This is a genomic window from Streptomyces sp. NPDC020681, from assembly GCF_044334895.1.
Classification (GTDB): domain Bacteria; phylum Actinomycetota; class Actinomycetes; order Streptomycetales; family Streptomycetaceae; genus Streptomyces.
In genome coordinates, this window is record NZ_JBIRTX010000003.1 from 511,701 (window position 1) to 624,999 (window position 113,299).

Annotated in this window: 102 protein-coding genes, 1 tRNA gene and 6 pseudogenes (2 of these 109 only partly in view); 51 read left to right on the forward strand and 58 right to left on the reverse strand. The window is 68.4% G+C overall.

Features of this window, described 5'->3' with window-relative positions:
- On the forward strand, window positions 1-274 hold the 3' portion of the coding sequence (locus ACH4YL_RS09435; RefSeq protein WP_398506354.1) for a hypothetical protein. It extends 239 nt beyond the left edge of the window; 274 of the gene's 513 nt are visible here — the last part of the coding sequence; its start codon lies beyond the left edge, outside the window; the stop codon is at window positions 272-274.
- 35 nt (window positions 275-309) lie between these two features.
- Here the strand turns inward: ACH4YL_RS09435 and ACH4YL_RS09440 are convergent, their stop codons facing one another.
- Window positions 310-1,080 (reverse strand): hypothetical protein, encoded by a 771-nt coding sequence (locus ACH4YL_RS09440; RefSeq protein WP_398506355.1) that lies wholly within the window; start codon window positions 1,078-1,080, stop codon window positions 310-312.
- Window positions 1,081-1,254: 174 nt separating this feature from the next.
- On the opposite strand from ACH4YL_RS09440, the gene ACH4YL_RS09445 reads away from it, so the two are divergent.
- Genes ACH4YL_RS09445 through ACH4YL_RS09455 form a run of 3 tightly spaced genes read left to right on the forward strand, consistent with a single transcriptional unit; the run spans window position 1,255 to window position 4,275 of the window.
- On the forward strand, window positions 1,255-2,517 hold the full coding sequence (locus ACH4YL_RS09445; protein ID WP_398506357.1) for a magnesium transporter MgtE N-terminal domain-containing protein: 1,263 nt from the start codon (window positions 1,255-1,257) through the stop codon (window positions 2,515-2,517).
- Window positions 2,510-3,097: a DUF1003 domain-containing protein gene (locus tag ACH4YL_RS09450; protein WP_398506359.1), complete on the forward strand. Its 588-nt coding sequence runs from the start codon at window positions 2,510-2,512 to the stop codon at window positions 3,095-3,097. The genes ACH4YL_RS09445 and ACH4YL_RS09450 overlap by 8 nt, the downstream gene beginning before the upstream one ends.
- Before the next feature lie 44 nt (window positions 3,098-3,141).
- Window positions 3,142-4,275 (forward strand): Mrp/NBP35 family ATP-binding protein, encoded by a 1,134-nt coding sequence (locus ACH4YL_RS09455; protein ID WP_398506360.1) that lies wholly within the window; start codon window positions 3,142-3,144, stop codon window positions 4,273-4,275.
- A gap of 93 nt (window positions 4,276-4,368) precedes the next feature.
- On the opposite strand, the gene ACH4YL_RS09460 is transcribed toward ACH4YL_RS09455, so the two are convergent.
- From ACH4YL_RS09460 to sigE, 5 genes are all read right to left on the reverse strand, one after another.
- Window positions 4,369-5,061, reverse strand: a complete 693-nt coding sequence (locus ACH4YL_RS09460) for a hypothetical protein (protein WP_398506362.1) — start codon at window positions 5,059-5,061, stop codon at window positions 4,369-4,371.
- A gap of 116 nt (window positions 5,062-5,177) precedes the next feature.
- Complete coding sequence (locus ACH4YL_RS09465) at window positions 5,178-5,624, reverse strand: sec-independent translocase (RefSeq protein ID WP_398506364.1); 447 nt, start codon at window positions 5,622-5,624, stop codon at window positions 5,178-5,180.
- A 138-nt stretch (window positions 5,625-5,762) separates the two neighbouring features.
- Window positions 5,763-7,514 (reverse strand): trypsin-like peptidase domain-containing protein, encoded by a 1,752-nt coding sequence (locus ACH4YL_RS09470; protein ID WP_398506365.1) that lies wholly within the window; start codon window positions 7,512-7,514, stop codon window positions 5,763-5,765.
- A 94-nt stretch (window positions 7,515-7,608) separates the two neighbouring features.
- A complete protein-coding gene (locus ACH4YL_RS09475) occupies window positions 7,609-8,520 on the reverse strand; it encodes an anti-sigma factor family protein (RefSeq protein WP_398506367.1) in 912 nt (303 codons plus the stop codon).
- Complete coding sequence (gene sigE / locus ACH4YL_RS09480; RefSeq protein WP_398506646.1) at window positions 8,517-9,284, reverse strand: RNA polymerase sigma factor SigE; 768 nt, start codon at window positions 9,282-9,284, stop codon at window positions 8,517-8,519. Before sigE ends, ACH4YL_RS09475 begins: the two co-directional genes overlap by 4 nt.
- Before the next feature lie 130 nt (window positions 9,285-9,414).
- Here sigE and ACH4YL_RS09485 point away from each other — a divergent pair, with 130 nt between their 5' ends.
- A complete protein-coding gene (locus ACH4YL_RS09485) occupies window positions 9,415-10,092 on the forward strand; it encodes an O-methyltransferase (RefSeq protein ID WP_398506647.1) in 678 nt (225 codons plus the stop codon).
- A gap of 88 nt (window positions 10,093-10,180) precedes the next feature.
- On the opposite strand, the gene ACH4YL_RS09490 is transcribed toward ACH4YL_RS09485, so the two are convergent.
- Complete coding sequence (locus ACH4YL_RS09490) at window positions 10,181-10,348, reverse strand: DUF3117 domain-containing protein (RefSeq protein ID WP_003966491.1); 168 nt, start codon at window positions 10,346-10,348, stop codon at window positions 10,181-10,183.
- Between the two features lie 314 nt (window positions 10,349-10,662).
- On the opposite strand from ACH4YL_RS09490, the gene ACH4YL_RS09495 reads away from it, so the two are divergent.
- On the forward strand, window positions 10,663-11,463 hold the full coding sequence (locus ACH4YL_RS09495; protein WP_398506368.1) for an enoyl-CoA hydratase/isomerase family protein: 801 nt from the start codon (window positions 10,663-10,665) through the stop codon (window positions 11,461-11,463).
- Here the strand turns inward: ACH4YL_RS09495 and ACH4YL_RS09500 are convergent.
- Together ACH4YL_RS09500 and ACH4YL_RS09505 are read right to left on the reverse strand one after the other, a co-directional pair.
- Window positions 11,460-12,047, reverse strand: a complete 588-nt coding sequence (locus tag ACH4YL_RS09500) for a DNA-3-methyladenine glycosylase I (protein ID WP_398506370.1) — start codon at window positions 12,045-12,047, stop codon at window positions 11,460-11,462. The genes ACH4YL_RS09495 and ACH4YL_RS09500 overlap by 4 nt on opposite strands.
- Entirely contained in the window at window positions 12,044-12,397 is a 354-nt protein-coding gene (locus tag ACH4YL_RS09505) for a DivIVA domain-containing protein (RefSeq protein WP_398506372.1), read from the reverse strand. Before ACH4YL_RS09505 ends, ACH4YL_RS09500 begins: the two co-directional genes overlap by 4 nt.
- Window positions 12,398-12,498: 101 nt before the next feature.
- On the opposite strand from ACH4YL_RS09505, the gene folP reads away from it, so the two are divergent.
- Window positions 12,499-13,359, forward strand: a complete 861-nt coding sequence (gene folP / locus ACH4YL_RS09510; RefSeq protein WP_398506373.1) for a dihydropteroate synthase — start codon at window positions 12,499-12,501, stop codon at window positions 13,357-13,359.
- 24 nt (window positions 13,360-13,383) lie between these two features.
- Here the strand turns inward: folP and ACH4YL_RS09515 are convergent, their stop codons facing one another.
- Window positions 13,384-14,133, reverse strand: coding sequence for a TIGR00730 family Rossman fold protein (locus ACH4YL_RS09515; protein ID WP_398506375.1), 750 nt, complete (start codon window positions 14,131-14,133; stop codon window positions 13,384-13,386).
- A 79-nt stretch (window positions 14,134-14,212) separates the two neighbouring features.
- On the reverse strand, window positions 14,213-15,292 hold the full coding sequence (dapE, locus tag ACH4YL_RS09520; protein WP_398506377.1) for a succinyl-diaminopimelate desuccinylase: 1,080 nt from the start codon (window positions 15,290-15,292) through the stop codon (window positions 14,213-14,215).
- A 52-nt stretch (window positions 15,293-15,344) separates the two neighbouring features.
- On the opposite strand from dapE, the gene ACH4YL_RS09525 reads away from it, so the two are divergent.
- Together ACH4YL_RS09525 and ACH4YL_RS09530 are read left to right on the forward strand one after the other, a co-directional pair.
- The gene (locus ACH4YL_RS09525) at window positions 15,345-16,307 is read left to right on the forward strand and encodes a hypothetical protein (protein WP_398506379.1); all 963 of its coding nucleotides are present in this window, start codon (window positions 15,345-15,347) and stop codon (window positions 16,305-16,307) included.
- A gap of 309 nt (window positions 16,308-16,616) precedes the next feature.
- Window positions 16,617-17,069: an ATP-binding protein gene (locus tag ACH4YL_RS09530; RefSeq protein ID WP_398506381.1), complete on the forward strand. Its 453-nt coding sequence runs from the start codon at window positions 16,617-16,619 to the stop codon at window positions 17,067-17,069.
- A gap of 105 nt (window positions 17,070-17,174) precedes the next feature.
- Here ACH4YL_RS09530 and ACH4YL_RS09535 read toward each other — a convergent pair whose 3' ends face one another.
- On the reverse strand, window positions 17,175-18,269 hold the full coding sequence (locus ACH4YL_RS09535; RefSeq protein WP_398506383.1) for a bifunctional succinyldiaminopimelate transaminase/glutamate-prephenate aminotransferase: 1,095 nt from the start codon (window positions 18,267-18,269) through the stop codon (window positions 17,175-17,177).
- 121 nt (window positions 18,270-18,390) lie between these two features.
- Window positions 18,391-18,711 carry a ferredoxin gene (gene fdxA / locus ACH4YL_RS09540; protein ID WP_018089397.1) on the reverse strand — a complete coding sequence of 107 codons (321 nt, stop codon included), beginning with the start codon at window positions 18,709-18,711 and terminating at the stop codon, window positions 18,391-18,393.
- 114 nt (window positions 18,712-18,825) lie between these two features.
- Between fdxA and ACH4YL_RS09545 the strand changes: the two genes are divergently transcribed.
- Window positions 18,826-19,821, forward strand: coding sequence for a GNAT family N-acetyltransferase (locus ACH4YL_RS09545; RefSeq protein ID WP_398506384.1), 996 nt, complete (start codon window positions 18,826-18,828; stop codon window positions 19,819-19,821).
- A 17-nt stretch (window positions 19,822-19,838) separates the two neighbouring features.
- Window positions 19,839-20,690, forward strand: coding sequence for a tetratricopeptide repeat protein (locus ACH4YL_RS09550; protein ID WP_398506386.1), 852 nt, complete (start codon window positions 19,839-19,841; stop codon window positions 20,688-20,690).
- Between the two features lie 100 nt (window positions 20,691-20,790).
- On the opposite strand, the gene ACH4YL_RS09555 is transcribed toward ACH4YL_RS09550, so the two are convergent.
- The 4 genes from ACH4YL_RS09555 to ACH4YL_RS09570 form a co-directional block, all read right to left on the reverse strand.
- Window positions 20,791-23,016, reverse strand: coding sequence for a hypothetical protein (locus ACH4YL_RS09555; protein WP_398506387.1), 2,226 nt, complete (start codon window positions 23,014-23,016; stop codon window positions 20,791-20,793).
- 234 nt (window positions 23,017-23,250) lie between these two features.
- Window positions 23,251-23,655: a DUF6113 family protein gene (locus ACH4YL_RS09560; RefSeq protein WP_398506388.1), complete on the reverse strand. Its 405-nt coding sequence runs from the start codon at window positions 23,653-23,655 to the stop codon at window positions 23,251-23,253.
- Window positions 23,652-24,542 carry an N-acetyl-1-D-myo-inositol-2-amino-2-deoxy-alpha-D-glucopyranoside deacetylase gene (gene mshB, locus ACH4YL_RS09565; protein WP_398506390.1) on the reverse strand — a complete coding sequence of 297 codons (891 nt, stop codon included), beginning with the start codon at window positions 24,540-24,542 and terminating at the stop codon, window positions 23,652-23,654. The genes ACH4YL_RS09560 and mshB overlap by 4 nt, the downstream gene beginning before the upstream one ends.
- A 35-nt stretch (window positions 24,543-24,577) precedes the next feature.
- On the reverse strand, window positions 24,578-24,772 hold the full coding sequence (locus ACH4YL_RS09570; RefSeq protein WP_398506391.1) for a hypothetical protein: 195 nt from the start codon (window positions 24,770-24,772) through the stop codon (window positions 24,578-24,580).
- Between the two features lie 156 nt (window positions 24,773-24,928).
- Here ACH4YL_RS09570 and ACH4YL_RS09575 point away from each other — a divergent pair, with 156 nt between their 5' ends.
- Window positions 24,929-27,064, forward strand: coding sequence for an alpha/beta fold hydrolase (locus ACH4YL_RS09575; RefSeq protein ID WP_398506392.1), 2,136 nt, complete (start codon window positions 24,929-24,931; stop codon window positions 27,062-27,064).
- Window positions 27,065-27,089: 25 nt separating this feature from the next.
- Here the strand turns inward: ACH4YL_RS09575 and ACH4YL_RS09580 are convergent, their stop codons facing one another.
- The 7 genes from ACH4YL_RS09580 to ACH4YL_RS09610 all read right to left on the reverse strand — a co-directional run bounded on the left by ACH4YL_RS09580 (window position 27,090) and on the right by ACH4YL_RS09610 (window position 35,029).
- A complete protein-coding gene (locus ACH4YL_RS09580) occupies window positions 27,090-28,091 on the reverse strand; it encodes a hypothetical protein (protein WP_398506393.1) in 1,002 nt (333 codons plus the stop codon).
- Between the two features lie 241 nt (window positions 28,092-28,332).
- Window positions 28,333-29,379, reverse strand: coding sequence for an ABC transporter ATP-binding protein (locus tag ACH4YL_RS09585; RefSeq protein ID WP_398506394.1), 1,047 nt, complete (start codon window positions 29,377-29,379; stop codon window positions 28,333-28,335).
- Window positions 29,372-30,394: an ABC transporter ATP-binding protein gene (locus tag ACH4YL_RS09590; RefSeq protein ID WP_398506396.1), complete on the reverse strand. Its 1,023-nt coding sequence runs from the start codon at window positions 30,392-30,394 to the stop codon at window positions 29,372-29,374. Before ACH4YL_RS09590 ends, ACH4YL_RS09585 begins: the two co-directional genes overlap by 8 nt.
- An 11-nt stretch (window positions 30,395-30,405) precedes the next feature.
- Window positions 30,406-31,386 carry an ABC transporter permease gene (locus tag ACH4YL_RS09595; protein ID WP_398506398.1) on the reverse strand — a complete coding sequence of 327 codons (981 nt, stop codon included), beginning with the start codon at window positions 31,384-31,386 and terminating at the stop codon, window positions 30,406-30,408.
- Complete coding sequence (locus ACH4YL_RS09600; RefSeq protein ID WP_398506399.1) at window positions 31,379-32,302, reverse strand: ABC transporter permease; 924 nt, start codon at window positions 32,300-32,302, stop codon at window positions 31,379-31,381. Before ACH4YL_RS09600 ends, ACH4YL_RS09595 begins: the two co-directional genes overlap by 8 nt.
- Before the next feature lie 72 nt (window positions 32,303-32,374).
- Window positions 32,375-34,003 carry an ABC transporter substrate-binding protein gene (locus tag ACH4YL_RS09605; RefSeq protein WP_398506400.1) on the reverse strand — a complete coding sequence of 543 codons (1,629 nt, stop codon included), beginning with the start codon at window positions 34,001-34,003 and terminating at the stop codon, window positions 32,375-32,377.
- Between the two features lie 69 nt (window positions 34,004-34,072).
- Window positions 34,073-35,029 (reverse strand): GNAT family N-acetyltransferase, encoded by a 957-nt coding sequence (locus ACH4YL_RS09610; RefSeq protein WP_398506402.1) that lies wholly within the window; start codon window positions 35,027-35,029, stop codon window positions 34,073-34,075.
- Window positions 35,030-35,233: 204 nt separating this feature from the next.
- On the opposite strand from ACH4YL_RS09610, the gene ACH4YL_RS09615 reads away from it, so the two are divergent.
- The gene (locus tag ACH4YL_RS09615; RefSeq protein ID WP_398506403.1) at window positions 35,234-35,770 is read left to right on the forward strand and encodes a hypothetical protein; all 537 of its coding nucleotides are present in this window, start codon (window positions 35,234-35,236) and stop codon (window positions 35,768-35,770) included.
- Between the two features lie 113 nt (window positions 35,771-35,883).
- Here the strand turns inward: ACH4YL_RS09615 and ACH4YL_RS09620 are convergent, their stop codons facing one another.
- From ACH4YL_RS09620 to ACH4YL_RS09650, 7 genes are all read right to left on the reverse strand, one after another.
- Window positions 35,884-37,020 (reverse strand): ABC transporter ATP-binding protein, encoded by a 1,137-nt coding sequence (locus ACH4YL_RS09620; RefSeq protein ID WP_398506405.1) that lies wholly within the window; start codon window positions 37,018-37,020, stop codon window positions 35,884-35,886.
- Between the two features lie 14 nt (window positions 37,021-37,034).
- On the reverse strand, window positions 37,035-38,096 hold the full coding sequence (locus ACH4YL_RS09625) for an ABC transporter ATP-binding protein (protein ID WP_398506406.1): 1,062 nt from the start codon (window positions 38,094-38,096) through the stop codon (window positions 37,035-37,037).
- A gap of 10 nt (window positions 38,097-38,106) precedes the next feature.
- Entirely contained in the window at window positions 38,107-39,084 is a 978-nt protein-coding gene (locus ACH4YL_RS09630) for an ABC transporter permease (protein WP_398506408.1), read from the reverse strand.
- 105 nt (window positions 39,085-39,189) lie between these two features.
- The gene (locus tag ACH4YL_RS09635) at window positions 39,190-40,986 is read right to left on the reverse strand and encodes an ABC transporter substrate-binding protein (protein WP_398506410.1); all 1,797 of its coding nucleotides are present in this window, start codon (window positions 40,984-40,986) and stop codon (window positions 39,190-39,192) included.
- Between the two features lie 100 nt (window positions 40,987-41,086).
- Window positions 41,087-42,121 carry an ABC transporter permease gene (locus ACH4YL_RS09640; RefSeq protein WP_398506412.1) on the reverse strand — a complete coding sequence of 345 codons (1,035 nt, stop codon included), beginning with the start codon at window positions 42,119-42,121 and terminating at the stop codon, window positions 41,087-41,089.
- 846 nt (window positions 42,122-42,967) lie between these two features.
- Window positions 42,968-44,842, reverse strand: coding sequence for a translational GTPase TypA (typA, locus tag ACH4YL_RS09645; RefSeq protein WP_398506414.1), 1,875 nt, complete (start codon window positions 44,840-44,842; stop codon window positions 42,968-42,970).
- A gap of 296 nt (window positions 44,843-45,138) precedes the next feature.
- Entirely contained in the window at window positions 45,139-47,367 is a 2,229-nt protein-coding gene (locus ACH4YL_RS09650; RefSeq protein WP_398506416.1) for an ABC transporter family substrate-binding protein, read from the reverse strand.
- 318 nt (window positions 47,368-47,685) lie between these two features.
- On the opposite strand from ACH4YL_RS09650, the gene ACH4YL_RS09655 reads away from it, so the two are divergent.
- From ACH4YL_RS09655 to ACH4YL_RS09680, 6 genes are read left to right on the forward strand one after another with little or no spacing between them, the layout of a single operon-like run.
- A complete protein-coding gene (locus ACH4YL_RS09655) occupies window positions 47,686-47,925 on the forward strand; it encodes a hypothetical protein (RefSeq protein WP_398506418.1) in 240 nt (79 codons plus the stop codon).
- 9 nt (window positions 47,926-47,934) lie between these two features.
- Window positions 47,935-48,756 (forward strand): hypothetical protein, encoded by an 822-nt coding sequence (locus tag ACH4YL_RS09660; protein WP_398506420.1) that lies wholly within the window; start codon window positions 47,935-47,937, stop codon window positions 48,754-48,756.
- A gap of 18 nt (window positions 48,757-48,774) precedes the next feature.
- On the forward strand, window positions 48,775-50,703 hold the full coding sequence (locus tag ACH4YL_RS09665) for a fumarate reductase/succinate dehydrogenase flavoprotein subunit (RefSeq protein ID WP_398506422.1): 1,929 nt from the start codon (window positions 48,775-48,777) through the stop codon (window positions 50,701-50,703).
- The gene (locus ACH4YL_RS09670; protein WP_398506424.1) at window positions 50,700-51,476 is read left to right on the forward strand and encodes a succinate dehydrogenase/fumarate reductase iron-sulfur subunit; all 777 of its coding nucleotides are present in this window, start codon (window positions 50,700-50,702) and stop codon (window positions 51,474-51,476) included. Before ACH4YL_RS09665 ends, ACH4YL_RS09670 begins: the two co-directional genes overlap by 4 nt.
- Window positions 51,477-51,521: 45 nt before the next feature.
- A complete protein-coding gene (locus ACH4YL_RS09675) occupies window positions 51,522-53,627 on the forward strand; it encodes a TPM domain-containing protein (protein ID WP_398506426.1) in 2,106 nt (701 codons plus the stop codon).
- Between the two features lie 59 nt (window positions 53,628-53,686).
- Complete coding sequence (locus tag ACH4YL_RS09680) at window positions 53,687-54,400, forward strand: PspA/IM30 family protein (protein WP_398506428.1); 714 nt, start codon at window positions 53,687-53,689, stop codon at window positions 54,398-54,400.
- Window positions 54,401-54,585: 185 nt separating this feature from the next.
- Here ACH4YL_RS09680 and ACH4YL_RS09685 read toward each other — a convergent pair whose 3' ends face one another.
- From ACH4YL_RS09685 to ACH4YL_RS09710, 6 genes are all read right to left on the reverse strand, one after another.
- The gene (locus tag ACH4YL_RS09685) at window positions 54,586-57,174 is read right to left on the reverse strand and encodes a SpoIIE family protein phosphatase (RefSeq protein WP_398506430.1); all 2,589 of its coding nucleotides are present in this window, start codon (window positions 57,172-57,174) and stop codon (window positions 54,586-54,588) included.
- 147 nt (window positions 57,175-57,321) lie between these two features.
- Window positions 57,322-57,738 carry an ATP-binding protein gene (locus tag ACH4YL_RS09690; RefSeq protein ID WP_398506432.1) on the reverse strand — a complete coding sequence of 139 codons (417 nt, stop codon included), beginning with the start codon at window positions 57,736-57,738 and terminating at the stop codon, window positions 57,322-57,324.
- A 125-nt stretch (window positions 57,739-57,863) separates the two neighbouring features.
- Window positions 57,864-58,280 carry a (deoxy)nucleoside triphosphate pyrophosphohydrolase gene (locus ACH4YL_RS09695; RefSeq protein WP_398506434.1) on the reverse strand — a complete coding sequence of 139 codons (417 nt, stop codon included), beginning with the start codon at window positions 58,278-58,280 and terminating at the stop codon, window positions 57,864-57,866.
- A 15-nt stretch (window positions 58,281-58,295) separates the two neighbouring features.
- Complete coding sequence (locus ACH4YL_RS09700) at window positions 58,296-58,475, reverse strand: SPOR domain-containing protein (protein ID WP_398506436.1); 180 nt, start codon at window positions 58,473-58,475, stop codon at window positions 58,296-58,298.
- A gap of 183 nt (window positions 58,476-58,658) precedes the next feature.
- Complete coding sequence (locus tag ACH4YL_RS09705; RefSeq protein WP_398506437.1) at window positions 58,659-60,404, reverse strand: purine-cytosine permease family protein; 1,746 nt, start codon at window positions 60,402-60,404, stop codon at window positions 58,659-58,661.
- A gap of 190 nt (window positions 60,405-60,594) precedes the next feature.
- A complete protein-coding gene (locus tag ACH4YL_RS09710) occupies window positions 60,595-61,347 on the reverse strand; it encodes a GntR family transcriptional regulator (RefSeq protein ID WP_398506439.1) in 753 nt (250 codons plus the stop codon).
- Between the two features lie 218 nt (window positions 61,348-61,565).
- On the opposite strand from ACH4YL_RS09710, the gene ACH4YL_RS09715 reads away from it, so the two are divergent.
- Window positions 61,566-62,900: a glycoside hydrolase family 18 protein gene (locus tag ACH4YL_RS09715; protein ID WP_398506441.1), complete on the forward strand. Its 1,335-nt coding sequence runs from the start codon at window positions 61,566-61,568 to the stop codon at window positions 62,898-62,900.
- A gap of 75 nt (window positions 62,901-62,975) precedes the next feature.
- Here the strand turns inward: ACH4YL_RS09715 and ACH4YL_RS09720 are convergent, their stop codons facing one another.
- Together ACH4YL_RS09720 and ACH4YL_RS09725 are read right to left on the reverse strand one after the other, a co-directional pair.
- The gene (locus tag ACH4YL_RS09720) at window positions 62,976-63,626 is read right to left on the reverse strand and encodes a DUF4190 domain-containing protein (RefSeq protein ID WP_398506649.1); all 651 of its coding nucleotides are present in this window, start codon (window positions 63,624-63,626) and stop codon (window positions 62,976-62,978) included.
- 166 nt (window positions 63,627-63,792) lie between these two features.
- Complete coding sequence (locus ACH4YL_RS09725) at window positions 63,793-65,367, reverse strand: S8 family peptidase (protein ID WP_398506443.1); 1,575 nt, start codon at window positions 65,365-65,367, stop codon at window positions 63,793-63,795.
- A 190-nt stretch (window positions 65,368-65,557) separates the two neighbouring features.
- Here ACH4YL_RS09725 and ACH4YL_RS09730 point away from each other — a divergent pair, with 190 nt between their 5' ends.
- Window positions 65,558-66,658, forward strand: coding sequence for a threonine synthase (locus tag ACH4YL_RS09730; protein WP_398506445.1), 1,101 nt, complete (start codon window positions 65,558-65,560; stop codon window positions 66,656-66,658).
- Between the two features lie 81 nt (window positions 66,659-66,739).
- On the forward strand, window positions 66,740-69,322 hold the full coding sequence (locus tag ACH4YL_RS09735; RefSeq protein WP_398506446.1) for a discoidin domain-containing protein: 2,583 nt from the start codon (window positions 66,740-66,742) through the stop codon (window positions 69,320-69,322).
- Between the two features lie 27 nt (window positions 69,323-69,349).
- Here ACH4YL_RS09735 and ACH4YL_RS09740 read toward each other — a convergent pair whose 3' ends face one another.
- The 3 genes from ACH4YL_RS09740 to ACH4YL_RS09750 form a co-directional block, all read right to left on the reverse strand.
- A complete protein-coding gene (locus ACH4YL_RS09740) occupies window positions 69,350-69,799 on the reverse strand; it encodes a winged helix-turn-helix transcriptional regulator (protein ID WP_398506448.1) in 450 nt (149 codons plus the stop codon).
- Window positions 69,800-69,854: 55 nt separating this feature from the next.
- Window positions 69,855-71,018, reverse strand: coding sequence for a thiolase family protein (locus ACH4YL_RS09745; protein ID WP_398506449.1), 1,164 nt, complete (start codon window positions 71,016-71,018; stop codon window positions 69,855-69,857).
- A 104-nt stretch (window positions 71,019-71,122) separates the two neighbouring features.
- The gene (locus ACH4YL_RS09750; protein ID WP_398506451.1) at window positions 71,123-72,082 is read right to left on the reverse strand and encodes a GlxA family transcriptional regulator; all 960 of its coding nucleotides are present in this window, start codon (window positions 72,080-72,082) and stop codon (window positions 71,123-71,125) included.
- 123 nt (window positions 72,083-72,205) lie between these two features.
- Between ACH4YL_RS09750 and ACH4YL_RS09755 the strand changes: the two genes are divergently transcribed.
- From ACH4YL_RS09755 to ACH4YL_RS09785, 7 genes are all read left to right on the forward strand, one after another.
- Window positions 72,206-72,499, forward strand: coding sequence for a putative quinol monooxygenase (locus ACH4YL_RS09755; RefSeq protein ID WP_398506453.1), 294 nt, complete (start codon window positions 72,206-72,208; stop codon window positions 72,497-72,499).
- Window positions 72,496-73,026 carry a PaaI family thioesterase gene (locus tag ACH4YL_RS09760; RefSeq protein ID WP_398506455.1) on the forward strand — a complete coding sequence of 177 codons (531 nt, stop codon included), beginning with the start codon at window positions 72,496-72,498 and terminating at the stop codon, window positions 73,024-73,026. The genes ACH4YL_RS09755 and ACH4YL_RS09760 overlap by 4 nt, the downstream gene beginning before the upstream one ends.
- Window positions 73,027-73,044: 18 nt before the next feature.
- Window positions 73,045-73,362 carry a DUF4326 domain-containing protein gene (locus tag ACH4YL_RS09765; protein WP_398506457.1) on the forward strand — a complete coding sequence of 106 codons (318 nt, stop codon included), beginning with the start codon at window positions 73,045-73,047 and terminating at the stop codon, window positions 73,360-73,362.
- Between the two features lie 145 nt (window positions 73,363-73,507).
- Window positions 73,508-74,242 (forward strand): carbonic anhydrase, encoded by a 735-nt coding sequence (locus tag ACH4YL_RS09770; RefSeq protein WP_398506459.1) that lies wholly within the window; start codon window positions 73,508-73,510, stop codon window positions 74,240-74,242.
- A gap of 155 nt (window positions 74,243-74,397) precedes the next feature.
- A complete protein-coding gene (locus ACH4YL_RS09775) occupies window positions 74,398-75,099 on the forward strand; it encodes a flavodoxin family protein (protein WP_398506461.1) in 702 nt (233 codons plus the stop codon).
- A gap of 57 nt (window positions 75,100-75,156) precedes the next feature.
- Window positions 75,157-76,077, forward strand: a complete 921-nt coding sequence (locus ACH4YL_RS09780; RefSeq protein ID WP_398506463.1) for a hypothetical protein — start codon at window positions 75,157-75,159, stop codon at window positions 76,075-76,077.
- 299 nt (window positions 76,078-76,376) lie between these two features.
- On the forward strand, window positions 76,377-76,883 hold the full coding sequence (locus ACH4YL_RS09785) for a DM13 domain-containing protein (protein ID WP_398506465.1): 507 nt from the start codon (window positions 76,377-76,379) through the stop codon (window positions 76,881-76,883).
- 275 nt (window positions 76,884-77,158) lie between these two features.
- Here ACH4YL_RS09785 and ACH4YL_RS09790 read toward each other — a convergent pair whose 3' ends face one another.
- Window positions 77,159-77,710: a tellurite resistance TerB family protein gene (locus ACH4YL_RS09790; protein WP_398506467.1), complete on the reverse strand. Its 552-nt coding sequence runs from the start codon at window positions 77,708-77,710 to the stop codon at window positions 77,159-77,161.
- Window positions 77,711-77,882: 172 nt separating this feature from the next.
- On the opposite strand from ACH4YL_RS09790, the gene ACH4YL_RS09795 reads away from it, so the two are divergent.
- The 5 genes and pseudogenes from ACH4YL_RS09795 (at window position 77,883) to ACH4YL_RS09815 (ending at window position 81,540) form a co-directional block, all read left to right on the forward strand.
- Entirely contained in the window at window positions 77,883-78,575 is a 693-nt protein-coding gene (locus ACH4YL_RS09795) for an ester cyclase (protein WP_398506469.1), read from the forward strand.
- Window positions 78,576-78,735: 160 nt separating this feature from the next.
- A complete protein-coding gene (locus ACH4YL_RS09800; RefSeq protein ID WP_398506651.1) occupies window positions 78,736-79,860 on the forward strand; it encodes an MFS transporter in 1,125 nt (374 codons plus the stop codon).
- A 181-nt stretch (window positions 79,861-80,041) separates the two neighbouring features.
- Window positions 80,042-80,320, forward strand: a pseudogene (locus tag ACH4YL_RS09805) (three-helix bundle dimerization domain-containing protein); the annotation flags it as partial.
- 34 nt (window positions 80,321-80,354) lie between these two features.
- The gene (locus ACH4YL_RS09810; protein ID WP_398506470.1) at window positions 80,355-80,894 is read left to right on the forward strand and encodes a serine hydrolase; all 540 of its coding nucleotides are present in this window, start codon (window positions 80,355-80,357) and stop codon (window positions 80,892-80,894) included.
- 100 nt (window positions 80,895-80,994) lie between these two features.
- The gene (locus tag ACH4YL_RS09815) at window positions 80,995-81,540 is read left to right on the forward strand and encodes a DUF6234 family protein (protein ID WP_398506472.1); all 546 of its coding nucleotides are present in this window, start codon (window positions 80,995-80,997) and stop codon (window positions 81,538-81,540) included.
- Between the two features lie 52 nt (window positions 81,541-81,592).
- Here the strand turns inward: ACH4YL_RS09815 and ACH4YL_RS09820 are convergent, their stop codons facing one another.
- Together ACH4YL_RS09820 and ACH4YL_RS09825 are read right to left on the reverse strand one after the other, a co-directional pair.
- Entirely contained in the window at window positions 81,593-82,120 is a 528-nt protein-coding gene (locus tag ACH4YL_RS09820; RefSeq protein WP_398506474.1) for a hypothetical protein, read from the reverse strand.
- Between the two features lie 184 nt (window positions 82,121-82,304).
- Window positions 82,305-82,676 (reverse strand): annotated as a pseudogene (locus ACH4YL_RS09825) (GAP family protein); the annotation flags it as partial.
- A 539-nt stretch (window positions 82,677-83,215) separates the two neighbouring features.
- Between ACH4YL_RS09825 and ACH4YL_RS09830 the strand changes: the two are divergent.
- Both ACH4YL_RS09830 and ACH4YL_RS09835 read left to right on the forward strand, forming a co-directional pair.
- A complete protein-coding gene (locus tag ACH4YL_RS09830; protein ID WP_398506475.1) occupies window positions 83,216-83,668 on the forward strand; it encodes a hypothetical protein in 453 nt (150 codons plus the stop codon).
- Window positions 83,669-84,213: 545 nt separating this feature from the next.
- Window positions 84,214-84,438 (forward strand): hypothetical protein, encoded by a 225-nt coding sequence (locus ACH4YL_RS09835; RefSeq protein ID WP_398506477.1) that lies wholly within the window; start codon window positions 84,214-84,216, stop codon window positions 84,436-84,438.
- Window positions 84,439-84,491: 53 nt separating this feature from the next.
- Here the strand turns inward: ACH4YL_RS09835 and ACH4YL_RS09840 are convergent, their stop codons facing one another.
- Window positions 84,492-84,668 (reverse strand): hypothetical protein, encoded by a 177-nt coding sequence (locus ACH4YL_RS09840; RefSeq protein ID WP_398506479.1) that lies wholly within the window; start codon window positions 84,666-84,668, stop codon window positions 84,492-84,494.
- A 137-nt stretch (window positions 84,669-84,805) separates the two neighbouring features.
- Here ACH4YL_RS09840 and ACH4YL_RS09845 point away from each other — a divergent pair, with 137 nt between their 5' ends.
- Window positions 84,806-85,180 carry a VOC family protein gene (locus ACH4YL_RS09845; protein WP_398506481.1) on the forward strand — a complete coding sequence of 125 codons (375 nt, stop codon included), beginning with the start codon at window positions 84,806-84,808 and terminating at the stop codon, window positions 85,178-85,180.
- Between the two features lie 35 nt (window positions 85,181-85,215).
- On the opposite strand, the gene ACH4YL_RS09850 is transcribed toward ACH4YL_RS09845, so the two are convergent.
- On the reverse strand, window positions 85,216-85,428 hold the full coding sequence (locus tag ACH4YL_RS09850) for a hypothetical protein (protein WP_398506483.1): 213 nt from the start codon (window positions 85,426-85,428) through the stop codon (window positions 85,216-85,218).
- An 88-nt stretch (window positions 85,429-85,516) separates the two neighbouring features.
- Window positions 85,517-85,904, reverse strand: a pseudogene (locus ACH4YL_RS09855) (transposase); the annotation flags it as partial.
- A 1,871-nt stretch (window positions 85,905-87,775) separates the two neighbouring features.
- Here ACH4YL_RS09855 and ACH4YL_RS09860 point away from each other — a divergent pair.
- The 3 genes and pseudogenes from ACH4YL_RS09860 to ACH4YL_RS09870 all read left to right on the forward strand — a co-directional run.
- Window positions 87,776-88,231 carry a hypothetical protein gene (locus ACH4YL_RS09860; RefSeq protein ID WP_398506485.1) on the forward strand — a complete coding sequence of 152 codons (456 nt, stop codon included), beginning with the start codon at window positions 87,776-87,778 and terminating at the stop codon, window positions 88,229-88,231.
- Window positions 88,228-89,733 carry a DNA sulfur modification protein DndB gene (locus tag ACH4YL_RS09865; RefSeq protein WP_398506487.1) on the forward strand — a complete coding sequence of 502 codons (1,506 nt, stop codon included), beginning with the start codon at window positions 88,228-88,230 and terminating at the stop codon, window positions 89,731-89,733. The genes ACH4YL_RS09860 and ACH4YL_RS09865 overlap by 4 nt, the downstream gene beginning before the upstream one ends.
- Window positions 89,734-90,289: 556 nt before the next feature.
- Window positions 90,290-90,406 (forward strand): annotated as a pseudogene (locus ACH4YL_RS09870) (GNAT family N-acetyltransferase); the annotation flags it as partial.
- Between the two features lie 1,087 nt (window positions 90,407-91,493).
- On the opposite strand, the gene ACH4YL_RS09875 reads toward ACH4YL_RS09870, so the two are convergent.
- Window positions 91,494-92,189 carry a DUF4326 domain-containing protein gene (locus ACH4YL_RS09875; protein WP_398506489.1) on the reverse strand — a complete coding sequence of 232 codons (696 nt, stop codon included), beginning with the start codon at window positions 92,187-92,189 and terminating at the stop codon, window positions 91,494-91,496.
- 1,362 nt (window positions 92,190-93,551) lie between these two features.
- A complete protein-coding gene (locus tag ACH4YL_RS09880) occupies window positions 93,552-94,916 on the reverse strand; it encodes a hypothetical protein (protein ID WP_398506491.1) in 1,365 nt (454 codons plus the stop codon).
- A 479-nt stretch (window positions 94,917-95,395) separates the two neighbouring features.
- Between ACH4YL_RS09880 and ACH4YL_RS09885 the strand changes: the two genes are divergently transcribed.
- Complete coding sequence (locus tag ACH4YL_RS09885; RefSeq protein WP_398506492.1) at window positions 95,396-96,046, forward strand: hypothetical protein; 651 nt, start codon at window positions 95,396-95,398, stop codon at window positions 96,044-96,046.
- A gap of 32 nt (window positions 96,047-96,078) precedes the next feature.
- Here the strand turns inward: ACH4YL_RS09885 and ACH4YL_RS09890 are convergent, their stop codons facing one another.
- Together ACH4YL_RS09890 and ACH4YL_RS09895 are read right to left on the reverse strand one after the other, a co-directional pair.
- A complete protein-coding gene (locus tag ACH4YL_RS09890; protein WP_398506494.1) occupies window positions 96,079-96,729 on the reverse strand; it encodes a YdcF family protein in 651 nt (216 codons plus the stop codon).
- Window positions 96,726-97,514 (reverse strand): GntR family transcriptional regulator, encoded by a 789-nt coding sequence (locus ACH4YL_RS09895; protein WP_398506495.1) that lies wholly within the window; start codon window positions 97,512-97,514, stop codon window positions 96,726-96,728. The genes ACH4YL_RS09890 and ACH4YL_RS09895 overlap by 4 nt, the downstream gene beginning before the upstream one ends.
- A gap of 412 nt (window positions 97,515-97,926) precedes the next feature.
- Here ACH4YL_RS09895 and ACH4YL_RS09900 point away from each other — a divergent pair, with 412 nt between their 5' ends.
- From ACH4YL_RS09900 to ACH4YL_RS09920, 5 genes and pseudogenes are all read left to right on the forward strand, one after another.
- Window positions 97,927-98,133 carry a hypothetical protein gene (locus tag ACH4YL_RS09900; RefSeq protein ID WP_398506497.1) on the forward strand — a complete coding sequence of 69 codons (207 nt, stop codon included), beginning with the start codon at window positions 97,927-97,929 and terminating at the stop codon, window positions 98,131-98,133.
- Window positions 98,130-98,981, forward strand: a complete 852-nt coding sequence (locus ACH4YL_RS09905) for a hypothetical protein (RefSeq protein ID WP_398506499.1) — start codon at window positions 98,130-98,132, stop codon at window positions 98,979-98,981. Before ACH4YL_RS09900 ends, ACH4YL_RS09905 begins: the two co-directional genes overlap by 4 nt.
- Window positions 98,981-99,356, forward strand: a pseudogene (locus tag ACH4YL_RS09910) (RRQRL motif-containing zinc-binding protein). The gene ACH4YL_RS09905 and the pseudogene ACH4YL_RS09910 overlap by 1 nt, the downstream one beginning before the upstream one ends.
- Window positions 99,357-99,808: 452 nt before the next feature.
- Window positions 99,809-100,213, forward strand: a pseudogene (rplP, locus tag ACH4YL_RS09915) (50S ribosomal protein L16); the annotation flags it as partial.
- 686 nt (window positions 100,214-100,899) lie between these two features.
- Window positions 100,900-101,997, forward strand: coding sequence for a hypothetical protein (locus ACH4YL_RS09920; protein WP_398506501.1), 1,098 nt, complete (start codon window positions 100,900-100,902; stop codon window positions 101,995-101,997).
- A gap of 1,518 nt (window positions 101,998-103,515) precedes the next feature.
- Here ACH4YL_RS09920 and ACH4YL_RS09925 read toward each other — a convergent pair.
- A tRNA-Val gene (locus tag ACH4YL_RS09925) sits at window positions 103,516-103,590 on the reverse strand.
- A 191-nt stretch (window positions 103,591-103,781) separates the two neighbouring features.
- Here ACH4YL_RS09925 and ACH4YL_RS09930 point away from each other — a divergent pair.
- The 4 genes from ACH4YL_RS09930 (at window position 103,782) to ACH4YL_RS09945 (ending at window position 106,902) form a co-directional block, all read left to right on the forward strand.
- Window positions 103,782-104,591, forward strand: coding sequence for a DUF4097 family beta strand repeat-containing protein (locus tag ACH4YL_RS09930; protein ID WP_398506503.1), 810 nt, complete (start codon window positions 103,782-103,784; stop codon window positions 104,589-104,591).
- Between the two features lie 71 nt (window positions 104,592-104,662).
- On the forward strand, window positions 104,663-106,027 hold the full coding sequence (locus tag ACH4YL_RS09935; protein ID WP_398506505.1) for a hypothetical protein: 1,365 nt from the start codon (window positions 104,663-104,665) through the stop codon (window positions 106,025-106,027).
- 80 nt (window positions 106,028-106,107) lie between these two features.
- Window positions 106,108-106,683: a DUF4383 domain-containing protein gene (locus ACH4YL_RS09940; protein WP_398506507.1), complete on the forward strand. Its 576-nt coding sequence runs from the start codon at window positions 106,108-106,110 to the stop codon at window positions 106,681-106,683.
- Between the two features lie 9 nt (window positions 106,684-106,692).
- Window positions 106,693-106,902: a zinc ribbon domain-containing protein gene (locus ACH4YL_RS09945; RefSeq protein ID WP_398506509.1), complete on the forward strand. Its 210-nt coding sequence runs from the start codon at window positions 106,693-106,695 to the stop codon at window positions 106,900-106,902.
- Between the two features lie 49 nt (window positions 106,903-106,951).
- Here ACH4YL_RS09945 and ACH4YL_RS09950 read toward each other — a convergent pair whose 3' ends face one another.
- Both ACH4YL_RS09950 and ACH4YL_RS09955 read right to left on the reverse strand, forming a co-directional pair.
- A complete protein-coding gene (locus tag ACH4YL_RS09950; RefSeq protein WP_398506511.1) occupies window positions 106,952-107,596 on the reverse strand; it encodes a response regulator in 645 nt (214 codons plus the stop codon).
- On the reverse strand, window positions 107,587-108,726 hold the full coding sequence (locus tag ACH4YL_RS09955; protein ID WP_398506513.1) for a sensor histidine kinase: 1,140 nt from the start codon (window positions 108,724-108,726) through the stop codon (window positions 107,587-107,589). The genes ACH4YL_RS09950 and ACH4YL_RS09955 overlap by 10 nt, the downstream gene beginning before the upstream one ends.
- A 119-nt stretch (window positions 108,727-108,845) precedes the next feature.
- Between ACH4YL_RS09955 and ACH4YL_RS09960 the strand changes: the two genes are divergently transcribed.
- On the forward strand, window positions 108,846-109,481 hold the full coding sequence (locus tag ACH4YL_RS09960; RefSeq protein ID WP_398506653.1) for a DedA family protein: 636 nt from the start codon (window positions 108,846-108,848) through the stop codon (window positions 109,479-109,481).
- Here the strand turns inward: ACH4YL_RS09960 and ACH4YL_RS09965 are convergent.
- The 3 genes in view from ACH4YL_RS09965 to ACH4YL_RS09975 are tightly spaced (at most 54 nt apart) and all read right to left on the reverse strand, a layout consistent with a single transcriptional unit that may run on beyond the window.
- A complete protein-coding gene (locus ACH4YL_RS09965; RefSeq protein ID WP_398506655.1) occupies window positions 109,441-110,292 on the reverse strand; it encodes an HAD family hydrolase in 852 nt (283 codons plus the stop codon). The genes ACH4YL_RS09960 and ACH4YL_RS09965 overlap by 41 nt on opposite strands.
- Before the next feature lie 29 nt (window positions 110,293-110,321).
- Window positions 110,322-112,757 (reverse strand): phosphoribosyltransferase, encoded by a 2,436-nt coding sequence (locus ACH4YL_RS09970; protein ID WP_398506515.1) that lies wholly within the window; start codon window positions 112,755-112,757, stop codon window positions 110,322-110,324.
- 54 nt (window positions 112,758-112,811) lie between these two features.
- Window positions 112,812-113,299 carry the 3' end of an HpcH/HpaI aldolase/citrate lyase family protein gene (locus tag ACH4YL_RS09975; RefSeq protein WP_398506517.1) on the reverse strand. 685 nt of this gene lie beyond the right edge of the window, so 488 of the gene's 1,173 nt are visible here — the last part of the coding sequence; its start codon lies beyond the right edge, outside the window — the gene reads right to left on this strand; its stop codon occupies window positions 112,812-112,814.

Consider the following 113,299-nt stretch of genomic DNA (forward strand, 5'->3'; position numbering starts at 1 on the left):
GGCGGTGAGTGAGCTGGAACCGCACTCCGAGGCGTGGGAGTCGGCCGTCGCCGAACTCAAGGGCAAGCGGCTGAACGCCCCGGACGGCGAGCGGATGACGGAGCGGTGGGCCCAGGAGTGCCGGGTGCTTCGGCTCGAGCCTAAGAACGTGACCACCGAGTTCTCGGACGAGTCCTTGTCGGCCCCGCCGCTGGCGACCTCGGCGACGACCCGCCGCCCGATCCCGGCGGCGCTGCCGCGCCTGCTCCTCAAGCGCAAGAAGAAGCGCGGCTAGGTCTTTCGTCTGGGTCAGGCCCTAGAGGGCCGGGCTCAGTCGCTGGTCTTGGGGAGCTGGCCGCCGTAGTCGACCGTCTCCTCCTTCGACGGCGCCTCCAGTGCGAACTCCTCGTCCCAGTCGCCGAGCGTCAGCACCCCGGCGCCGCCCGCCCGCGCGAACTGCAAGGGGTAGGGCTCGCCCTCCAGCGAGACGTCGAGCATGCCGCCCTCCCCGCTCTCGCCGGCCTTCACCTTGATCGCGCGTATGCCGCCGACCTTGGTGCGGTCGCCCTTGCTCAGCGTGCCCTGCAACCCGAGCAGCCCCTCCAGCAGCACGTCCATGTCCGTGAAGCCGCGGAACTGCTTGTACGCCGGGTCTCCCTTGGGCACCTTCACGTACTTGTCGTCGAGCTTGCCGGCCGCTTCCGCGTCGGTCTTGCTGGGAGGCTTGCCGGAGTCCTCGCCGTCCGCATGAGTCCAGAAGCCCGCGTCGGCCTTGAGATAGAGGGCGTCGCCCACCCGCAGCAGTTCGAAGGTGTTGTCCTTCGAGGTGACGGAGCCGGTGCCGCCGTCGTGCTTGAGGCGCATGTTCAGCTTGTACGTGCCGCCCTTGCTGACCAGCGTGCCGGAGAGGCGTACCGCCGCCGCCGAGTCCGCCGCCGCGCGCGCCTTCGTCTCGATCTCGTCGGCGGACAGCTTGCCGACGCCGTTGGTCCCCGCGTCCGGATCCTCGCCGCAGGCCGTGAGCGAGAGGGTCAGCCCGGCGCACAGAGCCACACAGAGCGCGGCCCTGCGGAGCCGGAAAACCGGGGGGAGGGGAGTCACCAGCACTCTGCCTCTCATCTGCTTGTCATGGGTGGCAGACCGCAGCGTACCCGGGCGGAGGACGGCGCTCCGCAGAGAGCCGTACGGACGTCGGACAGGGGCGACACGGATCGGTACGGGCTAGCCTGAAGCCGTCGAACAGCGGCGATTCCCGGCAAAAGAGGAGGCGCGAGCATGGCTGCAGGCGCCTCCCGTGTCTTTGTCTCCCATCTCGCCGGAGTACCCGTCTTCGACCCCCACGGGGACCAGGTCGGACGCGTCCGCGACCTGGTCGCGATGCTGCGCGTCGGCCGCCGTCCGCCCCGGCTGCTCGGCATGGTCGTCGAGGTGCTCAGCCGCCGCCGGATCTTCCTTCCGATGACCCGGGTCACCGGCCTCGAGTCGGGCCAGGTCATCACCACGGGAGTGCTGAACATGCGGCGCTTCGAGCAGCGGCCCACCGAGCGGCTGGTGCTCGGCGAGCTGCTCGACCGGCGCGTACGCCTGGTGGACAGCGGCGAGGAGGCCACCGTTCTGGACGTCTCGATCCAGCAGCTGCCGGCCCGCCGCGAATGGGAGATCGGCAAGGTCTTCGTGCGCAAGGGCAAGGGCGGGGCCCTTCGCCGCAGAGGCGCGACGCTGACCGTCGAATGGTCCGCGGTGACCGGCTTCTCGCTGGAGGAGCACGGGCAGGGCGCGGAGAACCTGGTCGCCACCTTCGAGCGGCTGCGCCCGGCCGATGTCGCCAATGTGCTGCACCATCTGTCTCCGAAGCGGCGGGCCGAGGTCGCGGCCGCCCTCGACGACGACCGGCTGGCCGATGTGCTGGAGGAGCTGCCGGACGACGACCAGGTGGAGATCCTCGGCAAGCTCAAGGAGGAGCGCGCGGCGGACGTGCTGGAGGCGATGGACCCGGACGACGCGGCCGATCTGCTCTCCGAGCTGCCCGAGGCGGACAAGGAGCGGCTGCTGATGCTGATGCGCCCGGACGACGCGGCGGATGTGCGGCGGCTGATGTCGTACGAGGAGCGGACGGCGGGCGGTCTGATGACCACCGAGCCGATCGTGCTGCGGCCGGACGCCACCGTCGCGGACGCGCTGGCGCGGGTACGCCAGCAGGACCTCTCCCCCGCGCTCGCCGCGCAGGTGTACGTGTGCCGGCCGCCGGACGAGACGCCGACGGGCCGGTACCTGGGCACGGTGCACTTCCAGCGGCTGCTGCGGGATCCGCCGTTCACTCTGGTCGGTTCCGTCGTGGAGAGCGATCTCCCGCCGCTCGCGCCGGACACCCCGCTGCCGGAGGTGACCAGCTATCTCGCGACGTACAACATGGTCGCCGCGCCGGTCGTCGACGAGAGCGGCTCGCTGCTGGGCGCGGTGACCGTGGACGACGTACTCGACCATCTGCTGCCGGAGGACTGGCGGGAGACGGAGTTCGAGGAGTCCGCCCATGGGTAGCGAGCACGGGCTGACCGAGCGCGGGGAGCCCAGGGAGCGCGTCCCGACGGGCTCGAGTGCCCTGCCGCGCCACCGCAGCCGGCTCGATGTGCCGCGCACACCGCGCCGGACACTGCTGCCGGAGTACGACCCCGAAGCCTTCGGCCGGTTCTCGGAGCGCATCGCGCGCTTCCTGGGGACCGGGCGGTTCCTCGTCTGGATGACGCTGACCGTCGCCTTGTGGGTCGTCTGGAACACCACGGCTCCCGACGATCTGCGTTTCGACGAGTACCCCTTCATCTTTCTGACGCTGGCGCTCTCGCTGCAAGCCTCGTACGCGGCTCCGCTGATCCTGCTGGCCCAGAACCGCCAGGACGACCGGGACCGGGTCACCCGTGAACAGGACCGCAAGCAGAACGAGCGGTCGATCGCGGACACGGAGTATCTGACCCGGGAGATCGCATCGCTGCGCATCGGCCTCGGCGAGGTGGCGACGCGGGACTGGATCCGCTCCGAGTTCGAGGATCTGATCAAGGAACTGGACGAGCGGCGCGTATTCCCGCACGAGCGGCGGGACGGACGTGACAAAGGCGACCGCTGACAGGGCTTTCCGGTCGCGGGAGGCAGCGCCGTACCATCGTCCTTATGGCTACGGAAGACGCGGTGCTTGAAGCACTGGCGACGGTGAACGACCCCGAGATCAACAAACCCATCACCGACCTCGGCATGGTGAAGTCGGTCGAGATCGGGTCCGACGGCACAGTGGCCGTCACGGTCTATCTCACCGTCTCCGGCTGCCCGATGCGCGAGACCATCACCCAGCGCGTCACGGACGCCGTCTCGCTTGTCGAGGGCGTCACGGGCGTCGACGTCACGCTGGACGTGATGAGCGACGAGCAGCGGCGCGAACTCACCGCGTCCCTGCGCGGCGCCACGGCCGAGCGCGAGGTCCCCTTCGCCCAGCCCGGCTCGCTGACCAGGGTGTACGCCGTGGCCTCCGGCAAGGGCGGCGTGGGCAAGTCTTCCGTCACGGTGAACCTCGCGGCGGCGATGGCGGCCGACGGACTGAAGGTCGGCGTCGTCGACGCGGACATCTACGGGCACTCGGTGCCCAGGATGCTGGGCGCGGACGGCCGTCCGACCCAGGTCGAGAACATGATCATGCCGCCGTCGGCGCACGGCGTGAAGGTCATCTCGATCGGAATGTTCACGCCGGGCAACACGCCTGTGGTGTGGCGCGGCCCGATGCTGCACCGTGCGCTGCAGCAGTTCCTCGCGGACGTGTACTGGGGCGACCTGGACGTCCTCCTGCTGGACCTTCCGCCGGGCACCGGCGACATCGCCATCTCGGTCGCCCAACTGGTGCCGAACGCCGAGATCCTGGTGGTGACCACGCCGCAGCAGGCGGCGGCGGAGGTCGCCGAACGCGCCGGCTCGATCGCCGTGCAGACCCACCAGAAGATCGTGGGCGTCGTCGAGAACATGTCGGGCCTGCCGTGCCCGCACTGCGACGAGATGGTCGACGTATTCGGCAGCGGCGGCGGCCAGCGGGTCGCGGAGGGCCTGACCAAGACGACCGGCGCGAATGTGCCGGTCCTCGGCCAGATCCCGATCGACGTACGGCTCCGCGAAGGCGGCGACGAGGGCAAGCCGGTCGTCCTGACGGACCCGGACTCCCCTGCTGGCTCGGCGCTGCGCGCGATCGCCGGCAAGCTCGGCGGCCGCCAGCGCGGCCTGTCGGGTATGTCGCTCGGCATCACGCCGCGGAACAAGTTCTAAGAAGACACGGTCTGGAAGTCCTCAGTCGCCGGACGGGCTTGTCGAGCCCGTCCGGCGCTCAGGGTCCTGGACGTACTGGATGTACTCGCTGTACTAGACGTACGGCCCGAGGTCCTTGACCACCGAGAAGCCGAGCCCGTACGCGCTCATGCCGCGCCCGTACGCCCCCACATGCACCCCGCCGCGCGTCGACCCCGCCAGTACCCAGCCGAATTCCGACTCGCGGTAGTGGAAGGACGTCGGCACTCCGTCGACCGGCAGCGACAGCATCGACCAGGCGGGTCCGGCCAGGTCATCCGCGAGGTCGAACGCGGTCTCCGTCTGCTGGTCCAGCCAGTCGTCACGCAGCGAGTGGTCCAGCTGTGCGGGCCAGGTGTGGGCCAGCAGTCCCGAGCCGGCCAGCCAGGCCGCCGAGGAGACCGTCGTGGCGTCCAGTACGCCCGTGCCGTCGCCACTGCGCCGCACGGGGCTGGAGGCGACGGTGATGACCACCGCGAACCGCTCCTTCTCCGCGCTCGCGGCTTCCGACCGTATCGACGGCTCGTCGCCGTGGCCCATCGAGCCGTGCTGCACCGTGCCGTCCGCTGCCGTGCCGACCTGCATCAGCCAGCGCGGTCCGGTGAAGGCCTCGTCCAGTCCGTACCAAGGGAACGTGGCTCGCAGATATCCGTCGGCCGCGTTCTGAGCCGCCGTCCCCGTCGATGCCGCCGCGGGCGGGCACTGCCCGTCGGGGGCAGGGGCATCGCTGACCGCGCCTTGCGCCGCCAGTCGACTTGTCGTCTCCATCCGGCCGCCTCCTCTGTGTTCAGGGTCCGGAGCGGACCCGCCCCCCTCGGGCGTCCTCGCGTCCTGACAGATGGAGAGAATAGCCACCCTGTCCCGGCTCGTAGGGATTGACAGACTCAGGTGGCGTCTGCGTCGAAGGGCGGGCGCTCGTCCTGAACGGGCTTTTCGCTCTTCTTGAGCAGGTCGGGAGTGCCGGGCGACCCGTTGACGGCGGCGGGTACGGAATCGCCGGAATCCTTGTTGTTCACCGCGTCCGCGACCTCGTTCATCTCCTTCTTGAGGTCGAAGCTGCTGCGGAGCTCCTTGAGCTCCTTCAAGTCCTCGTTCTCGTTCAGCTGCTTGCGGATGAACGTCTTGGGATTGAGGTCCTCGAACTCGAAGTCCTTGAATTCCGGGCCCAGTTCGCTGCGAATGTCTTCCTTCGCGCTGTCCGAGAACTCGCGGATCTTGCGGATGAAGCGGGTGACGTCCTGAATGACCTTCGGCAGCTTGTCGGGGCCGAAGACGAGCACGGCGAGCACCACTATGGTCACCAGCTCAAGTGCGCCTAGGTCATTGAACACCCTGCTGCTCCTCGTGTTCTCTGTGGCCCGCAGGTCGTATGGGGTCCGGGCCCGATCCACGGTACCCGGCGGGACTGCCGAGGCGGTACCGTCCCGGCTCCGGTGCCACGGTCTCGGCCCTGGGCGTTCTTCCGGGGGTCATGTGCCGGACGCGGAGCCGAGGGTGAGCGTCATCGTCCGTTCCTTTCCGCCGCGGACCAGGGTCAGCTCCAGCCGGTCGCCCGGACGGTGCGCGCGGATCTTGACGATCAGCTCCTCGCCGCTGTGCACGCGCTGGCCGTCGACCTTGGTGATGACGTCGCCGGGCTTGATGCCCGCCTTCGCGCCGGGGCCGTTCGGGGTGACCGGCGCGGCGCCGTCCTTGCCCTTCTCGCCGACGCGGGCTCCGTCGCCCGTGTACTTCATGTCCAGGCTCACGCCGATCACCGGATGCGTGGCCTTGCCGGTGTTGATCAGCTCCTCGGCGACGCGCTTGCCCTGGTTGATCGGGATCGCGAAGCCCAGGCCGATGGATCCGGCCTGGCCGCCCTCGGGGCCGGCTCCGGTGTCGGCGGCGCGGATCGCGCTGTTGATGCCGATGACACGGGCCTTGGTGTCCACCAGCGGCCCGCCCGAATTGCCGGGGTTTATCGGGGCGTCGGTCTGGAGGGCGTCGACATAGCTGACATCGCTCCCGTCGCCCTTCTCACCGCCGGCGGTGATGGGCCGCTCCTTGGCGCTGATGATGCCGGAGGTCACGGTGTTCTGGAGGTCGAAGGGCGCGCCGATCGCCACGACCGGGTCGCCGACCTGGACGTTGTCGGAGTTCCCGAGCGGCAGCGGCGTGAGGCCGGAGACTCCGGAGACCTTGACCACGGCGAGGTCGTAGCCGCTGTCCTTGCCGACGAGGGTGCCCTTGGCGGTCTCGCCGCCGCTGAAGGTGACCGAGATCTCGCCGGACGAGCCCGCCGGGTCGACGACATGGTTGTTGGTGAGGATGTGGCCCTGCTCGTCGAGGACGAAGCCGGTGCCCGTGCCCTGTTCGCCGCCGCCGCTGACATGCAGCGTGACCACGCTCGGCAGGGCACTGGCGGCGATGCCGGCGACGCTGTCGGGCGCGCGGTTGCCGTTGTCCTTGGGCGCCTGATCCAGCTCGACCTGGGTGATGCCGCCGTTGCGCTCGATGTACGAGCCGATGCCGCCGCCTATGCCGCCGGCGACGAGCGCCAGCAGGACCGCGCCGAGCAGCAGCGAGCCACGGCGGCGGGACTTCCTGGCCGGCTCGCCGGGATGGGTCAGCGGCTGGGCTCCGGGTGCGGCCCAAGGGTCGTACTGCAGCCAGAGGGAGGGCTGAGGGTGCGGGTGGCCGGACATGGGGTGCTGGGCCGGTGGCGAGGGCGCGAACGCTCCGGCGTCGGCCGGTGTCGGAGGTGCAAAGGCTCCGGCGTCGGCGGGCGTCGGAGGTGCAAAGGCTCCGGCGTCGGCCGGTGTCGGGGTGCCGTTCGCCGCGGTGTACTGCGGCGGTACGGGCGTACCTTGCGCGGGAGTCGGCACCGGTCGCTGCACGGGCGGCGCGGGCGCCCACGGCCCGGGCCCGCCGTACGGCGGAGTGCTGTACTCGTCGGGCTGGTGCAGCGGCCCCGTCCTGAGCCGGTCGGCCACCGGTCCCGGTACGGGCTCCGCCGTCGTCGCCGGTGCCGTCACCGGGGGCAGCTCGGCGGTCACCTCGGCATCCGCGGGTGCGGGCACCTGGGTCGCCAGGGCCTCGTGGCTCGCCAGGGTCTCGGCGCTCTGCTCAGGTGCCGGTACCGGCACGGACGGCCGCACCTCTGGCTCCACGTGAGTCGCACGTCCCGCGCTGGGCCGGCTCCACCACTTCGCCTTCGGTCCGGTGGGCTTCCCGTCGTCCATGCTCTCCCCGCAACTGCCGGCCTACTGCGGCACCCCCGCGGGGCACCCCTCAGAGGATTCAACCAGGTTTGCGAATCGCCGCGCAGGGGCCCTGTCAGCGCCGGGGCGGCAGAGACAGTGCGGACTGCGTCGGGGCAACGAGGTGTGTGGGGGCCGGTGTGACGGACGGGCTGGGGGCGGGAGCGGTGGCGAGCTGGAAGGCCGAGCCCGCGGGACGTATCAACGGCGGCGGGGTGAAGGAGGAGTTGAACAGCGCCAGCGCGGAGAACGGATGGTTCAGCGGGGCCGCGGGGGCCAGCGGGCTGGGGCCCGCGACGCCGAGCTGCTGGTCCTGCGAGTTGCTCAGGCTGCCGCCTCGGCGGCGGTCCTCCGCGCTCCTGACGCCCGATCCGGTCGACGGGGCGGTGGCGGCACGTACCGGCGTCACATTGTTACCCGTGCCCTGGCCTCGGGGGCCCGCCTGGAGCGAGGCGTCCAGGGGCATCGCTCCGCCGAGCGCGATCGCGGCGAAGGACACGGCACTGGCGGCCGCGAAGGCGAACCTCCGGCCGCGCCAGGGTGAGCGCTCCGCTTCCGTACGACCCACTTCATGGATGCGGAAGCCGCCGGAGCTGGGCAGCAGCGCGGCGTGGGCTCCCTCGGGGACGTAACCGAACGTCTCCGAGCGGGAGTCCCCGCGTCGTCCCGCGGACGGATTCAGCGCTCCGAAAACAGCGTCGGTGATCCGGCCCCCGTCGAACGGTCCGCCCCTGCCGTCGTCCTCTCCCGGTCCCGCGGGCAGCCCTTGGAGCCGCGCGAGCAGCCCTTCGGAGGGCGGCGGCGGCGCGGTCTGGGCGAAGACGTCCTTGAGGCGGCGCTGCGCGTCGGCCTCGGCCTTGCATTTGGGACAGGTCGCCAGGTGCGCCAGCACCCGGTCCCTGGAGTCGTGTGTGAGCTCGCCGTCGACAAGCGCGGCGAGGCGGTCCCCCAAGTGCTGCTCTGCGGGGGTCGGGCTGGAGCCACTCACGCCGGTCCGACCTCCCCTGCCAAACCGACCACGCCCGCGAGCGTGCGCTGCTCGGCGCGCGCCTGCGGGGAACGGTGCTGCAGGGCCTTGCGCAGATGGGAGCGGCCCCGGTGGATCCGGCTGCGGACCGTGCCGAGCTTGACGCCCAGAGTCGCGGCGATCTCCTCGTACGAGAGCCCCTCGATGTCACAGAGCACCACCGCGGCACGGAACTCCGGCGCGAGGGTGTCCAGCGCCTGCTGGACGTCGGCGTCGAAGTGGGTGTCGTTGAAGACCTGCTGCGGGGAGGGCTCACGGCTGGGCAGCCGCTCGGCCGCGTCGTCACCGAGAGCGTCGAAGCGGATGCGCTGCTTCCTGCGGACCATGTCCAGGAAGAGATTGGTGGTGATGCGGTGCAGCCAGCCTTCGAAGGTGCCCGGCGTGTACGTCGACAGCGAGCGGAAGACACGGACGAAGACTTCCTGGGTGAGGTCCTCGGCGTCGTGCTGGTTGCCCGTCAGTCGGTAGGCGAGACGGTAGACCCTGCCGCTGTGCGTGCTGACGATCTCCTCCCACGTGGGAGGCGACCACGCCTGCGATTCCGCATCCGATGCGAACGTCGCGGTAGCTGCGGAGTCGACTGTTGCGGAACGGTCAGCGGTCTCGGTCACGGATTTCGGCTCACCCGCCGACCTGAGAAAGCGCTTCAGCACTCCTCTCCGATCCACAGGTGCAGCCGCACCTCCCCTGTCGGCTCTGGTGGTGTCCAGCGGAGCCCCTACCATAGCCACCTCGCCCGTTAGCTCCGGATAAGAATCTTTACGCGAATTTGGGTGCTGCTCAAGGCCCTGATTCATGCGATCCCCCTGTCCCGCATAACGCCCGGTCCCATCTGCGGGTTCCCGGGTGCAGCGGATACAGTCAGCGTCGCGCCAACTACGGGGACAGGAGAGGGTCATTACCGCCAACCGGCAGACGAGCTGGGCGTTCGCCGACGCCTTTGTCGCCGAGGACGATGCGCTGCGCTGGGCCCGTGACCGGTCCCGGGAGTCAGGGCTCGCCTCGGTGTCGCCAGGCACCGGCGCGGCGCTGCGACTGCTGGCTGCCACGGCGGACGCGAAAGCGGTCGCCGAGATCGGGACGGGGACGGGTGTCTCCGGGATCTACCTGCTGCAGGGGATGCGGCCCGACGGCGTACTGACCACGGTGGACCCGGAGCCGGACCGGCAGGTGTTCGCACGGCAGGCCTTCCGGGGTGCGGGATTCGCGGGGAACCGCGCGCGCTTCATCCCCGGCCGCGCACTCGATGTGCTGCCGCGGCTCGCGGACGGCGGATACGACCTGGTGTTCTGCGACGGCGACCGGATGGAGTCGCTGGACTATCTCGCTGAATCGTTGCGCCTGCTGCGACCTGGCGGTCTTGTCTGCTTCGAAGGCGTGTTCGCGGACGGCCGCACGGTCGATTCGGCGGCCCAGCCGGCGGAGGTCCTGCGGGTACGCGAACTGCTCCGGGCCGTCCGCGAGAGCCAGGAACTGCTCCCGTCCCTGCTCCCGGTGGGCGACGGCCTCCTCTGCGCAGTGCGCCGCGGCTGAACTGCGACCCCGCCTCGCTGACGCGGGTGCCCGGACACGACACTGCCCCGGCACCGCATCACGGTGCCGGGGCAGTGGAAGAGTTTCGTCAGCCGACGACCTTCTTCAGGGCGTCGCCGAGGGCATCAGCTTCGTCCGGAGTCAGCTCGACGACAAGCCGACCGCCGCCTTCGAGCGGAACGCGCATGACGATGCCCCGCCCCTCCTTGGTCACCTCGAGCGGGCCGTCGCCCGTCCGCGGCTTCATGGCCGCCATGCTCGTTCCCCTTCCTGAAACCAGCTCATCTCAGCCGCCACGGCCCCTGGATAGGCACGCGTCACCGGCGTCGAACACATTGCTTCCAGGTCATTATCCCGCATGGCGGGACCCGATGACCAACATCAGTCGGCATCGCTTAGGCAACGCGCTCTCGCAAAACCACTCAATTCGGCGATCCGCCTGCGATACTTCGCCGCCGCCCGCTCCGTTGCACCGGAAGATTGTTTGACGCAGGTCACATGCCCAGCGTCGTGGATCTCCGCCATGCTGAGCCTCGGACACCACTGCCCGAGCCGTAAAGGGGACCTGACATGGCCGACTCCGTGCTGTACGAGGTGAGCGACGGACTCGCGACGATCACGATCAACCGGCCCGAGGCCATGAACGCGATGAACACCGAGGCCAAGGTCGCTCTCCGGGACTCGTTGCAGGCAGCCGCCGCCGACCCCGACGTACGGGCGGTACTGCTCACCGCGTCCGGGCGAGCCTTCTGCGTCGGCCAGGACCTCAAGGAGCATGTCTCGCTGCTGGAGACCGACCGCGCGACCGGCTCCGGCAGCACCATGACCACCGTGCGGGAGCACTACAACCCCATCGTCCGCGCGCTGACCGGAATGCCGAAGCCGGTCGTCGCCGGGGTCAACGGCGTCGCCGCCGGCGCGGGCCTCGGCTTCGCGCTCGCCGCCGACTACCGGGTGGTGGCCGACACCGCCAAGTTCACGACCTCGTTCGCGGGCGTCGCGTTGACCGCGGACTCCGGGGTGTCGTGGACGCTGCCCCGGCTGATCGGCCAGAGCCGCGCCGCCGACCTGCTGCTCTTCCCGCGCTCCTTCTCCGCCCAGGAGGCCTTCGAGCTCGGCATCGCCAACAAGGTGGTCCCGGCGGACGAGCTGGCCGCCGAGGCCGCCGCGGTGGCCCGCGCGCTGGCCGAGGGCCCGACCCTGGCGTACGCGGCGCTCAAGGAGTCCCTGGCCTACGGCGCAGGTCACACGCTCAGCGAGACGCTCGAGAAGGAGGACGAGCTCCAGACGCGGGCGGGCGCGTCCGAGGACCACACGATCGCGGTCCAGGCGTTCATCGCCAAGGAGAAGCCGAAGTACCTCGGCCGTTAGGCACGGGGGCTTCGGACGACGCAGTCACGCAGGTGGTCGTCCACCAGCCCGCACGCCTGCATGAGCGCGTACGCCGTCGTCGGTCCGATGAAGCGCAGCCCGCGCTTCTTGAGGTCCTTGGCCAGCGCGGTGGACTCGTCCGTGACGGCCGGGACGTCGGCGATCGTGCGCGGAACCGGCCGCTTCGCCGGATCCGGTGCGTATGACCAGACCAGCGTGTCCAGCTCGCCGGCGGACCAGCCGGCGAGCACCTTCGCGTTGGCGAGCGTCGCGTCGATCTTCGCGCGGTTGCGGATGATGCCCTCGTCGGCGAGCAGTCGCTCCTTGTCGGCGTCGGTGTACTCCGCGACCGCGGCGATCTTGAAGTCGTCGAAGGCGCGGCGGAATCCCTCGCGCCTGCGCAGGATCGTGATCCAGGAAAGACCGGACTGGAACGCCTCCAGGCACAGCCGCTCGAAGAGGGCGTCGTCGCCGTGGACCGGCCGGCCCCACTCCTCGTCGTGGTACGTCACATAGTCCTCGGTGGACAGGCCCCAGGGGCAGCGCAGCTTCCCGTCGGGTCCCGGTACGGCGCCACCGGTCACTGTCCCGGCTCCTCGCCGGGCTTGGTGAACAGATCGCGCCTGCCTCCCGCCGTCGCCTGCGCGCCCGCCAGCGCCGACTCCAGCTCGGCGATCCGGGCGTCCCGCTCGGCGAGCTCGGCCCCGAGGCGGCCGAGCACATCGTCCACGTCCGCCATCCGGTAGCCGCGCGGGGAAACCGGCAGCCGGAGCGCCTCCACGTCCGCGCGGCCCACCGGCCGGGACGCGGGCAGCGGGTCGACCAGCTGCTCGGGCGCGGCCTCGGGCAGGGCCGCGCTGTCGCCGCCGCCGACCACGGTGAGCGTGACCGCGGCGACGACCACGACCATGGCGATCAGCAAGAAAATGAACACGAGCGACCCTCTCCCCGGACGGAAACTCCTCCGGTGCTGATCGTGCCACGGAGGTCCGACAGTTAGGGTCGCAGGCGGACGACCTGAGGAGGAAACAGCAGATGCTGCGGCTGGGAAAGCGTGAATTCGACGCGCACGAGCCGGTGATCATGGCGATCGTGAACCGTACGCCTGACTCCTTCTACGACCAGGGTGCGACGTTCCGCGACGAGCCGGCGCTCGCCCGCGTCGAGCAGGCGGTGGCCGAGGGCGCCGCGATCATCGACATCGGCGGGGTCAAGGCGGGCCCCGGCGAGGAGGTCACGGCCGACGAGGAGGCCCGGCGCACGGTCGGTTTTGTCGCCGAGGTACGCAGACGCCACCCGGACGTCGTGATCAGCGTCGACACCTGGCGGCACGACGTGGGCGCGGCGGTCTGCGAGGCGGGCGCGGATCTGCTGAACGACGCGTGGGGCGGGGTCGATCCGAGGCTGGCGGAGGTCGCCGCGCGGTACGGAGCGGGCCTGGTGTGCACGCATGCGGGCGGCACCGAGCCGCGGACGCGGCCGCACCGGATCGCGTACGACGACGTGGTGGCGGACATTCTCCGCGTGACGCTGTCGCTGGCCGAGCGGGCGGTGGAGCTGGGCGTGCGGCGGGACGGGATCATGATCGACCCGGGTCATGACTTCGGCAAGAACACCCGCCATTCGCTGGAGGCGACGCGTCGGCTCGGCGAGCTGGTGGAGACGGGCTGGCCGGTGCTGGTCTCGCTGTCCAACAAGGACTTCGTCGGCGAGACGCTGGACAGGCCGGTGAAGGAGCGGGTGATCGGGACGCTGGCGACGACGGCGGTGTCGGCGTGGCTGGGGGCGCGGGTGTACCGGGTGCACGAGGTGGCCGAGACCCGGCAGGTGCTGGACATGGTGGCGACGATCGCGGGCCACCGCGCGCCGGCGGTGGCCCGCAGGGGGCTGGCCTGAATCCGGTTTCCGGAGCCCCGGGAACTACCGGGCCGTCTCCTTGGTGACCAGCGAGACCGCTTCCTCCACCTCGTCCGTGACGTGGAACAGCAGCAGGTCACGCTCCGACGCCTTGCCCTGTGCCACCACCGTGTTCCGCAGCCACTCCACCAGGCCGCTCCAGTACTCGGTGCCGAACAGCACGATCGGGAAACGCGTCACCTTGCGGGTCTGGACCAGGGTCAGGGCCTCAAAGAGTTCGTCGAGCGTGCCCAGGCCGCCCGGCAGGACCACGAAGCCCGAGGCGTACTTCACGAACATCGTCTTGCGGACGAAGAAGTAGCGGAAGTTCACGCCGATGTCGACGTGCGGGTTGAGGCCCTGCTCGAAGGGGAGCTCGATGCCCAGGCCCACCGAGATGCCCTTGGCCTCCCGCGCACCCCGGTTCGCCGCCTCCATCGCGCCCGGGCCGCCGCCGGTGATCACCGCGAAGCCCGCGTCGACCAGCGCCTTGCCGATGCGGATGCCCGCGTCGTACTCGGGAGTCCCGGGCGCCGTGCGGGCGGAACCGAAGACGCTGATCGCGCTGGGCAGTTCGGCCAGTGCGCCGAAGCCCTCCACGAACTCGGACTGGATGCGCATGACCCGCCAGGGATCGGTGTGCACCCACTCGGAGTCGCCCTCGGTGTCCAGCAGCCGCTGGTCGGTGGTTCCGGGCTGTACCTGCTCCCTACGGCGCAGCACCGGGCCCAGTCGCTGCTCCTCCAGCGCCCGCAAACCCTCCGGGTTGCCCATGACCTGCTCCCTCCGCCGAACATCATTGCTTTGAGTCAGGGTAGGTCGACGAACGTTACGAAATGAGAAATCGCGGCAGTCAGGCAGTGAGCCAGTCCCGCAGCCGCTCCTCGCAGTGCGTGATCTTCTCGACCGCGACCTGCTCGTCCCGCTTGTGCGCGAAGAGCGCGTCACCGGGTCCGTAGTTCACCGCGGGCACCCCGAGCGCGCTGAAGCGTGAGACGTCCGTCCAGCCGAACTTCGGCCGGGCCGAGCCTCCGACGGCCTCCATGAACGCGACTGCCGCCGGATGCGAGAGCCCGGGCAGCGCCCCGCCCGTGTGGTCCTCCACCACGAATTCGCCGACGCCGCAGTCCGCGAAGACCTCGTGGACGTGCGCGAGGGCCGCTGCCTCGCTGCGGTCGGGCGCATAGCGGTAGTTGACCGCCACGGTGCACTGGTCCGGGATGACGTTGCCCGCGACGCCGCCCTCGATCCGTACGGCGTTCATGCCCTCGCGGTACTCCAGCCCGTCGATCACCGGCCGCCTCGGCTCGTACGCGGCGAGGCGGGCCAGGATCGGCGCGGCGGCGTGAATGGCGTTCGACCCCATCCAGCTGCGTGCGGAGTGTGCCCGCTCTCCCGTCGTACGGAGCAGGACCCGCAGGGTGCCCTGGCAGCCGCCCTCGACCTCGGCGTCGGAAGGCTCCAGAAGGACGGCGAAGTCGCCCTCCAGCCACTCCGGGTGGGCCTCGGCCACATGACCGAGACCGTTGAGGTGTGCGGCGACCTCCTCGTTGTCGTAGAAGACGAAGGTGAGGTCGCGGTTGGGCTCGGGCACGGTCGCGGCGATGCGCAGCTGCACCGCGACGCCCGACTTCATGTCGCTCGTGCCGCAGCCCCACAGGATGCCGTTCTCGTCCAGCCGGGAGGGGACGTTGTCGGCGATCGGGACCGTGTCGATGTGACCGGCGAGGATGACCCGCTCGCCGTGCCCGAGGTTCGTGCGCGCCACGATGTTGTTGCCGTGCCGGTCGACCGTGAGGTGGTCGAGTGCGCGCAGCGCCTGCTCGATCGCGTCCGCGAGAGGCTTCTCCTGGCCGCTTTCGGAGCGGAAGTCGACCAGGCTCGCGGTCAGCGCCGGGGCATCAAGAGTGAGGTCAAGCACGGTTTCGGGCATGGCTCCGACCTTAGCGCGGCCCTTGTGGACACCCCCGAGTACGGTGGGCTCCGTGTCCGAGACCGCCTCCCCCGTCCGGCGCGGCCGCCTGTTGCGTTTCGCGGCCGCGTTCGCCGTGCTGCTGGCTCTGATCGGCTATGTCGTGGTGCAGTACGTGACCGGCGGCGGTGCGCCGCGCTGCACCGTCCGCGCGGCATCGGGCGAGGGCGGTCCGACGTACGAACTCAGCGCCGAGCAGGCCGCGAACGCCGCGACCATCTCCGCGGTCGGCACCACCCGCGGCATGCCGGAGCGAGCGGTCACCATCGCACTCGCGACGGCCCTCCAGGAGTCGGGGCTGCGCAACCTCGACCACGGCGACCGGGACTCCCTCGGCCTCTTCCAGCAGCGCCCGTCCAAGGGCTGGGGCACGACGCGGCAGATCCTCGACCCGGTGTACTCGGCCGGGAAGTTTTACGAGCATCTCGCCGAGGTGCCCGGCTACTCGCGGCTGCCGCTCACCGTCGCGGCGCAGAAGGTCCAGCGCAGCGGTTTCCCGCAGGCGTACGCGAAGCACGAGCCGGACGCCACGCTGCTGGCCGCCGCGCTCACCGGCCGCGCGACCGGCGCGCTGACCTGCGAGTCCGGCAAGGACGGCGGGACGGGCGACCCGGTGAAGGTGCGTGCCGAGCTGGTGCGCGCGTTCGGTCCCGATGTGCTGCCGGCGGCGCGTACGTCCGGCAAGGCCGGAGCGCCCGGCGCGGGCGAGGTGTCCGTGCCGGTGCAGTCGACGGTCGGAACGGACGGCGGCAGGGCGGTGCAGCGCGGCTGGGAGCTGGCGCACTGGGCCGTGGCGCGGTCGGAGGGTCTGCGTATCGCGGAGGTCTCCTACCAAGGCCGGGTGTGGAGCGCGAAGGAGTCCGACAGGGGCTGGCGGTCCGCGTCCTCGCAGACCTCCGCCAAGGCGGACATCCGCTCAAAAGCCTCCTCGCCGGATTCTCGTATGGACGAAGTTCGAATTCGCATCGCACGGTAATTCGGCGGCTCCCCCGCAAGGGGAAGGCGGCACACATGACACGGATGCGCGGAGCAGCCGTTTGCACGCACCGTCTTCATCTCCTCAAATCCCTTGCGATCAAAGGGAAGTGACGGTTCAGCAGCTCCTTGCGCAATGGAATGTTTGCCCGTCTTTATCCGTAACCGATAATGCGACACATTACGAACTCTTTACCTTGAGGCACCGCAACCTCTCCCTCCCTCCGAGCGGTTGTCACTGCGTCCGACGGCCGGACCGCCGGCCCGGACAGGCACCACCCCAAACGTCCTTCTCGTCTCAAGGAGCATCATGTCCCTCCCCCTGACCCGTCGGATCGCCCGTGCCGCGCTGCTCATCGCGGCGGGCGCAGCCCCCGTGGTCGGTGCGGCCGGCTCCGCCGGCGCTGTGGACCTTCCGCAGGCCCCCGTGGGCGGCCTGAGCACGCTCGACACCGGCGCCCTCAGCGGCACGCTCGACGGTGCCACCCAGAAGACCACCGGGCTGGCGGGCAACACCGGCGGCAGCGCCGTCGAGCAGGGCGTCCCGGCCGCCGGCAAGACGGTCGGTGCGGCCGGCAAGACGGCGACCCCGGTCGCCAAGAAGGCCGCCGGCGACGCCGCCGGCAGCGCGGGCAACGTCGTCGGCGAGGCCACGGGCGGCGCGACCGACTCGCTGGGCGGAGCCGCCCTGCCCACCGACTCGCTCACCGGTGGCGGCCTGCCCACCGACCAGCTGCCGCTGCAGGGCCTGCCGATCGGCTAGCCATCGGCCGCGACCACGGACACGACAGAAGGGCCCCGGGAGTGCGAACTCCCGGGGCCCTTCTGTGTGTTCGTCCTCCGCCGCAGCGGATCGACGAGTGAGTCCTCAGGCCAAGCGCTTGACCGCGGCCTCGACGCGCTCGTCGGTCGCGGTGAACGCCACCCGCACGAACCGCTCCCCGGCCGTCCCGTAGAAGTCGCCGGGCGCGACCAGAATGCCGAGCTCCGCCAGGTGCGCCACGGTCTCCCAGCACGGCTCGTCGCGCGTCGCCCACAGGTAGAGGCTCGCCTCGCTGTGCTCGATCCGGAAGCCGTGCGCCTCAAGTGCCGTACGCAGCGCCACGCGACGGGCCGCGTACCGCGCGCGCTGCTCTGTGACATGCGCATCGTCGCCGAGCGCCGCGATCGTGGCGGCCTGCACCGGGGCCGGCGTCATCATGCCGCCGTGCTTGCGGATCTGGAGCAGTTCGCCGAGCACGCGCTCGTCACCGGCGATGAACGCGGCCCGGTAGCCCGCCAGGTTCGAGCGCTTGGAGAGCGAGTGGACGGCGACGATGCCTTCGTATGTACCGCCGCAGACGTCCGGGTGGAGCACCGAGACCGGCTCTGCCTCCCAGCCCAGCTCCAGGTAGCACTCGTCGCTGAAGACCAGCACGCCGTGCTCGCGGGCCCAGGCGACGATGCGGATCAGCTCCTCCTTGGCGAGCACACGGCCGGTGGGGTTGGACGGCGAGTTGAGCCAGAGGAGCTTCAGCCCGGCCGGGTCGAGCTCCGTCGGGTCGTCGTAGACGACGGGTTCCGCGCCGGCGAGGCGCGCGCCGACCTCGTACGTCGGATACGCGAGCCGCGGGTAGCCGACCCGGTCGCCGGGGCCGAGGCCCAGCTGGGTCGGCAGCCAGGCCACCAGCTCCTTGGAGCCGACGACCGGCAGGATGTTCGTGTGCGCGACGTCGACGGCGCCGAGCCGGCGCTCCACCCAGCCGGTCAGCGCGTTCCGCAGTTCGGCCGTGCCCCACACCGTCGGATAGCCCGGTGAGTCGGCGGCCTCCACGAGGGCCTTCTGGATCAGCTCCGGGACGGGGTCGACCGGCGTGCCGACGGAGAGGTCCACGATCCCGTCGGGGTGGGCCGCGGCCGTCGCCTTGAACGGCTCGAGCTTGTCCCAGGGGAAGGCGGGAAGGCGCGAAGAGACTGCGGACACGAAACTTCTCTCTTTCGTACGTCGACTGTCATGCGTCGGCTTTCGTACGTCGGGCAAACGCTTCGGTCCCGTACGGACGACGAACCGTACGGGACCGGGTGGCGCACGTGCCTTTCGCGTACTACTGGTTCTGCGGCGGCAGTGCGGCGATGAAGGGGTGGTCGCGCTCGATCAGGCCCAGCTTGGAAGCACCGCCGGGCGAACCGAGCTCGTCGAAGAACTCGACGTTCGCCTTGTAGTAGTCCTTCCACTCCTCCGGAGTGTCATCCTCGTAGAAGATCGCCTCGACCGGGCAGACCGGTTCACAAGCACCACAGTCGACGCATTCGTCCGGGTGGATGTACAAGGACCGGGAGCCCTCGTAGATGCAGTCGACGGGGCACTCCTCGATGCACGCCTTGTCCTTGACGTCGACACAAGGCTGCGCGATGACGTAGGTCACGCTGTCGTTCCTCCTCGGTAGGGCTGGCATTGCGCGGGAGCGCGGCGTCGTCGATGCCCACCCCTAGTATCTCCGTTCCTGGGCACGATCCGAACAGGAGGGGCTCGCAGACCTGTGGAATTCACCGGCGGCGGACGGCTCAAGGTCCGTATTACACCTATTGACGTGGGTAAACGAGTATCAGTCAGACGTACTGCTGACTCCTCGGCAGGGGCCGAGAAGTTCACCGACACGGTTGGTGTTCTCACATCATGGACCGAAGGTGTGCTGGTGATCACACGGCGGACCGGAGAAATTGTCCGCATCCCGGAATCGTCCCTGGTGGCGGGCAAGGTCGTGCCTGCGGCACCGGCCCGGCGGAGGGGCCCAGCAGCGGACTTCGAGGAGCTCGCGCGGGTCACGGCGCGTGCCTGGCAGCCGGTGGAGAGTGAGCGGCTCGGCGACTGGGAGCTGCGATCGTCCTCCGGGTTCACCCGGCGGGCGAACTCGGTGCTGCCGCTCGGCGATCCCGGCCTGCCGCTGGATGAGGCGCTGGCCCGGGTGCGTGCGTGGTACGAGGAGCGAGACCTGCCCGCGTACATCCAGGCGGCGACCGGCGCGGCGGGCACGCAGGAGCAGCTCTGCGCGGAGCTGGAGACGCACGGCTGGCGGCGCGAGGTCTCGACGGACGTACGGATCTGCAGTCTGGCCGCGGTCGGCGACCTGGACGCGGACGTGGCGCGGGTCCGGCTCGCGCGCAGCCTGGACGAGGCGTGGCTACGCCGCTACCAGCGGTTCGATGTGCCCGGCCCACATGTGCTGCACGTACTGGGCAGCGGCCCGTCGGTGTGGTTCGCCTCCGTACCCGGCGAGGGTGAAGACCTGGCGGCGATCGGACGGTGTGTGGTCGACGGACGCTGGGCGGGCTTCATGGCAGTGGAGGTGGACCCCGCGTACCGGCGTCAGGGCCTGGCGACGGCCGTGATGACCGCGCTCGCGCGGCGCGCGCTGGAGGAGGGCGCGTCGGCGGCGTGGCTCCAGGTGGAGACCGACAACGACGGTGCGCATGGGCTCTACCAAGGCATGGGCTTTGTGACCCATCACCGATACCACTACTTCCGATCGGCGTAAGCGGGTACGAATCGCGTATGCAGGACGAACCCCCCGTCACACCTGGCGGCCGGCGGCGCCAGTTCGCCGAGGAGGCCCGCTCCGAGCGGCCCGACCTCGCCGCGCTGTGCCTGCTGATCGGCACGGTGGCGGACCCTTCGCTGGACGACGCGGGCGTGGACGCGGCCCAGATCGAGCTGGACCGGCTGGCCGGCCTTCTCCCCTTCGGCATCAAGGACCCGCGGGCCTGGGCCACGGCCGTGGCCGACGTCCTCGGCGGCCGCCACGACTTCCGCGGCACGCCCGGCGACTACCAGCGCCTGGAGTCCTCGCTGCTCCACGAGGTGCTGCGGCGGCGCCGCGGACTGCCGATCCTGCTCTCGGTGGTCTGGATCGAGGTGGCGCGGCGCGCCGGGGCGCATGTGTACGGGGTCGCGCTCCCGGGCCACTTCGTGGTCGGCTTCGGCGATCCTCACGCCATGGACGAGCAGGTCCTCGTGGACCCCTTCGCGGGCGGCCGGCTGCTGACCGGACCTGACGCGGAACTCCTCGTCGCGGGCGCGACGGGCGCGCCGCTCCACCCGTCGATGCTGACGCCGGCGGATCCGCTGGACGTCCTGGTGCGCATCCTGAACAACATCCGGGCCTGGGCGGCGGCCCGCCCGGAACGCACGGACGTCGCCCTGTGGGCGGTCGACCTGTGCCTGCTGCTGCCCTCCCATCCGGCACGGCTGCGCTACGAGCGGGCTCAACTGCTCGTCCAGCGCGGCGAGTTCCTGACGGGAGCGGATGAGCTGGACGCGTACGCGGAAGTGGTGGCCGCGGTGGACCAGGCAGCGGCGGACGCGATCAAGGGCCGGGCGCGGGCGGCACGGGCCATGCTGAACTGAGTGCCGAAGCCGCGGCCCCGGCGGGCCGAGCGGACACGACAGAGCCCCTGCCCGTCGCGGTCTGCGGTTCCGCGGGCAGGGGCTCCGGTCCTGGCCTGCGTCAGCTCGGGTTGAGCGAGATCTCCGTCGTACGCTCAGCCGTCGTCTTGCCGCGCAGCGCCTTGCCCATCGCCTGCGCCACGTCGTCCGCGGACAGCTGGTGCTTCTGACCGTCGCCCTTTGTGATCATGACGCCGTCGAAGACACCGTCGAGCAGCTCGTCGATCGCCTTCTTGTCGTAGAACTCGACCAGCTTGCCGTCGATCGCCTTCATGGAAAGGATCTTCGGCAGCGACCTGGCCGGGCCGAACTTGATCTCCTTGCCGCCCGCCCTGATCGTGATCAGGTCGGACATCGCGGGCTCCGCGAACTCCTTCATCGCCCGGTCTATCTCCGCCTGGGTGATGCTCGGTTCGCGCGTCGCGACGGGCAGTTCGACGAGGTTCGGCCGTCCGGACTGGACCTGGGCGCGGTACGCGTCCTTCACCGAGATCATGGAACGGCCGACGTCCAGCGCCTTGCCCGCCTTGCCCGGTACGGGGACGACCTTGCCCGGTACGAACTTGATCGTGCCCTCGGTGGCGGAGCCCGAGACGCCGGCGAGGTCGGTGAGCGCGACGCTCAGCTTCTCCTCGTCGACGAGGAACACCGGCTCCTCGACGCGCTCGGCGCCGAAGAGCGAGCCGATCACGGAGACCGGGTTGTAGTCGCTGCCCGCCGCGTTACGGATCGTGGCCTGGCTGTCCAGCGAGAGCCCGGCCTTGTCCGGAGCGAGCTGCTCCTTCTTGCCGCCGATCGAGAGCTGGAGCGGCGAGGCGGCGCGCTTGCCGAGCGCGCTGTCGAGCTTGCCGACCGCCTGCTCCTTGGTGCCGCCGCCGATGTCGACGCCGAGCACCGTGGTCGCCTTCGGCACCTCGGAGTGGTTCAGCAGCAGCCCGGCTCCGTACGCGACGCCCAGCAGGCCGACCGCTCCGACGCCCGCGAGCATCAGCTTGGAACGGCCCTTCTTGGCGGGCGGCGCGGAGCGCGGTGCGGGAGCCGGAGCCGGAGCCGGCCGGGCCGCTGCAGGGCCGGGCACCGGCGCGGGCCCGCCGCCGGGGCGGCCCGGGAACTCCGGTGCGGAGAAGTCGGGCTCGGGGGCCGCCTGCAGGCCGAGGCCCTGGGCCAGGATCGGGTTCGGGCCCGTGCCCGGTCCGGACTGCGGGCTGCCGTGCGGCGTGAAGGGCGAGGGCGAGCGGTGCTCCGGCGGGACGACGGGGATGCCGCTGGTGAGCGTGTCGCCGGAGACATGGCCGCCGGGACCGGGCGCGGGGTTGGCGACCGGGTCGGGGGCGGGCTTCTGCGGTGTCAGTACGGCGGTGTCGTCGGACATCCGGGGCGGCCCGGCGGGTCCGCCGGGACCTGCGGGAGCGCCTGGACCGGGACCGGCAGGTCCGCCCATGGCACCGGGGCCGCCTGGGACACCCGGGCCGCCAGGACGGCCGCCGAAGTCCGAGGGTCCGCCGGGGCCGCTTGCTCCCGGGCCGCTCGGGCGGGGCCGGATCGGCATGCTGCCCTTGACCGGGCCCGAGGTCGGGCCGGTCGGCGGGCGTACGCCCAGCGGCGGTGTGCCGCTCCCAGGAGGAGGAGCGAAGCCGTTCGCGTCGGAGCCGGGGCCGGAACCAGGACCGGAACCCGGGCCCGCGGCCTCCGCGTTCGCCGCCAGATCGCTCAGCGAGCCGCCGGGCCGAGACGCGTCGGAGAAGTAGGGCAGACCGGCGCCCGGCCCGCCACCGTTCGCCGAACCGGCAGCCGGGCCCTCGGGCGGCGGTGCCGCCGCCGCAGGCTTCCGCGGCGCGAACCAGTCGCTGGTCTTCTCCTCCGCCGGCGGCTCGGCAGCCGGCCCGGAGGAGTCCCGCGCCGCGTCGGGCCGCGGTGTGCTGCCCGTCCGCTCGCTCTCCCTCTCGCCGGAGGACCCCGCAGAGGAACCTGCGGGTGACGACGAAGCGGCCGTCGCCGCGGCGGCAGCCGCTGCGTCCACATCGCTCATCGGAGTACGCATGACCACCGGAGGGATCGGCCGCGAGCCCGGGATGTTGATCCGGATTCGCGTGGTCAGCGTGGTCTCGGTCTTGGGCTCGTCCGCCTTCGGCTCGGGGGCAGGGGCGACGGCCGCCTCGTCCGGAGCGTCCTGCGTGGGATGCAGCGACGGATACTGGCGGGATCCGTACGGCGGTGTTCCCGAGGGGTACGCGGCTCCACCGCGCCCCTGGGGGCCGGAGGACGAACTGTCAGTTTCACGACTCAAAGCAGGTTCTCCCGGTTGGCTCCGCCGCCCGTTCTTACTGGATAACTACTCTGCGGGCGGCTCGGCGGGCGCGCACCACCATACTGTCCGCCGCGGATACTCACCCCGCGACTGTGGAAAGCGCCATTCCGCCGACCGTACGGGCATGGTCAGTTCACCGGGCTCCCACCGCTCGGGGCGACCCACCCTAGGCGTCCGCCGTACCGGCTGGTTGCCGGGGGTCCCGCGGGTCCCTTATCTGCCAAGTCGGCCGGGTCCGCCGCCCGGTTGCAGGGGCCGCGCCATGGTGGCGCACATCACAGCGACGGCCATGCCGCCGAGCATGAAGACCAGCGGCCCGATGCCCGCCGGGAAGAGACCGTCACCCTCCGGCCGTCCGAGGCTGAGCAGCACGATCGCCACCAGCCACCCGGCGGCCGGCGCGACGACTCCCAGTTGCGTGCCGGTCGCCCGCAAAGAGCCGTAGAAGAGCCCGGCGGAGGCCAGCAGCGCGAGCAGCAACCCGCCCGGGAACCAGGCGCCTTGGACCAGCGAGCCCGCGACGGCGACCAGCGCGCCGAGAACGAACAGTCCGGCGTACGCGGCGATCCGTACCGGCTTCGACGTCAGTCCGAGCCCTGCACCCGACGAACCACTCATGCCGCAACTCCCGCGAAGAGATCCTGCTCACGCTCGCCGTCCGGCCCACCCGGCTTGCCCTGCGCCAACTCGTAGTACTCCGTAGCGAAGACCGGTTGTGCCAGATCGTTGGAGAGTGCGAAGAAGGGGCCGTCCACGGCGATTTGGGTGGCATGGGCGCGCATGGCCGCCAGTTTCCGTTCCGCGTAGTCCGTGCCGTCGATCTCCGCGGTGATACGGGAGTCGTCCACCACACCCGGAATGTCGTCGATCGATGCGATGCCCGGGAAGTCCGTTCCGCCCGCGGCGCGCAGCCGGGCGAAGCCCTCCTCGGCCACCGGCCGCGGCACCCGGTTCCAGTAGATCTTGTCGATGCTGTGCACCGAGCCGAGATCGCGGCGGAACGCGCGCTCCGCGGCGAGTTCGGCCGCGCGCATTGCGACCCGGTGGGTCTGGATATGGTCGGGATGTCCGTAACCGCCGTCGGGGTCGTACGTGACGAGCACCTGAGGACGCACCGAACGGATGATCTCGACGAGATACGGAGCGGCCTCGTCCACCGGTGTGTTCCAGAACGCGCCCTCGCGACGGTTCTGCTCGACGCCCATCATCCCGGAGTCCCTGAAACGGCCGGGCCCGCCGAGGAATCGGTGATCGGTGACGCCGAGCTCCTTCATCGCCGCGGCCAGTTCACCGATGCGGTGCGCACCGAGCCGGTCCTCGCGGTCGGCCGCGAGATGGGCGAGATCTGCCGGGATGACCTCGCCCTCTTCCCCCAGGGTGCAGGTCACCAGCGTGACCCGGGCGCCGGCGCCGGCGTACAGAGCCATCGTCGCGCCGTTGTTGATCGACTCGTCGTCGGGGTGCGCATGCACCAGCAGGAGACGACCGGCGGAAAGATCCTTCATACGGGACAGCCTACGGATTCACGGCGGCCGCGGCGCTAGAACTTGATGCCGCCGATCATCCCGGCGACATTGGTGGTCAGTTCATTGATCGTGGGGGCGATGGACGAGCTTGCGAGATAGAACCCGAGCAACACGCAGACCGCCGCATGCCCTCCCTTCAGCCCGGACTTCCGGATCAGCAGGAAGACGACGATCGCCAGCAGCACCACCGCCGAAATCGAGAGTGCCACGGCGGTTCACCTCCACAGATATTCGGTCGGGACGGGCAGGTCGCATGTGCCAGTGGGTTCCTACCCACCTTGCGCTACGGATCATAACTATCCGTACCAACGCATTGATCGGTGCACAGCAGCACACGGGGGCGCACGAACGCTAGGTTCGGTCGCATGACCACGAGGCTTCAGCTCTCCTTCCCGCGTCAGTACGCCAGGACCCAGCGCTTCACCCTTGGCGCCCCCCGCGCCTTCACGGTGTCGCCCGACGGTGCCCGGGTGGTGTTCCTCCGGTCCGGCTCCGGAACCGATCGCGCGGGCCGGCTGTGGGTACTCGATCTCGACGGTGAGTCCGGCCGTCCCGAGGAGCGGTTGGCCGCCGATCCCGGAGCCCTGCTGGGCAGCGCGAGCGAGCGGCTCTCCGCCGAGGAGCGGGCGCGGCGGGAGCGCAGCCGCGAAGGATCGGCGGGCATCGTCGGCTACGCGGTGGACAGCGCGGTCGAGTTGGCGGCCTTCGCACTCTCCGGGCGGCTGTACGCGGCCGAGCTGCGCGCCGGGACCGCGCGCGAACTGCGCGTGCCCGGACCGGTGATCGACCCCCGGCCGTCGCCGGACGGCCGCTTCGTCGCCTATGCGTCGCGTGGCGCGCTGCGGGTGACCGGCGCCGAGGGCGAGGGCGACAGGGCGCTCGCCGAGCCGGAGGACGAACACACGGCGTACGGCGTCGCCGAGTTCATCGCGGCCGAGGAGATGGGCCGTTCACGCGGCTTCTGGTGGTCGCCGGAGTCGGACCGGCTGCTGGTGGCGCGGGTGGACGAGCGTGAGGTCCGGCGCTGGTGGATCTCGGACGCCGCCCATCCGGACCGGGAGCCGGAGCAGGTCGCGTATCCGTCGGCCGGAACGCCCAACGCGGACGTACGGCTGTCTCTTGTCACGCTGGACGGCGACCGTACGGAAGTGAACTGGGACCGGTCCCGCTATCCGTATCTGGCCCATGTGCACTGGTCGGACGCGGGCGCTCCGCTGCTGCTCGTCCAGTCGCGGGACCAGCGCACCCAGCTCCATCTGGCCGTGGACACCCGGACCGGCACCACCCGGACCGTGCATGTCGACGAGGACCCGGTGTGGCTGGATCTCTTTCCCGGGGTGCCGGCCTGGGCGCCGGACGGCAGGCTCGTACGGATCGCGGACGAGGGCGGCGCGCGGGTGCTTGCGGTCGGCGACCGCGCCCTGACCGGCGGGCAGTTGCAGCTGCGGGCGGTGCTCGACATCGGCGAGAGCGATGTGCTGGTGTCCGCGGCGGCCGGCGAGGAGGCCAAGGATCCGGAGGTCGGCGAGATCCATGTGTACCGGGTCAATGAGCTCGGGATCGAGCGGGTCTCGGAGGGTCCTGGTGTGCACACGGCGGTGCGCTCCGGCGGAGTGACGGTACTGGCCTCGTCGCGTACGGAGGTGAGCGGCACGAGCGTGCAGGTGCTGCGGCAGGGCAAGGCCGTCGCCACGGTGGCCTCGTACGCGGAGCAGCCGGTGCTGACGGCGCGACCGCGGCTGTGCGAGGCGGGCGAGCGGCGGATTCCGTGCGCGGTGCTTCTCCCGTCCGGCCACGGTGAGTCGGACGGGCCGCTGCCCGTGCTGCTGGATCCGTACGGCGGGCCGCACGGCCAGCGCGTCTATGCCGCGCAGAATCCGTATCTCACCTCGCAGTGGTTCGCCGACCAGGGCTTCGCCGTGATCGTCGCGGACGGGCGGGGCGCGCCGGGCCGTTCGCCCGGCTGGGAGAAGGCGGTCCGGGACAACTTCCCGCTGACGCTGGACGATCAGATCGACGCGCTGCACGCGCTGGCGGGTTCGTATCCGCTGGATCTGGAGCGGGTCGCGATCCGCGGCTGGTCGTACGGGGGTTATCTGGCGGCGATGGCGGTGCTGCGGCGGCCGGATGTCTTCCATGCGGCGGTGGCGGGCGCCCCGGTGACGGATTTCCGGCTGTACGACACGCATTACACGGAGCGGTATCTCGGGGATCCGGCGGTGCAGCCGGAGGTGTACGCGGCCAACTCGCTGGTGACGGAGGACGGGTTGACCGCCCCGGAGAATCCGGCGCGGCCCTTGATGATCATCCATGGTCTGGCGGACGACAATGTGGTGGTGGCACACAGCCTGCGGCTGTCGTCGGCGTTGCTGGCCGCGGGCCGGGGGCACGAGGTGCTGCCGCTGAGCGGAGTGACCCATATGACTCCGCAGGAGCAGGTGGCGGAGAACCTGCTGCTCCTTCAGGTGGACTTCCTGAAGCGGAGCCTGGGCCTGCGTTAGCTCGGGTGGTGGTCGGCGGTCCCGGTCACCAGCCGGGCGGCGGTGAGGACGGCGGCGGCGGGCTGCCCGCGTGCGGGTAGCCGTAGCCGTACTCGGGTTCGGGGTCGGGGTCGGGCTCGCCGCGGCGCGCCAGTGCCATCAGTAGCACCGCACCCGCCACGAGTTCGAACAGCCAGGACAGCACCTGGAGTTGCTGCCGCGCCGGCAGATCGCCGAGGCGCGCGATCAGATCGTTGCGTACGGCGACGTCCAGGCCGCGCCCGCCCACGCCGAGCACGAACACTCCCGCCACCAGCCCGAGCGGCCGGGAGAAGACCGCGCCGACCAGCGCGCCGAAGCCTGCGACCAGCGCGAGCACGACCGTCACCAGGGTCAGCCAGCCCGGCGGAATCCCGAACACCGGCAGCATCACGGCCGCGCTGCCGGTGAACCGGTCGAGGTAGTCCGTGCCGCGGTATTCGACTGCCGTGTGGATCTCCCAGGCCGCCAGTACGCCCGCGGACACGACGAGGAGCACAAACGCGAGCGCCCGTACGCCCCCGCGCGGCCGGGTCGCCGTCGTCCGGCCCGCCTGCCCCGGCCGTCCCGACCGGCCTGCGACGGCTGTGATCAGCAGGCCGACGCCGAGCGCGAGCGACGCGAAGGTCGCGTAGAGCGCACGGGCCCGTAACTCGTCCGTGGCCGCGATCCCCATCCACGTGGAGCTGAGCACCCACAGCCCCGGGAGCCGTAACGCGAGGGTGATCACTCCCGCGGCGACCAGTGCCGCGCTCGCGACGGACGAGCGGAGAGCGGCGATGGAGACGGTGACGTACACCGCGAAGAGCAGGAGGTCCTCGAGCAGTGTCGTCGGCGGGGAGAGACCGGGGCCGAGGCCGATTCCGGGGCCGGCGCCGGCCCAGAAGCGCCAGAGGTCGAGCGGATGGTCGACCGTCCCGAGGTCCCGGACGATCCAGCCGCCCACGATCAGCGCGAGCGCGGCGCAGAGCGCCGCTCCGGTGATCCTGGCCCCCCGCGTAAGAGTCACCCTTGCGATCCTGCATGGGTGCGGAGGGATTGGAAAGGGCGTCTGCGGCGCTGTGCGACCGGCCGGAGCCACATGGCGAACCCCGGCCGGTCTACGGCACCCGCACGGCCGTACGTTGTTCAGCGTGGCCCGTTCGTATATCGGAGCCGAGACGGTCAAGTTGCCTGCTTGTTAACGAAATTGATGGGCATTTATTGTACTTTGCCACGCCGTCCGCGCCCGCCGTCCGCATCCCTTGCGGTCACTCCTCGTCCTCCGCGGGAGTCGGCGGCACCACATGCTTCTCCTCAGCGAAATGGCACGCCGACGCGTGCTTCATGGGCCCCTCCATGAGCCGGAACTCCGCCGGGATCTCCAGCAGCGGCACCTCCAGCTCGCACCGCTGCTGCGCCTTCCAGCACCGGGTGCGGAAACGGCAGCCCGACGGGATGTGCGCCGGGGAGGGGACATCGCCGTGCAGGATGATCCGCTCCCGGCGGTCCCGCGCCTCCGGGTCCGGCACCGGGACCGCCGAGAGCAGCGCCTGGGTGTACGGATGCGTCGGGTGGTCGTAGATCTCCTCGTCCTTGCCGATCTCCACGATCCGGCCGAGATACATCACGCCCACGCGGTCCGAGATATGACGGACGATCGACAGGTCGTGCGCAATGAAGACGTAACTGAGGCTGAAGTCGGTCTGCAGCCTGTCCAGCAGGTTGATGACCTGCGCCTGGACCGAGACGTCGAGTGCCGAGACCGGCTCGTCCGCGACGATGATCTCCGGCTGGAGCGCGAGTCCGCGCGCGATGCCGATCCGCTGCCGCTGGCCGCCGCTGAACTGGTGCGGATAGCGGTTGATGTATTCGGGGTTCAGCCCGACCACGTCCAGCAGGTCCTGGACCTTCGTGCGGCGCGAGCCCTTCGGGGCGACCTCCGGATGGATCTCGTACGGCTCACCGATGATGTCGCCGACCGTCATCCGCGGATTCAAGGAGGTGTACGGGTCCTGGAACACCATCTGGATGTTCCGGCGGACCGTCTTCAGCGCGCGCCCGGACAGCTTGGTGATGTCGTCGCCCTTGTAGCGGATCGAGCCGGCCGTCGGCTGCTCGAGATGGACGAGCATCTTCGCGAGCGTGGACTTTCCGCAGCCCGACTCCCCCACGATGCCGAGCGTCTCGCCCGCCATCAGGTCGAGATCGACGCCGTCCACCGCACGGACCGCGCCCACCTGCTTCTTGAAGAGGATGCCCTGGGTGAGCGGGTAGTGCTTGACCAGGTCGCGGACCTCCAGGATCGCCTCAGCCATTGAGCTGCTCCTCCCAGAAGTGGCAGGCGCTTCCGCGGTCCTGCGAGACCTCGTACAGCGGTGGCTCGTCGGTCCGGCACACGTCCTGGGCCATCGGGCAGCGCGGGTTGAAGGCGCAGCCCTTCGGGATGTTCATCAGGTTCGGCGGCAGGCCCTTGATCGCGTACAGCTCCTGGCCCTTCTGGTCCAGGCGCGGGATCGAGTCGAGCAGACCCCGCGTGTACGGATGGGCCGGGGCCTTGTAGATGTCGTGCACCGGGGCCGTCTCGACGATCCGGCCCGCGTACATCACCGCGATCTTGTCGGCGACGTCCGCGACCACGCCGAGGTCGTGGGTGATCAGGATCAGGCCCATGTTCAGCTCGCGCTGAAGCGTCGCCAGCAGGTCCATCACCTGGGCCTGGACGGTGACGTCCAGCGCGGTCGTCGGCTCGTCGGCGATGATCAGGTCCGGCTCCAGCGACAGCGCCATGGCGATCATGATGCGCTGCCGCATACCGCCGCTGAACTGATGCGGATACTGCGTCACCCGCTCCTTGGCCCCGGGGATCCCGACCCGCTCCATCAGCTCGACGGCCTTGGCGCGCGCCTGTTTCCTCGACGCTCCGCGGTGCACGACGAACATCTCGCCGAGCTGGTCGCCGACGCTGAGCACCGGGTTCAGCGAGGAGAGCGCGTCCTGGAAGATCATGGCCATCCCGGCCCCGCGGATCTTCCGCCGGTCGTCCTCCTTGAGCTTCAGCAGATCCTCTCCGCGGAAGACGATCTCGCCGCCGGTGATCTTGCCGGGCGGCATGTCGAGGATGCCCATGATCGCTTGTGCGGTGACGGACTTCCCGGAGCCCGACTCGCCGAGCACCGCCAGGGTCTCGCCCGCCTGCACGGAGTAGTTGACCCCGTTGACGGCCCTGGCGACGCCGTCGCGCGTGTGGAACTCCACGTGCAGGTCCCGTACGTCGAGCAGCGGCTCGCCACTCGCGGCGGGCGGCGGCTCGGGACTCATCGCGGCACTCATCGCGGGGCTCCTCAGCGCAGCTTCGGGTCGAGGGCGTCGCGCACCGCGTCGCCGAGCATGATGAACGCGAGCACCGTGACCGCCAGCGCGCCGGCCGGCCAGAGCAGCATGTGCGGCGCGTTGCGGATGTACGGCGACGCGGAGGAGATGTCGATGCCCCAGGACACGGTCGGCGGCTTCAGTCCCGCGCCGAGGTAGGACAACGTCGCCTCCAGCGAGATGTAGGTGCCGAGCGCGATGGTCGCGACGACGATGACCGGAGCGATGGCGTTGGGCGCGATGTGCCGCAGCAGCATGCGGGAGTTCGACGCGCCGAGCGCACGCGCCGCCTGGACGTAGTCGTTGTGCTTGGCGGTGAGGACGGACCCGCGCGCGATACGCGAGATCTGCGGCCAGCCGAGCAGGATCATGAAGCCCACCACCGGCCAGACCGTGGTGCTGGAGACGACCGACAGGAACACGAGCCCGCCGAGGACGACGGGAATGCCGAAGAAGATGTCGGTGACCCTGGAGAGGACCGCGTCGCCCGCGCCGCCGTAGAACCCGGCGAGACCGCCGAGGAGGGACCCGAGCAGCGCGACGCCGAGGGTGGCGCAGACGCCGACGGTGACCGAGGTCCGCGCGCCGTAGACCGTGCGGGTGTAGACGTCGCAGCCCTGGCCGTTGAAGCCGAAGGGATGACCGGGCTGGGAGCCCTGCTGGGCCTTGGCGAGGTCGCACTGGAGCGGGTTGTAGGAGGCGATCAGCTGCGGCCAGATCGAGATGATCACCAGGAAGACGATGATCAGGCCCGAGATGATGAAGACGGGATTGCGCCGCAGATCGCGCCAGGCGTCCGACCAGAGGCTGCGCGGCTTCTCCGAGGGCCCGGTGCCGAGGGGACCGCCCGGCGTCTTCTCCAGTGTCCCGCCCTCGCTGGTGGCGAGGTCCATCCCGGCGCCCATGCCGGTCGCGGCGATGGCGCCCCCGTCGTCGTACTGCGGATCAGGCATAGCGGATCCTCGGGTCGAGCACGGCGTACAGCAGGTCGACGAGCAGATTCGCGAGCAGGAACACCAGGACGAGGACGGTCACGAAGCCGACGACGGTCTGTGTGTTCTGGCGGACGATGCCCTGGTAGAGCTGGTAGCCGACGCCGTGGATGTTGAAGATGCGCTCGGTCACGATCGCGCCGCCCATCAGCGCGCCGATGTCGGTGCCGATGAAGGTGACCACCGGGATCAGCGAGTTGCGCAGCAGATGACGGCTGATCACCCGGCCTCTGGGCAGCCCCTTCGCCTTCGCGGTACGGACGTAGTCGGAGCGGGCGTTCTCGGCGATCGAGGTCCGGGTCAGCCGGGTGACGTACGCGAGGGACACGGAGGCGAGCACCAGACCGGGCACGATCAGCTCGTCCAGCGGTGCCTCCGGCGAGACCGCCGGCTTGATGACGCCCCACTCGACGCCGAGCACCAGCTGGACGACGAGACCCATGACGAAGGTCGGGATCGCGATGACCACCAGGGTGAGCACCAGCGCGCTGGTGTCAACGGGGTGGCCGCGCTTCAGGCCCGTGATCACACCCAGCGTGATGCCGATGACGATCTCGAAGAAGATCGCGACCAGGGTGAGCCGGATGGTGACCGGGAAGGCCTCGGCCATGAGTTCGGTGACCGGCTGCCCGTTGAAGGCGGTGCCGAAGTCGCCGGTGAAGACATTGCCCATGTAGGTCAGGTATTGCTGCCACACCGGCTTGTCGAGGCCGAACTCCTTGCGCAGCTGCGCGGCCGTCGCCGGGTCGCACTGCCGGTCTCCGCACAGGCCGGCGATGGGGTCGCCCATCACGTTCACCATCAGGAAGATCAGCAGCGTCGCGCCGAAGAAGACCGGGATCATCTGCAGCAGACGCCGGATCACATAACGTCCCATGAAGGGCTCCGGGGGTCGTGGGATGCGCTGCGGCCCGGCGCGCTGTTGCGCCGGGCCGGTCGCCGTCCGCCGTCAGTTGACGGTGATCTGCTCGTAGACCGGGACGCTGAACGGGTTCAGCGAGACATTGGAGATGCGCTCCGAGTAACCGGCGCTGCCGTTCTGGTACCAGAGCGGGATGGCTCCCATGTCGTCCCGCAGCACTTCTTCGGCCTGCTGGAAGAGCCCGACGGCCTTCGCCGTGTCCGACTCGGCGTTGGCCTGGTCGACCAGCTTGTCGAACTCGGGGTTGGAGTACAGGCCGTCGTTGGACGAGGCGTTGGTGTAGTACAGCGGCTGCAGGAAGTTCTGGATCAGCGGGTAGTCCATCTGCCAGCCGGCCCGGAACGGACCGGGCATCTTGTGCTGCCCGATCTGGTTGCGGAAGTCGGCGAAGGTGCCGACCGGGTTGCCGACACACGCCTGGTTGTTGCCGAGCGCGTTGTTGATGCTGTTGCAGACGGCGTCGACCCACTCCTTGTGCGAGCCGGTGTCCGCGTTGTACGAGATCTTGACCTGGCCGCCGGGGATTCCACCGCCCTCGGTGATCAGCTTCTTCGCCTCGGCGGCGTTGTAGGTGCAGGCTTCACCGCACAGCGTCTTGCTGAAGCCGCCCTCGGTGCCCAGCACCGGCGAGGTCCAGTCCGTCGCCGGCGTACGGGTCTTCTGGAAGATCGTGTCGGTGATCTGCTGGCGGTTGATCGCCATGGACAGGCCCTTGCGGACCTGTGCGCTCGTCGGGGTGTCCCAGGCCTTGTCGTAGAACGGGAAGGCGAGGGTCTGGATGATGCCGGCGGGTGTGTTGATGTACCGGTCGCCGAGGTCCGCCTGCACGTTCTGGAGCTGCGAGGCCGGCACGTCGTCGACGAGGTCGAGGTTGCCGGCGGTCAGGTCCGTGTAGGCGGTGTTGTTGTCGGTGTACACGTTCAGGTCGATGCCGCCGTTCTGCGCCTTGTCCGTGCCCATGTAGCCGTCCCAACGGCGCATCTCCAACTTCGAGCCCTTGGCGTACGAGTTGACGGTGTACGGGCCGTTGCCGATCGGCTTGGCGAGCCAGGCGTCGTGGTCGTCGAAGAAGGCCGTGGGCAGGGGCGAGAAGGCGGCGTAGCCGAGGGTGTCGGGCCAGGTGGAGAACTTCTGGGTGAGCTTGACGGTGAAGTTCAGGTCGTCGACGACCTTGAGGCCGGACATGGTCTGGGCCTTGGGCTGGCCCGCTTCCGGGTGGACCTGCTCATAGCCTTCGATGTAGCCGAAGAAGTAGGCGTTCTTCTGGTTGTTCCTGAGGTCGGCGCCGTAGTTCCAGGCGTCCACGAAGGACTTGGCGGTGATCTTCTCGCCGTTGCTGAAGGTCCAGCCGTCCTTGATGGTGATCGTGAAGTTGGTCGAGTCCGAGGTCACGATCTTCGAGGCGATCATGTCCTGGGCCGCACCGGTCTTCGGGTCGTACCGCTTGAGGCCGCGGAAGAGCATGTCGAGGACCTTGCCGCCCTGGACTTCGTTGGTGTTCGCCGGCTCCAGCGGATTCTGCGGGTCGCCCCACGAGGAGCTGACGATCCCGTCCGCCCCACCGCCGCCGCTGTCGCTGCCGCCGCCGCAGGCCGTGGCCGTGAGGGCGACGGCCACCGCGCATACGGCCCATTTGGCGTGCGTGGCTCCACGCATGGAGTGCCTCCCGAGTCCTCAAGTCTTACTTAGGGTCAAATTTCACCCCGAACCAGGAGATACCGCATGTCAGCCACGGCCGTCCGGACGAGCGGCCGGACCGGCGGGCAGCGTCACCTCCCAGGTGTCCGCCGCGAAGTGGAGCGCCATGCCGTGGGATTCGTACAGCCGCAGCGCACCGGTCGCGTTCCCGGTGTCGACGCCGAGACCGATGGTGTCGCGGCCGCGCTGCGCGTACACGCCGAAGGCATGCCGCAGCAGATGGCTCGCGATCCCGCGGCCGCGGGCCTCCTTGCGTACGCCGAGGTACTGGATCCAGCCCATGGCCTCACGGTCGCCCCGGGTGAGCACCACGCCCACGTCGCCGGAGCCGGCGAGGGAGGCGAGCCAGACCAGGGACCAGTCGATGCCTTTGCCGCGGTCGTCGAGCCACTGCTGGTAGGTGCGCTCCTGGTGGTCGTAGTGCTCGGCGAACGCCTCCTCGATCAGCGCGTGGGCGCGCCTGCGGTCGGCCTCGTCGCGGCAGTCCCGCAGGGTGAGGCCGGGCGGCGGCGCGGGGACCGGATCGGCCGCGGGGCTCAGCGGCCGGGTCAGCACGTTGTAGCGGCGTACGGTGCGCCAGCCGCGGCGGGTGAGCAGAGAGGTGTCGAGCGTGGGCCGCACATTCAGATGGAAGTGCACGACGGCCCGGTCCGCCCCGTTGCCGGCGGCCCGCTGCGCGGCCCGCGCCTCCATCAGCACGAGCAGCCGCTCCCCCGCGGCCTGGTGCTCCGGCAGGACGTAGTGGTCGATGTCGATGCGCTCGGCGCCGGAGTCGTCCCACAGGAGTCCGTACGCGACCAGCTCGCCCGCCTGGAATCCGAGCCAGGAGTTGTGCGGAAGATCCGCCTCCGGGTGAGTCAGATCGGTCTCGACGGAGCTCAGGTCGGTCTCGGGCCGGCCGATCTCGATGACGTCGACGGCATTCAGCAGCGCGCAGACGGCGGGCGCGTCTTCGGGGGTGGCCGGGCGGACGGTGAAAGTCATCCCGCAACTCTTCCGGCAGTCAAATGCTCAAGCAAACGGTTTTTCGCCGGTACCGAACTCCGCCCGTCCGTCAACTCCCTTTCCACACAGGGAAGTTAAGCTCAGCTTTTCCTCAAATGGATTCCGTTCCAAGGCTGGTTGAGCCAGAGTTGTCGGCGACCGGTCAAGCCAACGGCTTGACCAACAACAAGGGGGAAAACAGGCATGAAGCGTGCTCTCAGCACGATGCTCGCCGCTGTCGTCATCAGCGGTGGCACCATTGTCGCGGCCGCGCCGGCGAATGCGGATGCCCAGGCGTGCGACTCGACCGGCACCTATATCACCATCATCAACAAGAAGACGGTGTGGAAGGCCACCAACGTCCACAGCGACTGGGCCATGCCGGGTGTCACCATCAGCTACGCCAAGAACAAGACCGGCTCGTGGACCGCCACCGGCACCGCGACCGTCGGCGCCGAAGCCGGAGTGATCCTGGCCAAGGCCAGCACGTCCTTCAGCGTCTCCCTGGCCAAGACCTGGTCCCAGTCCGACACCTGGACCTACTCGGCGACGGTTCAGCGGAAGCCGGGCAAGACCAAGGGCCGCCTGATGATGCATCACGAGGCCAAGAGCTTCACGGCGCACAAGTACCGCGTTTTCACCGGCCCCGGCGGCGTCTGCAAGACGGAGACGGTTTACAAGAAGCCCGGCGTCATCCCGGTCAAGAAGAACAGCAACACCTGGGGTATTCAGTACTCCTGACGAATTGACCGCGCCCAGTGGGAAATCCGCTCGGGTACGGGGAAAAGGGGAATGCCCCGGCCGCCGAATGGCAGCCGGGGCATTCCCCGCGTTCGCGTCCGTCGTCGTTCGCGTCAGAGCTTCTTGCCCGTGTCGTCCGAGCGGTGCTCGTCCTCCAGCGCGGCGAGCGCCGGGTCCAGGACCACGTCCTCGACGCGCCCCTCCGTCGTGGGCTCCTCCGGGAAGTGACAGGCCGTCAGGTGGCCCGCCTTGCTTCCGGAGATCTGCACCAGCGGCGGCTCCTCGGTCGCGCACTTGTCCTGCGCCTTCCAGCAGCGGGTGCGGAAGCGGCAGCCGGACGGCGGCATGATCGGGGAAGGGACGTCGCCGGAGAGGCGGATCCGCTCCTTCTTCGCCGAGTCGACGTCCGCCTCGGGCACGGCCGAGAGCAGGGCGTGCGTGTACGGGTGGCGAGGCCGGTTGTAGAGGGACTCGCGGTCCGCGACCTCCATCACCTTGCCGAGGTACATCACGGCCACGCGCTGCGAGAAGTGCCGTACGACCGCGAGGTCGTGGGCGATGAACAGGAAGGAGATGCCCAGCTCGTCCTTGACCTTCTGCAGCAGGTTGACGACCTGCGCCTGGATCGACACGTCCAGCGCGGAGACCGGCTCGTCGGCGACGATCAGCTTCGGTTCGAGCGCGAGGGCCCGCGCCACGCCGATGCGCTGCCGCTGACCACCCGAGAACTCGTGCGGGAAGCGGTTGTAGTGCTCGGGGTTGAGACCCACGGTCTCCAGCAGTTCCCGCACCCGGTTCTCGCGCCCACCGGGCGGGTTGATGCCGTTGACCTCCATCGGGCTCTTGATGATGGTGCCGACGGTCTGCCGCGGGTTCAGCGAGGAGTACGGGTCCTGGAAGATCATCTGGATCTCGGACCGGACCGGCGCCAGCTGCTTGCGGCTGGCGTGCGTGATGTCCTGCCCGGCGTAGGTGATCTTGCCGCCGGTCGGCTCGAGGAGCCGGGTGATCAGCCGGCCGGTGGTCGACTTGCCACAGCCGGACTCGCCGACGAGGCCGAGGGCCTCGCCGTGATGCACCGTCAGGTCGATCCCGTCGACGGCCTTGACGGCGCCGATCTGGCGCTTGAAGGGGAAGCCGCCGTAGATGGGGAAATGCTTGGTGAGGCCTTCGACCTGGAGCAACGGCTCGCCGCGGTCGGACCCTTCGGATTTACCCTGCTGCTTGGGCAGAGTGACGTTCTCGCTCATGTCTCTGCGTCTCCTCAGCCCAGCCGGGGCTTGATCTGATCGATGAAGATGGTCTGCTTCTGGTCCGCCGTGAGATGGCAGGCGGAGGCCCGCCCTTCGGCCAGTGGCGGCCGTTCCCCGGAGCACCGCGAGCCGCTCACCTTGTCGGTGAAGGTGCAGCGCGGGTGGAAGGGGCAGCCGGACGGCGGGTTCAGCAGGCTGGGCGGGGAGCCCGGGATCGGCATGAGCGCCTCGTCGATGTCGCCGCCGAGGCGCGGCATCGAGCTCAGCAGGCCCCAGGTGTACGGGTGCTGGGGCGCCGTGAGCACCTCGCGGACGCTGCCGCGCTCAACCGCCCGTCCCGCGTACATCACCAGCAGGTCGTCCGCCATGTTGGCGATGACGCCCAGGTCGTGGGTGATGAAGATGATCGCCGAACCGAACTCCTGCTGGAGGTCCTTGAGCAGGTCGAGGATCTGCGCCTGCACGGTCACGTCGAGCGCCGTGGTGGGCTCGTCGGCGATCAGGAGGTCGGGGTTGCAGATCAGCGCCATGGCGATCATCGCGCGCTGGCGCATACCGCCGGAGAACTGGTGCGGGTAGTCGTTGAAGCGCATCGCGGGCTGCGGAATGCCGACCTTGTCGAGCATCTCGATGGCCCGTGCCTTCGCCTCCTTCCGGGAGGCGCCGGTGTGCTTCATGAACGGCTCGGCGATCTGCCGGCCCACCGTGTAGTACGGCGACAGCGCGGTCAGCGGGTCCTGGAAGATCATCGCGACCTTGTTGCCGCGAAGCTTCTCCAGTTCTCTCTCCCGCGCGCCGGTCAGCTCCTGGCCGTCCAGCACGATCTCGCCCTGGACCTCGGTGGTCTTGGGGTTGTGCAGACCGAGGACGGTCAGGTTGGTGACGGACTTGCCGGAGCCCGACTCGCCCACGATGCCCAGCGTCTTGCCGCGCTCGACGTCGAAGGAGAGGCCGTCGACCGCCTTGACGACGCCGTCCTCGGTGGAGAACCGGACGCTCAGGTCGCGGACCGAGAGGAAGGCCTCCGGCCCGGTCGGGGCCGGTGCGTCTTCGGTCTTGGTCAGTGTGGTCACGGTCGATCTCCTAGGCGAGGCGCACGCGCGGGTCGATGTAGGCGTAGGCGAGGTCCACGATGATGTTCAGGATCAGGATGAAGAAGGCCCCGAACAGCATGACGCCCATCGTCAGCGGGAGGTCCTTGGTCAGCGACGACTCCACCGCGAGGCGGCCGATACCGGCCAGGTCGAACGTGAACTCTGTGACCACCGCGCCTGCGAGAAGACCGGAGAGGTCCATGCCGAGGATGGTGACGATGGGAGTGAGGGAGCCGCGCCAGGCGTACCGGAAGAAGACGTACCGCTGCTTCATGCCCTTGGCGCGAGCGGTGCGGACGTGCTCTTCCTGCAGCTGCTCGATCATGGTGGAACGAGCCATACGCGTGTACTGAGCGGTGAAGATGGTCGCCATCACGGCCCAGGGGATGATCATCCCGACGACCCAGCTGACCGGATCGTCCAGGAACGGAACGTACTTGGGATTCTCCATCCAGCCCGTGCTGTAGACGAAGATGCCAAGGACGATCGGCCCCAGGAAGTAGATCTGGAACGAGCTGAGCACCATCGAGGCGCCACTGACGAGCTTGTCGATCGCGGTGCCGCGCTTCCAGGCGGCGAGCAGACCGGAGCCGAGTCCCAGCACCAGGAAGATGACGAGTCCACCGACGGTCAGCGACAGCGTCAGCGGGAACCGGTCCATGATCGAGTCCCAGACGAAGTCGCCCGAGCTGAACGAGACTCCGAGGCAGGGAGCGTCACAGCGCCCGACGGGGAAGTCCCGGCCGACCACAATGCCGGACATGAAGTCCCAGAACTGGGCGGCGATGGGCTTGTCGAGGCCGAGGTTTTCGCGGATGACCGCGATGTTCTCCGGCGTGCAGTTCTTGCCGCAGGAGAGCTGGGCGAAGTCCTGAGGGATTGTGTAGAACAGGAAGAACGTGAACGCGCCGATCAGGAACATGATCACGACGGCGCCGGTCAACCTGCGGAGAAGAAACTGAAGCATCGCGGGAGGCTGCTCTCTTCGGATTCGGCGGGGTGTGAGGGGTTGTGGTCCGCGGGGGTGCGCTCCGCCTGGCGCGCACCCCCACGGATCAGCCGTGGATCAGGGTTACGGCTGGATCAGGTACAGACGGTTGATGTCGATGTAGCTCGAGTTGGTGCTGTAGCGAGCGCCACCGATGTTCGAACCGAAGAGCTGGAGCTGCTTCGAGTAGTAGACCGGAGCAGCCGGGTTGATCTCCTCGACGATGCGCTTGTGCGCCTCTTCCCACTTCTTGGCCGCGGCCGTCGGCTCCAGGACCAGCGCCTCCTGAATGAGGCTGTTGACCTTGGCGTCGTTGATGTGGGAGTAGTTCGGCTGACCGTCGGCGACCAGGGTGCCGTCGTAGACCGGGGTCACGACCGTGGACTGGGAGGCCCAGTCCTGGCCCCAACCGGTCATGTACAGGTCGAAGCCGTTCTTGACCTTACCGATCTGCTCGTAGAAGGTCGCGCGCTCGATCTCCTTCGCCTGAACGTCGAAGCCGATCTTGTTCAGCGCGTCCTTGATGATGACCATCTGCTTCTGGCCGCGCGGCGTGTTGGAGTACGCGTAGCTGAGCTTCGTGCCCTCCTTGACACCCGCCTCCTTCAGCAGCGCCTTGGCCTTCTCCGGGTCACCGTTGGGCTTCTTGAGCTTGCCGAACGGGTCGTACGTCGGGTCGAAGCCCGGCAGGGTCGGCGCGAACAGACCGCCGGCCAGCTCGCCGCCGTACTTGCCACCGTCAGCCTGGATCATCGACTGGTTCGGGATGGCGTAGGTGATCGCGTCACGGACCTTCTTGTCCTTGAGGCGGTCCATGTTGAAGCTCATCTGCCACACGTAGGGCTGGTAGCCCTTGATCGTGCGCTTGTTGACCGCCGCGTTGCCGATCACGGAGGACGTCTGGGCCGGGTCGACCGAGTCCGTGAACTGCATGGCGTTCTTCGCGTCGCCCTGGTCGGCGATCAGACGCTTGGTCTGGCTGGCCTGGTCGATCGTGGTGGTGAAGCTGTAGCCGTCCACGTACTGGTGGCGAACCGAGTCCGTCTTCGCGTCCCAGTTGGTGTTCTTGACGAGCTTCAGGGACTTGCCGGCCTTGTACTCGGCGATCTTGTACGGGCCGAGCGACTTCGGGGCCTTGTCGTACTTCTCCTTCGTGTCCACCTTGGCGGGCACGATGGCGTAACCGGCCATGGACAGCGCCTGCGGCAGGTCCGGACGCGGCTTGTCGAAGTTGAAGACGACCGTCTTGGCGTCCGGCGTCGACAGCACGCTGTCGGGCAGGTGCTTGCCCTTGTACGGACCGTCCGGCAGCGCCTTGCGGTAGTCGGAGCCGGAGAGCCAGGTCTGGACGAACGACGGGCCGTCGAAGATGACCTTCGAGTACTGACGCTCAATGGTGTGACGGACGTCGGCCGAGGTGATGGCGTTGCCGTCCTCGTCCTTGATGCCGTCCTTGAGGGTGTACGTCCAGGTCTTGCCGCCGTTGGAGGACTTGCCGGAGTCGGTGGCGATGTCACCGACGACGGTCAGGTTGCCCTTGTCGTCCTCCTGGTAGTTCGTCAGCTTGCGGTGGACCAGGTTCGCGAACTGGCCCGCGTCGCTGACGTAGATCTGACCCGGGTCCATGTGGGACAGGTCGGACTGCGTGTAGATGTTGATGGAGCCACCGGGCTTGGCGCCCGGAACCTCGGCCGCCGGGCCGTTCGAGGCAGCAGCGTCGCCGTAGACGACAGGCTTCGACTGGGACGCGGCGTCCTGCTTGGACTTGGACTCGTCCTTGGCGTCCTTGCCGTTGTCCTTGGAGCAGCCGGTGAGCGCCAGCGAGCCGGCAGCGGCCGCGACGATTATGGCGCGTGCGGAGCGCGATCGAATGGGATTCATGATGCTCTGTGCACCTACCTGTCGGTTGTAATCCAGAGAAGTGCTGCCTGACCGTCCGGTTGCCCGGTGCGGGGGCGGCAGCCACCCCCGCCCATGGACGTCACCGTCCGGTCTTGGGGTCGAACGCGTCCCGGACAGAGTCACCAAGGAGGTTGAAGCAAAGAACGAAAACCACCATGGCGACGCCCGGGAAGAACATGAACGCCGGGTCCTGCTCGTAGATCTCGGAGCCGATGGCGAACATCCGGCCCCAGTCGGGCGTCGGCTCGACGAATCCGACGCCGACGAATGAGAGGAACGCGATGCTCAGGATGGAGCTGGGCAGCAAGTAGGTGCCCTGCACGAGGATCGGCGTCACGATGTTCGGCAGGATCTCCTTGCGCACGATCCGCCACCGCGAGGCGCCAGAGACCTTCGCCGCCTCGACGAACTCCCGCTCACGCAGGGAGAGTACGGAGCTGCGCACCAGCCGGGCCATGCCCATCCAGCCGAGGAACCACATCACCAGGATGATCGCGACGGCCCGCAGATACGTCGGGGTCTCGTCCGTCGGAGAGACGAACAGCGCGGTCACGATCGGCATGAAGGCGATGAAGAACAGCTGGTTCGGGAAGGAGAGGAAGAAGTCGGTGATCCGGCCCAGCCAGTAGTCGACCTTGCCGCCGAAGTAGCCGCCCACCATGCCGACGACCACGCCGGTGAGCACGCTGAACAGCGTCACGACGAGGGCCATGTACAGCGAGGTGCGCATGCCGTAGAGGAGCATGGTGAACACATCGCGGCCCAGGTTGGGTTCGACTCCGAACCAGAAGTCGCTGGAGATTCCGCCGAAGTCGCCCGACGGCATGGCGAAGTCGTCGAGCAGGAACGGATAGTCCGGCTCCTGCGCGTAGAGCGTGTACGGATCCTTGCCGTACAGCGCCGAGATCACCGGTGCGAGCGCGGCTATGACGAAGAAGAAGATCACCACAAAGGCGGAGATCACGCCCGTGCGGTCGCGCTTGAAGCGCGCCCACATGAGCTGGCCGGGTGAGCGGCCGGTGGCCTCCATGCCCGCGGCGTCTGTCTTGGTCGCGGTCTCTTCGTCCAAGGCGACAGAGGCCTCGGCGCCCTCGGTCTCAATTGGACTGGTCATGATGTGTCCATTCACGGGTGTCGGGTGACCCGCGATCCTGCGCGCTGTGACCGGTCGAGCGGAGTGCACTCGTACCGTCACGGCCGCCGCATGACTATCCCTCTGCTCCCGCCGTCGCCCCTGAACGGGTGCGTCAGCGTTCCCTCTTGCCGGCGGGAGTACCCGGGGACAAAAGGGCTGCAAAGGTTGTCAATAGGGATGTAATCCACCCCTAGGAGCGCGAGCCGAGCGGTTGACCGGGTCTCAGAATCGCCGGCCGCTGATTGCGGCCAGGCCGGATGAAGTGCGCTGGAATCCGGCCGTACGAGCCATCTGCGACGACCCGACCCCACTGGCGCTCGTGGCACCGCGCATGGGTTCCTCCTCATGAGTCCACGTATTAACTGCAAGGCTGGGCACATGACACCCGCCGACACCCCTGACGGCGAGAAGCAGTACCCACGTGTGCTCGTGAGTCCGCGCTCCCCACAGCGCGCGACCCGTTGACCCGAGCTCAGTGAAGCCAACTATTAGGTAAGTTCGGGCCGTAAACCACACTTAAAGCATCTCGTTTTGGCAACATCACCCCACGTCAGAAGCCCAAAATTCGGACAAAGGGATCGCAGACAGACACCCGCGAAACGGACTGTTAATACAAGTTTCCGGTGCGCAACGTCCGATAGCCGAACGTGCGGGGTAGGAAATCCGGTTGACGAACGCCGCTCGGCGGGTCCCTCATAACGTGCCGTCAGGCATGCCGACGGACACACACGAAACGGCCCGGACGACCCCCGTCGGGGTCGTCCGGGCCGTCTCAGGACACCGGCCGTTTTCGGCCATACAAGCGGGCTGAGTGCCCGCGGTGCGTCAGTTGCGCTTGGCGCGCGACGCGGTGCGCCCGCGCTCCTTCTGGTCCAGGACCACCTTGCGGATGCGGACCGTCTCCGGAGTCACCTCGATGCACTCGTCGTCGCGGCAGAACTCGAGGGACTGCTCGAGCGACAGCTTGCGCGGCGGCACCACGTTCTCCGTGTTGTCCGCGGAAGCCGCACGCATGTTGGTGAGCTTCTTCTCCTTGGTGATGTTCACGTCCATGTCGTCGGCGCGGGAGTTCTCGCCGATGATCATGCCCTCGTAGACCTCGGTGCCGGCGTCGACGAAGATCACGCCGCGCTCCTGCAGGTTGATCATCGCGAACGGGGTCACGGAGCCCGAACGGTCCGCCACCAGCGAGCCGTTGTTACGGGTGCGCAGGTCGCCGAACCACGGCTCGTGGCCCTCGAAGATGGAGTGCGCGATGCCCGTGCCACGGGTCTGCGTCAGGAACTCCGTACGGAAGCCGATGAGGCCGCGGGACGGGACGATCCACTCCATGCGGATCCAGCCCGAACCGTGGTTCGTCATCGTCTCCATGCGGCCCTTGCGGGTCGCCATCAGCTGCGTGATGGCGCCGAGGTGCTCCTCGGGCGAGTCGATCGTCATGCGCTCGATCGGCTCGTGCACCTTGCCGTTGACCTCCTTGGTGACCACCTCGGGCTTGCCGACGGTCAACTCAAAGCCCTCCCGGCGCATGGTCTCGACGAGGATGGCCAGGGCCAGCTCACCGCGGCCCTGCACCTCCCAGGCGTCGGGGCGCTCGGTCGGCAGCACGCGCAGCGAGACGTTACCGACGAGCTCGCGGTCCAGCCGGTCCTTCACCAGACGGGCGGTGACCTTGTGGCCCTTGCCGCCCTTGCCGACCAGCGGCGAGGTGTTCGTACCGATCGTCATCGAGATCGCGGGCTCGTCCACCGTGATCAGCGGAAGCGCGATCGGGTTCTCGGGGTCGGCCAGCGTCTCGCCGATCATGATCTCCGGGATACCGGCGATCGCGCAGATGTCGCCCGGTCCTGCCTTCTCGGCGGGCAGGCGGGTGAGCGCCTCGGTCATCATCAGCTCGGTGATGCGGACGTTCGACATCGTGCCGTCACGCTTGATCCACGCGACGGTCTGGCCCTTCTTCAGCTCGCCCTGCTCGACACGGCAGAGCGCGATACGGCCGAGGAAGTTGTCGGCGTCCAGGTTGGTGACATGCGCCTGCAGCGGGGCGGACTCGTCGTACTCCGGCGCCGGGACGTGCGCCAGGATCGTGGAGAAGAAGGGCTCCAGGCTGTCGCTGTCGGCCGGGACGGTGCCGTCCTCCGGCTTGGTCAGCGAGGCGACGCCATCACGCGCGCACGCGTAGACGATCGGGAACTCGATCTGCTCCTCGGTCGCGTCCAGGTCCAGGAACAGGTCGTACGTCTCGTCGACGACCTCGGCGATCCGGGAGTCCGGGCGGTCCGTCTTGTTGATACAGAGGATGACCGGCATCTTCGCGGACAGCGCCTTGCGCAGTACGAAGCGGGTCTGCGGCAGCGGGCCCTCGGAGGCGTCCACCAGCAGCACGACCGCGTCGACCATCGACAGACCGCGCTCGACCTCGCCGCCGAAGTCGGCGTGACCGGGAGTGTCGATGATGTTGATGGTGACGGGGGCGCCGCCGTCCTTCGGGTGGTACTTGACCGCGGTGTTCTTGGCCAGGATCGTGATGCCCTTCTCACGCTCCAGGTCGTTCGAGTCCATCATGCGGTCGTCGAGGTGCTCGGCGGCGTGCGCGGCGAACGCTCCGGCCTGCTTCAGCATGGCGTCGACCAGAGTGGTCTTGCCATGGTCGACGTGGGCGACGATGGCGACGTTACGGATGTCGTGGCGCGTGGGCATGCTGGCTTGCCGCTTCTCTCGATCGTGGGATCAGGCGTTTGATGGTCGTAGCCTCGTCCGCCCGCCGGGCGGACACGCCACGGCTTGTCCCATGGTACGGGGCCGCGGCGTGCGGGGCTTCCCGGGCCGATCGGAAGGGAGATCGCGGGGGGTGTGGAGAGGTGCGCGGAACTGCGCTGGGGTGGGTAAACCTGAGCAAAGCCTGGGTCAAAGGGTGTACATGATCCTGCCCGCCGGCGATGCCGGCGGGCAAGGGACTTGAGCCAGTTCTGAGGTTGTGGGCGGAAGGCGTTCGGTTACCGTCCGGTAGCCTTCTTGGTTTCGGCCTTCTTGAACCCGATGTCCTGATAGCGGGGAGTGGCGAAGCCGAAGGCTCCCGCGTTGGCGATCTTGGGCTTGGCCGCGACGAGCTCGGGCCGCTGGTAGAGCGGAATGGACCCGGCCGCCGCCCAGATCCGGGCGTCCGCGCGGCGCACCAGATCGCGGGCGGCGTTCTCGTCCAGCTCGGCGGCCGCCTGGTCGAAGAGCTGGTCGATGTAGTCGGTGCCGACCCGGGTGTAGTTCTGCTCGACCAGCAGCGATCCGTCGCTGGCCGGCTCGGGCTTGGCGAAGATCGGCCGGGCGTCGGTCGCCGGGTACGCGGTGGCGGGCCAGGAGTAGAGCGCCAGGTCGTAGTTGCCGGACGCGACATGGTCCTTGAAGTAGCTGTCGTCGGCGACCTTGATGATCTCGGTCTGCACGCCGATCCGGTCGAGCATCTTCGCGATCTTGTCGCCGACGGCGCGCAGCGGCTCGGAGCCGGGGCCCGACGGCAGTACGAAGCGCAGGCTGAGCGGCTTTCCGTTCTTGCCGACGCGGGCCACGGCCGCGGCCGGAGCCGCGGTGCCCATCGGCGCGTACGCTCCGGCGGCTCCGCCCTTCTTGTCACCCTCGGCGGGGTCGCCGTCGCGCGACTCGGCCTTCCGGGCCGCGGCGGGCGCGAGGACGCGGGTGCCGCTGGCACCGGACTCGCTGGCCGGCTTGTTGTCGTCGCCGACGACGTACAGCCCCTCGTCGGACGCTGCCTCGGCTTCCTTCGCCTGGTTCTTCTGGTCCGACTTCTTCGGGTCGGCCTTCGCAGAGGCAGAGGCGGAGGCCTTCGCGGAGGCGGAGGCCGACGCGGAAGCGGCAGCGCTCCTGCCGGGCTGCGCGGTCGCGGACCCGGTCCCGGGAGACTTGCTGCCTTCGCCGCCGGCCTTCGCGGGGGCCGGCTTCTTCAGCGCTCCGCCGGGCGTCCAGCCGGCGTCGGCCAGCAGCGCCTGCGCCTCCTCGGTGTTCTGCGCGCCGAGCGCCCCGCTGTTGTCCGTGTACACCCGCTGGCCCGCCAGCGCGAGATGGCTGCCGGGCGGCTTCGCGGGCAGGCCGAGCGGCCGCAGCACCGTTTCGGCCAGCTCCTTGCGGTTGAGCGCGCGGGCCACCGCGCGGCGCACCCGGTCGTCGGCGAGCGGTCCGGTCTCGCCGTTCAGCGCGAGCTGGGTGTAGGCGGGCTCCAGCGATTTGCGGACCACATAGGCGCGCAGCGCGACCTGCTCGTTCGTGTACGCCTCGCCCGCCCCGGCATTCGCGTGCCGTGCGCCGTTTGCGCCCTTGTCCCGGTTGGCGAGGGCGATACGGTCCACGGTGCCCCGGTCGATCTCCGCGATGTCCAGCGTTCCGGCGGCCAGCGCCGCCGCCCGCTTGTCGCGCGGCACCGCGGTCAGCACCAGGCTCTCCAGCTTGGCCTGCTCGCCCCACCAGCGCAGGTTGCGTACGAGGGTGACTGCGCCTGCCTTGCGGTCCAGCGTCTTCAGCTGGAACGGCCCCGCGGTGGCCTTGAGCGCGTTGCGGGCGCCGTCGTTGAAGGCGTTCGGCGACGCGGTCACATCCTTCGGGTACAGCGGCGTGAAGAGCGACTGCCAGTCCGCGTACGGCTTCTTGAAGGTGATCTTGACCTCGAGGTCGCTGGCACCCTTCTGGATCTCCTCGATGCGCTCGTACCCGGCGTTGCGCGCGGTCCAGTACGCGGTGTCCTTGCCGCTCAGCGCGCGCCACTGGGCCACGAAGTCGGCCGCGCCGATCTCCCGGCCGTCGCTCCAGACCGCCTTCTGGTTGAGCTTGTAGAGCACGACCTGCTTGGGCTCGCGGTCGACGATCTTGGCGGACTCGACGTAGTCCGGATTGCGCTGCGGCCGTCCGCTCCGGTCGAGCGTGAAGAGGGCGGGCAGTACGGCTCCGGCGATACGAGTGGTGGCGGCGTCCGCGTCGGCCTGGAAGGCGTTCAGCGTGGTCGGCATCGAGTCGATCGCCCAGCGCAGCGTGCCTCCGTCGGCGACCCGGTCCCGTGCGGCGGCCCCGATGTCCTGGGGCGCGGCCTTGCCCGTGCGCTCGGACTCGTCCGCACTGCAGCCCGCGAGGACCGGCAGCGCGAGCACCCCGCTGGTCAGCAGCGCGACGGAGCGGAGCTTTCGGGAGCATGTCCTCCCGCGGGGGGCATCGACCTGGGACATGGGTTTTACCTCTTCGTCCTGATTCGCGGAATTTGGAGATGATCACACCGATTCCGGTCCACTGAAGTGGACAGAGGGCCGCCTATGGCGGCGACACGGCGTGGCGTCTTCGGATGCCACCCGTGCGGCCCAACCCAGAACCGGGCGTAACAGCACGTAAAGGGTGAAAATGGGGGGCGAGAAATCAACCATGAGGGGCGCGCTGGAAGCGCATGCGCCGGGAATCCCTGCACGTCCCTTCACAAGCGGGGATGTGACGCGCAACACTCGCAGGCGCATGAGCGACGCCACCGCACCCTGCGGAAGTGAGGGCCAGTCATGTCCCAGCAGGAAGACCTGACAGCGATTCAGCACCGCCTCGACGAGCTCGTCCAGCGTGTCGGAGAGCTGGAGCGGACCGTTGATGAGCTGCGTGGCGCCGGCCCGGCCGCGTCCGCCGGGCAGAAGTCACCGGACCGCCCCGAGCTGGTCACCATCCCCGACGTTCCGTACAACCACGCGCTGTGGACGGACTCGGACGACGAGGGAGTGGGCGTCCGAGACCGGCACGCTCCCTAGGAGAACTCGTTGGCCACTGGTACTGAACCACCACAAATCAATACGGGCGTGCACGGCGTCACGCGCGCCGCCATCGGTCCCCGCCATCTGCGGACGGACCGCTGGTGGCTCGCACCGGCCCTGACCGCCGGCGGGCTGCTCGCCTTCGTCATCTACTCGACGTGGCGTGCCTTCGCCAACGCCGACTACTACGCCGCGCCGTATGTCTCGCCGTTCTACTCCCCGTGTCTCGCGGAGAACTGCGAGCCCATGAAGGGCGGCCCCAACTGGGAGATCTTCGGCAGCTGGTGGGGCCTGTCGCCCGCGCTGCTGATCCTGATCTTCCCGCTCGGCTTCCGGCTGACCTGCTACTACTACCGCAAGGCCTACTACCGCGGCTTCTGGGCGTCGCCGCCGGCCTGCGCGGTCGCCGAGCCGCACAAGAAGTACACCGGCGAGACCGGCTTCCCGCTGATCCTGCAGAACATCCACCGGTACTTCTTCTACTTCGCGGTCCCGGTCGCCGGAATCCTCACGTACGACGTAGTGCTCGCCTTCCGCGACGAGCACTACGAGTGGGGACACATGGGTCTCGGCACCCTGGTCCTGCTGGTGAACGTCCTGCTGATCTGGGCGTACACCGTCTCGTGCCACTCCTGCCGGCACATCATCGGCGGCCGGCTCAAGCACTTCTCCAAACACCCGGTGCGCTACCGCCTGTGGGGCTGGGTCGGCCGGCTGAACGAACGCCACGCGCTGCTCGCATGGGCGTCGCTGATCAGCGTCGCGCTCGCCGACTTCTACGTCTATCTCGTCGCGTCCGGTGCGTTCGACGATCCGAGGTTCTTCTGATGGGTGGGGCGTTCTGACATGACGCAACTCGAACGGCAGCAGTGGGACGTCGTGGTGGTGGGCGCGGGCGGGGCGGGTCTGCGGGCCGCCATCGAGGCCCGCGAGAAGGGTGCCCGTACGGCGGTGATCTGCAAGTCCCTGTTCGGCAAGGCCCACACGGTGATGGCGGAGGGCGGCATCGCCGCCTCCATGGGCAATGTGAACGCCGGGGACAACTGGCAGGTGCACTTCCGCGACACCATGCGCGGCGGCAAGTTCCTCAACCAGTGGCGGATGGCGGAGCTGCACGCCCGCGAGGCGCCGGACCGCGTCTGGGAGCTGGAGACCTGGGGCGCGCTCTTCGACCGCACGGCCGAAGGCAAGATCTCGCAGCGCAACTTCGGCGGGCACGAGTACCCGCGGCTGGCGCATGTCGGCGACCGGACGGGCCTGGAGCTGATCCGTACGCTCCAGCAGAAGATCGTCTCGCTGCAGCAGGAGGACAAGGCCGAGTTCGGTGACTACGAGGCCCGGTTGAAGGTCTTCCAGGAGTGCACGGTCACGCGTGTCCTCAAGGACGGCGAGCGAGTTTCGGGGACCTTCTGCTACGCGCGGGAGTCCGGACGCTTCTTCGTGCTGGAGGCCCCTTCGGTGGTGCTGGCCACCGGCGGGATCGGCAAGTCCTTCAAGGTGACGTCGAACTCCTGGGAGTACACCGGCGACGGGCACGCGCTCGCGCTGCTCGCGGGCGCTCCGCTGCTCAACATGGAGTTCGTGCAGTTCCATCCCACCGGCATGATCTGGCCACCCTCGGTGAAGGGACTCCTCGTCACCGAATCGGTGCGCGGGGACGGCGGGGTGCTGCGCAACTCCGAGGGCAAGCGGTTCATGTTCGACTACGTCCCCGACGTCTTCAAGGAGAAGTACGCGGAGTCGGAGGAGGAGGGCGACCGCTGGTACGAGGACCAGGCGAACAACCGGCGTCCTCCCGAACTCCTGCCGCGCGACGAGGTGGCCCGCGCGATCAACTCCGAGGTCAAGGCGGGCCGGGGTTCTCCGCACGGCGGTGTCTACCTCGACGTGTCGACCCGTATGCCGGCCGAGGTGATCAAGCGGCGGCTGCCGTCGATGTACCACCAGTTCAAGGAGCTGGCGGATGTCGACATCACGGCCGAGGCCATGGAGGTCGGCCCGACCTGTCACTACGTGATGGGCGGCATCGCCGTCGAATCCGACAGCGCTGCCGCGGTGGGCGTGCCGGGCCTGTACGCGGCGGGCGAGGTCGCCGGCGGCATGCACGGCTCCAACCGGCTCGGCGGCAACTCGCTCTCCGATCTGCTGGTCTTCGGCCGTCGCGCGGGTTTGCACGCGGCCGAGTACGCGGCGGGACTCGCCACGCGACCGGCGGTGGAGGAGGACCAGATCGACGCGGCCGCGGCCGAGGCGCTGCGCCCGTTCAGCGCCGAGGGCCCCGAGGAGGGCGCTCAGCCGGAGAATCCGTACACGCTCCATCAGGAGCTCCAGCAGACGATGAACGACCTGGTCGGCATCATCCGGCGCGAGGGCGAGATGGCGCACGCCCTGGAGAAGCTGGGCGAGCTGCGCGTACGGGCGCGGCGGGCGGGCGTGGAGGGGCACCGGCAGTTCAACCCCGGCTGGCATCTCTCGCTGGACCTGCGGAACATGCTGCTGGTCAGCGAGTGCATCGCGCGGGCCGCGCTGGAGCGGACGGAGAGCCGCGGCGGCCACACCCGCGAGGACTGTCCCGCCATGGAGCGCGAGTGGCGGCGGGTCAATCTGCTGTGCCGGCTGGTCGATCCCACCGGTGATCTGGCGGCGACCGATCCGGTGCGCGGCCAGATCGAGCTCGTCCGCACGACGACCGAACCCATCCGTTCCGACCTGCTCGCTCTTTTCGACAAGGAGGAGCTGGTCAAGTACCTCGCCGAAGAGGAGCTCTACGAGTGAGCAGCTACACAGCGGCCTTCAAGGTCTGGCGCGGTGATACGGACGGCGGGCAGCTGGAGGACTTCTCCGTCGAGGTCAATGACGGAGAGGTCGTCCTCGACATCATCCACCGCCTCCAGGCCACTCAGGCCTCCGATCTCGCGGTCCGCTGGAACTGCAAGGCGGGCAAGTGCGGTTCGTGCAGCGCGGAGATCAACGGCCGGCCGGCGCTGCTCTGCATGACGCGGATGTCGGTCTTCACGCGCGAGGAGACGATCACGGTGACGCCGCTGCGGGCCTTCCCGGTGGTGCGGGATCTCGTGACGGACGTGTCCTTCAACTACACGAAGGCGCGCGAGGTGCCCTCCTTCGTGCCGCCGCCCGGTGTGGCGGCCGGTGAGTACCGCATGCAGCAGATGGATGTGGACCGCTCGCAGGAGTTCCGCAAGTGCATCGAGTGCTTCCTGTGCCAGGACACCTGTCATGTGGTGCGCGACCACGAGGAGAACAAGACGGCGTTCGCCGGTCCGCGCTTTCTGATGCGAGTGGCCGAGCTGGACATGCATCCGCTGGACGCGGCCGCCGAGAGGGGTCATGACCGCAAGAAGGCGGCGCAGGACGACCACGGTCTCGGCTACTGCAACATCACGAAGTGCTGTACGGAGGTGTGCCCGGAGGGCATCAAGATCACCGACAATGCGCTGATCCCTCTGAAGGAGCGGGCGGTGGACCAGAAGTACGACCCGCTGGTGTGGCTCGGCAACAAGATCCTTCGGCGGGACGCGCACTCATAGGACCTCCGGTAGCGGAGGCACAGTCACGGACTTAGCCTCCCAAATGTGACGCGAAGAGCCACCCGCATACTCCTTGCCGTGCTGGTGGCGGCATGGTGGCTGGTCGCGCCCGCCGCCCGAGGCGCGCTCGCCGACGATCCCGTCAGCCTGTCCCGCGAGAACCAGATCACCGACCGGGTGGGAGCGCTGGGTGACCGTGAGCCCGAGGTCACCCAGGCGCTCGACCGGCTCTACGACGATCAGCGACTGCAGCTCTTCGTGGTGTACGTACGCGACTTCTCGGGTCGCGGCGCGCGGGAGTGGGCCGACGAGACGGCGCAGAAGAACGGTCTCGGCCAGAACGACATCCTGCTGGCCGTCGCCACCCACGACCGGCAGTACGCGTACTGGGTCGACAACGGCTCGCGGCTGACCGACGCACAGCTCGCGGACGTCGCGGGCACCGCCGTCGAGCCCGCGCTGCGGCAGAACGACTGGGCGGGCGCCGCCATCGGCGCGGCAAACGGATACGCGGCGGTGGTGAGCGGGCAGCCGGTGCCGGCACCCGCCATCACTCCCGGCGAGGCGGACCCGGGCGAGGCCGCGAGCGAGCGGGGAACCGGGGACCTGGTGCTGCCGATCGCGGTTGTCGGCGGGGCCGGCGCCCTCGCCGTGTACGCCTACGCCAAACGCCGAAAGCGCACCGCGACGCGCACCACGCCGCAGGGCGGACGAGCGGGCTGGGGCTCCGGGCAGCAGGCTCCGCAGACGCCGTTGCCGGAACTCGACGCGCAGGCCAAACAGGCGCTCGTCGACACCGACGACGCGTTGCGCACCAGCCAGGAGGAACTGGGCTTCGCGACCGCCCAGTTCGGCGAGGAGGCGGCCAAGCCGTTCACCGAGGCGGTCGCTCACGCACAGCGCGAGCTGACGGCCGCGTTCCGGCTGCGGCAGCAGCTCGACGACGCGTATCCGGAGGACGACGCGACCCGGCGGCGAATGCTCGACGAGATCGTTTCGCGGTGTACGGAGGCCAATCGGCGGCTGGACGCCGAGTCGGAGGACTTCGACCGGCTGCGCGCGCTCGAACAGAACGCACCGGCGGCCCTCGCCACCGCGCAGGCCGCCTTCGACGAGCTGAACGGACGCGTCGTCACCGCGGAGGCGACGCTCGGGGCGATGCAGGAGCGGTATGCCGCATCCGCATCCGCACCCGTCGCCGGCGATGTGGAGCAGGCAAGGCACCGGCTCGCTTTTGCCACGACCGGCCTCGACGAGGCGCGCAAGGCCGTCGACTCCTCGGACAACGGCACGGCGGCCGTGCAGGTACGGGCGGCGGAGGGCGCGCTGGCGCAGGCGACACAGCTGATCGAAGCCGTGGACCGGCGCGCGAAGGAGCTCGCGGAGGCGGCCGGGAAGCTGCCGGGCGCGCTCACCGAGACGGACACCGATCTGGCGGAGGCGCACGGGCTGCTGAAAGGGACGCCGGAAGGTGTGTCCACGGCCGATCTCCAGGGCCGGATCGCACGGGCGGAGGCGGTGGCCGCGGAGGTACGCGGTGCGGTGGAGGCAGGTCCGTACGACCCGATCGACGCGCTGCGGCGGGTCGAGGAGGCTGACGCGGCGCTCGACGAGGCGCTGGCCGGGGCGCGGGAGAACGAACAGGGGACGCGGCGGGCCAGGGCGCTGCTCGACCGGGCGACGCTCGGGGCGCGGTCCGCCATCGGCGCGGCGGTCGACTTCATCACCACACACCGCGGGACGGTCGGCAGCGAGGCGAGGACCCGGCTGGCGGAGGCGCAGCGGCGGCTGGAGCGGTCCGGGGCGCTGGCCGAGTCCGGAGATGCCCAGGGCGCGCTGGCGGAGGCGCAGCAGGCGGACGCGCTGGCGCGGCGGGCGCAGAGTCTGGCCGAGGAAGACGTGCGGGGATTCGGGAACCCGTTCGGGCCGGGCGGTGTACAAGGAGCAGGAGGTGCGGGAGGCGGGTTCGGGGGCGCGGTGCTCGGCGGGATCATCCTCGGCGGACTGTTCGGCGGTGGAAGGGGCGGGGGCCATGGCGGGGGTTTCGGGGGCGGGTTCGGGGGTGGAGCAGGGGGCGGCGGCTTCGGCGGCCGGCCCGGCAGTTTCGGCGGCGGGGGCACCCGCGGCCGGATGGGCGGCGGCCGGTTCTGACGCGGCTCGCCATGCATCCGGTGCGCACAGCACACCCAGCGCTCACAAGGAGAAGTGCCATGACCAAGCAGACGATCCTCGGCCGGGTCACCCAGCTGGCGAAGGCCAATATCAATGCGCTCCTCGACCAGGCCGAGGATCCGCAGAAGATGATCGACCAGCTGATCAGGGACTACACGAACAACATCAGCGAGGCGGAGCAGGCGGTGGCGGGCACCATCGGCAATCTGCGGCTGATGGAGCAGGACCACCAGGAGGATGTGGCCGCCGCCAAGGAATGGGGCGACAAGGCGCTGGCCGCCAGCAAGAAGGCGGACGGGCTGAGGGCTGCGGGCCAGAGCGCGGACGCGGACAAGTTCGACAACCTCGCCAAGGTGGCGCTCCAGCGCCAGCTCCAGTCCGAGAAGGAGGCGAGCACCGCGGAGCCGACGATCGCCTCACAGACGGAGGTCGTGGACAAGCTCAAGAGCGGGCTCGACCAGATGAAGACCAAGCTCACTCAGCTGCAGTCCAAGCGGGACGAGCTGGTGGCGCGAGCCAGGACGGCGCAGGCGCAGAACCAGATGATGGACGCGGTGAAGAACATCAATGTGCTCGACCCGACGAGCGAGCTGAGCCGCTTCGAGGACAAGGTGCGCCGGGAGGAGGCGAAGGCGATGGGCAAGGAGGAGCTGGCCGCGTCCTCGCTGGACGCCCAGTTCGAGCAGCTGGACAGCCTGGGCGACAGCGCGGAGGTCGAGGCGCGGCTGGCGGCGCTGAAGGCGACGGGTTAGGGCGTACGGGGCTGGGGGCGCGGCTGCGGGCCTGGGCGCGGGCGGGCCGGGTCCGAACCTGGGCGCGCGCCGCCCGGGCACAGGCGGCCCGGGCACAGGCGGCCCGGGCGCGGGTGGTCCGGGCACAGGCGGCCCGGGTGCCGGTGGTGCGGCTGGTCCGGGCGGCCAGGGGCTGGGCTGCTCGGTCAGAACATGCTGAGCAGCTGCTCGACGCTCGGCTCGGTCGTCGAGTCGCCGTCGGGCAGGGCGAGTTCGAACCAGACCGTCTTGCCGCGCGGTGTCCGGCGCGAGCCCCAGCCCGCGCTCAGCAGTCCGACCAGCTGGAGTCCGCGGCCACCCTCGTCCGTGTCGCGGGCCCGTCGCCGGCGCGGCTGCACCAGGCCCGAGTCCCACACTTCGCAGACCAGCGTGCGATCCCGCAGCAGCCGCAGCCGGATCTCGCCCTCGCCGTACCGCAGCGCATTGGTGACCAGCTCGCTGACCAGCAGCTCGACCGTGTCCACCAGGGCTTCCAGGTCCCAGGTGATCAGCTGGGCACGGGCCAGCTCCCGGGCGCGGCCCACCGAGCGCGGTTCGCGGGGCAGCCGCCAGTCGCCGACCGCCTCGGTGGACAGGCCCTGGATGCGGGCCATCAGCAGCGCGATGTCGTCCTCGCCGTGCCGGGTGTCGAGCGTGCTCAGCACATGGTCACAGACGTCTTCCAGCGGATGCACGGGGTCGTTGAGCGCGGTGCGGAAGGCGCGCAGGCCCTCGTCGAGCGGGTGGTCCCGGGACTCGACGAGCCCGTCGGTGTAGAGCGCGAGGAGCGCGCCTTCGGGGAGCTCGACCTCGACCTCCTCGAAGGGCTCGCCGCCGACGCCGAGCGGCATACCGGGCGGCACATCGAGCAGCAGCGCCTCCTCGCCGGGTTCGACGAGGACGGGCGGCAGATGGCCCGCGTTGGCGAAGGTGCAGCGGCGGGTGACCGGGTCGTAGACGGCATAGACGCAGGTCGCCAGATAGACCTCGGAGAGGTCTGCCTCGCGGGACATGTGGGCGACGCGGGCCGGCACCTGTGCGCCGCCCCGGGAGCCGGAGTGGGTGGGACCGCCGGGGCCGCCGAGGCCGCGGGCGATCTCGTCGAGCGCCGAGAGCACTTCGGCGGGTTCGAGGTCCAGGAGCGCCAAGGTCCGTACGGCGGTGCGCAGTTCGCCCATGGCGACAGCGGCGCGCAGACCGCGGCCCATCACATCGCCGACGACCAGGGCGGTGCGGTGGCCGGGCAGTTCGATGACGTCGAACCAGTCGCCGCCGACCTCGGTGGCCGTGTTGCCCGGCAGGTAGCGGCAGGCGATGTCGAGACCGGCGGCCTCGGGGTCACCGGGCGGCAGCAGGCTGCGCTGGAGGATGAGCGCCCGCTCGTGCTCCCGGCGGTACAGCCGGGCGTTGTCGATGCAGACCGCGGCACGGGCGGCGAGTTCGACGGCAAGCGCCCGGTCCCGTTCCCCGAAGGGCTCGCTGCCCTTCGTACGGGAGAACTGGACGAGGCCGACGACGGTGTCGTGGGCGACCATCGGCACGGCGAGCGTGGAGTGGACGAGGCTGCCTTCCTCGCCGGGGATCGACTGGACGCGGGCGTTGCGCAGGGCCAGCGCACAGGGCGAGTTGAAGGGGTAGTGGTGGAGTTCGCCGACCGCGGTCGGGGTGTTGTCCGCCGAGCCGCGGCCCGGCGTGGCGATCAGCGGGGTGCCGGAGACCGCGCTGGCGAAGGCGACCCGGCGCAGATCGGCGCTGGCTCCGCCATAGCCCTCGGCATGGTGCGAGCCGCCTCTTCCGGGCGGCGCCTCGTCGCCGCTGAGCAGGCCCTGGTAGAGGTCGACCGAGGCGAGGTCGCAGAAGCCGGGGACGGCGACGTCGAGGAGTTCGCGGGCGGTGGTCTCGAGATCGAGGGAGTTGCCGATGCGCGCGCTCGCCTCATTGAGGAGGGCGAGATTGCGCCGGGCGCTGGCGGCCTCGCGGGCGGCGATGTGGCGGCGGGTCACATCGGTGCCGATTCCGGCCACACCGATGGGCCGGCCGGTTCCGCTGTGCACGCGGTAGAGATTGATGTTCCAGTGCCGGCGGTCCGTGCTGCCCGGCGCCGAACCGACGATCTGGAGGTCGATGGCGGATTCGCCGGTCTCCAGGACCCGTCGCAGCGAGGCGTTCATCCTCTCCGCCTCGGGGCGGGAGAGGTAGTCGTGAACGGTGCGGCCGCGGTGGTCGGCGGCGGCGCCACCGAAGACGGTGGCAAAGCGCTGGTTGGCGCGCTGCACCGTGAGGTCGGTGCCGAAGAGGAGGAAGCCGAAAGGAGATTGGCCGAAAATCGCCTGCGAAGCGGCAAGATCCGTCTCGATCCGTCGCAGCGCGCGGACGTCGACGACGATACAGAGCGCAGCCCTCTCGCCGCTCTCCGTCTCACTCGGCATCACATAGACCTCGGCGACGCCGTGCGCTCCACCCCGCTCCGGCATACGGAACGGGACGAGGCCGGTCCACTCCTTGCCGTCGAGGATCTCCGCCACATGCCGGTGGCCGCGCGGACGCAGCTCGGCGGGCATGAAGACCTCGACCGGGTCCTTGCCCCTGACCTCGTCCGCAGTGATGCCGAACAGGTCGACGGCCCGTCTGCTCCACTGGTCGACCAGGCCGTCGGGGCCGATCGAGAAGGACGCCACTTTGATGTAGTCATAGATCGAGCCAGGCGGGCTGCTCTGCCATACGACATCGCTCGCCGTCTCAGGTATTTCGCTCACGCGACCGTCCCCTCCAGCTCACCGCACCGGACCGGCCATGACCGCAGTATTCAGCACTACGGCCCTGACGCACACGGCGTTCACGATCACAGCACGGTCTCGTTCATTTTGAGCCGTGCTGGTAGTGATCGTTGTCCCTTCCCACTTCTAACCAGTAAGAGCCAGCTCGAACCACACGGTCTTTCCCGTCGTTCCGCGCCGCGTTCCCCAGCGCCGGGCGTTGACGGCCACCAGCTGCAGCCCGCGGCCGCTCTCGTCATCGGGCGCGGCGTCGCGTTCGGTGGGCGGATCCGGAAGCGGGTCGGAGACCTCCACCAGCAGAGAAGGGGCTGCCCCGTCCGGCTCGTGGAGAACCAGGCGGACCCCGATCGGGCCGGATGCATACCGCAGAGAATTGGTCACCAGCTCGCTGACCAGCAGCACTGTCACATCACCGATCACGGTGTACACGTTCCAGGCGGTCAGAGTGTCTCGAACGGCGTGGCGGGCGGTGCGCACGGCGTTGGGTTCGGCAGGGAAGGTCCACGCGGCGGTCTCGCCATCAGTGTCGATCACGCCGTTCACTTCCCCAGACCGGCAGCAGACCCATGTCCCATTTCGGGGGGTTAATCGCCACATACCCGATATTCGGTCCGGGGTATCCCGGTCGGCGCAGGATTGAGCGCACCGTGGCACGAACGGCGTACGAGTCAGCCCCGCGCGCCCTCGCGCCCGCCTTCGCGCAGGATCCGGGCGGCCGCGGCCACCGCCGGGCGGTCCTGGTCGAGCCAGTCCACGGCATCGGTCTCGTCCGGAGCCAGCCAGCGCAGCGCGTCATGGTCCTCCAGCGGCCGCGGTTCGCCGGAGACGAGCCGGGCGGTCCACACCTGGAGTACGTACCCGGGCTTCAGCGGCCACTCGCCCGGGATCCGCTCCAGCGGCTCCGTCTCGACGCCGAGCTCCTCGCGCAGCTCACGCACCAGCGCCTGCTCGGGCCGCTCCCCCGGCTCCAGCTTGCCGCCGGGCAGCTCCCAGCGGCCGGCGAGCTCCTCGGGGGCGCTGCGGCGCGCGGCCAGCAGCCGCCCCCGGTCGTACAGGGCTCCGGCCACCACCACGCGATCCGTCATGCGCCGGAGCGTACGTCAGTGCGTCGTCTGGCCGATGCGCTCGACCCAGTAGAGCTGCTTGTGCCCTTTGCCGTCGAGCGTGGCGACAATCCGCTTGGCCTCGTCCTCGGTGGCGTACCGTCCGACGCGATAGCGGTTGCCGTTGTCGTCCTGCCGTATGACGAGCCAAGGGAGCACGGGGCCGCTGTCGTTCATCGCGCCCCTCCCTCGGTCGGCCGGTCAGTCCATAACGATCGCCAGGAAACCGCACTACGCATATGCCCGAGCGTACGCCTGACCTTTACTCAGCGGATACGTGTTTACACAAAGAGGCAGGAATGAGGGGCACACCCGGCTGGATGCGCCCCCCTGTGGCTGGTTCTGACGGCTCCTAAGGCGCTACACCCCCTCCGCCGAGACCGACTTCGGCGCAGCCGGGCTCGGCGTTGTCGGGCTCGGCAGCGTCGGCATCGGCATCAGCACCGGGCCCGCCGCCATGTCCTTGCGGCAGACGTCGCCGCACTCGGAGTCCAGCGAGCAGCAGAGCGAGCAGATCGGGCCCGACTGGACGGGGCAGTCCGCGATGTCGGGGAGTTCGTACGCCGTCTCGCACACGGCGCACTCGTGCGTGGCGGTGATGTCCTCGATCTCCACACCCGGACCGTTCACGGGATTCGGCCGGGCCAGGTAGTACCTGCCCTTCGTCAGCCAGGCGATCAACGGGCAGAGCACCAGCGCCAGTCCGGCCGCGATGAAGGTGGAGAACGCCTCGGCGTACCGTCCGAAGAGCCCGAAGAAGGCGAGGATCGACACGGTCGACGCGATCACCATCGCGCCGAAGCCGGCCGGGTTCACCGCGTACAGGTAGGCCCGCTTGAACTCGATGTACGGCGGGCTGAGTCCGATCCGCTTGTTGATCACGAGGTCCGCGGCGACGGCGACGATCCACGCGATGCCCACGTTCGAGTAGAAGCCCAGCAGCTTGCCGAGCGCGGCGAACATGTTCATCTCCATCAGCGTCAGCGCGATGGCGAGGTTGAGGAAGATGTACCAGACCCGGCCCGGGTGCTTGTGCGTGATCCGGGAGAAGAAGTTGGACCACGACAGCGAGCCGCTGTAGGCGTTGGTCACATTGATCTTGATCTGCGAGACGATCACGAACAGCGCTGCGGCCGGCAGCGCGACCGAGCCGAGCCAGGGCTTGAGCGCCTCGATCTGCGGAGCGATCGGCTCCAGCGCATGCGTCTTGCCGACCGCCTCCAGGGCCACAAAGGCGAGGAACGCGCCGCCGAGCTGCTTGGCCGCGCCGATGATGACCCAGCCGGGCCCGGCGGCCAGCACCGCGAAGTTCCAACGCCGCCTGTTCTCCTCGGTCTTGGCGGGCATGAAGCGCAGATAGTCGGCCTGCTCGCCGATCTGCGCGATCAGCGACAGCGCAACGCCCGTGCCGAGGCCGAAGCCGATCCACGAGAAGCCCGCCCCGGCGCCCTCCGTACCGCCGAAGGAGCCGAACGCGCCCCAGGCGTACGGGGCTTCGAAGGCCAGCACCACAAAGGGCAGCACCATGCCGATGATCCAGACGGGCTGGGTCCATGCCTGCACCTTCGCCAGCGCGCCCATCCCCTTGAAGACGATCGGGATGACGATCAGCGTGGTGACCAGATAGCCGATCTCCACCGGCAGTCCGACCGCCTGGTGCATGGCCTGCGCCATGATCGAGCCTTCGAGCGCGAAGAAGATGAAGGTGAAGGAGGCGTAGATCAGCGAGGTGAGCGTCGAGCCGAAGTAGCCGAATCCGGCGCCTCGGGTGACGAGGTCCATGTCCAGGCCGTACTTGGCACAGGCCCGGGCGATCGGGATGCCGGTCACGAAGATGATTACGGCGGCGGTGAGGATCGAGGCGAACCCGCTGGTGAAGCCGTAGGTGAAGACGATCGACGCGCCGATCGCGAAGTCCGCGAGATAGGCGATGCCGCCGAGCGCGGTGCCGGCGACCATCGAGGGCGACCAGCGCCGGAAGGAGTGCGGCGCATAGCGCAGCGAGTAGTCCTCACGGCTCTCGTCGGCGGCGAGCTTGGCGTAACTGCGTTTGGGCGGCTGTTCCGGTGCCCGCGTCGTGGCGGTGGCGGTGGCGGTGTCCGTCATCGGCTGCATCCCATCCCGTTCGTCGGTCCCGGTGGGGCGAGTACGGACGGGAAGGTAGGAGCCGGGCATGACAATTTGTTGCGGCACGCGATTGCCCGCGCGTTAAGGGAGCCTGACCAGGGTTAACTCGCGATCACGGGAGGCGGACGGCGCGTTCGCCTATCGGTGAGCTCGCCCGCCGGTCGGGCGGTTACCTCACCGGCAGGTGGTATGCGATACGGAAGCGGTCGGCCGGGACGACCACGTCCGCCGTCTCGACCGCGCGGCCCGACGCGTAGTACGTCCGCTCGACGACCATCACCACATGGCCCGGGACGCCGCCGAGCGCCAGGAGCTCCTCCGCAAGCCCCGGGCGCGCGCCGACCTCCTCCGCGACGTTGTCCACGACGATGTCGATGGCGGCCATCCGCTCGACGACTCCGCAGCCGCCCAGGGGTCCCTCCTCGGGCAGCATCACCGGTGTGCGTCCGGTGACTTCGAGCGGCTCCCAGGAGGTGGAGAGCATCATCGCCTCGCCCGCGTCGCGGTACAGATAGCGCGTACGCATCACGCGGTCGCCGAGCCCGATGCCGAGGCGGGCCGCGATCTCCAGGCTTGCGCCCTCCTGCTCGCTGCTGGACTCCCAGGTGCCGCGGGCGTCTTCCGCCGCCTGCTCCTGGCGGAACGGGTTCGCGCCGGACTGCGGGCGGTATCCGGTGCGGGCGACCCGGCGCGGGACGGGGCGCTCGCGCACATAGGTGCCGGAGCCGGACCGCCCCTCGACCAGCCCCTCCGCCATCAGCACCTTGCGCGCTTCCAGGGCGACGGTGTCGGAGACGCCGTACTCTTCGCGGATGCGGGCCTGCGAGGGAAGGCGGGTGTGCGGCGGCAGCGAACCATTCACGATCTTCTGCCGGAGATCGCTCGCAACGCGCAGATAGGCCGGCTGCTCACCGAATGTCACTGGCCACTCCCAACAGGTTGACAGACAGCAACAGACTGGCAACCGTCGGTTGTTGACCGCAACTGTAGGCCAAAGTTTCACTCGAAGTGATGAGTTGCCTGTAGGCAGGGGTTTGCCGCACGTATGGGCATTCTGCCCTTGACCTCAATGGTCCAGACCAATACGTTCCTGGTTGCACGACACCGTTCACAAACGTCACACGCACAGGAATGGGTCCCATGCGTCGAAGAACCTTTGTCCGGGCGGCTGTTGCAGCCTGTTCACTCTCGCTCCTGGCGGCATTCGCGCCCGCCGCCTCGGCCTCCGCCGAAGCGGGCGGCCAGCACTCGCCCTCGTACAAGCGCGTCGGCTACTTCACCCAGTGGGGCGTCTACGGCCGGGACTTCCAGGTCAAGGACATGGACACGAGCGGCCAGGCGGCCAAACTCACCCACATCAACTACGCGTTCGGCAACGTCAGTTCCGACGGCAAGTGCTTCACCGGCAACGTGCCGGGCGAGGCCGACGCCTGGGCCGACTACGCCCGCCCGCTCGACGCCGAGAACTCGGTGGACGGCGTCGCCGACACCGCCGAACAGCCGCTCGCGGGCAACTTCAACCAGCTGCACGAACTCAAGGCCAAGCACCCAGGCCTCAAGGTGCTGATCTCCCTCGGCGGCTGGAGCTGGTCCACCCACTTCTCCGACGCGGCCCGCACTCCCGCCTCCCGCAAGGCGCTGGTCGCCTCCTGCATCGACCTCTACATCAAGGGCAATCTGCCCCTCGACGGAGCGCGCGGCGGCGCGGGCGCGGCGGCCGGGCTCTTCGACGGCGTCGACCTCGACTGGGAGTGGCCGGGCTCGGCGGGCGACACGGACACCGTCTTCCGGCCCGAGGACAAGCAGAACTTCACCGCGCTGGTACGGGAGTTCAGGACCCAGCTCGACGCGTACGGCAGGTCGCTCGGCAAGCGCAAGCACTACGACCTGACGGCCTTCGTCCCGACCGCGCCCGAGAAGATCGACGCGGGCTTCGAGGTCCGCAAGATCATGCGTGACCTGGACTTCGTCAATCTCCAGGGCTACGACTTCCATGTCTCCGGCGAGAAGACAACGGCCCAGCAGTCGGCGCTGTACGCGCGCGGCGACTTCAGCGTCGACCAGACCGTACGCGACTGGCTGCGACGCGGAGCGCCCGCGCGCAAGCTGGTGATGGGCATGCCGTTCTACGGCCAGGGCTGGACGGGCGTGACCGGCGGCGGCGACGGCCTGAACCAGCCGGCGACCGCTCCCGCGCCGGCGACCTGGGCGGCGGGCTACGAGGACTACAAGGCGCTCAAGAAGCTCGCGGACTCCGGGACGTACACGGTGCACCGGGACCGGCGAGGAGGGCACGCGTGGCTCTTCGACGGTACGACCCTGTGGACGTACGACGACCCGCAGGTGCTGCGCACGAAGACCTCGTACATCCGTGAACGAGGCCTGGGCGGGGCGATGTTCTGGTCGCTGGACGGTGACACGGCGGACGGCGAACTGATGACGGCCGTCGACCGCGGGCTCTCACGCAGCTACTAGACCCGGACCGCACGTACTGGACCCGGACCGCACGGCAAGCGCCGGAGGGGCTGCATCAGCCCCTCCGGCCAAGGCCTACGACTTCAGCGAGCCCGTCAGTTTGCCGTCCGTCGCCGCGAACGCGCACGTGACCGCTCGGTCGCCGAGGCGCCAGCTGCGCTCGCTCGGCATGTAGTAGTACAGCGCCGCGTTGTCCGGCACGGCGGACTCGTCCGTCGCGTAGGCGTCGTTGAGCTCCTGGCAGCGCTTCTCGGCCACCGGCTCCACCGGCGTCTCGCCGGGCCACTCGTCGAACTGGTCGAGCTTGAAGACCCCCGTGACCTCGCCGTCGTGCGCCTTGGCGCAGTCGACCAAGGTCACCGTCTCCGTCTCGCTCTCCAGCTCGCCGGGCACGCTGAAGCAGTCACCCTTGCGCAGATCGAGGGTGCTCTGCGAGCGGGACGCCTCGTCCACGCCCTCCCGGAACCCGTCCCAGGCCTTGCCGATCCCGCCCGTCGCGATGGCAATCAGCAGCAGCGTCGTGCTGAGTCCCGAGAGGACCACGCCCGCGATCGCCATGCCCTTGCCGCGCTGGCCGCGGTTCTTGATCTGCGAGAGCGAGATCAGGCCGAGTATCAGGCCGAGCGGCGGGATGCAGCACACGATCCCGAGCACGAGGGACGTGATGGCGAGCCCGTTCACGGACGGCGGCCGAGGCGGCTGGTACGCGTACGGGGGTGTGTACATGGCCACGGGCGGAAGTGCTCCTCATCCGGATCGTGCGGGCGGTTCGTACGAGCGGTTCGTGCGAACAGGCGCGCGGATCATATGCGAGAGGGGCCGGAACAAGACAGAGGGGCGGCCGCCGCAGCGACCGCCCCTCGTCACACTGTGATCGGGTCCGAACCGTGGATCAGAACTGCAGGGCCCAGGTGTCGATCTTGCCGACGTCCTGCGCCGCGTTGTCGCCGACCCGCAGCTTCCAGGTGCCGTTCGCCACCTCGGACGCCGCGTTCACCGTGTACGTGGCGAGCACGTTGTCCGAGCTGCCGCCCGACCCGTACGCCTTCAGGTTGTAGACGGTCCCGTCCGGCGCGACCAGGTCGATCCGCAGGTCACCGATGTAGGTGTGCTTGATGTCGACGGAGACGCCCAGTGTGGCGGGCGCGTTGCCGGTGACACCGCTGACCGTGATCGGGGACTCGACGGTGGTGTTGTCGCTGATCGTGTAGTCCCCGGTGTTCTCGAACTTCTTGCCCGGGGGCGGGGTGTCGGTGGAGCCGACGTACAGCAGACGGTTCGGCGAGCCGGAGCCCGGCGTACCCACCGCGCCGGTCGTGGCGGCGGTCGTCAGCGCCGTGGAGACCTGCGCCGGCGTCGCGGTCTTGTTGCCCGCGAGGTAGAGCGCGGCCGCGCCCGCGACGTGCGGCGTGGCCATCGACGTGCCGGAGATGGTGTTCGTCGCGGTGTCGCTGGTGTTCCAGGACGACTTGATCGACGAGCCCGGCGCGAAGATGTCCAGGATGCTGCCATAGTTCGAGAACGACGAACGTCCGTCGGTGCTGGTCGTCGAGCCGACGGTGATGGCCTCGGCCACGCGCGCGGGCGAGTAGTTCGAGGCGTTGGCGCCGTCGTTGCCCGCCGCCACGGCGTAGGTCACGCCGGAGGCGATGGAGTTGCGCACCGCGGCGTCGAGGACGGTGTCGACCCCGCCGCCCAGGCTCATGTTGGCGACGGCCGGCTTGACGGCGTTCTGCGTCACCCAGTCGATGCCCGCGACGACCTGCTCGGTCGTTCCGGAGCCCGAGTTGTCCAGCACGCGGACGCCGACGATCTTGGCCTTCTTGGCCACACCGTGGGCGGTGCCGGCGACGGTTCCGGCGACGTGCGTGCCGTGGCCGTTGCCGTCCTGCGCGGTGTTGTCGTTGTCGATGGCGTCATAGCCGTACGACGCGCGGCCGCCGAAGTCGCTGTGGGTGATGCGTACACCGGTGTCGATGATGTACGCGGTCACACCCTCGCCCGCGGTGTCCGGGTAGGTGTAGCTCTGGTTCAGCGGGAGCGCCCGCTGGTCGATCCGGTCGATGCCCCAGGACGGCGGGTTGGGCTGCGTCGCGGTGGCCTTGAAGACACGGTTCTGCGAAACGGAGACCACGGCCGGGTCCGCGGCGAACTTCTTCGCCTGGGCCTCGGTGAGCTGGACGGAGTAGCCGTTCAGCGCGGCGTTGAAGGTCTTCTTGATCTTCGCCCCGTAGGTGGCGGCGAGCGCCTTGCCCTTCTTGGAACCGGCGTCTGCCGCCGACTCGCGAAGTGTGACGATGTAGCTGCCCTTGATGACGCCGGGGGCGCCCGCGTTCTGGATGACGCCTTCCGGGGCCGGCTCGGCTGCGGTGGCCGTGAGGGCGGAAGTGGCGCCGATCGTAAGGGCCGCGACGGCTATGGCACTGGCCGCGGTGAGTCTTCGGCGCGCATTACGCATCACTGACATGCGAGGGGTCCTCCTCTTGGGTGGTGCGCTTCTGTGGGGGTACGGCAGGCCCATGACAATGGATGAGAGCTGAATCAATTGCGTCCTTGTCTCGCCTGCCGAGCGAAAGATTGGCGGATCCATAGGAATCCCACAAGGGTTCGGGGAGTGACGTAACACATGCGCCACACAACTGCCATGCTCGTGACCCATGACCTCGTACTTCTGCCCGGACTGCGGCATTCGCTCCGGCGTAGCGCAGGCCGCCTGGCGCTGTCCCGGCTGCCGCGGTCCATGGGACCTGGAATTCGTCGCCGATCCGGTAGACCGTGCCGCGTTGCCGGGCCGGGTCAACTCACTGTGGCGGTACGAGGAGGCGCTTCCGCTGGCCGCTCCCGCCGTCTCGCTCGGCGAGGGCCGGACACCGCTGGTGGAACTCACCCCGGCCGTCTCGGCCAAGCTCGACTTCCTGATGCCGACGCTCTCGTTCAAGGACCGCGGCGCGGTGATGCTGGCGGAGCTGGCCCGCAGGCTCGGACCGGACCGGGTGGTCGCCGACAGCAGCGGCAACGCGGGCACGGCCGTCGCCGCGTACTGCGCGCGGGCGGGCCTGGAGTGCACGGTGTACGTCCCCGAGGCCACATCGGCCAAGAAGATCGAGCAGATCCGCGCGCACGGAGCACACCTCGAACTGGTCCCCGGTGACCGTGAGGCCACCGCCGACGCCGCCCGCGCCGCCGCCGACGGCCCCGGCACCTTCTACGCGAGCCATGTGTACAACCCGTACTTCCTGCACGGCACCAAGACCTACGTCTACGAGCTGTGGGAGGACCTCGGCGGCACACTGCCCGACGCGATCGTGGTGCCCGTCGGCAACGGCACACTGCTGCTCGGCGCGGCCCTCGCCATCGGCGAACTCCGCGCCCACGGACTCATCGACCGGCGCCCCGCTCTCGTCGCCGTCCAGGCCGAGGCCGCGTCACCGCTGGCCGCCGCCTTCCACGCCGGCGCGGAGGATCTGCTGGACGACCGGCGGCCGATCGGGCCCACGCTGGCCGAAGGCATCGCCATCCCACGTCCGCCGCGCGCCCGCGCGATCCTGCGGGCCGTACGCGAGTCGGGCGGCACGTTCCGGACGGTGACGGAGGAGCAGATCCGGGCCGCGCAACTGGATCTGGCGGCCCGCGGGCTGTTCGTCGAGTCGACGGGCGTGGCCTGCTGGGCGGCGGCGGGCGACTGGAACGAGGGCTCGGCCGTCGTCCCGCTCTGCGGCGCGGGCCTCAAGACCGGCCTCGCGCCCCAATCTCCCTGAGAACCGGCCGAGTTCACTCGTTCCAGGAGTCCTCTCCGACGAGGAACGACTCCGAGATCGACTGGTGGATACGGTCCTGTGATGAGCCTCTCGCGCAAGCCGTACCTTGCACCCTTAGTAGCGAGCGCACTGATCGCAGCAGCCGTTCCGTCCCTTTCGTACGCAAAAACGCCGCCCGCGTCCGTGAAGGCATCGCCGAAGGCCTCCCCGGCGGCGTCCTGTGAACGCGACACCGATCCCGCCTGGGCCCCGACCTCCACCCGCATCGACGCGTCCGGCGACAACCACGCGTACAGCGGCAACGGCTATCTCGGCATCCGTGTGCCACCCACCGGCGCCGGCTACGCACAGAGCACGGCCAAGACCGGCTGGCCGCTGTTCACGCCGCGCTACGACGGCGCGTTCGTCGCCGGTCTGTACGCGCACCACCCGGACACCACCGCCGACCGCCAGGTCCTCGCGGCCCTGCCCACCTGGACGACGCTCGACGTCCGCGTCGGCGACGAGACCTTCGGCCCCACGTCCCGTGTCTCCCACTACCGCCAGACCGTCTTCCAGCGCTGCGGACTCGTCCGCACCTCGCTGACCTGGACGACCGCCGACGGCCGCGCCACCGACCTGGTCTTCGAGGTCGTCACCGACCGCTCCGACCCGCACACCGGCGCCGTACGCCTGCGGGTCGCTCCGCACTGGGACGGCTCTCCCGAGGTCACCGACCGGCTCGACTGGCGCGGGGCCCGCCGGATCACCCGTACCGGCGATGCGACCTTCCGTACGGAGGGCACGGTGACGGACGGCGCGATCGCCACAACTCTGCGGCGCGGCAGGGACGGTGACGCGCGGGAGTACGTGAAGTACGTCGGCGTCGACACCACGCTCACCTCGCCCGATCCGCGGCAGACCGCCCGGGACGCGGCGCGGCGCGCGGCCGGTCGCGGCTGGCATGCCCTGCTGCACGCCAACACCGAAGCCTGGTCGGCTCTGTGGACCTCGGACGTGCTGACGCCGGGTGAGCCTCAGTTGCAGACGTGGCTCCGCTCGGCCCAGTACGGGCTGCTGGCGAACACCCGGCGCGGCTCCTCCGACAGTCTCGCGCCGACGGGTCTGACGAGCGACAACTACGCGGGGCTGGTCTTCTGGGACGCCGAGACCTGGATGTATCCGGGGCTTCTCGCCACCCGCCCGGAACTGGCGCGCTCCGTCCTCGACTACCGCTACCGCACCCGCGAAGGAGCCGCCGAGAACGCGGCCAAGCTCGGCTTCAAGGGCCTGTTCTATCCATGGACGAGCGGCGGCGAAGGCGGGCTGTGGTCCGAGTGCCAGAGCTGGAACCCGCCGCACTGCATCACCCAGATCCACCTTCAGGGCGACATCTCGCTCTCCGTCTGGCAGTACTACCTGGCCACCGGCGACCGCGCGTGGCTGCGGGAGCGCGGCTGGCCGCTGCTGAAGGGCATCGCCGACTTCTGGGTCTCGCGGGTCACCGAAAACCAGGACGGCAGCTACTCCGTCACCGACGTGGCGGGACCGGACGAGTACAGCAACGGCGTCGACGACGCGGTGTTCACCAACGCCGGAGCCGCCACCGCGCTGCGCAACGCGGCCCGCGCCGCCGAACTGCTCGGCGAGAGCGCACCGCCCAAGTGGCGGCGGACGGCCGACGGGCTGCGCATTCCGTACGACGCGCAGCGGAAGATCTTTCTGCAGTACGCCGGATACCCAGGCACCCGGATCAAGCAGGCCGACACGGTCCTGCTGACGTATCCGCTTCAGTGGCCGATGGAGCCGGGCGCGGCCGCCGCGACGCTCGACCACTACGCGCAGCGCACCGACCCGGACGGACCGGCGATGACGGACTCGGTGCACGCCATCGACGCCGCGGTGATCGGTGCGCCGGGCTGCTCGACGTACACCTATCTGCAGCGGGCGATCAAGCCGTTCGTGCGCGGACCGTTCTCGATCTTCGCGGAGGCGCGCGGCGACAAGCCGGGCGCCGACGACCCGCTGGCGGGCTCTCCCGCGCAGGACTTCATCACCGGCAAGGGCGGCTTCCTGCAGGTCTTCACGCACGGTCTGACGGGACTGCGGCTGCGCGAGGACGGCGTGCGGCTGGATCCGCTGCTGCCGCCGCAGTTGCGGCACGGGGTGACGCTGCGCGGACTGCGGTGGCAGGGCCGTACGTTCGACATCGCGGTGGGTCCGCGGCGCACGACCGTACGGCTCACGGCCGGCGAGCCCTTCACGCTCAGCACTCCGGCGGGCAGGGTCCGTCTCGAGGACACCGTCACGCTGCCGACGCGACGTCCGGACCTCGCGCCGACGGACAATGCGGCGCGGTGCGTCGGAGTGACCGCGTCGTCGGAGGAGCCGGGCATGTATGCGGCCGCCGCCGTCGACGGCAGTACGGCCACGGCCTGGATCCCGGACGGCACGAACGGGACGCTGACGGCCGACCTCGGCCGGACGACGAAGCTCGCCTCCGTCGCTCCGCGGTGGACCGATGTACGGCCGGTCTCATACACGGTCGAGACATCGGCGGACGCGGCACACTGGGCGCCGTTCACACCCGGTGTCCGGGCGCGGCACATCAGGCTGACCGTGCGGTCGAAGGACGCCGACAATCCGGCGGGCGTAAGGGAGTTGACCGTCCGCAGGACGGACTGAGCGGGCGGCATCCCTTGCGTGGTGCGGTCAGTCGGCGGTGAGCGTGCCGCGTCCCGTCGGCGAGTGCGCACCCCTGCGCGCCGGCTTGCCGCAGTGGGCGCAGACGAGTTCCGGATCCAGGGTCTCGCCGCAGGAGTGCTGCCACTTCACCGGCGGATCACCGGCGTTGAGGTGCCGGTCGCCCCACTTCATGAGGGTGAGCAGGACGTCCCCGAGCTCCTGGCCCGCGGGCGTCAGATGGTATTCGTAGCGCGGCGGATGCTGGTTGTACTGCTTCCGCCGCACGGCTCCGGCCGCCTCCAGCTTGCGCAGCCGGGCCGTGAGGATGTCGCGGGACGCACCGGTGTTGCTGACGATCTGGTCGAAGCGCCGTACGCCATGGCTCAGTTCGCGGACGGCGAGCAGCGTCCAGCGCTCGCCGACGAGGTCGAGCGCGTCGGCGATGGAGCACTCACGTGGCTGGATGCTCTTCGACATGTGACTCATTCTAGGTCGCGAGGTCAGGCCGATTCTGAGCCGGATCTGAGACGGCTCAGAGCCGTTCGATGATCGTGGCGTTGGCCATGCCGCCCGCCTCGCACATCGTCTGCAGCCCGTAGCGCCCGCCCCGGTCCTCCAGGCCGTGCAGCAGAGTCGTCATGATCCGCGCTCCGCTGCCGCCGAGAGGATGCCCGATCGCGATCGCGCCACCGCGCACATTGAGCCGGTCCGCATCCACGCCCGTCTCGCGCTGCCAGGCCAGCACCACCGAGGCGAACGCCTCGTTCACCTCGAACAGATCGATGTCCTTGGTGCTCAGTCCGGCCCTGGCCAGCACCTTCTCGGTGGCCGGCATGATCGCCGTGAGCATCAGCAGCGGATCGTCGCCCACCACGGCGAACGAGTGGAAGCGGGCGCGCGGCCGCAGCCCGAGCCGCTCCGCCACGTCCGCGCCCATGATCAGCAGCGCCGCCGCGCCGTCGTTGATCGGTGAGCTGTTGCCCGCCGTGACCTGCCAGCCGATCTCCGGGAAGCGTTCCGCGGCGGCCGGGTCGTAGTACGCGGACCGGAGCCCGGCCAGCACCTCCGCCGAGGTCCCGGGCCGTACGGACTCGTCCCGCTGCCCGGCCCAGGCCACCTCACGGTCGAACTCGCCGCGCTCCCACGCGCCCGCCGCCCGGCGGTGCGACTCCACCGCGTAGGCGTCCAGCTCCTCGCGGGAGATCTTCCAGCGGGCCGCGATGAGTTCGGCGCTGATGCCCTGCCCGACGAGTCCTTCCGGATACCGCTCGCCGAGGCGCACCCCGAACGGGTCGCTGCCCGGCAGCACGTTGGACCCCATCGGCACCCGCGACATCGACTCCACGCCGCACGCGACGGCGATGTCGTACGCGCCGCTGATCACGCCCTGCGCTGCGATGTGCGCGGCCTGCTGCGAGGAGCCGCACTGCCGGTCCACGGTCATGCCGGGCACGCTCTCCGGAAATCCGGCGGCCAGCACCGCGTTGCGGGTGATGTTGTAGGCCTGGTCCCCCACCTGTGTCACACATCCGCCGATGACGTCGTCGACGAGCGCGGGGGCGATCCCGGCCCGCTCGACCAGGGCCACAAGGGTCCGGGCGAGCAGGTCCACGGGGCGTTCGTCGTGCAGCGCCCCTCCTGGTTTGCCCTTGCCGATCGGCGTACGAACCGCTTCCACGATGACCGCGTCGCGCACGGCGCCTCCCAAGTCCGAGTGAGTTTGAATGTCAAACTCACTCCCGACGATGCACCCCGGGAAAGTGAGTTGTCAATCCCAACTTACCCGTCGGTACGCACGCCTCAGCGGCCGCGCAGTGCCGCCGTCGTACTGCCGGTGCGCTCGCGCAACAGGATCCGCAGCGTGTTCGCATGCTCGTAGCCGACCTTGCGGGCGATGGAGTCCAGCGAGAGACCGGTCGTACGCAGCAGATGTGAGGCCCGCTCGACGCGCAGGTCCTGGACGAAGCGGACCGGCGACGTGCCGAGGACCCGGCGTACGGTCCGCTGGAGCGTGCGCTCGCTCACGCCGAGCGAACGCGCCGCCTCCGCGACGCTCAGCGGCTCGTCCAGATGCAGCCGGACCCAGCCCTCGAAGGCGGCGACGAGCGGATCGCTCTGCGCGAGCGCGCTCGGGATCGTGTACGCCGACTGCGACGGCCGCTCGTCGACAACGAGATAGCGGGCGACGAGATCGGCCAGCGCCGGGCTGGTCATCCGGACGACGGCGAGCGCGAGGTCGACGTGGCCGAAGGCGGCACCGGCCGTCGTGACGCCGTCCGATGTCGTCACCATCCGGGTCTCGTCGATCGTGACGGCCGGATAGCGCTGCCGGAAGACCGGCGCGAGCCACCAACTCGTGGTCGCCTTCCGCCCGTCGAGCACTCCCGACTCGGCCAGCAGGAACGTGCCCGTACAGGCGGAGGCGACAGGAGTGCCGCGGCCGCGCGTCTCGGCCACAAGAGTCCGCACGGAAGCCGATCCCGCGCCCGCGACATGGTCGAGCAGCGCTTCGGGCCGCCGCTCGGCGAGCGCGGGCACGATCAGCAGATCCGCGCTCCCGGCGCCGGCGGCGGGCGCGGTCTCGACGAGATGTCCCGCGCCGGTGCGCACACGACGGCGGAATCCGACGGTGTCGACCTGCCAAGCGGGCGGCGGCTCCGGAAGCTCGCCGCGCATCGCGTTGGCGGCGTCGAGGACGTCGAGGATCGCCGAGAGTCCGGAGTCGAAGACGCCGTCGTACACCACCACTGCCACATCCATGACGGAAACGGTATCCGACACGTCGTTTACGACACTGGGGTGATGGCGATCGGGGCGCTAGCTTTGCCGGTGTCCCGCTGATCGGGACGCTCTCGATGCCCCTCGACGTACGGAGTGACGACCATGAACCTCGGACTGCTGGTCAGGATCGAAGCGAAGCCGGAGTACGCGGAGAAGGTTGCGGGCCTGCTGAGTGACGCGCTCCGGCTCGCGCGCGAGGAGGAGCACACCGTCACGTGGTTCGCCTTCCGGGAGAGCCCCACCGTCTTCGGGGTCTTCGACACGTTCGAGACCGAGGAGGCACGGGCGGCTCATCTGCAGGGCAGGATCGCGGCGGCACTCATGGAGGCCGCGGAGACGATGCTGAGCTCCGCGCCGGACATCCGGCCCGTGGACCTGCTCGCGGTGAAGCTGTGACCGAGCTGACCCGCCCGTACGCCGTCGACACCACAGCGACCCGTTCCCGCACCCACACCTGGGTCCTGCCGGAGAACTACGCGGACGCCGTGGACCACTCCGGCCTGGACCTGCTCCGCCGCAGCCTCGACGGCGACTTCCCGCAGGCCCCGATCTGCGGAACGCTCGGCTTCCGCCTCGTGGCGGCGGACGAGGGCCGGGCCGTCTTCGAGGGCGAGCCCGGTGAACATCTGCTCAACCCGATGGGCTCGGTGCACGGCGGTTTTCTGGCGACGCTGCTCGACTCGGCGCTCGGCAGCGCGGTCATGACGACGCTGCCTGCCGGCCGGGCGTACACCACCATGCAACTCGGGCTGAACCTGGTGCGCCCGGTGTTCGCCGACACTCCGCTGCTGCGCTGCGAGGGCACGGTCATCCACGCCGGGCGTACGACGGCGACGGCGCGGGTGGTCGGCGCCGCCGACGGCAGGCTGTACGCGCACGCCACCACGACCTGCGCGGTCTTCGCCTGGCGGGGCGCGGCCTGAGGCCGGAGGATCCACCACATGAACCGCACGACCGTCGTCAATCTCAAGGGCCATCGCGACGACCCCGACTATGCGGACGTCGTGTACGTGGGCCGGGCCATGCACCGGGGCGGCTGGCATCTGGACGGCTCACCGCTGGCGAGCCCGTACCGGCCGGGCCCCGACGGCACGCGCGAGGAGGTCGTCGAGAAGTACCGCGCGCATCTCCTTTCGCGGCCGGACCTGTTGGAGCTGCTGCCGGAGCTCCGGGGGCACAGGCTGGGCTGCTGGTGCGTGCCGGAGCGGTGCCATGCGGAGGTGATCGCGGAACTCGCCGACGCGGCTGCGCGGACCTGATGCTGACGACCGGCAGACCCGTGGGCCGGCGGTGGGAAAACCACCCACGCCTCCTCGCGCCTGCCGTCGGGCTCCGACACCGCGATGAACAATCGCCCGGGTCCGGACGTCCACACGCGTCCCGGCGGACCGAAGGGAACGGCCCATGGGCAGAGACGGACAGCCGGATCGCAGATCCGTGCTCGCCGGCGGACTTGTGGTCGCCACGGCCGCGCTCGTCGGCTGCTCATCGTCGAGCGCCGCCCCGTCGCCGACCAGCGCTTCACCACAGTCGCGGCCCATCACGCCCGCCGCGGCATTCGCGAGGCTGGTGGACGGCAACGAGCGCTGGGTGAGCGGAGATCTCCAGCATCCCGACCGTGATCCGACCCGGCGCGAGTTCGTGGCCCAGAAGCAGGAACCCTTCGGGTCGGTCCTCGCGTGCATCGACTCCCGGGTGCCGCCGGAACTCCTCTTCGACACCGGGCTGGGTGACCTCTACGTGATGCGCACGGGCGGGGAGGCGGTCGGCCCGGTGGTCACCGGTTCCGTGGAGTACGGCCCGATGACGAGCGGCACTCCGCTCATCGTGGTCCTCGGGCATCAGCGTTGCGGCGCCGTCGAGGCGTCGTACAAGTCCATCCGTGACGGCGAACCGCTGCCCGGCAACCTGCAGGCGATCGTCAAGGCGCTCCGGCCGGCGTACGAGCAGGCAGTCCGGGAAGGCGGCGCCGACCCGGTCGAGACCATGGCCCGCGCCCAGGTCGAACTGACCGCGGCCGACCTGCGCACCAACCAGGACCTGGCACCCCTCGTGGAGAAGGGTGACCTTGCCGTGGTCGGCGCCTACTACTCGCTCGACACCGGCAAGGTGGAAGTCCTGAGCGGCGCGCCATCCTGACGGGTCGGGCTCAACGGAGCCCGGCCCTTGTGGCACGTGTCGATTGCCCGTCCATGAGCATGCGGGTGTGCCGGCGCTGCTCAGCGACGAGGCCGGCGACGTGAACGGTTCGAGTGTCACTTGTAACGTTCGACGCGCGGGCCGCACTGAGGAGTATGAGCCATGACGACCTGCGTGCGCTGTTCCTCAACTGCACGCTGAAAAAGAGCCCGGAGCGCAGCCACACACAAGGCCTGATCGACCTCAGCTCGCGGATCATGGAGAAGCAGGGCGTTCAGGTCGAGCAACTGCGGCCGATCGACCATGAGATCGCCACCGGGGTGTGGCCGGACATGACCGAGCACGGCTGGGAGCGCGACGTCTGGCCGTCGATCTACCAACGGGTGATGGCCGCCGACATCCTCGTCATCGCCGGCCCCATCTGGCTCGGTGACAACAGCTCGGTCGCCAAGCAGGTCATCGAGCGGCTCTATGCCTGCTCAGGTCTGCTCAACGACGCGGGCCAGTACGCCTACTACGGGCGTGTGGGCGGCTGCCTGATCACCGGTAACGAGGATGGCGCCAAGCACTGCGCCATGAACGTCCTGTACAGCCTGCAGCACCTCGGATACACGATCCCGCCGCAGGCGGACGCGGCCTGGATCGGGGAGGCCGGGCCGGGCCCGTCCTATCTCGATCCGGGCTCTGGTGGTCCCACCAATGACTTCACCAACAGGAACACCACGTTCATGACGTGGAACCTGTTGCATCTGGCCCGGCTGCTCAAGGACGCCGGCGGCGTTCCGGCGCACGGGAACCAGCGGTCGCAGTGGGACGCCGGGTGCCGGTTCGACTTCGAGAATCCCGAGTACCGCTGATCCCGAGTACCGCCAACGATCGCCAACCCCCACCAACTCAGCAACGAGAGGCCGAACATGACCGTCGAGTCCGTCGCGACCGTCCCCACCTGTGCCTACCCGGGCTGCACCAATCCGCCCGAGCCGTCGGCACCCGGTGCGCAGGGTCCGGCGCCCCGCTATTGCCAACACCCCGAGCACAACGCGCTCGGCGCGTTCAGGAAGTTCCGCGCCAAGCGGCAGCAGCGCAAGGAGGACAAGCGCACGGCAGCCGAGGCGAAGAAGGCGGCAAAGGGGGCCCAGGCACCGGTCGTCGAACAGTCCTCGCCCGCCCCCGGGCACGTATCCGCTGCCGATACGGCGCATGGTGCGCCTTGGCACCTGCTCGCCACGGAAGCGGTGCCCCATACGTCCGGGCAGGTCCCCGGCGCCGAGGTGGTGCCCCCGCAGCCCGCACGAGCCCCCATGGCCGATGCGTCCGAGTCGGCTGCGGCGGACGCCCTGAACAGTGAAATGACGGCCATGGCTGCGTTCTCGATGGTCGACGGCGACCAGGTCGCTCAGTCACGCGACACCCTCGTCGCGCTCATCGACCAGCTCGCCACCGATCTGCCTGCCTATCTCGAGGAGTTGGCGATCATCACGGACTCCGCGGCCGCCGAGACTCGGATCGAGACGGTCACCCGCGCGTCCGTGCAGCGCATCCTGGCCGCCGAGGAGCGCGCCGCGCTCGCCGAGGAGGCGGGCGACATGGCCGTCGCCGCGCTCGATGCCGCGCAGGAGAAGTTCGCCGAGGAGACCGCCGCGATCCGCGAGGAGACGGCCCGTCAGGTGGCGGACGCCGAATTCGTCCGGGCGGAGCTGGAGCGCTACCGCGAGCGTGTCAGCACGCTCGAAGTCCGGCTCGACGCCGTTCGCGACGAGGCCGATGAGCTGCGCCGTGAGAAGGCCGCGCGCTCCACCATCGATCACGAACAGCCGCGCCCCACCGAGCAGTAGTACTGAACGCCCGTCCGCCCGGCCTACGGCGTTCCGGTCCCGCGCAGCTACGCCTTCACCCGGGTTCAGCTCGGCCGCGACGACCGACGCCACAGAAACCTACAGCGCCGTCGACTGGAGCTGACGGCAAGCAGAGTTCAGGGCCGGTTCGGGGCGGGAGCTCCGAACCGGCCCCGCGTCGGCAGACGGCGGAGCAGGTGCCGGCGGCCGTCCAGCCGAGAGCCGTCCCTCGGCGCCAGGCCCGGTCACCGGTCCGGCGCCCCAACAGACGCGAACATCCCACAGAAACGGAAACCCTCATGAGCCGAACCAAGCGCCCTGTCCTCTGGATCACCACCGCGGTGGTCGTCGTTGTGGCGGCTGTCGGGCTTTACCTCTTCCAGCCCTGGCGGCTGTTCACCTCGAACCACGTGGATGAGGCGGCGCCCGTGGCCTCCGGCCAACAGGGAGCCAGGGCCGAGCCGTTGGCATCCGGCAACTTTGTCTCCCACGAGCACGACACCAGCGGCGCGGTGGAGATCCAGCCGCTCGCAGACGGCAAGGCGAACCTGCGCCTGACGAACCTGCGCACCTCCGACGGCCCTGCCCTGCACGTCTGGCTCAGCGACCAGCCGGTCAAGCCGGACGGCGGCGGCAACCTCGACGACGGCACCCACGTCGACCTCGGCGATCTCAAGGGCAACGAGGGCAGCCAGAACTACGCGATCCCTGCGGGCACCGACCTGAACAAGTTCTCCACGGTGACCATCTGGTGTGAACGCTTCAGCGTGTCGTTCGGCGCGGCCGAGCTGAAGCAGGGCGCCTGACGAACCCGGATCGCACCGGAAAGCCGTGGGGGGGGGGGGGGGGGGGCCCCCCCCCCCCCCGGTGGGGGGGGGGGGGGGCCCCCGGGGGGGGGGGGGGGGGGCCCCCCCCGGGGGGGGGGGGGGGGGGCCCCCCGGGGGCGGGGCCCCACCCCCCCCCCCCCCCACCCCCCCCCACCCCCCCCCCCCACCCCCCCCCCCCCCCCCCCCCCCCCCCCCCCCCCCCCCCCCCCCCCCCCCCCCCCGCCGCGGTCTGTCACCCAGTACAGAGCAGGCGGTCAGAGGCCGAACTCCTGCGGGGACAGTCCGAGTACCGAGCACGCCTCACGCAGGACCTGCTCCTCGGCCGGCGCGACAAATCCGTCCGCACCGGCGACAACGAAGCCGGTCTGCACGACCGCCCGCGCCTCCGTCGGCTTCTTCGCCGCCTTGGCGATCTCCTGCATGGCCTCCGCCTTGCCCTGCTGGAAGTTGAACGCCAGCTGGTCGACGTGCTTGTTGAACCGCTGCCGCAGTTGGTCGGACGGGAAGTTCTGCAGGACGTCGTTGTTCAGGATCAGCGACTCCACATGCTGCCGCTCGGCCGGGTCGACATGCCCGTCGGCGGCCGCGACCAGGGCGCACATCGCCATGCTGGCGTCCCGGTAGGCGCCGCTCTTCAGCTCCGCCTTGAGGGAGGTGAGCTGAGTCTTGAGCGTGCTCACCAGCTTGTCCCGCGACCCACGGCCGGACCCCGCACCCGGCCGCCCGTGCCCTCCAGAGCCCCGTGTCCCCTGCGACTGCTGCTGCAGATTCTTGGCCTGGTCCTTGATCCGATCCCACATCGCCACGCGTGCCACCTCGGCTTCTGCCCATGTCGTTCCGGTCGTACGCGCGCTGCCGCGCGTCCTCCAGCCCAACGTCTCCCGACGGCCCCAAGTTCCACTTCCCCTGACTCTCCACCCTCCCCAAACCTCACTAAACTGGACGTATCCCACCCAGATCACAGAACCGGGAGACACCATGAAATTCGTACAAATAATCGACTGCAAGACCGACCGGTTCGAAGACATGGACCGGCTCATGGACCAGTGGGCCGACCAGACCAAAGGCAAGCGGACCGCCACCCACAGCCTCATCGGCAAGGACCGCGCCGATGGGTCGCACTTCGTCGAGATCGTCGAATTTCCTTCGTACGAAGCGGCGATGAAGAACTCCAAGCTTCCGGAGACGGACCGGATCTTCCAGGAGATGGTGGCGCTCTGCGACGGCATGCCCACCTTCACCGACCTCGATGTGGTCCGCGACGAGCAGTTGAACCAGTCAACTTCTCGCCGGTTCTTCGACGAGATCGCCGTCGGAGGCAACCTCGACGCCATCGACGAGGTGTTCGCGTCCGACTACACGGACCACGACATAGGCAAGGAAGAGGACGCCGTGGTCGGCTCCGCCACCATCCGCAGCGATGTCAGCGGCTGGCGCTCCGCCTTCGACTTCACCTTCGACATCGACCGGCAGGTCTGCGAAGGGGACGACGTCGTGACCCTGTGGACCTGGACCGGCACTCACAAGGGCGACTTCATGGGCATCGCGCCGACCGGCAAGCAGTGCACCATGACCGGCACCACGATCTTCCGGTTCAAGAACGACAAGATCAAGGAAGGCTGGTGGCACTACGACCTCCTGAGCCTGATGCGACAGCTCGGCGCCGCCTGACGCGGGTGAGTGCGGCGTGCAGCCTCGTACATCTCTCGCTCCGCAGATGACCGGCCGGACAGACCCTTCCGGCTAGGTTGGCGGCGTGATCGTTCGAGGCGCAGAGGTACCCCGTACCCGGAGCTGGTACCTCGCGGCCGCAGGGGTGTTCGCGGTCGGCATGGCAGGGACCACGCTGCCGACGCCGCTGTACGGGCTCTACGAGGAACAGCTCGGGTTCGACGAGCTGACGGTGACGGTGGTCTTCGCGGTCTACGCGATCGGCGTGATCACCGCGCTGCTGGTCGCCGGTGACTTCTCCGACGTACTGGGCCGACGCCCCGTGCTGATGGTCGCTCTGGGGCTGTCGGTCCTGAGCGCGCTGTGCTTCCTCTTTGAGGGCGGGCTGTCGCTGCTGTTCGTGGGACGGCTGCTTTCGGGGTGTGCCGCGGGGCTGCTCAGCGGGGCCGCGACAGCTGCCGTACTGGAGTTGGCGCCGCCGGACCGCCGCGCCCGGGCGGGATTCGCCGCCACGGCCGCCAACATGGGCGGTCTCGGCTGCGGTCCCCTGCTGTCGGGGTTCCTGGCGGAGTACGCGCCGTGGCCGCTTCGGCTGCCCTTCCTGGTGCACATCGCGCTGCTCCTGGCGGCCGTCGCCGTCACCCGCGCGCTGCCCGAGACAGTGACGCGTCGGGTTCCTCGCCCGCCGCTGCGCCCTCAGGGCATGGTCGTGCCTCAGGAGACGCGCGAGGTGTTCGTGCCGGCCGGTCTGGCCGCGTTCGCCGGGTTCTCGCTGCTGGGACTGTTCACCGCCGTAGCACCGGGCTTCCTCTCCCAAACCCTGGGAGAGGACAACCAGGCCGTCATCGGCTTGATCGTCTTTACCGCATTCTGCTCCTCCACCGCCGGCCAGCTCTTGATGGGCCCGATGGGCACGCGGCGTGCGCTGCCCGCCGGCTGTCTCGTACTGACGATCGGCATGGCCCTCGTCGCGTCCTCCCTCCTGACGGAGTCCTTGACGCTGCTGGTCGTAGGCGCGGTGATCGGGGGCCTCGGCCAGGGCCTGGCTTTCCGCGCGGCCCTCACCAGCGTGAGTGCGGTGGCCCCGGACGAGCACCGTGGCGCGACGATCTCCGCCTTCTTCGTGGTCGCGTACGTCGGGATCTCCTTGCCGGTGGTCGGAGTCGGGGCGCTCACGCTGGCTCTGGGGCTGCGCGACGCGGGTCTGATTTTCACGGGCTACGTGATGCTGCTGTCGGCCGGCGTGGGCGTGTTTCTGCTGCGTCGGCCGCCTCGAACGGTCTGACAGCCGGCAGTAGGGCGTCGTCCGTCAGGCGGTTTCGACCGGGCGGCCTGACAATGAAGGGAGGCAGCCTCACAGTCGGCCGCCGAGCTGTCTCGGGGTTTGTCGGGTCCGGGGGGCCATCGGCCATGCAGTCTCCGACCCTTGAGAATGTGGGTCTTGCGAGCGCGCGGGCGGTTCAGCGATGAGGACGGACGGGCCGGCAGCCACAGCCGGCGACAGCACCCCACCAAAGGAAACGAGTAGCGGACCCGGTCCGCACCTGCCCGCCGGCCCGGCGGCATCCCAGGCAGCCAAGAAGTCCGCCCGGCAGGACGAGGCAGTCGCCCTCCTTCGCGTGGCCGCAGGCCTGAAGAGCGCCTACCCGTCGGTCGACGCTGCGATCGTGGAGGCAGCGGTCGCGACGGTCCACGGCACGTTCCAGCAGGCGAAGATCCGGACGTACGTCCCGATCCTGGTCGAACGCCGGGTCCGGATCCTGCTCCGCGCCATCGGCCGTGAAGGAGCCTCCCCCGCGTCGGTGGCCGGCGGCGGCGCGGCCGCCTCGCTGCCGCCGACGTCAGAGACGGCAGAGACGGCAGAGACGGCGGCGCCGGCGGAGCGGTCGACCGGAACCACGGCGCGCTCTCCCCTGCGCACCTGGTGGAGGCCGGAGTGGCTCCGTCCGTCGCCCGCTTCGGACATGGGCCACGGTGGCGACCGCAGCTGACCGCGTGGCACTGCTCATGACGGTGGATCAGGTGGAAGGCCGAACCAGAAGCCCGCCCGGGCCGCGGCAAGGGCCCGGGCCGGGGTCGCCTCGGAAGTCCGCGAGGCACGGCATCTTCGAGACCAGCGGCTGGATCGGGCACAACGGCTCCATTCCGGGCTACGAGAGCGTGACCGTCTACCTGCCCTCGCAGAAGGCCACCCTGGTGCTCCTGCTCAACTCGGACGTCCCCTACCAGGGCCAGGAGCCGTCCACACTGCTCGCCAGGGCGATCACCGGAATCGTGACCCCGAACAACGTCTACGACCGCCCGGTTCCCCCGCGTTAGGTTGCCGAACCGGCACGACTTGGTGGTGACGTGGCCACGACTTGATACCGGCTCGGGAAATGCGGCACGCACCCCGTCACGTTCGCAGGAACCTGCGCGCATGCCTCTCGAGCCCAGTACCGACAACCCGCAACTGCCGCAGGACCGCCCGCAACCGCAAAGTGTCCCCAAGCCCCGCGGCGACGCACTCGCAAGTGGCTGCCTGGTACTGAGCCTGCCCCTGCTCGAGGCCGTGGGCGCGCTGATGCTGGCCCTGGCTCTGGGTACCCGGGGCTGGGCCCGCTCGAGCAGCCATGCGAACTCCAAGGTCCCTTCCAAGGCGCCCGCCATGGACTGGGTACCCGTGTTCTGGCTCGGCGGGTTCACCTTGGTCATCCTCGCGATTGCCGTCATCCTGCTGCGCTCGGCACGGCCGTACTCGGGAGCGCTTCAGCTACTCATCGCCGGGCTCTGTCTGGCCGTCACCATCACGGTCGGGAACAGCGAGTACGAGCGCGCTCATCCAGCGCCGCTGCCGCCGTGCCCGACAGCGGCGGGAACGCCGTGTGAGCCCGACGATCCAGCGTCTCCGTACGGGCCGGGCGGTACCTCACACCAATGTCGCAGCGGTGGGAACAGCGACGAGTGTGCCAACAGCGGGCGCTGACCTGGCGCTGACCGCGCACTGGCCGACGGCGGCGGCTCTGTGCTGTACAGAGTCAGTGAGTGGAAGCCGGGGGCAGGCAACCGGTTTCGGGGTAGTGGCCGTTGACGTCGGCCCACACGCGGTCCTTGCTGACGGCTCCTGTCACGCAGGCGGACTCGCCGATCCAGATGCCGTAGGTGCTGACTTCGGCCTTGTCCGTCCCGGTACCGACCAGCCGCTTCTGCACGGAAAAGCGGGCGGGAGCGGCGAGTTGTGCGAGGACGGGCCGTACCTCTGAAGGGCTGATCCTGCCGAGTCGGCGCAACTCCTCGAGGCTCCGTCCGACCTCGGTGGCCGTCTGCCTGGCCGACTGCTCGTCCTGCGGGCTCATCTCGCCGGCCCGCCGGACCCGGCTGTTGTCGGCGTAGTTCGGTGGCGCGTCGGCCCCTGCCGCGTCCGGGTCGGGGGTGTTGGTGTCGTGCGAGTTGGCGGCGCGGGTGCCGTTGAGGTTGGAGAACACGTCGTCCGCGCTCGTCCCGCAGCCTGCCAGCGTGAGGACGGTGGCTGCGGCGGCGACGGCGATGCGCTTCCGTGTGGTCATGGTGCGATGCTTCCCGGCCGGTACTGGGGCGTCATGAGTACCGGCACTCATCTTCACGATGAACGCAGACCCGCCCGGTCCGGGGAGAAACGGAGAACGCATGCGTCAGGCCAGGGCAGACGGCTCGCGCATGGTGCTCGGCCAGTTCGTGCTAAAGGCCGCTCAAGCTCGTACGGCGTTGCAATTACCCCGCGAGACTGTTGGCGGCAATGGCAATGAAGAACGCGATGACGATCTCATTGACGACCCACGAGTGCGTATTCATCCAGTCGCGAGCCTTCGGCTGGAATTCCTGCCCTCGTTGGCCGAACAGCAGAAGCATGAGCACCGGTAGCGCCAGCAGCAACAGCGTGAGCAGCACGAAAGGAAGCAAGTGCCACCACGGATCGCCGTGGGTTGACAGATAGGTGCCGACGGCCCACGAGGTGAGGATATCGGTCGGGAACACGCCCAGAAGCAGGAAGCCGAGCCTGAATGAGAATCTCGGGCTCGCCGTCTCCAATTTGCCCATCCACTTCGGCGGCTCCGATTGCTTCCGCTTGAGGAATGTGTAGAGCGCAGCAGCGACAAAAGGACCAGGACCACGATGTCAAGCGCGTCGTCCGACGCTCCAGCGTTGGAAATGCCCGAGCCCACGAAGTACGCGACCGTGACGAACCCGGTTATGGACAGGGCCGCACCGGTGATGTAGGCGGCCGAATTGCGGCGCCAGTTCTCGCTCGTCGCAAGGAAGAAGGAAGATGGCACTGAGGATCTGCGGCCCGGCGATCATCACGAACGTCATGGGGAGGATCTTCACCAGGTTCACGACCGGGCCACCCTTCCAAGATCAGTGCACCTTCGCTGCTAACGCTAACTGAGCACACGACGGGCCGCAGAGCCACTCGGCCGAGCGTGGCGCACGTTGAAGCCAGGTCGGTTCAGCGCAATCACCTGGTCATCGCGTTGCGGCCGGGGGCCATGTGAGTGGTTCTCCGTGCACCATTTGCGGGAGTGCATCAGAGAAAATACATTCGATGTGCCCTATCTGACTCTGGATCAGGTGGATTCTGCGGCTCGCCGCAGACGGCCAACCGCGCCAAGGAGGCTTTCGAGGTGTCAACGGATCGGACCATCAATGTACGGTTCTACAACGAGTGGGGTGCGGACATTCAGAACGTCATTCTGAAGTTCAGCGCCTCCAAGAGTGGTGTCGAATCCGACACGTACAAAATCGACTCACTGGAGGACGGGGGCAATGCCGGCCCCTTCCTTCGCCACTACCAGACGGGGTCCGGCTCGGAGAATTTCGACTACTGGTACGTCGAGTTCGAATCCCTGGGCGATCCGAGCGGAAAGTTCTGGTGCAAGAACAACTTCTCCTGCGTGCTGGACCACGACGTCGATAACACTCGGGAAGCCCACTTCTGGATCGGTGGAAAAAAGCAGGAGGCGTACACGGGATTCCCGGAGGACGGTGGCGGCTGGGAAGGCGGATACTCCGGTACCCCGAGTAACGACCCCAAGAGCGACTACACGTGCTACGTCAGCCTGGACGGGCCCGCCTGATCATCGGTGGAAACGTCTTTGTGACGGCCCGCCCCTCTTCGGGCGGGCCGTTTCGAGGACCTTTCGGACGGGACCATGCGATCGCCGCTCACGTCGATGAGCAGATCAAGAGATGGCACGACGCCACTCCCTCGCCGCGACGACGCAGGAACGATCAAGGCCCAGGCTCCCGGTTCAGTACCGGTGACCTGGGCCTTTGTCGTGCTTCCTGCTGGTGGGCGCGGACGGTTTCGAACTGCCGACATCTGCTTTGTAAGCCTGGCGCCGATCACTGAGCGGACGTGTGCGTGCATGGGCTGGGCGCGCCATGAGGTGCAACCCCGGCAGACGTGCGCAGGGCTGTGTGACCGGTCCGGAAGACGCCGTTCGGATCACCTGACGCGGCCCTTCAGGTGATGGTCGAGTGCCTCATGAGCCAAACAGCCGATGCAGGGGTATGACGCCTCAGCAGAATTCAAACCCTGACCCCCACGAGGAGCCCGGTGATGTACGCAGCAGTCCGGCGGTACGAAGGAGTGACAGATCCGGCTGAGGCGGGACGCCGCGTGAACGAGGGGTTCGTGCCGCTGATGCGCCAGGTTTCAGGCTTCGTGGCCTACTACTGGGTCGATGCCGGGGACGGAGTGATGGTCTCGACCAGCGTCTTCCAGGACCGGGCCGGTGCCGCGGAATCGGTCTCGAAGGCGGCGGACTTCGTGCGAGACAACCTTGCATCGCTGCTCCCCAACCCTCCCCAGGTCATGGCCGGGGAAGTTTTGGCTTCCTCGTGAAAACGGTCGAAGCAGCCGAATGAGATGGCCTCTGAGTTCTGGAACGCAACACCTCACAGGTCGACCCGAGACACGACGGCCTCCGCGTCCCCGGCATCTCCGCGACGGAGGACGACGTACGCCGGCCGGAACGGAAGCTCGCGCAGAGCCGGTTCCATCACCTTGAAGAGGGCATCGGCGTCCGGACCGTACGAATACAGCACAGCGTCCGTCGGGCACGCCAGGGGCACGGAGTCACTCTTAGTTCCGTGCCGCGCTCAGGGCTCAGGCGATGAATGTCCAGTCACCCTCAGCGGGCAGTTCCTGCCCGTTTTCGGCGGAGTTCCAGGTCGCGGAGTTTGCAAGCTGATCACTATGGTGTGACGCCATGCCCCCGCAGATGAAGCTGACGGCGATAACACTCGACTGCCCCGACCCTGAGGCGCTGGCCGCGTTCTATCGGCAGGCCACCGGGCTTGGGCTCCACCCCAAATCCAACGGTGACTTCGCTGGACTCAACTGCGACGACGGGCTCTTCATCGGTTTCCAGCGGGTCGATGACTATCAGGCTCCGTGCTGGCCCAACCAGACCGTGCCGCAACAAATCCACCTCGACTTCGCGGTCGACGACCTCGACGAGGCTGAGGCCCTGCTGCTGGAGTTGGGCGCGGCCAAGCCGGAGTACCAACCGGGTGGCGACAGGTGGCGGGTCTTCACTGACCCAGCCGGGCATCCTTTCTGCCTGACCAGAGCGAAGATCTAAGTGCCCACGAGGTCGGCGGAGTCTTGATGACCGAGTCAACCCTTCGGAGTGCCGGTCCCTTCTTCCCATCCCCACTCGTGACGGCAGTCGGCGCAGGTGAGGTAGGTGCGCGGCGACTCTGACGTGCTGTGTGCGATGCGGAAGAGCTCGTGCTCGTCGGTGGTGGTGGGGACGATCACGGTCAGGACGCGGTTCGTCGCTGCGCCGCAGCGAGGACACGGCGTGGGCGGATGAGTGCGTGGCCGCATGCATCATCTCCTCAGTCGGCCGATCGCCAAGGTAGTCAACTCCGGTATGCACCAGAGGATCGGGAGGAACGTTGGCTTCACGCCCGGGTCAGGCCGCTGTGGTTATCGCTGTCCGTGTTGGCGGTGCGGTGGTGAAGGGGCGGTTGTCGCGGAGCGGGGCCCAGAGGATGTCGACGCGGCGGCGGGCGAGGGCGATGACGGCGGGGATGTGTTTGTGGCCCTCGGCTCGTTTCTTGAGGTAGTAGGTGCGGTTGGGGCCGTCGCGGATGATGCTGGTCTGGGCGGAGAGGTAGAAGACGCGGCGCAGGCGGCGGCTGTAGCGCTTTGGCCGGTGCAGGTTGCCGGTGCGGCGTCCGGAGTCCTTGGCGACGGGGACCAGGGCCGGCGGCGGACGCTAGGTGGCCGGCGTCGGGGTAGCCCGCCAGGTCGCCCGCGGCGACGAGGAACTCGGCTCCCAGGATGTGGCCCCGATGTGGCCTCCATCTGGCACGCAACTGGCACGAGACCCCTCCCGGGTTCTCGGCAGTGGAACGATCAAGGCCCAGGCTCCCGGTTCAGTACCGGTGACCTGGGCCTTTGTCGTGCTTCCTGCTGGTGGGCGCGGACGGTTTCGAACCGCCGACATCTGCTTTGTAAGTTCGACCGGCTGACCACGCCGCCTGCTCTTCGAGCCGGCAACACGGGCCCGGCAGACCGCGGGAGGGCGCAGATGATTGCGCTCGTGCGTCCATGTTGCCGTCAACTACTGCCGTCGCCGCAGTGCCAAGCACGCCCCTTCTCCCCCGCCGGTCCACACCTCCGAGCCGCCGCAGCGCCATTCGACCGCCGAGGGACGGGATGTGAACCCACGACCTCTTCGTCCCGAGTAAGGTCCGGGCAAGATCTACGCCTTTTTGGCAGCGCGTTGGTGCAGGTCAGATCTTTGGTATGAGTTGGTCTGTCGAGGTGCCCGGGAGGCGCCGGGCGAAGATCTTCTCCCAGAATTTTCCCAGCATCGAGGCGCCCACAGGCGGAGTGCCGGGTGTCTGAGCCGCCCTTACGCATCAGCCTGGCCGGCCAAGTCGCTGAGAGCATGCTTCGCCCTGTGCATACGGCTCCGGAGGGGGCTTCTGGCTCACGGGAAGACGCAGGTCACAGGATCTGAGGGCGCCTATTGAGATCGCCCTGTCCACAGGGAGTCCATGGCCTGACGCTGGAAGTCAGGTCAGGCCGTGGGACGTAGCACCCGTCACGAGGTCACAGCAGGAACCAGTAGTTCCCGCCCGCGATACCGACGGCAGCGGCCAGGAACACGAGGAAGGCGGGCGAGACCTACGGAGACACGGACAAGTTGAAGTGCCTCCCGACCGTCACGCGCAGGTGCCGGGGGCGCCCCCGCGGGTTGAGTATCGGAGCTGGCCGCGCCATCCTGGGGCCCGTCAGCAGGCATGTGATGCTGGTGGTTCATGGCTAACCCCCTTTGTGATGGGGCGTCGCTGCACTCGCGGCCTAGGAGCCTGATGGCGGCGACGCCCCCGCTCACCCCTGCTGCTTGTGCAGAAGAGGACAAAAAGGCCCCACCGTGGCATGCCACGGTGGGGCCCCTCAACGCTACTGAGACGCTAGCCAGTTACCGTGAAGTAGGTCAACTCCGCCTGCGGAGCGGCCTGTTCGGGGAGCTCCCCACGCAGCTTGGGCCCGCTCGACTGACGGACGGGACCTTCGGCATGCCTCGTCTGAACCTCTACCGACGACAGTCAGCCACGATGGCGGGTCACCCGACTGTACTGGCGCGCGTGTGCCTCGCTGCACCTCCAGCGGCCCAAGCCGCGCTGTCAGCCGTCGACCAGAGCAAGGTCCGACTGCCCAAACGCATCGCTGGCACCTTGCACGATGACCTCTTCGTCCCCAATGGCATCCCGGCTTCTTCCTCACCTGTGGTGATCAACGAAGTCCCTGGTCAGAGTTTCGGGTTTCGTTGGAAGGGCTTGGGAGTCGGAGGTCGTACTGAAGCACCCCAGACCCAACACGGCCCCGGCCCTCACCGGCGTGAGGCTGTCGCAGGACCTCAGTCGCGATCGGTACCGACACCCTCCACGCTCTGATGAGTCTGGTCGCCGCGGGACGGAACGGAGGCCCGCGGCATCTGCGGAGGGTGGAGTACCGGGCGCAGTACATCACGCAGGCTGCCGGTATAGGGCCAGCCGTGCGTGCACGCAGCCGTCTCGGCGGCGCATGCCCGCATCTCCGAGATGCACTTGCAGACTGACGAGGTATCAATTAGCCTCTCCAAGGCAAGAGTTGGCGGAAGCGAGAGTTGGACCCAATGACGCGAGATCGGGTAGTGCTGCATGAGCGCGAGTGCAGAGTGCGGGATTACTACGCTTCGGAACTGGCCCAGCACCGTCCAGGCGAGTTACTTATCGCCCGGGAGAACAGTTACGACGGCACGGCCGTGCGCGCAGATATGCGCACGATTGATCGGAGCAACGTCACTCGCCTGTGGGAGTTCAAGATCAGTGCGAGTTACGAGGCGCTTGGGCAGATCCAGGTCTACGTGGCCATGGCGCGCCGGGCTGAGGAAGCCGCCGGCAGTGGCTGTTTGATCCGTGGCGTCATCGCTGCGTTCAATTTTCAACCTGAGCTCGTCTACACCGTTGAAAGGTTGAACCTTTCCATCGAGCTAGTCGAGCTGCCGCCCGTCCTTGCCCACGCAGGTGCCATCCCGACCTTTGTAGAACCCACATCGATTCCCGTGATTCCAGGCCAGTCCGGGCTGCTCGCCTCGACGGGCGCCGAGCCCTACCAGCAGGAGACGCCATGAGTACGCCCTTCATCAGCCAGCAGAAGCTGATCAACACCGACGACATCCCCGAGGACGCGAAATACGGGGGTCTGCGCATCCTGCGTGTCAGCTCCGACGCGGAAGCGCGAGACAACTTCGAGCAGCATCGCTACCGCTTCCAGCATGAGAGGGAGAAGCGGCACGCTATCCGCGGCACGCTGTGCCTAAAAGGTGCGACGGAGGGATACCGCATCTGCGTCACAGTCCATCCCAGCCTGCAGCAGTTTACGGACCTCGTGAGGTATAACCCTTCCGATCCGCCACGCACTGTCGACTACGAGGCCAACGGCATGAGGGCTGCCCACATCAAGACGCAGAGCGACTTCAAGGGCGCAAAGGCCAGCAACCGTGGTGACTTCAGTCGGTACATCTTGGAGGCCGTTCGCGGTGAGCGGGTTGCATACCTTCCCACCGTCACCGGTTGGCAGTCGGTTGAGGAGTTTGAGGAGGACCCTCAGCCCATTTTCGTCGCGTTCGATGAAGCAAACCCGGCGGCCATCTACGGCGAGATCTACCTGCCCAAGCGACCCATCATGCAGGCCGACGGACAGACCCAGACTGCTGCACTGTTCGAAGCAGCGCAGAATCGTCTCGCTCTCCAGAGCGGTGCACTTGACACCTTCTTCGTGACACTTGAGGTCGAACTAAAGGTTGACGTCGATGCGGCGGCCCAGAGTTTCGCAGATCGCAATGGCCGCGGCACGAAGAAGAACACCAACTTGGTGGCGACCTTCGACACCTCGTCCGCCCTGGCCAAGCTGCGCAACCAGGCAGTCAAGGGCACCATCTTCGAGAACCGCGTCGCCGATGGCCGCAGTACGGGAGCCACGCTCACCGCGGTCCAGAATATCGTCGACGCATCGACGCTCGAGCAGATACTGCTCAATGTGATCTCCCACGGCAACCGCAAGCGCGAGCACATCAAGCACCACCACATCGAGGCGGTGCTGCCGTACTGCCGCGAGTTCCTGCAAACGTTGGAAGGCCAATTCGGCGACGCCTGGAGCGACACCAAGCAGGCCGACACCTACCGACGGCTGTACGTCCATGGATGGGCATTCGCCCTCAAGGCCCTTGCATTGGCCTACAACCAGGTGCGGCGCGACAAACTCGGGCCGATCATGGACGCGATGCAGAAGGAGACTGCAACCGGAGACGACACGACTGAGCAGTTGGTGAAGAGGTTCACCGAAATCATCGCGGAACAGTCGGTGCCTGCTCCGGCGGTGTCCTTTGACGAGTTCAAGCAGCGTCTGGCTGCCATCGACTGGCGGCGTGACCGCCGCCACTGGATTCGGATCACAGGTTGCCTGCAGGAGAAAAACGGCACCAAGAAGACGGTGAAGCTGAAGAGCACTGGGGAGACCGTCGTCGCAGCGGCAGCCTCGAACACGCCGGCGCACATCGGCAAGGTCGAGAACAAGATCCTGTCCGACACCTGGACCGAACTCACTCGCCGCGAATCCGAGCCCATGCACTAGGCACCCACGCCCCGGTCGGCACTGATCTAGTGGCCGTCGGCCCTTAGCCCGCAGCCTTGCTGTACCAGAGGGCCGGCGCCGCGGATCACCCCTTGGATCGGCTGGTGGGGCCCGCCAGGAACAGCCTCACACCCCTGGGGCCGCGGAGAAGCAGCTGCAGCCTTCGACCGGTTCGTTCCGTTCGGCAGTATGCAGGGGCTCATGACTACTCCTTCAGGGGCAGTCGCATTCGACCCACTTCTGCCCACAGATGCTGCATGTCACGTCGGCCGTCCTCGGACAGACAACGTGCTCGTACCGCTCGTACCGCCCGACGCTGTAGGTCTGAATGTCTTGGCCAGCCTCGATCGGGTCGGTACAGCGGGGGCAGGTGCTGTCGTACTTCGCGACGAAACTCACTTCGACTTCCTTCCTCGGCGCTCTCTCGGCAGCGCGCTTGGCCGCTCGGCGTTCGACGCACCTGCCGTGAGCCCCCACGCAGCACAGGTTCCGACGAACGTAACACCCCACGAGTCGCCGATCTTCATGAACAGGAAACTACCTAACCAGCTCCTAGCGGGTCGTTTATGCCGGCGTGGTCGAGCATTCGGTGTACGTCCAATCCGAGGCTCGCGGCCGAGGAGTTGGCCCGGCCCTCCTGGAGGCCCTGATCAAGTTCACCGAGCTAGCCGGTGGTTGACGCTGGCATTCGGCAAGCGGGCTCGAGGGGCACGCTGATCTGTCAGCACTCGGACCTCAAGCGGCACCAGGAAGTCGCGAGCGGCTGAGCCAGCCCGTGCGGGCGGCCGGCAGAAGGGCGAGCAGAAGCCTTCCGGTGGGGACCTGGTGCAATGTGCTTAGCCCGGTCCGGACAGCGACAAAGGCCAGGGTCTATGACCTGGGCCTTCTGCATGGAGCGGGTGACGGGAATCGAACCCGCGCTCTGAGCTTGGGAATCTTGATCAGGCACTCGGTTGGAGCGTTTGACCTGGACGACGATGGATGGCCGACGTGTTCCAAGGCGCATCGGACACCAGCGTTACCCCTCGTTGACCGCCACAGATGGTGCGAAGGTGGTGCGCCAGCCATCTGCTTGACTGAGTCCCAGCGCCGAAGGCCAGAGACGAGGCCGTGCCGCAGTCTGTACTTGCTTCCCACACGGCATGCCAGCGTTGCGCGGGTGCCTGTGAACGGCAGGCGCCCACTCTCCGGGACCGAACGGGGCCTAAAGGAGACCAGCCCTCTGAAGGGCGTCAGAATCAGGGCCGTGGGGGAAACAGTGGCCGTCTTCCAGGCTCTTGAGCATAAGTACGCCGTCCACCTTGTCTGCGTGAAACGTCGACCAAGTACGACACTTGGGACAGACCTCAGTGGTGAGGAATGGCCGGAGAAGGTACAGGCGGTGGTCTCGGTCGGCCAGGTAGAGGCTGCCCGTCTCCACGGCACTGATCGGGTGCGACATTGTTGATGTGGGTACCACTGGGTGATCGCCCATGAGCCGTCGGAAGCTGAGGGAGGCTTCGTTGCGGAAGGCGTCCCAGGCGTACGCATCCCTCCGGGTCTCGCGTCGCCATTGTTTATGGCTGGTGTTCGCGGTGCGTGTGTTGAGTCGGATGGCGACGCCCCATCCGACTGCATTGGTGGCTATAGCAAAGCCGGGGGCGATGAGGGCAGCAATCACGGGCGGCTGCAAGAATTCTCCCTGTTCGACAATGAGCCGGTTCAGGCATGTCTGCCGGCTACCGGCCGGTCAGGTCATGCTTCTGTGATGTTGGGTAAGTTCAGGAATCGATGCCCAGGTTCAGATGGGCGCTGGTGAAACCGTGTTCGGGTACAGCAGTCTCATCAAGCTGCATCACTCCGCGCGCCAGGGCGATCGCCACCGCGTGCGCCGGATCACGGGCACCCAGCGCCCAACACACCGCCCGCAGCACCGAGTGCACAGTGGCCGGCTTGATGGACAGGTGCTCCGCAATCTGGTCGTCGGTGCGGCCATTCACCGCCAGGGCAAGGATTTCCCGCTGCCGGCGATTCGGCTCGGCCGTCGGTCCGGTCCCCTGGGAAAGCCTGTCGTGGGCTGCCTTCGCTGCCGACTGACCTGCGATTTCCAACAACACTGCTGCGTGGCAGTGGTCTGGCTCGCCTTCAGGAGGCAACGGGCACCAGCACATGAGGTCCCGGCCAGCGAGGACAGCCCGTGCCTGGGGCTTGAGGTCGACGACGAAGCCCATCCAGGCGCGGAACCAGGTGGTGGCTGTCTCCCGGTCCCTGCACTTTTCGACGCGCAGCCCATTGCCGTGTTCGGCGGGCTTTCGAGACGTCGGCACGGGAGAGGACATCTCGGTGCTGGTGAGCCACGCGTAGGTCTGGCCGACGATGAATGGATTGCCCCAGCGGGTGCCGCGGCCGACGTACACAGCTCCGGCAGGTGCGCGCCAGCCTTTGGTGTGGCTGCGCTGGATACGAGCGGGGCTCATCGGGAGTCTCCTCAGGCGGGGTCTGTCGCGGTCGCAGGGTCTTCTCCCCCGGAATATGAGCCGCCAGCAGGCTCCAATGACGCGCACACCTCAGCCCAGATTTCCGCAGCAGAGATTGACCGCAGAGACACCGTCTCTGTGTAGCCGTCGTACGCAAGGCCGTTGTCCAAGACAGCTGGCCAGCCGCGAACCCGCCACGACTCGACCGCGGCCTTCTCCACAGCCCGAGCGTCACGCCCGAGCTGGAAGTTCAGCCTCTTTAGGACGGTCCACCCGTTACGGCCGTGTTCGTACAAGCGGCTGTTCTTCGGGGTGTTCTCGCAGATTCCGATCTTGGCGGCGGCGAGGGTCGACTTGATGACCAGGTACAGCAGCGCTGGTCGGTGGGGTTTAAATCCATGCTCAGCGCACCTAGCGCAGGGTCCACCGCTGAAGCGGGCGTTCAGGGACGGGTCACAGAAGTGCCCGTGGGCCAGGCAATGGCCTGGCCATCTCGTGGTGTCGTTCTTGTAGGGGATCTCAGGGTCGGGTTCATAGCCCCATGCGCGAGCAAGCCGCCGTGCCTTCTCATCGGGAAAACGAGCCTTGCCGCCGCAGTGCTCGCAACTGCCTTGGCCTGAGCGAACGTTGTCCATTCGGGGTCTGACGACCTGCCAGCACCGAAGACACCAGGCGCGAACTGGCTGCCTCACTTCGTGGATGATCTCCATCGGTAGGACGCGCCCACGGGTGATCATGTCTGCCCGACGCTCGTATGCCCGACGCCTCTTGCGGCACTCGCCACAGCCAGCACCGCCATACACCGGGTTGCGGATGTAGCTGAGGTACACCTTGAACGGCTTCTCGTGGCCGGGGCAACGCTTGTCAAGGCACGTGACCAGCCATGGAATCGACGTGCGCCCTGGGTAGGGCTCTGCCGGCTCGCAGCCGGCTTCATTGAGTTCCGCCGTTGCCTCAATGTGAGCGATCTTAGGTCGTCTTGTCACACTGGCAATCATGCTGAAGTCCACTGACAGCGATGGTGAGTTGCTGTCTCGTGTTCGCTGCAGTGCCCAGAGCGGCCAGCCAAGACGCCCAGCGCCACTGCTCCCTTGACCTGGACGTACGAGCCCCGACCGGCCTCCAAAGTTGAACCCTGGCCGCAGGATGGCCGAACGCACCCGTAGGCGACCTCTTCGTCCCGAATAAGGTCCGAGCTTGATCCGCACCAGGTGATCAAAGAGTCGTCGCAGGTCGGCCCTTCGCTACCCCTTGGTGTGACGAGGTGCCTGGAAAGGGTCTGGGAGAAGATCTTCTCCCAGACTTCTCCCACGGCCCACCGGTATGCGGTGGCGTTTGCCCGCGCCCGTGTCCTTGCTCGGCTCAGGGCTGTGGCTTCACGTTGAGGACCCGCATCGCCAACACCGATCCGTCCGGATGTACTGAGACGGGGCCCCGCCATCTGGAGTCCCAGGTGTCGAGAGGCCAAGTGGCGCGGCGAGCGTAGACCTCACTGTGGTACTGCTCGACCCGGCCTGCTTCGAGGTGATGGAAGAGATCCTCAGCTACCCCAGAGAACGCCTCAACACGTGTCCTGTTCAGCCGGAACACGTGGTCTGTGCCGACAAACGAAATGCCGAGGAGCTTCTGTCGCGCGTCTTGGACGCTGCCTGCCGCTGCGTGCGCAAATCCCGTGAAGTGGCTCTGACCTTGCCTCTTGGTCAGGTACTGGACCGTCGCGGCCCCGTCGCCAGCGAAGGCTGTCAGCCCAGCAGCGGCAGTGCGTGCGAGCACGTGTTGGAACCATTCGTGACGGTCAGGCTGGATGTGGAAGCCGGGTTCGGTCGGCGAAGCCTTGTCCCCCACGGACGGCGGCTGGATGCCCGGATAGATGTTCTGGTCTTCGATCTGGTGGTCCAGGTTCCTGCCGGCGGGTCCGGTGGGCTTGTTCAACCAGCCGCCTTTGCCATCTGATTGCGCGGCATGGACGGTGAGCGGTCCGTCCACGGGAAGTTCCGTACTGAACAACAGGCTTGGTGTTTCGTTCCACGGCCCGATGTGTACAGCCTCTACATGGGCTGAGGCAGAAGCGAGCTGGTCATGTGAGGTGGCGGCGTTGCTGTGGTTACCCTTGCACTCGATCGGGAAGACCCGTGACGACTCTCCGGGCTTCCAGACTTCGGCGAAGAACCGCGGGCGGTACCGATAGCCAGACCGGGGTCCTTTGTCCCTACTGGTCAGGGCCCAGCCCGCCCGTAGCGTTGTGTCTGCAGGGACGACTGACACGACGTGCTGCGGGTAGCGCAGACTCAAGACCTGCTTGGCTAGCGCTAGAGCGAAGCCGATCCCGAGTTCCCCGGACTGAAGCGCCTTGTAGTGCTCTGCCGTTTCTCGTCCCTCGGCTGACAGCCTCACGTATGCGTCTGAGCTGCCGGTCAGTGCTTGGCTGTACTTCAAGCTGCCCCAGTGCTCCGCAAGGCCCCGCCCTGCCCCTCGCCGCGCCAGAGCGCTGGCTCGGCCGAGTGCGTGCAGTACGTGCCAGGGAGTCAGCTGGAACGAGCCGAGTTCCTCAACGGGTATGGGCTGCAGGTCCGATTTCCGGCGTAGCGCGTCGAGTTCCTTCTCCTCGCGCTTCTTGTCATCCTCCGCTGCTGCTGCAGCCACGCTTCCAACCAGTGCCAGGTCTGAGCGAACGGCGACATTCGACGGCAGCGCGAGATCCCTTAGTACGTCCACAACTGGCTTCAACCTGCATCCCCCTACAGTTCTCGCCGAGTGCTACAGATGGCGCAACCTAGGGGGAGAGCCAGGGACGCGTACAAGTACGCATCGGCGCACATGAATCGCGGCATCCTTCTCAGCAGTGAGCACTGAGGTGGCGGCTCGCAACCTGGGCCAGCATGGAGGGCCTGGCGTTTTCCCCGGATCCCCCCTCACAAGACCCAGGCTGACCTACGCATTACGAGTTGTCCGATCTTGTTCCGGGGGCGTCCACGGACGCCCGCCAGAGAAGCTTCATCGCAGGTCAGCGGCCTCAGTGGACTTCACGGTATAGAGGTGGACGTCCATGGAACAGGGGTCCTCTGAGACCGCAACTGAGACCGGAGCGGCCGAGGGCCCACTCCCCGTTCTCCGATCACGTCTGTCAGATCGCCAGGGCACGGCACGGCCGCACGAGGTACGCTGATCCGTTCTGCACGACCCAAATCGGTTGACTAGGAGTTAAGTTGGCCATCGCGGACATGGTTCGGCAACTGGACGAGCTGATCGCCAAGTCTGATTCGCTTATGGAGAGCGCGGGCTGGGACGCCGGTACAAACAAGGCGTGGGAGGCGTCAGGAGTTTTGGCCAATCGTCTGGAGGCTGCCGTGACACGCCTCACCACGGATGGATCGGTCTACAAGCAACAACTGGACAGACGCCAAGGCCTGAGCGCCCACTCCCGGCTGAGGCACGACTACACCGTGGCCAAATCTCTTCGGGACGACCTCAAAGCTGGGTGGACGGAGACGGTTGTCGAGCTGGTGCACGCCGACACGTACGGCGACTACTTGGAAATGGCCGAGGCCCTCCTGGCCAAGGGCTACAAGGATGCTGCCGCCGTCATCACAGGCACTTCCCTCGAAGTTCACGTGCGAGCCCTCTGCTCGAAGAACGGCGTAGCTAGAGCAGTGGCCGGCAAGCCCAAGAAGGCTGACACCATGAACGCCGACCTCAAGAAGGCTAGCGCCTACGACGGCTTGCAACAGAAGCAGGTCACCGCCTGGCTGGACCTGCGCAACAAGGCTGCGCACGGCGACTACGCCGACTACGACCATTCCCAGGTACGGCTCTTCGTTGATGGCGTGCGCGCCTTCATGATGAAGTACCCGGCATAGCCCCCCAGGGACAGCGAGAGAGAGGGCCCCGTTCACTTGGGCATGAGGCGGCTTGTGAACCCTGCATTACACAGTCGTTCGTAGGCCGCCTGAACGTCGTTCGGCACGTCCTGAGCGATTGTAAAGCCGCGCTCTGGATAGAGCAGTAGGCGCTGTTGGGCGCCTACCAGCATGTCCAGCACGAGCCGGGCCTCCTGGATGGAGTCGACGTACTCTCGGAGCGTCATGGACGCAGACGCACTGACGATGTCGACGTCCGACCACAGCTTCCGCGCGGTCGCGTACGCTCGCCGCTCCTCGTACGGCTTGCTCACCAGCAACACCGACGAGACGTCCACCCCGCGCTCAGCGAGCAGGGCGCGGGAGAACTGGATATTCTCGCCGGTGTTTCGGGCGTTCGGCTCAACCAACACCGCAGCCGCCGCAACACCCAGCTCTAGCGCCCGCTCCCGGTAGTGCTCCGCCTCGCCTTTCGGCATCCGATCGCGCGTCGTGCGGCTGGTGGAACCGGTGAAGACGATGAGCGGGAACATGCCGCGCCGGTACAGGTCAACCGTCGCATCGGCCACACCGAGGTCGTGGCTGCCAAGCCCGATGCCGACCGAGCAGGGGCGCGGCTCGTGCCCCATCTGCTGGAATTCCCAGAGCCGTTGAGCGTCTGCCCATGCCTGCGCCGAGATCACTTCGCCGCTCCCTGCGCGGAGTCCGGCACCTTGAAGTCGTACGACCACGCAAACCGGGTTGCCGCGTGGACTCCGATCGCGAACTCCACCACGGTGCCGTCTGCGGTGTACGTCGTGCGGTGCAGCTCGACAACCCACTCGCCGGGGGCGAGCTGGAGCTGCGCGGCCTCATCCGGAGTGGCCACCCGAGCGCGGAGCTCCTCCCGCATGTGATCGATCTCGTATCCCGCGTCGTAGAGCACCCGGAAGCCACCGCCCATGCCGGCAGGACCGGGCGTCGGGTCGACGATGCGCGTGCCTTCGACATGCTCGCGCCGGTAGTAGCTGGTCAGGCTGTGCGTGGGCTGGTCGCCCTCCTTCACCAGGCGGGCGCGCGCGTACACCTCAGCGCCTTCAGACAGTCCGTGCGCCTGGGCGACGACCAGCGGCGCCTGGACCAGGCTGACTGACTGAGTCTGCTCGCCGCGCTTGTACGCGCGCCCCGAGGCAACCCGGTCCGCAATGAACGCGACCTCGTCGCCGTCGCGCCACTTCACCTTGTCGTACCGGGCGATACCGAGGCGCTTGAGCGGTGCCTGCTCGCGCACGACCGTGCCGTGTCCTCGGGATGAGGTGACCAGCCCCTCAGCCTCCAGCGCCTTGTAGGCCGCGTGGACGGTGGACTTCGATCCCTCACCAGCCTCCACAAGGTCTCGGATGTGCGGAAGCTGCTGGCCAGGGGCGTACTCGCCGCTCCTGATGCGTTCGGCCAGCTTCTCCGCCAGTTCCCGCCACTTCGGTGCCACGCGAACTCCTCTCGACAGGGTCAAGTCAAACACAGTCCCAGGACTGTTGACAGTCCTGGGACTGTGCGCCACAGTCTTCTCAAGCGCTCCGCAGTCCTAGGACAGCGGGGGCGGGAGGGGCTTCTTTGGGCTGCTCTCGACGCCCGGAGGGCCGTGAAACGGCTCGATGGAAGCGACTGCTTCCTGAGAACTCAACAGTGAGGTCACCGCCTCCTCAGAAAGGCGGTCGGCGCGGCTCTCGTCCGCGCAGTGCAAGTACGCAGCCCTGTGCTGCCCAGGCATCCCCGGGCCCGTTGGTCCGGGGGTGGTGGGGAGCGTTGGGAGTTCTTCCCAGCTTCAAACGGCGGGCGGCCCCGGGCTCGAACACCGGGGCCGCTGTTTGGGCCGTTCCGCCTTGAGAGGAGTACGACCCATGAGAGGCGAGAGCGAGATGGAGCGGGCCGCGCGACTGGACGCGGCCCGCGACATCCTCAGCGCGTATCCGGAGCTGCCGGACACGGTGAGCCAGGTCGCCGCGGAGGCGATCGAGACCTTCGCCCCGGAGCTCCTCAACGTGGCTGTGCTGCCGCAGCCTGCGCCGCGCCGCCGGGCGCGTACGGGGAAGCGGGCTGCGGCGTGAAGCGGCCGGCTCCGCCGGGCGAGCAGATCGCCGCACTGCTCCGGCTCCAGGTGCGCCTTACGCGGGTGCTGGTGGCCATCGCGGTGGTGGCACTCGCGTTCACCGCGACGAACGTGACGCTCTTCGCGATCACTCATCACATCTCGGTGTGGATCGCGTGGCTGCTCGATCCGATGGTCGCGGTCGCCCTCGGCACCGTGCTGATCGTTGACGGGCTGCTGTCGCAGCACGGTGTGCACCCCTCGGGGTGGGCGACCGCGCTGCGCTGGTTCGCCGGTCTGGGCACGTGGCTGATGAACTGCTGGGCGGCACTGTGGCCGGCGGGCACGGCGTTCGGCGTCCCCCGTGATGTCGACCCGGCGGGGCTGGTGCTGCACTCGATTCCGCCCGTGCTGTTGATCGTTCTCGCCGAGGCGATCACCCACTACCGGCGCGCGATCCTGGCCCGGATCGCCGAACTGACCCTGCTGGTGGACACGGTGGACAGCACCCCCATCCACCACCCGTCCACCCCGGCATCCACCCCCACCCCGATCGAGCGACCGAGCGTCGCTCAGGAATCGGCACCCGCGGTAAAGCGGCCGGTCATCTGCGGTGGAAGCGCTGTGTTCCCCCTCACTGTCCCCCCGGCGTCCACCCCAGACCCGGATGTGCTGCAGGGCGGGCACCGGCTGAGCACGGAGGAGGCCGCGGAGGTCATCCGGGAGTGCTTCGAGGCGGGCGACACGATCGCGGAAGCGGCGGTGAAGTCCACCCGTTCCACCTCCTACGTCCACAAGGTCTATGGACGCCTGGCCAACCCTGAGGAGCCAGGGCCGCGCCTGATGGCGGTGGGCGGTGAGGGCTGATGCCGCCCTCCCACAGCCAGTGCTACGACCCCACCGGCCAGGTTCACGGGATACCGACCTACCCGTGGCGGCTGGCCCCGGACGGCATGGCGACCCGTCGGCAGCTGCGGGCGCGGGGGCTGAGTCCGGGTGGGCAGCCGATCGCGGCTCAGTTGCTTCGGCCCCGCAGACGGCGCGGACCGCTGACGGCCTACCTCTACCGGATCGACTGTGCCAGGCCGGTGCGGCCGATGACGACAGCCATGTGGGCCGCGCATGCCAAGGCGATGGCGGCCCGCCGCAGGCCCCAAGTGCAAAGCGGATGCGGGCTACTGCATCCCCACCTCGCTCGGCATGTGCGTGTCCTGCGCCTATCCCGCCGTGCCAGCCGCCTGAACTCGACTACCAGGTCGGCCTCGTCCGCCTCGGCGGCGGCTTCCAGGGCCTGCAGGTAGCGGGCGAAGCGCCGGTGCTCGGCGGGCTCCTCGTCGGCGTGGCGGCCGGTCATGGACTCCTCATGCCCGATGTCCTCAACTACATGGACGCAGACCTCATATGACGTCTTCGCTGGGCGGACCTCGACGTAGCTGACGCCGAGCCGGCTAGGGGACCGACCGGGCCGAGGAACTGTTCCTCGGACCGACCCTGCGTCAGGGCCCCCAATAACGAAAGCCCCTGTCAGGTAACGCACCCTGCAAACCCTACCCAGCGCATCTGGCCTGCGGTGTCGGACAAGCTGGAGAGCGCCGACCATAGCGCTCAACGAGCATCATGGGTCCTTGTGAGCCACAATTGCAGCAAGTCTCCGGGTCTTCACAATCGGTGATCAGGATCGAAGGGCTGCCACCGTGCTTATCCCTCGAAGAGTAAAGCATCGCAAGCAGCATCGGCCCAAGCGCCGGGGCAGTGCCAAGGGCGGCACCGAGCTTGCTTTCGGAGAGTACGGGATCCAAGCTCTGGCGCCAGGTTACGTGACTAACCGGCAAATTGAGGCAGCGCGTGTAGCAATGACCCGTCATATTCGGCGTGGGGGGAAAGTGTGGGTAAACATTTTCCCAGACCAGCCTCTCACCAAGAAGCCGGCCGAAACCCGAATGGGCTCTGGCAAAGGATCACCAGAGTGGTGGGTCGCGAACGTCAAACCGGGCCGCGTGATGTTCGAACTGTCTTTTCCGAACGAGAAGGTCGCGCGTGAAGCGCTCACGCGGGCGGTACACAAACTCCCGATAAGATGCCGAGTAATCCAGCGGGAAAATCTTGAACAAGGGCAAGGGCTGCGAAAGGATACGAGTGATTTCTCTCGTGCCAGTAATGGCGATACGCTTTCCCCAGGAAACCGATGGAGAGTCGTAGCTAGGCTTGTCCCACCCCACTATCCATTGCAAGTGGGCGCTGAGTTCAACGTAGACTTTCAACTGTACCCGGCGTACAGCCTTCAGCACGATGAGATTTCACGTCAGCCGACGGACTTCGAATCTCCCGAAATTTACGTTGCATTGCTTGCCGACAAAGCTAACGTTCGACCAGGTGGCTATCGCCTACATCTTTCGCGAAACTTTGGCAGCCGAAGAATAAGCTTCTCTGTAGTCCCAGGCGAACGAGGAGAACTCACTCTAACGTTCCGCGTTCACCTATACCAAGAGGGCTCGTTGCTGCAAATGCTCCAAACCACGCTTGCAGTTGAAAGGGAGGATGACGGATGAGCAACAGGCGAGCATCCGAGCCTCGGCAACTTGCCCTCGAATCTATTGTCTTGCGAAACCCTGACCAGGTCCTCAATGAAAAGCGGCACGCCCCAAGGGGGCCTGTTGGGACTTTGGTATTTGATTACAAGAGACATGACAGGCTAGAGCAGTGCTCCTACGAAGTATGGGGATGCAGTTCGATTTTCGAAGACGAGGGCATAACGCGCCGACCCGGGACTCTGCATGCAGATCAAATGAAAATGCTCGGGCATATTCGAGAACTTAGGAAAACTTGGGTAGATAACACTTTCAAGTATGAGGTGGAAACGCCAGATGGCATCTCGCTGCCATTCCAGGAAAAGTACGACTTGTCGAATGAACATGAGGATCTCACCTCAGATGTCCGAATCAATCTCGCAAAGGCGGGTTATAAGCTCTTCAATCTAATATTCTCCCCTAGAGACAATGGCCTCAAGGATATTCGAAGAGTTCTCATTAAAGCCCTCCGTAGCGAGTGCTGCGTATTGCATTTCGATTCACAAGATCTCTATGCTCCATGGACTATGCTCTACGTTCCCCCTGGCTCTGATGACGACATTCGAGATCCGAAGTTTGATTGGCCACTAGAGGGATTCTTGGGATACCGCCATTGGATCCAACATCAGCTTCATGATGGTGATCTGGAGACGAAGCTCCCTCTTCGGGCTGGCAATCGGATGGACGTAGGACTCAATGTAGACACGCGCATTGACATCGGCAAATCTGAGGAAAATAAACTTGTGGGTCCTCTTGAGAAATTCGTTCAAGGTTTGACATCGGCAAATCCTACGAAACGGTCCACCAAGCCTGATCTAGAGAAGGCGATAGCTTTCGGCGAGTGCGATGACCACTTCATGTGCTTTTGTTGTCACGCCGTTGTCAGCGACGTGGGAGCGGACCCGGAGATGCATCATGCGCGGATGGAATTGAGTGATGGCATAGAGATTAATACCGGGGATTTCGAGACCTGGCTTTCTTCACGTCAATTGCCAAACTCGGTGGTGTTTGTTGATGCCTGCCAAGGTGGGCAAATGGAGTCAATGTTCTATAGGTCGTTTGGTCGCACTATGCTTCAAAATGGCGCTAACTGCCTGATAGGACCCCAGCTGGATCTCCCCACCTCGTTTGCTTATCAGTACACAACGCGCTTTTTGGAGAAATTTATTGTCCCGCAAACATGCATTGGGGACATTACCCGTGAACTGGCAAGGGAGTTTGCAGATCGCCACTCTAACCCATTGGGCTTGATGTTCACTATCTATAGAGGATTGGACACTCGATGTGTAGAAGGTGCTGATGGGTATGAGAAATAGACTGCCAGACGGAAGGGACTATGGAAAGTTCACGCTCCTTGATCTTAATGAGAGCGGACAGTTCATCTATCCGAGGACAGGTGAGCCTGTAACTCCAGATCGTGTGCCTGCCTTCTTGAGGGAACATCTTAGCATTTCTAAGAGTGTCACCGATATATTTCTATGGGTGCATGGCTGGCAGAATGACCCCAGCAGAGCTTTGCGCTCATCTAGGCGACTGTTTGCTGCAATCGATGCTCTTTATTCGGCGCAGCCGAAAATGTACCCTCAACTCGATGGCTTCAAGTCGATGAATATTGCCGTACGCTGGCCTTCGGTAAGCAACCCACTTCCATGGGGGTACAGGAAGATACGCAATCGCGCGCACGAAATGACTACACATGGGTTCGCGGAATTTTCGCTGGCTCACCTTCTTGGCTACCTTGATAGTCAGAGAAGGGTGCCCGGTGGTAAATCTGACGGCAAATTCATGCTGCGGACCTCAGGCGGTCAATACCTTCATTGCGTGGGACATTCCTTTGGAGGCAGGTTTCTCTCGGAGGCAATATCCGCTTCACCGTTCCCCAATTCTCCCATGCTTCCTTTGTTGCCGCCGAACAAGCAATTTCGCTATACAGTAGACAACTTCATCGTTTATCAGATGGCTGCACGCAGGAGATCCTTCACTGACGCATTTCGCAATTTGCTTGATCGGGGTCCACTTCAAGGGCCAGTTTGTCTGACCTTCTCTCCAAAAGACCGGGCCTGCCGAACCTGGCACAGATTTACAGAGCGCGGTCATTCTGCTGTTGGCTCACGTGGAGCCATAGGTCCAGCGGGGGATACGAAAACTACGCCATTGCTTGCCGTGGATAAAGCCTACGACCCGCGGAATCTTTCCTCCGCACTTGTAAATATAGATGCGGGCTGGCTATATAGGCGTGGTCGATTTACCCGTCCGGAGGGTGCGCATTCAGATATTTGGTATCCAGAATCGATTCACCTGCTGCTAGCGCTGGCGAACTATGCGCGTTAGCAGGCTCCCTCCCCTGGATGTCTCGAAGATTGGCGCTACGCGCCACCGAGGGCTAGGACCTGGTGGCTGGCCTACTGCGAGGGTGAACGTGACTACAAGTTTGCCGGCGACGAGGCACGCAACGCCATGGGCTGAAAGACTCTTTGGACCGTGAGGCCTTCGCGTTAATCGAGTAGGTCGGCGTAGCGGCAGTCGCTGCGTAAAGCCGTGGAGCCGACCGCCCCAGCCACGACGTACCCATCTGACGTTAGGCGGCTGAGTGCTGTGAGCGCGGCACGGGCGCCGGCCGGGCTGGAGCGGGGCGGAGACTGGAGCGCAGGCCCGGCCGGGCGCCCAGGCTGCGCGCGAGGAGCGGCGCGAGCCGCCTTGGTCGAGTAGGGAAACTTCTACCGCAGCCGGTACGTAGCCAGTTCTAGCTACGCTCGCCAGCGCAGCCTCACCGACTGCCGTCAACTACTACCGTCAACGCCCTCCGCAGCGGTCGCTGCGGAGGGCGTTTTCACTGGTGGGCGCGGACGGTTTCGAACCGCCGACATCTGCTTTGTAAGAGCAGCGCTCTACCCCTGAGCTACGCACCCGTGGATGAAGGAACAGCGTACATGGCAGACCGGTCCGCCCCGCAAACCCGTTCCCGGGGCCGGACCGCGAGGGGGGCTAGCCCCACCTCGGACACGGTAGGCCGCCGGATCGCTCGGGTACCCCGCCCGCTCATAGCTTGAGGGCACATCGGCGGCGCTCAGCGCCGAATTCAGCAGGGGGAATGATCACCATGGGCACACTCACCACCGGCACCACCGGCACCACCGGCACCCGCGTCACCCGCGGAACCCGCGCGCTCGTCGTCGGCGGCAGCGGACTCCTCGTGTTCGCGCTCGCCGGGTGCGGTGCCGATGCCGATGCCAAGAGCGCGCCCGTGGAGAGCAAGTCGTTTCCCCTCTCCGGCAAGACCCTCACCATCGACACCGACGACTCCGCCATCGAGCTCGTGGCCGCCGATGTGCCGGGCGTACAGGTGACCCGGCAGGTCGACGGGTGGGTGTTCATGGGGAACGGGCCCGATCCGTCCTGGAAGATGGCGGACGGGAAGCTCACCCTCCGGCTCAAGTGCTCGGCCGTCGCCAGCGATTGCGAGGCGCGGCACACCGTGAAAGTGCCGCGGGATGTCGCCGTGACCGTCGACAACGACAACGGCGGTGTCACCGCCACCGGGTTCCGGACCGCGCTGAAGATCCGGTCCGACAACGGCTCGGTGACCGTACGGGACGCCAGCGGGCCGCTCACGCTCGACAGTGACAACGGGAAGGTCGTCACCGAGCGGGTCAGCGCGAAGTCCGTGAGCGTGCGGTCGGAGAACGGGAGCGTACGGATCGGGCTCACCGCCGTGCCGGAGCGGGTCGAGACCGTCAGTGACAACGGCGGGATCACCATTGAGCTGCCGCGCGCGGGGGCTCCGTACGCCGTCACCGCCAAGAGCGACAACGGTGATGTGGACGTCGACGTGCCGACCGACCAGGACAGCGCTCATGTTGTGACCGCGCGGAGCGACAACGGCAAGGTGACTGTGCGAAGCGCGAACTAAACGACCCGTGTGTTCGTCACTACCTGGTGGGAGAATGAACCCGGCAGGGCGACACAGCACGGGAGAGGGATGTGACGGCGACACACGCGCAGCCGCACGCAAAAGCGAAAGCGAGTGCCGTCCGCGATGTCCTCGCGCTGGTGTTGCTGCCGGTCCCGTTGATCGTCGCCGCGCTTCCGGCTGCCTTCGCCGGCGGGGGTACGCGGCGCTGGGGCCGCGGGCGCGGTGAGAGCCAGCGGGCCGACGCGCAGGCCGCGAAGGACGCCGCTGCCGCTGCCTTCTACGAGCTGGACACCGCCCAGCGCGATCTGCGCATCTCGATCGAGACGATCACGGCCGTCGACAGCTCGCCCGGCGCCCGGCGTGTCGTGGACGACTTCGCCGCGCTGGGGCAGCGCATCGACGAGGTGAGTCATCGCTACATCACGGCTGTCGACGCGCACGATCTCGACCGGCACGATCTTGAGGCCTCCGTCGCCTCGGAGGCGCGCGGTGATCTGATCCGCGCAAAGGACGAGCTCGTACGGGTCAAGGTCGATCTCGACCGGTTCGCGGACGGGCTCGGGCCGCTGCTCGACAAGGCCGGGGCCCAGCTCGCGCGGCTCGCGCCGGCCGTGGAGCGGGCGCGACAGGCGCTCCTTTCCGCGAGCAATGCTCTCGATTCGGTGCGGGGCTCCGGTCTGCGAGCGGATGATCTGGCGGCCCGCCTCGCCGCCCTCGGTCCCGAGCTGACCATGCTCAACCAGGGCGCCGGGCGGCACGGCGTCGCCGAGACCCTCCAGCGCGCCGACCGGGTGCTGCGCGACGCCGAAGCCGTACGGGCCGAGGCCGAGCGGCTGCCCGAGCGCGCCGCCGAGATCGACAAGCGCCTGGTGTCGCTGCGTACCCGCGCACAGGCCCTGACCAACCGCGCCGGAACCGTCGAGCCCGTCCTCAGCGAGCTGCGACGCCGCTTCGTTGCCGCCTGCTGGCAGGATCTGCAGCCCGTCCCCGAACAGGCCGCGATCAGCGTCCGGCAGGCCGAGGAGAAGCTCCACGAGGCGGTCAAGGCCCGCGACGAGCAGCGCTGGGCCGATGCGACGGCCCTGCTCAGCACCGTGCGCGCGCTGCTGAACGCCACAGACGAGGCGGTCTCCGCCGCCGGCGACCGGCTCCAGCGGCTCAATGCCGTGGAGAAGGATCCGCAGCACGAGATCGACCGCACGCGGTTCGCCATCCGCGACGCACAGCGTCTCGCCATGGCCGGCCGCAACACCCCGGACCCGCGTCACGCCCGTCCGCTGGACGACTCGGTCGCCCGGCTGGAGCGGGCCGTCGCCGGGCTCGAAGGGCGCCACCCCGACTTCTGGCACTTTCTGATGGAGACAGAGGCCGTGCGCAGGACCGTCGCCCGTGTCGTCGAGCAGATCCGCGAAGACCGCGGCGCGGGGGCCTGAATTTCCGCGGATGATTTGTAGCCGGGGCTCCTCGGGCGGATCCTGTAGTGGTACGAGGTACGTACCCAAGGAGGCCGGACATGGCCGCACACGTACTGCACCAGAAGAAGTCGAACCGCATCATCGACGAACATCTGCCCGTCGACCACCGGCTCAGCCGGATCTACCGCATCGGCGCGGGTCTGACCGGCCTGGTACTGCTCGCCTTCGGCATTCTCGGGCTGATCGACAAGGTCGGGTACTTCGACACGAACGGTGACACCGTCGCCGGTCTGAACACGAACGGCACGCTGAGTGTGCTCTCCATCTGCGTGGGCGTGCTGCTGTTCGTCGGCATGGTCATCGGCGGCAACTTCGCATCGACCCTGAACATGGTGCTCGGCATCCTGTTCATCGCCAGCGGCTTCATCAATCTCGGCCTGCTGGACACCGACTTCAACCCGCTCGCCTTCCAGATCCAGAACGTGATGTTCAGCTTCGTGGTCGGCATCATGCTCATGGTCTTCGGGATGTACGGACGGGTCAGTTCGACGCTCCCGCACGACAATCCGTACTGGAAGGCCCGCCACCCGGATCGGGTCGCACAGACCCAGGCGCGGGCGAGTACACAGACCCGGACGCCGACTCAGGAGCCAGGGCGGGAGACCCGGCAGTAACCTGTGGCCATGCCCCGTTACGAATACCGCTGCCGCAGCTGCGGCGACACCTTCGAAGTGAACCGGCCGATGGCCCGGTCCGCCGACCCGGCGAGCTGCCCCGAAGGCCACGAGGACACCGTCAAGCTGCTCTCGGCCGTCGCCGTCGGCGGCACGAAGTCCGCGCCCGCACCGAGTGCCGGCGGTGGCGGCTGCTGCGGCGGTGGCTGCTGCAGCTGACGTCCCGGGCCTCCCAGGCCTCCCGGCTTCCCGGCCCTCAGGACGCGGCTCACGAACCGAGATACCTCAGCACCGCCAGCACCCTGCGCGAGTAGCCCGTCGTCCCGCTCAGCTCCAGCTTGTCGAAGATCGCGTTGATGTGCTTCTCGACCGCGCTCTGCGAGACATGGAGCCGCCCCGCGATGGCCGCGTTCGTATGCCCCTGCGCCATTTCGCCCAGAACGTCGCGTTCCCGCGCCGTCAGCCTGGAGAGCGGGTCCGTACGCGTGCTGCGAGCCAGGAGACGGCGTACGACCTCCGGGTCGAAAGCGGCCTGCCCCTGGCCCACCCGCTCCAACGCGTCGAGGAATTCGTCGACTTGGACCACCCGGTCCTTGAGCAGATAGCCGACGCCACCGGAGTCCGAGGTGAGCAGTTCGGTGGCGTACCGCTTCTCCACGTACTGCGAAAGCACCAGCACACCCACCTCCGGCCGGCGGCGCCGGATCTCCAAGGCGGCGCGCAGGCCCTCGTCGGTGTGGGTCGGCGGCATGCGGACATCGGCGACCACCACGTCCGGCTGCCGCGCCTCGACCTCCGCCAGCAGCGCTTCGGCGTCGCCGACGGCCGCGAGCACCTCGTGGCCCTCCTCGGCGAGCAGCCGTACGAGGCCCTCCCGCAGCAGCGTCGAGTCCTCGGCCAGGATCACGCGCACGGCAGCTCCGCGGTGATCGCGGTGGGGCCGCCGGCCGGGCTGTGCACCGCGAACCGGCCGTCGAGCGCGGCGACCCGGCTCGCGAGTCCGGCGAGTCCGCCGCCCGCGGGGTCCGCTCCGCCCGTGCCGTCGTCCTCGACGCGCAGCCGCAGCGCGCCGCCGTCGCGGCGGAGCGTCACCTCGATACGGGTGGCTCCCGAGTGCTTGACCACATTGGTGACGGCCTCCGAGACGACGAAGTACGCGACGGTCTCCACATGCTTCGCGGGCTGCTCCGGCACCTCGTACGCGAGGCGCACCGGCAGCGGGGTGCGCTCGGCGACCGATTCGAGTGCGGCCCGCAGGCCGGCCTCGTCGAGCACGGCGGGATAGATGCGCCAGGCGACCTCGCGCAGTTCGGCGAGTGCGCGGCGGCTCTCCTCGTGGGCCTGGAGCAGGAGTTGGTCGGCGGCCTCGGTGTCGCGGCCGCGGCGGGCGCGGCCGAGCAGCATGCCGAGTGCCACCAGGCGCTGCTGCACTCCGTCGTGCAGATCGCGTTCGATGCGGCGGCGTTCGTCGTTGACGGCGTCCATGGCTCCGGCGCGGGTGGTGGCCAGCTGGGCGATGCGCCGCTCCAGTTCGTCGTGGTGGCTGGGGCCGAGGATGCGGCGGGCCAACTGGCCTTCCAGCAGGGCCGTTCCGAAGATCGCCTGGACCGCGAGAAACAGGAGAAACAGTCCGGCGAGGCCGGTGCCGAGGACGGCCCACGGGTATTCGATGCGGCTGAAGGTCCAGCCGAGCAGGGCGTATCCGACGTAGAGCAGACCGGTGAGCACACAGAACAGGACGAGTCCGCCGAGCAGTCCCAGCGGCCAGCGGGCCAGGACATAACGCAGGGCGCGGTCCCGCTCGTACGAGGCGGAGATCCGGACAGCGAGGAAACGGTCGACGCGGCGCAGTTCGATGTCCGTGATCCTGGCGGCGGTCTCGCCGAGGAGACGCAGCACGGCCCGACGGCCGCGCGGCCAGGCGAGCACGGGCAGCAGCGCCAGGCCGGCGAGCAGCGCGAAGACCAGCTCGACGACGGCGGTCGCGGCGCCGAGCACGAGCCCGGCCGCGTACCAAGCACCCTGTGCCGCCACTGCCTTCATGATCGGTCACGCTAGCCCGTCCGGCCCCGCGCGCACACTGCGGAAAACCGCAGGAATGTGTGCGGCCGCCTTCAGGGTGCGTTCAGCCGGCCCTTTCTAGCGTTCAACGCATGGACCCCATGATCGACAACAGTGCTCCGGGCTGGATCAACGGCCTGATGGACACCCTCGGCGCACCCGGCGCGGGCATCGCCGTCGCCCTGGAGAACCTCTTTCCGCCGCTGCCCAGCGAGGTGATCCTGCCGCTGGCCGGCTTCGCCTCCAGTACGGGCCGGATGAACCTGCTCGCCGCCCTGCTGTGGACGACGGCGGGCTCGGTGGCCGGCGCGCTGGCGCTGTACTGGATCGGGGCGCTGCTCGGCCGGGACCGTACGGTCGCCGTCGCCGCCCGGCTGCCGCTGCTGAAGGTCGCCGACATCGAGCGTACGGAGGCGTGGTTCGGCCGACACGGTGCGAAGGCGGTGTTCTTCGGGCGGATGATCCCGATCTTCCGCTCGCTGATCTCCGTGCCGGCCGGCGTCGAACGAATGCCGCTGCCGCTCTTCCTGGTACTGACCGCACTCGGCAGCGCGATCTGGAACACCGTCTTCGTGCTCGCCGGTTATGCGCTCGGCGAGCGGTGGGAGGACGTGACCGGCTATGTGTCCGCGTACTCCAAGGTGGTGCTGATCGCGGCGGTCCTCGCGGTCATCGGCTTCGCCGCCGTACGGCTCCTCAGGCCGGGGGCCGGGTCGCGGCGCGGCCGAACGCCCTGAACCGGCGCAGGATTTCCTCGCCCGCCAGCACACCGGTCTCGGGCAGTACCTCGACGTTCTCGGCGTTCCAGCCGCTGTCGGCGAGTTCGCCGTGGCCCGGCCGCCAGCCGCGGTCCGCGGCGAGCAGCAGATCGGCGTCCAGCAGCGAGTCACCGGCGGCGAGGATCCGGTCCGCGCCGGTGCGGCGGGCGACTTCGCGCACCGCCGCGCTCTTGGTGAGCGGCTGCGGCACTGCGTAGATCTTGCGGCCCTGGAGCGAGACGGTCCAGCCGCGGCCCTCGGCCCACTCGGCGAGCTCCTTGACCCAGCCGTCCGGCAGCAGCGTGCGTTCGACGACGAGATAGGCGAACAGGTCCTCGGCGACCCGCTCCTTCAGCAGCCACGCCCGGTCGGCGGCGGCGAGCAGATGGGCGCGGACCTCGTCGAGCGAGGCGCACTCGTCGGCCAGCCGGGCGGCGACCTGGCGCTGCCAGTCCGGGTCGGAGACGCCGTCGACGAGGAGATGTCCGCCGTTGGCGCAGATCGCGAACGCAGGGGCGGGGCCCGGGAGATGGATGCGGTGGTACTGCTCGCGGGTGCGGGTGGTGGTCGGCACGAAGACCGAGGTGCGGGCCACCTCGTCGAGCAGCCCGGCCGCCGTCTCGGTGACGTACGACAGGGGCTTGCTGCCGTACACCTCGACGCAGAGCAGCCGGGGCGCCTCGGCGTCCGGCATGCGCAGGTCGAGCGCCGCGGAGGAGTAGATGAGTGTGCGGTCGAGGTCGCTGGCGATCAGCGTGGCCGCCGGAGGCGTGGTCGAGTAGGGCGTGATCGAGAAAGGCGTGATCGAGGGAGGCGTGCTCACTTCGACGCCACCGCCTTGCCGTCCGCGCCCGTCGCGCCACGCGTGTACTGCGGGTGGATCAACCCGACGCAGGTGTACGGGAGTTCGTCGATCTCTTCGACCGGTACGCCGCGCTGCTCGGCCAGCAGCCGTACGTGGTCGAGGTCGGCGCCCGCGCCGCGCTTGGCGAGGATCTTCCACGGGACGCGGCGCAGCAGTACGCGGGTGGCCTCGCCGACGCCCGGCTTGACCAGGTTCACATCGTGGATGCCGTACTCCTCGCTGATCCGCTCGACCGCGGCCCAGCCCTCCCAGGTCGGTGCGCGGTCCGCCGAGAGCAGCTCCTTGACGTCGGCGTCGACGGCGGACGCGACCTCGTCGAAGCGGGCGGCGACGGTGTCCAGGAAGTGGTTGGAGACATCGGCGCCGGCGAGCTCGCGGTAGAACTTCGCGCCGTGGAAGTCGTCCGGGCCGACGAGGTCGGCGCGCAGGACCGTACGCGATATCAGCCCGGAGACGGTGGAGTTGAGGCAGGCGGACGGGATGAGGAAGTCCTCGCGGGTGCCGTAGGTGCGCACGCAGCCGCCGGGGTCGGCGAGCACCGCGATCTCCGGGTCGAAGCCGTCGAACTCCTCCAGCGCGGCGGCCAGTTCGCGGGTGATCGCGCCCTTGCCGGTCCAGCCGTCGACGAACACGACGTCGGCCGGGTCGTGGTGCTGCGCCAGCCAGCGCAGCGCGTTGGCGTCGATGCCGCGGCCGCGGACGATGGACACTGCGTAGTGCGGCAGGTCGATGCCGTGCCGGTGCTGGGCCCAGCGGCGCATCAGCACACCGACGGGCGTGCCGGCGCGGGCCAGCGAGACCAGCACGGGACGGGGTGAGCGCTCGGCGAGCACGGTCTCGGTGACGGCGCCGACGGCGCGGGCGATCCTCGCTGCGGAGGTCTCCAGCGCGGCCTTGAACAACTGCTGGTACTCGGCGCTCGGCTGGTACTCGACGGGCAGCGACTCGGCGTAGTGCGCGCCGCCGCTCTGTATCGCCTCCTCGCGCTCCTCGGTCGGGGCCTCGAGATCGACGTCCGAGAGATCCTGGAGCAGCCAGCCGACCTCGTCGGGCGCGTAGGAGGAGAAGGCGGGGCCGCGGAGGGGCTCGGGCAGCATGGAGGCCCTTTCAGGTACTTCGGGGGCGTTCGGTACGTGGCTGGAGGGGTTCGGCACATGGCTGGGTACGACGGCGAGCACGACGTGCGGGGTGTGCGCGGCGAGCCGGGCCAACAGGCCGTCGGGGGCGTGCAGTTCGGGTGAGTCGGCGGCCGAGTCGACAACGGCGACGACGGCGTCGAAACCGGCGCCGGATACGTTGTAGGCGTAGCGCTCGCCGGGGCCGTCGGCAGGGTCGTCGTGGGCCGGGAAGACGATGCGGCTGCGTATCGCATAGCCGGGGTCGTCGACGGCCAGTACGGGCGACCGGGTGGTGGTGGAGTACCGCACCTCGGCGTCGATCACCCGCTCCAGCGCGGTCCCGAGCCGCAGCGGCGCGTACATCAGCTCCTCGAAGCCGAGGACGAGTACGCGCTGTTCGCCGCCACCGAGCGCCTCCGCGACCCGCGCGGCCATGCCCGGCAGCGCGGCCTCCAGCTGTTCCCGGTGTTCGGGCGTGAATCCGTGCCGTCCACCGTCGGGGAGGCCTGCGGGCCAGCCGAGGTCCACGCGGACCACGTCCGAGGCCGTCGCGGCGGGCGGGACGGCCGCAGCCGACTCGTACTGCGCGACCAGTGCCTGGCCCTTTGCGAGTACGCCCTCCGGCATCCGGACCGTGCCCGACGCCAGCGACAGCAGGTCGACCCTCGCGCCGATCTCCGCCGCGAAGGCCGACAGGCGCTCGCGGTCGTGCTCGGCGCGCATGTCGACCAGCGCGACGATCACATAGCGGTCCCGCGGATAGCGTTCGTGCAGGTCACGGATTGTGTTCAGCACGGTGTTGCCCGTGGAGAACTCGTCGTCGACGAGGATCAGCGGGCCGTCCCCCGCCAGCAGCCGCGGGTCCTCCGGGAGCAGCAGGTGAGAAGTCGCGTGGGAGTGGGACTCCTCGAAGCCGCCCGCGCGCGGCACACCCTCGACCGGGCGGCGTGTGGAGTGCAGATACGGCGCGAGGGCGACACCGTCCGCCACCGAGTGGCCGAGGCCGGTCGCCGTCTCCGCGTATCCGAGGACCACCGCGCGCTGCGCGTCCTCGTCGCCGAGCAGCTTCCGCACCCGCTCGCCGAGGCCGTACCCCGCCTCGTACACCACCGCGGGCGACTGTGGCACATGCTTGCCGAGCACGTTCGACACGAGCAGATGAGCGCGCTTGGGGTTGCGGCGCAGGGCCAGACCCAGCAGGCCGCTCAGCGACTCGTCCCCGACGAGCCCGATGCCGAGCCGCTCAGCGACCCACGATCCTGACCACACCACGTATCCAGTCTCTTCCTTCGTCAGTCGGCCGTTGAGGCCGGGAAACTTCGTCGGTCAGCCGTTGAGGCCGTTGAGGCCGGCCGTGAGCAGCTCCACGAAGCCGACCTCTTCCTTCGCCACACCGAAGACCTCCGCGCGCAGCAGCGTGCGCTCGGCCCAGGCCCGGTGCGGCTTCACCTCGTTCATCTTGTTCGTGTACGCGGAACGCATCACGCCGCCGCCGCCACGCTCCGGCCGCAGGATGTCCTGCGCGTCGCTGAACTCTTCGTGACTGACGACCGACAGCGCGTGCACGGGCAGCACATGCGTGGGATGGATGCAGGTCTTGCCCTGGAGGCCGTTGGCCCGGTCCAGCTCTATCTCGCGGAGCAGGCCGTCCAGGTCGTGCTCGATGAGTGTGGTGCGCAGCTCCTCGGCGCGGCCCTCCATGAAGGGGCTGCGGCGCAGCTGGGGCTTGAACATGCGCTCCTGGAGCCGGAAGTACTCCCACACCGGCCCGGTCACGGTGAAGCCGGTGCCGTCCGCCCGCCCCAGCACGTTCA

What these genes read in the sequence shown, in the direction of transcription:
- ACH4YL_RS09705 (WP_398506437.1), bottom strand. Translation starts at nt 60,404, where the DNA reads ATGACGGACACCGCCACCGCCACCGCCACGACGCGGGCACCGGAACAG.
- ACH4YL_RS09780 (WP_398506463.1), top strand. Translation starts at nt 75,157, where the DNA reads ATGACCGTCGAGTCCGTCGCGACCGTCCCCACCTGTGCCTACCCGGGC.
- ACH4YL_RS09460 (WP_398506362.1), bottom strand. Translation starts at nt 5,061, where the DNA reads ATGGAGACGACAAGTCGACTGGCGGCGCAAGGCGCGGTCAGCGATGCC.
- ACH4YL_RS09455 (WP_398506360.1), top strand. Translation starts at nt 3,142, where the DNA reads ATGGCTACGGAAGACGCGGTGCTTGAAGCACTGGCGACGGTGAACGAC.
- dapE (WP_398506377.1), bottom strand. Translation starts at nt 15,292, where the DNA reads ATGCCCGAAACCGTGCTTGACCTCACTCTTGATGCCCCGGCGCTGACC.
- ACH4YL_RS09530 (WP_398506381.1), top strand. Translation starts at nt 16,617, where the DNA reads ATGTCCCTCCCCCTGACCCGTCGGATCGCCCGTGCCGCGCTGCTCATC.
- folP (WP_398506373.1), top strand. Translation starts at nt 12,499, where the DNA reads ATGCTGCGGCTGGGAAAGCGTGAATTCGACGCGCACGAGCCGGTGATC.
- ACH4YL_RS09770 (WP_398506459.1), top strand. Translation starts at nt 73,508, where the DNA reads ATGGGCAGAGACGGACAGCCGGATCGCAGATCCGTGCTCGCCGGCGGA.
- ACH4YL_RS09730 (WP_398506445.1), top strand. Translation starts at nt 65,558, where the DNA reads ATGACCTCGTACTTCTGCCCGGACTGCGGCATTCGCTCCGGCGTAGCG.
- ACH4YL_RS09750 (WP_398506451.1), bottom strand. Translation starts at nt 72,082, where the DNA reads ATGGATGTGGCAGTGGTGGTGTACGACGGCGTCTTCGACTCCGGACTC.
- ACH4YL_RS09850 (WP_398506483.1), bottom strand. Translation starts at nt 85,428, where the DNA reads ATGCGGCCACGCACTCATCCGCCCACGCCGTGTCCTCGCTGCGGCGCA.
- ACH4YL_RS09955 (WP_398506513.1), bottom strand. Translation starts at nt 108,726, where the DNA reads ATGAAGGCAGTGGCGGCACAGGGTGCTTGGTACGCGGCCGGGCTCGTG.
- ACH4YL_RS09630 (WP_398506408.1), bottom strand. Translation starts at nt 39,084, where the DNA reads ATGCTTCAGTTTCTTCTCCGCAGGTTGACCGGCGCCGTCGTGATCATG.
- ACH4YL_RS09600 (WP_398506399.1), bottom strand. Translation starts at nt 32,302, where the DNA reads ATGGGACGTTATGTGATCCGGCGTCTGCTGCAGATGATCCCGGTCTTC.
- ACH4YL_RS09755 (WP_398506453.1), top strand. Translation starts at nt 72,206, where the DNA reads ATGAACCTCGGACTGCTGGTCAGGATCGAAGCGAAGCCGGAGTACGCG.
- ACH4YL_RS09495 (WP_398506368.1), top strand. Translation starts at nt 10,663, where the DNA reads ATGGCCGACTCCGTGCTGTACGAGGTGAGCGACGGACTCGCGACGATC.
- ACH4YL_RS09715 (WP_398506441.1), top strand. Translation starts at nt 61,566, where the DNA reads ATGCGTCGAAGAACCTTTGTCCGGGCGGCTGTTGCAGCCTGTTCACTC.
- mshB (WP_398506390.1), bottom strand. Translation starts at nt 24,542, where the DNA reads ATGAAGGATCTTTCCGCCGGTCGTCTCCTGCTGGTGCATGCGCACCCC.
- ACH4YL_RS09765 (WP_398506457.1), top strand. Translation starts at nt 73,045, where the DNA reads ATGAACCGCACGACCGTCGTCAATCTCAAGGGCCATCGCGACGACCCC.
- ACH4YL_RS09920 (WP_398506501.1), top strand. Translation starts at nt 100,900, where the DNA reads ATGAAAATGCTCGGGCATATTCGAGAACTTAGGAAAACTTGGGTAGAT.
- ACH4YL_RS09700 (WP_398506436.1), bottom strand. Translation starts at nt 58,475, where the DNA reads ATGAACGACAGCGGCCCCGTGCTCCCTTGGCTCGTCATACGGCAGGAC.
- ACH4YL_RS09640 (WP_398506412.1), bottom strand. Translation starts at nt 42,121, where the DNA reads ATGACCAGTCCAATTGAGACCGAGGGCGCCGAGGCCTCTGTCGCCTTG.
- ACH4YL_RS09635 (WP_398506410.1), bottom strand. Translation starts at nt 40,986, where the DNA reads ATGAATCCCATTCGATCGCGCTCCGCACGCGCCATAATCGTCGCGGCC.
- ACH4YL_RS09605 (WP_398506400.1), bottom strand. Translation starts at nt 34,003, where the DNA reads ATGCGTGGAGCCACGCACGCCAAATGGGCCGTATGCGCGGTGGCCGTC.
- ACH4YL_RS09450 (WP_398506359.1), top strand. Translation starts at nt 2,510, where the DNA reads ATGGGTAGCGAGCACGGGCTGACCGAGCGCGGGGAGCCCAGGGAGCGC.
- ACH4YL_RS09515 (WP_398506375.1), bottom strand. Translation starts at nt 14,133, where the DNA reads ATGGGCAACCCGGAGGGTTTGCGGGCGCTGGAGGAGCAGCGACTGGGC.
- ACH4YL_RS09735 (WP_398506446.1), top strand. Translation starts at nt 66,740, where the DNA reads ATGAGCCTCTCGCGCAAGCCGTACCTTGCACCCTTAGTAGCGAGCGCA.
- ACH4YL_RS09490 (WP_003966491.1), bottom strand. Translation starts at nt 10,348, where the DNA reads ATGGCGGCCATGAAGCCGCGGACGGGCGACGGCCCGCTCGAGGTGACC.
- ACH4YL_RS09695 (WP_398506434.1), bottom strand. Translation starts at nt 58,280, where the DNA reads ATGACGGATCGCGTGGTGGTGGCCGGAGCCCTGTACGACCGGGGGCGG.
- ACH4YL_RS09445 (WP_398506357.1), top strand. Translation starts at nt 1,255, where the DNA reads ATGGCTGCAGGCGCCTCCCGTGTCTTTGTCTCCCATCTCGCCGGAGTA.
- ACH4YL_RS09800 (WP_398506651.1), top strand. Translation starts at nt 78,736, where the DNA reads ATGGCAGGGACCACGCTGCCGACGCCGCTGTACGGGCTCTACGAGGAA.
- ACH4YL_RS09815 (WP_398506472.1), top strand. Translation starts at nt 80,995, where the DNA reads ATGCCTCTCGAGCCCAGTACCGACAACCCGCAACTGCCGCAGGACCGC.
- ACH4YL_RS09875 (WP_398506489.1), bottom strand. Translation starts at nt 92,189, where the DNA reads ATGAGCCCCGCTCGTATCCAGCGCAGCCACACCAAAGGCTGGCGCGCA.
- sigE (WP_398506646.1), bottom strand. Translation starts at nt 9,284, where the DNA reads ATGGTAGGGGCTCCGCTGGACACCACCAGAGCCGACAGGGGAGGTGCG.
- ACH4YL_RS09940 (WP_398506507.1), top strand. Translation starts at nt 106,108, where the DNA reads ATGGCCGCACACGTACTGCACCAGAAGAAGTCGAACCGCATCATCGAC.
- ACH4YL_RS09610 (WP_398506402.1), bottom strand. Translation starts at nt 35,029, where the DNA reads ATGACTTTCACCGTCCGCCCGGCCACCCCCGAAGACGCGCCCGCCGTC.
- ACH4YL_RS09795 (WP_398506469.1), top strand. Translation starts at nt 77,883, where the DNA reads ATGAAATTCGTACAAATAATCGACTGCAAGACCGACCGGTTCGAAGAC.
- ACH4YL_RS09785 (WP_398506465.1), top strand. Translation starts at nt 76,377, where the DNA reads ATGAGCCGAACCAAGCGCCCTGTCCTCTGGATCACCACCGCGGTGGTC.
- ACH4YL_RS09665 (WP_398506422.1), top strand. Translation starts at nt 48,775, where the DNA reads ATGACGCAACTCGAACGGCAGCAGTGGGACGTCGTGGTGGTGGGCGCG.
- ACH4YL_RS09740 (WP_398506448.1), bottom strand. Translation starts at nt 69,799, where the DNA reads ATGTCGAAGAGCATCCAGCCACGTGAGTGCTCCATCGCCGACGCGCTC.
- ACH4YL_RS09680 (WP_398506428.1), top strand. Translation starts at nt 53,687, where the DNA reads ATGACCAAGCAGACGATCCTCGGCCGGGTCACCCAGCTGGCGAAGGCC.
- ACH4YL_RS09655 (WP_398506418.1), top strand. Translation starts at nt 47,686, where the DNA reads ATGTCCCAGCAGGAAGACCTGACAGCGATTCAGCACCGCCTCGACGAG.
- ACH4YL_RS09585 (WP_398506394.1), bottom strand. Translation starts at nt 29,379, where the DNA reads ATGGCTGAGGCGATCCTGGAGGTCCGCGACCTGGTCAAGCACTACCCG.
- ACH4YL_RS09900 (WP_398506497.1), top strand. Translation starts at nt 97,927, where the DNA reads ATGAGAGGCGAGAGCGAGATGGAGCGGGCCGCGCGACTGGACGCGGCC.
- ACH4YL_RS09865 (WP_398506487.1), top strand. Translation starts at nt 88,228, where the DNA reads ATGAGTACGCCCTTCATCAGCCAGCAGAAGCTGATCAACACCGACGAC.
- ACH4YL_RS09590 (WP_398506396.1), bottom strand. Translation starts at nt 30,394, where the DNA reads ATGAGTGCCGCGATGAGTCCCGAGCCGCCGCCCGCCGCGAGTGGCGAG.
- ACH4YL_RS09720 (WP_398506649.1), bottom strand. Translation starts at nt 63,626, where the DNA reads ATGTACACACCCCCGTACGCGTACCAGCCGCCTCGGCCGCCGTCCGTG.
- ACH4YL_RS09960 (WP_398506653.1), top strand. Translation starts at nt 108,846, where the DNA reads ATGATCGACAACAGTGCTCCGGGCTGGATCAACGGCCTGATGGACACC.
- typA (WP_398506414.1), bottom strand. Translation starts at nt 44,842, where the DNA reads ATGCCCACGCGCCACGACATCCGTAACGTCGCCATCGTCGCCCACGTC.
- ACH4YL_RS09845 (WP_398506481.1), top strand. Translation starts at nt 84,806, where the DNA reads ATGCCCCCGCAGATGAAGCTGACGGCGATAACACTCGACTGCCCCGAC.
- ACH4YL_RS09470 (WP_398506365.1), bottom strand. Translation starts at nt 7,514, where the DNA reads ATGGACGACGGGAAGCCCACCGGACCGAAGGCGAAGTGGTGGAGCCGG.
- ACH4YL_RS09560 (WP_398506388.1), bottom strand. Translation starts at nt 23,655, where the DNA reads ATGAGTGGTTCGTCGGGTGCAGGGCTCGGACTGACGTCGAAGCCGGTA.
- ACH4YL_RS09620 (WP_398506405.1), bottom strand. Translation starts at nt 37,020, where the DNA reads ATGAGCGAGAACGTCACTCTGCCCAAGCAGCAGGGTAAATCCGAAGGG.
- ACH4YL_RS09615 (WP_398506403.1), top strand. Translation starts at nt 35,234, where the DNA reads ATGAAGCGTGCTCTCAGCACGATGCTCGCCGCTGTCGTCATCAGCGGT.
- ACH4YL_RS09595 (WP_398506398.1), bottom strand. Translation starts at nt 31,386, where the DNA reads ATGCCTGATCCGCAGTACGACGACGGGGGCGCCATCGCCGCGACCGGC.
- ACH4YL_RS09550 (WP_398506386.1), top strand. Translation starts at nt 19,839, where the DNA reads ATGCAGGACGAACCCCCCGTCACACCTGGCGGCCGGCGGCGCCAGTTC.
- ACH4YL_RS09575 (WP_398506392.1), top strand. Translation starts at nt 24,929, where the DNA reads ATGACCACGAGGCTTCAGCTCTCCTTCCCGCGTCAGTACGCCAGGACC.
- ACH4YL_RS09775 (WP_398506461.1), top strand. Translation starts at nt 74,398, where the DNA reads ATGAGCCATGACGACCTGCGTGCGCTGTTCCTCAACTGCACGCTGAAA.
- ACH4YL_RS09820 (WP_398506474.1), bottom strand. Translation starts at nt 82,120, where the DNA reads ATGACCACACGGAAGCGCATCGCCGTCGCCGCCGCAGCCACCGTCCTC.
- ACH4YL_RS09725 (WP_398506443.1), bottom strand. Translation starts at nt 65,367, where the DNA reads ATGTCAGTGATGCGTAATGCGCGCCGAAGACTCACCGCGGCCAGTGCC.
- ACH4YL_RS09650 (WP_398506416.1), bottom strand. Translation starts at nt 47,367, where the DNA reads ATGTCCCAGGTCGATGCCCCCCGCGGGAGGACATGCTCCCGAAAGCTC.
- ACH4YL_RS09930 (WP_398506503.1), top strand. Translation starts at nt 103,782, where the DNA reads ATGGGCACACTCACCACCGGCACCACCGGCACCACCGGCACCCGCGTC.
- ACH4YL_RS09945 (WP_398506509.1), top strand. Translation starts at nt 106,693, where the DNA reads ATGCCCCGTTACGAATACCGCTGCCGCAGCTGCGGCGACACCTTCGAA.